Origin of the sequence: Paenibacillus phytohabitans, from assembly GCF_013141775.1 — a bacterium.
GTDB classification, from domain to species: Bacteria; Bacillota; Bacilli; order Paenibacillales; family Paenibacillaceae; genus Paenibacillus_AQ; species Paenibacillus_AQ phytohabitans.
The window spans coordinates 1-115,343 of record NZ_WHOB01000098.1 but is presented as its reverse complement, the minus strand read 5'-3'; the positions used below and the strand labels follow the sequence as shown (position 1 = coordinate 115,343).

The 115,343-nt window shown below is 48.4% G+C and carries 95 protein-coding genes, 10 tRNA genes, 1 pseudogene and 1 riboswitch (1 of these 107 running past the window's edge); of the genes and pseudogenes, 33 read left to right on the top strand and 73 right to left on the bottom strand.

Features of this window, described 5'->3' with window-relative positions:
• On the top strand, positions 1–509 hold the 3' portion of the coding sequence (locus GC101_RS35540; RefSeq protein WP_171721117.1) for a response regulator transcription factor. 172 nt of this gene lie to the left of the window's left edge; only the last 509 of its 681 coding nucleotides appear in the window; its start codon lies beyond the left edge, outside the window; its stop codon occupies positions 507–509.
• Positions 502–1,587, top strand: a complete 1,086-nt coding sequence (locus tag GC101_RS35535; protein WP_171721116.1) for a sensor histidine kinase — start codon at positions 502–504, stop codon at positions 1,585–1,587. The genes GC101_RS35540 and GC101_RS35535 overlap by 8 nt, the downstream gene beginning before the upstream one ends.
• Positions 1,588–1,678: 91 nt before the next feature.
• Here GC101_RS35535 and GC101_RS35530 read toward each other — a convergent pair whose 3' ends face one another.
• From GC101_RS35530 to GC101_RS35440, 20 genes and pseudogenes are all read right to left on the bottom strand, one after another.
• Positions 1,679–2,665 (bottom strand): VanZ family protein, encoded by a 987-nt coding sequence (locus tag GC101_RS35530; RefSeq protein ID WP_171721115.1) that lies wholly within the window; start codon positions 2,663–2,665, stop codon positions 1,679–1,681.
• On the bottom strand, positions 2,662–3,936 hold the full coding sequence (locus tag GC101_RS35525) for a M16 family metallopeptidase (protein WP_171721114.1): 1,275 nt from the start codon (positions 3,934–3,936) through the stop codon (positions 2,662–2,664). The genes GC101_RS35530 and GC101_RS35525 overlap by 4 nt, the downstream gene beginning before the upstream one ends.
• On the bottom strand, positions 3,920–5,755 hold the full coding sequence (locus tag GC101_RS35520) for an ABC transporter ATP-binding protein (protein ID WP_171721113.1): 1,836 nt from the start codon (positions 5,753–5,755) through the stop codon (positions 3,920–3,922). The genes GC101_RS35525 and GC101_RS35520 overlap by 17 nt, the downstream gene beginning before the upstream one ends.
• 90 nt (positions 5,756–5,845) lie before the next feature.
• Entirely contained in the window at positions 5,846–6,052 is a 207-nt protein-coding gene (locus GC101_RS35515; protein WP_171721112.1) for a hypothetical protein, read from the bottom strand.
• Positions 6,053–6,146: 94 nt separating this feature from the next.
• A complete protein-coding gene (locus tag GC101_RS35510; RefSeq protein WP_171721111.1) occupies positions 6,147–7,697 on the bottom strand; it encodes a radical SAM protein in 1,551 nt (516 codons plus the stop codon).
• A 122-nt stretch (positions 7,698–7,819) separates the two neighbouring features.
• Positions 7,820–8,599, bottom strand: a complete 780-nt coding sequence (locus tag GC101_RS35505) for a LytTR family transcriptional regulator DNA-binding domain-containing protein (RefSeq protein WP_171721110.1) — start codon at positions 8,597–8,599, stop codon at positions 7,820–7,822.
• A 355-nt stretch (positions 8,600–8,954) separates the two neighbouring features.
• The gene (locus GC101_RS35500) at positions 8,955–11,048 is read right to left on the bottom strand and encodes a UvrD-helicase domain-containing protein (protein WP_171721109.1); all 2,094 of its coding nucleotides are present in this window, start codon (positions 11,046–11,048) and stop codon (positions 8,955–8,957) included.
• A complete protein-coding gene (locus GC101_RS35905; RefSeq protein ID WP_216626877.1) occupies positions 11,030–11,773 on the bottom strand; it encodes a TOPRIM nucleotidyl transferase/hydrolase domain-containing protein in 744 nt (247 codons plus the stop codon). Before GC101_RS35905 ends, GC101_RS35500 begins: the two co-directional genes overlap by 19 nt.
• On the bottom strand, positions 11,749–13,131 hold the full coding sequence (locus tag GC101_RS35495) for an AAA family ATPase (RefSeq protein WP_216626876.1): 1,383 nt from the start codon (positions 13,129–13,131) through the stop codon (positions 11,749–11,751). Before GC101_RS35495 ends, GC101_RS35905 begins: the two co-directional genes overlap by 25 nt.
• A gap of 1,230 nt (positions 13,132–14,361) precedes the next feature.
• A pseudogene (locus GC101_RS37030) lies at positions 14,362–14,883 on the bottom strand (group II intron maturase-specific domain-containing protein); the annotation flags it as partial.
• Positions 14,884–15,531: 648 nt separating this feature from the next.
• The gene (locus GC101_RS35485) at positions 15,532–17,490 is read right to left on the bottom strand and encodes a TniQ family protein (RefSeq protein WP_171721108.1); all 1,959 of its coding nucleotides are present in this window, start codon (positions 17,488–17,490) and stop codon (positions 15,532–15,534) included.
• A 111-nt stretch (positions 17,491–17,601) separates the two neighbouring features.
• A complete protein-coding gene (locus GC101_RS35480) occupies positions 17,602–18,543 on the bottom strand; it encodes a TniB family NTP-binding protein (RefSeq protein WP_171721107.1) in 942 nt (313 codons plus the stop codon).
• Entirely contained in the window at positions 18,536–20,602 is a 2,067-nt protein-coding gene (locus GC101_RS35475; protein WP_171721106.1) for a DDE-type integrase/transposase/recombinase, read from the bottom strand. Before GC101_RS35475 ends, GC101_RS35480 begins: the two co-directional genes overlap by 8 nt.
• A complete protein-coding gene (locus GC101_RS35470) occupies positions 20,583–21,350 on the bottom strand; it encodes a hypothetical protein (protein WP_171721105.1) in 768 nt (255 codons plus the stop codon). The genes GC101_RS35475 and GC101_RS35470 overlap by 20 nt, the downstream gene beginning before the upstream one ends.
• 62 nt (positions 21,351–21,412) lie before the next feature.
• On the bottom strand, positions 21,413–21,601 hold the full coding sequence (locus GC101_RS35465) for a hypothetical protein (protein WP_171721104.1): 189 nt from the start codon (positions 21,599–21,601) through the stop codon (positions 21,413–21,415).
• A 338-nt stretch (positions 21,602–21,939) separates the two neighbouring features.
• Positions 21,940–23,721, bottom strand: a complete 1,782-nt coding sequence (locus GC101_RS35460; protein WP_171721103.1) for a TniQ family protein — start codon at positions 23,719–23,721, stop codon at positions 21,940–21,942.
• Positions 23,722–24,188: 467 nt separating this feature from the next.
• Complete coding sequence (locus GC101_RS35455) at positions 24,189–24,833, bottom strand: hypothetical protein (RefSeq protein ID WP_171721102.1); 645 nt, start codon at positions 24,831–24,833, stop codon at positions 24,189–24,191.
• A 1,386-nt stretch (positions 24,834–26,219) separates the two neighbouring features.
• A complete protein-coding gene (locus tag GC101_RS35450) occupies positions 26,220–28,208 on the bottom strand; it encodes a DUF3732 domain-containing protein (RefSeq protein WP_171721101.1) in 1,989 nt (662 codons plus the stop codon).
• Between the two features lie 2 nt (positions 28,209–28,210).
• Positions 28,211–28,687, bottom strand: a complete 477-nt coding sequence (locus GC101_RS35445) for a three component ABC system middle component (protein WP_171721100.1) — start codon at positions 28,685–28,687, stop codon at positions 28,211–28,213.
• Positions 28,677–29,894, bottom strand: a complete 1,218-nt coding sequence (locus GC101_RS35440) for an ABC-three component system protein (RefSeq protein WP_171721099.1) — start codon at positions 29,892–29,894, stop codon at positions 28,677–28,679. Before GC101_RS35440 ends, GC101_RS35445 begins: the two co-directional genes overlap by 11 nt.
• 323 nt (positions 29,895–30,217) lie before the next feature.
• Here GC101_RS35440 and GC101_RS35435 point away from each other — a divergent pair, with 323 nt between their 5' ends.
• Positions 30,218–31,345: a hypothetical protein gene (locus tag GC101_RS35435; RefSeq protein WP_171721098.1), complete on the top strand. Its 1,128-nt coding sequence runs from the start codon at positions 30,218–30,220 to the stop codon at positions 31,343–31,345.
• 339 nt (positions 31,346–31,684) lie between these two features.
• On the opposite strand, the gene GC101_RS35430 is transcribed toward GC101_RS35435, so the two are convergent.
• From GC101_RS35430 to GC101_RS35420, 3 genes are all read right to left on the bottom strand, one after another.
• The gene (locus tag GC101_RS35430; protein WP_171721097.1) at positions 31,685–32,056 is read right to left on the bottom strand and encodes a helix-turn-helix domain-containing protein; all 372 of its coding nucleotides are present in this window, start codon (positions 32,054–32,056) and stop codon (positions 31,685–31,687) included.
• A 186-nt stretch (positions 32,057–32,242) separates the two neighbouring features.
• Positions 32,243–33,040 (bottom strand): TrmH family RNA methyltransferase, encoded by a 798-nt coding sequence (locus tag GC101_RS35425; RefSeq protein ID WP_171721096.1) that lies wholly within the window; start codon positions 33,038–33,040, stop codon positions 32,243–32,245.
• Between the two features lie 332 nt (positions 33,041–33,372).
• The gene (locus tag GC101_RS35420) at positions 33,373–34,056 is read right to left on the bottom strand and encodes an NAD-binding protein (RefSeq protein WP_171721095.1); all 684 of its coding nucleotides are present in this window, start codon (positions 34,054–34,056) and stop codon (positions 33,373–33,375) included.
• Positions 34,057–34,227: 171 nt separating this feature from the next.
• On the opposite strand from GC101_RS35420, the gene GC101_RS35415 reads away from it, so the two are divergent.
• A complete protein-coding gene (locus GC101_RS35415; protein ID WP_042139923.1) occupies positions 34,228–34,464 on the top strand; it encodes a small acid-soluble spore protein SspI in 237 nt (78 codons plus the stop codon).
• A gap of 120 nt (positions 34,465–34,584) precedes the next feature.
• Here the strand turns inward: GC101_RS35415 and GC101_RS35410 are convergent, their stop codons facing one another.
• The 3 genes from GC101_RS35410 to GC101_RS36850 all read right to left on the bottom strand — a co-directional run bounded on the left by GC101_RS35410 (position 34,585) and on the right by GC101_RS36850 (position 39,195).
• A complete protein-coding gene (locus GC101_RS35410) occupies positions 34,585–36,171 on the bottom strand; it encodes a peptide chain release factor 3 (RefSeq protein WP_171721094.1) in 1,587 nt (528 codons plus the stop codon).
• A 381-nt stretch (positions 36,172–36,552) separates the two neighbouring features.
• The gene (zwf, locus tag GC101_RS35405) at positions 36,553–38,103 is read right to left on the bottom strand and encodes a glucose-6-phosphate dehydrogenase (protein ID WP_039307355.1); all 1,551 of its coding nucleotides are present in this window, start codon (positions 38,101–38,103) and stop codon (positions 36,553–36,555) included.
• A gap of 270 nt (positions 38,104–38,373) precedes the next feature.
• Entirely contained in the window at positions 38,374–39,195 is an 822-nt protein-coding gene (locus tag GC101_RS36850) for a YwmB family TATA-box binding protein (protein WP_171721093.1), read from the bottom strand.
• Positions 39,196–39,421: 226 nt separating this feature from the next.
• Between GC101_RS36850 and GC101_RS35395 the strand changes: the two genes are divergently transcribed.
• Complete coding sequence (locus GC101_RS35395; RefSeq protein WP_171721092.1) at positions 39,422–40,756, top strand: MATE family efflux transporter; 1,335 nt, start codon at positions 39,422–39,424, stop codon at positions 40,754–40,756.
• Between the two features lie 71 nt (positions 40,757–40,827).
• Here the strand turns inward: GC101_RS35395 and GC101_RS35390 are convergent, their stop codons facing one another.
• From GC101_RS35390 to GC101_RS35360, 7 genes are all read right to left on the bottom strand, one after another.
• Positions 40,828–41,481, bottom strand: a complete 654-nt coding sequence (locus GC101_RS35390; RefSeq protein ID WP_039307403.1) for a response regulator — start codon at positions 41,479–41,481, stop codon at positions 40,828–40,830.
• Positions 41,482–41,502: 21 nt separating this feature from the next.
• Entirely contained in the window at positions 41,503–42,537 is a 1,035-nt protein-coding gene (locus GC101_RS35385; protein ID WP_039307348.1) for a sensor histidine kinase, read from the bottom strand.
• Between the two features lie 46 nt (positions 42,538–42,583).
• The gene (liaF, locus tag GC101_RS35380; RefSeq protein ID WP_039307347.1) at positions 42,584–43,231 is read right to left on the bottom strand and encodes a cell wall-active antibiotics response protein LiaF; all 648 of its coding nucleotides are present in this window, start codon (positions 43,229–43,231) and stop codon (positions 42,584–42,586) included.
• A gap of 163 nt (positions 43,232–43,394) precedes the next feature.
• A complete protein-coding gene (locus tag GC101_RS35375; RefSeq protein WP_171721091.1) occupies positions 43,395–44,102 on the bottom strand; it encodes a PspA/IM30 family protein in 708 nt (235 codons plus the stop codon).
• Between the two features lie 3 nt (positions 44,103–44,105).
• Positions 44,106–44,582 carry a PspC domain-containing protein gene (locus GC101_RS35370; protein WP_042139929.1) on the bottom strand — a complete coding sequence of 159 codons (477 nt, stop codon included), beginning with the start codon at positions 44,580–44,582 and terminating at the stop codon, positions 44,106–44,108.
• Between the two features lie 4 nt (positions 44,583–44,586).
• Positions 44,587–45,264, bottom strand: a complete 678-nt coding sequence (locus GC101_RS35365; protein WP_042239590.1) for a PspA/IM30 family protein — start codon at positions 45,262–45,264, stop codon at positions 44,587–44,589.
• Positions 45,265–45,311: 47 nt separating this feature from the next.
• Positions 45,312–45,611: a LiaF transmembrane domain-containing protein gene (locus GC101_RS35360; protein WP_039307338.1), complete on the bottom strand. Its 300-nt coding sequence runs from the start codon at positions 45,609–45,611 to the stop codon at positions 45,312–45,314.
• 288 nt (positions 45,612–45,899) lie between these two features.
• Between GC101_RS35360 and GC101_RS35355 the strand changes: the two genes are divergently transcribed.
• The 6 genes from GC101_RS35355 to GC101_RS35330 all read left to right on the top strand — a co-directional run bounded on the left by GC101_RS35355 (position 45,900) and on the right by GC101_RS35330 (position 55,208).
• Positions 45,900–47,753: a glycosyltransferase gene (locus tag GC101_RS35355; protein ID WP_171721090.1), complete on the top strand. Its 1,854-nt coding sequence runs from the start codon at positions 45,900–45,902 to the stop codon at positions 47,751–47,753.
• Positions 47,750–50,029, top strand: a complete 2,280-nt coding sequence (locus GC101_RS36675) for an exosporium glycoprotein BclB-related protein (RefSeq protein WP_171721089.1) — start codon at positions 47,750–47,752, stop codon at positions 50,027–50,029. Before GC101_RS35355 ends, GC101_RS36675 begins: the two co-directional genes overlap by 4 nt.
• 165 nt (positions 50,030–50,194) lie before the next feature.
• Entirely contained in the window at positions 50,195–50,881 is a 687-nt protein-coding gene (locus tag GC101_RS35345; protein ID WP_171721088.1) for a response regulator transcription factor, read from the top strand.
• Positions 50,878–51,912, top strand: coding sequence for a sensor histidine kinase (locus GC101_RS35340; RefSeq protein ID WP_171721087.1), 1,035 nt, complete (start codon positions 50,878–50,880; stop codon positions 51,910–51,912). Before GC101_RS35345 ends, GC101_RS35340 begins: the two co-directional genes overlap by 4 nt.
• Before the next feature lie 96 nt (positions 51,913–52,008).
• Positions 52,009–52,707 carry an ABC transporter ATP-binding protein gene (locus GC101_RS35335; RefSeq protein WP_171721086.1) on the top strand — a complete coding sequence of 233 codons (699 nt, stop codon included), beginning with the start codon at positions 52,009–52,011 and terminating at the stop codon, positions 52,705–52,707.
• Complete coding sequence (locus GC101_RS35330; RefSeq protein ID WP_171721085.1) at positions 52,704–55,208, top strand: ABC transporter permease; 2,505 nt, start codon at positions 52,704–52,706, stop codon at positions 55,206–55,208. Before GC101_RS35335 ends, GC101_RS35330 begins: the two co-directional genes overlap by 4 nt.
• 51 nt (positions 55,209–55,259) lie before the next feature.
• Here GC101_RS35330 and GC101_RS35325 read toward each other — a convergent pair whose 3' ends face one another.
• From GC101_RS35325 to GC101_RS35310, 4 genes are all read right to left on the bottom strand, one after another.
• The gene (locus GC101_RS35325; RefSeq protein ID WP_171721084.1) at positions 55,260–56,129 is read right to left on the bottom strand and encodes a helix-turn-helix domain-containing protein; all 870 of its coding nucleotides are present in this window, start codon (positions 56,127–56,129) and stop codon (positions 55,260–55,262) included.
• Positions 56,130–56,156: 27 nt separating this feature from the next.
• Positions 56,157–57,128 carry an EamA family transporter gene (locus GC101_RS35320; protein ID WP_171721083.1) on the bottom strand — a complete coding sequence of 324 codons (972 nt, stop codon included), beginning with the start codon at positions 57,126–57,128 and terminating at the stop codon, positions 56,157–56,159.
• Positions 57,129–57,132: 4 nt separating this feature from the next.
• Positions 57,133–57,585 carry an Lrp/AsnC family transcriptional regulator gene (locus GC101_RS36845; protein WP_076247727.1) on the bottom strand — a complete coding sequence of 151 codons (453 nt, stop codon included), beginning with the start codon at positions 57,583–57,585 and terminating at the stop codon, positions 57,133–57,135.
• A 783-nt stretch (positions 57,586–58,368) separates the two neighbouring features.
• Entirely contained in the window at positions 58,369–58,932 is a 564-nt protein-coding gene (locus GC101_RS35310) for a GbsR/MarR family transcriptional regulator (RefSeq protein ID WP_042139941.1), read from the bottom strand.
• Positions 58,933–59,156: 224 nt separating this feature from the next.
• On the opposite strand from GC101_RS35310, the gene GC101_RS35305 reads away from it, so the two are divergent.
• The 6 genes from GC101_RS35305 to GC101_RS35280 all read left to right on the top strand — a co-directional run bounded on the left by GC101_RS35305 (position 59,157) and on the right by GC101_RS35280 (position 64,670).
• Positions 59,157–60,107 (top strand): carbohydrate ABC transporter permease, encoded by a 951-nt coding sequence (locus GC101_RS35305; RefSeq protein ID WP_246354654.1) that lies wholly within the window; start codon positions 59,157–59,159, stop codon positions 60,105–60,107.
• A gap of 48 nt (positions 60,108–60,155) precedes the next feature.
• Positions 60,156–60,992 carry a carbohydrate ABC transporter permease gene (locus GC101_RS35300; RefSeq protein WP_039307391.1) on the top strand — a complete coding sequence of 279 codons (837 nt, stop codon included), beginning with the start codon at positions 60,156–60,158 and terminating at the stop codon, positions 60,990–60,992.
• A gap of 34 nt (positions 60,993–61,026) precedes the next feature.
• Entirely contained in the window at positions 61,027–62,373 is a 1,347-nt protein-coding gene (locus GC101_RS35295) for an ABC transporter substrate-binding protein (protein WP_171721132.1), read from the top strand.
• A gap of 65 nt (positions 62,374–62,438) precedes the next feature.
• The gene (locus GC101_RS35290) at positions 62,439–63,338 is read left to right on the top strand and encodes an HAD family hydrolase (protein WP_171721081.1); all 900 of its coding nucleotides are present in this window, start codon (positions 62,439–62,441) and stop codon (positions 63,336–63,338) included.
• The gene (locus GC101_RS35285; protein ID WP_039307319.1) at positions 63,335–63,676 is read left to right on the top strand and encodes a DMT family transporter; all 342 of its coding nucleotides are present in this window, start codon (positions 63,335–63,337) and stop codon (positions 63,674–63,676) included. Before GC101_RS35290 ends, GC101_RS35285 begins: the two co-directional genes overlap by 4 nt.
• A 43-nt stretch (positions 63,677–63,719) precedes the next feature.
• A complete protein-coding gene (locus GC101_RS35280) occupies positions 63,720–64,670 on the top strand; it encodes a metallophosphoesterase family protein (protein ID WP_171721080.1) in 951 nt (316 codons plus the stop codon).
• A 117-nt stretch (positions 64,671–64,787) separates the two neighbouring features.
• Here GC101_RS35280 and GC101_RS35275 read toward each other — a convergent pair whose 3' ends face one another.
• From GC101_RS35275 to GC101_RS35230, 10 genes are all read right to left on the bottom strand, one after another.
• Positions 64,788–65,612: a MetQ/NlpA family ABC transporter substrate-binding protein gene (locus GC101_RS35275; RefSeq protein ID WP_171721131.1), complete on the bottom strand. Its 825-nt coding sequence runs from the start codon at positions 65,610–65,612 to the stop codon at positions 64,788–64,790.
• An 87-nt stretch (positions 65,613–65,699) separates the two neighbouring features.
• Positions 65,700–66,362, bottom strand: a complete 663-nt coding sequence (locus tag GC101_RS35270) for a methionine ABC transporter permease (RefSeq protein ID WP_039307317.1) — start codon at positions 66,360–66,362, stop codon at positions 65,700–65,702.
• Complete coding sequence (locus tag GC101_RS35265) at positions 66,355–67,116, bottom strand: ATP-binding cassette domain-containing protein (RefSeq protein WP_171721130.1); 762 nt, start codon at positions 67,114–67,116, stop codon at positions 66,355–66,357. Before GC101_RS35265 ends, GC101_RS35270 begins: the two co-directional genes overlap by 8 nt.
• A 288-nt stretch (positions 67,117–67,404) precedes the next feature.
• A complete protein-coding gene (locus GC101_RS35260; protein WP_171721079.1) occupies positions 67,405–68,418 on the bottom strand; it encodes an endo-1,4-beta-xylanase in 1,014 nt (337 codons plus the stop codon).
• A gap of 62 nt (positions 68,419–68,480) precedes the next feature.
• Positions 68,481–69,440, bottom strand: coding sequence for a carbohydrate ABC transporter permease (locus tag GC101_RS35255; RefSeq protein WP_081970570.1), 960 nt, complete (start codon positions 69,438–69,440; stop codon positions 68,481–68,483).
• Between the two features lie 2 nt (positions 69,441–69,442).
• Complete coding sequence (locus GC101_RS35250) at positions 69,443–70,420, bottom strand: ABC transporter permease (RefSeq protein ID WP_171721078.1); 978 nt, start codon at positions 70,418–70,420, stop codon at positions 69,443–69,445.
• 89 nt (positions 70,421–70,509) lie between these two features.
• Positions 70,510–72,201 carry a type 2 periplasmic-binding domain-containing protein gene (locus GC101_RS35245; RefSeq protein ID WP_076247735.1) on the bottom strand — a complete coding sequence of 564 codons (1,692 nt, stop codon included), beginning with the start codon at positions 72,199–72,201 and terminating at the stop codon, positions 70,510–70,512.
• 114 nt (positions 72,202–72,315) lie between these two features.
• Positions 72,316–73,860: a response regulator gene (locus tag GC101_RS35240; RefSeq protein ID WP_171721077.1), complete on the bottom strand. Its 1,545-nt coding sequence runs from the start codon at positions 73,858–73,860 to the stop codon at positions 72,316–72,318.
• 3 nt (positions 73,861–73,863) lie between these two features.
• Positions 73,864–75,687: a cache domain-containing sensor histidine kinase gene (locus tag GC101_RS35235; protein ID WP_171721076.1), complete on the bottom strand. Its 1,824-nt coding sequence runs from the start codon at positions 75,685–75,687 to the stop codon at positions 73,864–73,866.
• Between the two features lie 20 nt (positions 75,688–75,707).
• Complete coding sequence (locus GC101_RS35230) at positions 75,708–77,249, bottom strand: response regulator (RefSeq protein WP_171721075.1); 1,542 nt, start codon at positions 77,247–77,249, stop codon at positions 75,708–75,710.
• A gap of 211 nt (positions 77,250–77,460) precedes the next feature.
• Here GC101_RS35230 and GC101_RS35225 point away from each other — a divergent pair, with 211 nt between their 5' ends.
• Positions 77,461–77,811 carry a DUF2294 domain-containing protein gene (locus tag GC101_RS35225; RefSeq protein ID WP_171721073.1) on the top strand — a complete coding sequence of 117 codons (351 nt, stop codon included), beginning with the start codon at positions 77,461–77,463 and terminating at the stop codon, positions 77,809–77,811.
• 154 nt (positions 77,812–77,965) lie between these two features.
• On the top strand, positions 77,966–78,520 hold the full coding sequence (locus GC101_RS35220; protein WP_171721072.1) for a UbiX family flavin prenyltransferase: 555 nt from the start codon (positions 77,966–77,968) through the stop codon (positions 78,518–78,520).
• A 111-nt stretch (positions 78,521–78,631) separates the two neighbouring features.
• On the opposite strand, the gene GC101_RS35215 is transcribed toward GC101_RS35220, so the two are convergent.
• From GC101_RS35215 to GC101_RS35190, 6 genes are all read right to left on the bottom strand, one after another.
• Positions 78,632–80,023, bottom strand: a complete 1,392-nt coding sequence (locus GC101_RS35215; RefSeq protein ID WP_171721071.1) for an ADP-ribosylglycohydrolase family protein — start codon at positions 80,021–80,023, stop codon at positions 78,632–78,634.
• A gap of 3 nt (positions 80,024–80,026) precedes the next feature.
• Positions 80,027–80,983, bottom strand: coding sequence for a nucleoside hydrolase (locus GC101_RS35210; protein ID WP_171721070.1), 957 nt, complete (start codon positions 80,981–80,983; stop codon positions 80,027–80,029).
• A 246-nt stretch (positions 80,984–81,229) separates the two neighbouring features.
• On the bottom strand, positions 81,230–82,168 hold the full coding sequence (locus GC101_RS35205) for an ABC transporter permease (protein WP_042239634.1): 939 nt from the start codon (positions 82,166–82,168) through the stop codon (positions 81,230–81,232).
• Positions 82,165–83,211: an ABC transporter permease gene (locus GC101_RS35200; RefSeq protein ID WP_039307289.1), complete on the bottom strand. Its 1,047-nt coding sequence runs from the start codon at positions 83,209–83,211 to the stop codon at positions 82,165–82,167. Before GC101_RS35200 ends, GC101_RS35205 begins: the two co-directional genes overlap by 4 nt.
• A complete protein-coding gene (locus tag GC101_RS35195; RefSeq protein WP_171721069.1) occupies positions 83,204–84,766 on the bottom strand; it encodes an ABC transporter ATP-binding protein in 1,563 nt (520 codons plus the stop codon). The genes GC101_RS35200 and GC101_RS35195 overlap by 8 nt, the downstream gene beginning before the upstream one ends.
• Positions 84,767–84,896: 130 nt before the next feature.
• Positions 84,897–86,033 (bottom strand): BMP family ABC transporter substrate-binding protein, encoded by a 1,137-nt coding sequence (locus tag GC101_RS35190; RefSeq protein WP_042139960.1) that lies wholly within the window; start codon positions 86,031–86,033, stop codon positions 84,897–84,899.
• 327 nt (positions 86,034–86,360) lie between these two features.
• Between GC101_RS35190 and GC101_RS35185 the strand changes: the two genes are divergently transcribed.
• The 3 genes from GC101_RS35185 to GC101_RS35175 all read left to right on the top strand — a co-directional run bounded on the left by GC101_RS35185 (position 86,361) and on the right by GC101_RS35175 (position 89,071).
• Positions 86,361–87,116, top strand: coding sequence for a helix-turn-helix domain-containing protein (locus GC101_RS35185; RefSeq protein ID WP_171721068.1), 756 nt, complete (start codon positions 86,361–86,363; stop codon positions 87,114–87,116).
• Positions 87,117–87,409: 293 nt separating this feature from the next.
• A complete protein-coding gene (locus tag GC101_RS35180; protein WP_171721067.1) occupies positions 87,410–88,753 on the top strand; it encodes a UbiD family decarboxylase in 1,344 nt (447 codons plus the stop codon).
• 51 nt (positions 88,754–88,804) lie between these two features.
• The gene (locus tag GC101_RS35175; protein WP_076247750.1) at positions 88,805–89,071 is read left to right on the top strand and encodes a BMC domain-containing protein; all 267 of its coding nucleotides are present in this window, start codon (positions 88,805–88,807) and stop codon (positions 89,069–89,071) included.
• Positions 89,072–89,853: 782 nt separating this feature from the next.
• Here GC101_RS35175 and GC101_RS35170 read toward each other — a convergent pair.
• Positions 89,854–90,192, bottom strand: coding sequence for a hypothetical protein (locus tag GC101_RS35170; protein WP_171721066.1), 339 nt, complete (start codon positions 90,190–90,192; stop codon positions 89,854–89,856).
• Positions 90,193–90,613: 421 nt separating this feature from the next.
• Here GC101_RS35170 and GC101_RS35165 point away from each other — a divergent pair, with 421 nt between their 5' ends.
• The 9 genes from GC101_RS35165 (at position 90,614) to GC101_RS35125 (ending at position 98,861) form a co-directional block, all read left to right on the top strand.
• Complete coding sequence (locus GC101_RS35165; protein ID WP_171721065.1) at positions 90,614–91,327, top strand: hypothetical protein; 714 nt, start codon at positions 90,614–90,616, stop codon at positions 91,325–91,327.
• Positions 91,328–91,412: 85 nt separating this feature from the next.
• Positions 91,413–91,796: a BMC domain-containing protein gene (locus tag GC101_RS35160; RefSeq protein ID WP_216626875.1), complete on the top strand. Its 384-nt coding sequence runs from the start codon at positions 91,413–91,415 to the stop codon at positions 91,794–91,796.
• A 101-nt stretch (positions 91,797–91,897) separates the two neighbouring features.
• Positions 91,898–92,179 (top strand): BMC domain-containing protein, encoded by a 282-nt coding sequence (locus tag GC101_RS35155; RefSeq protein WP_019908484.1) that lies wholly within the window; start codon positions 91,898–91,900, stop codon positions 92,177–92,179.
• Positions 92,180–92,187: 8 nt separating this feature from the next.
• A complete protein-coding gene (locus tag GC101_RS35150) occupies positions 92,188–92,940 on the top strand; it encodes a hypothetical protein (protein WP_171721063.1) in 753 nt (250 codons plus the stop codon).
• Between the two features lie 16 nt (positions 92,941–92,956).
• Positions 92,957–93,238 (top strand): EutN/CcmL family microcompartment protein, encoded by a 282-nt coding sequence (locus GC101_RS35145; RefSeq protein ID WP_171721062.1) that lies wholly within the window; start codon positions 92,957–92,959, stop codon positions 93,236–93,238.
• A gap of 3 nt (positions 93,239–93,241) precedes the next feature.
• Positions 93,242–95,056, top strand: a complete 1,815-nt coding sequence (ade, locus tag GC101_RS35140; RefSeq protein ID WP_171721061.1) for an adenine deaminase — start codon at positions 93,242–93,244, stop codon at positions 95,054–95,056.
• 31 nt (positions 95,057–95,087) lie between these two features.
• Positions 95,088–95,771 (top strand): cyclase family protein, encoded by a 684-nt coding sequence (locus GC101_RS35135; RefSeq protein ID WP_171721060.1) that lies wholly within the window; start codon positions 95,088–95,090, stop codon positions 95,769–95,771.
• Positions 95,772–95,795: 24 nt separating this feature from the next.
• Positions 95,796–96,446, top strand: a complete 651-nt coding sequence (locus tag GC101_RS35130; RefSeq protein WP_171721059.1) for a DUF1989 domain-containing protein — start codon at positions 95,796–95,798, stop codon at positions 96,444–96,446.
• A gap of 183 nt (positions 96,447–96,629) precedes the next feature.
• Positions 96,630–98,861 carry an AraC family transcriptional regulator gene (locus tag GC101_RS35125; protein WP_171721058.1) on the top strand — a complete coding sequence of 744 codons (2,232 nt, stop codon included), beginning with the start codon at positions 96,630–96,632 and terminating at the stop codon, positions 98,859–98,861.
• A gap of 32 nt (positions 98,862–98,893) precedes the next feature.
• Here the strand turns inward: GC101_RS35125 and GC101_RS35120 are convergent, their stop codons facing one another.
• From GC101_RS35120 to GC101_RS35100, 5 genes are all read right to left on the bottom strand, one after another.
• The gene (locus tag GC101_RS35120; protein WP_171721057.1) at positions 98,894–99,061 is read right to left on the bottom strand and encodes a hypothetical protein; all 168 of its coding nucleotides are present in this window, start codon (positions 99,059–99,061) and stop codon (positions 98,894–98,896) included.
• Between the two features lie 1,098 nt (positions 99,062–100,159).
• The gene (locus tag GC101_RS35115; protein WP_425497177.1) at positions 100,160–101,716 is read right to left on the bottom strand and encodes an extracellular solute-binding protein; all 1,557 of its coding nucleotides are present in this window, start codon (positions 101,714–101,716) and stop codon (positions 100,160–100,162) included.
• Between the two features lie 160 nt (positions 101,717–101,876).
• Entirely contained in the window at positions 101,877–102,770 is an 894-nt protein-coding gene (locus GC101_RS35110; protein ID WP_171721056.1) for a carbohydrate ABC transporter permease, read from the bottom strand.
• A 15-nt stretch (positions 102,771–102,785) separates the two neighbouring features.
• Positions 102,786–103,652 carry an ABC transporter permease gene (locus GC101_RS35105; RefSeq protein WP_425497176.1) on the bottom strand — a complete coding sequence of 289 codons (867 nt, stop codon included), beginning with the start codon at positions 103,650–103,652 and terminating at the stop codon, positions 102,786–102,788.
• A gap of 453 nt (positions 103,653–104,105) precedes the next feature.
• A complete protein-coding gene (locus tag GC101_RS35100) occupies positions 104,106–105,503 on the bottom strand; it encodes an MATE family efflux transporter (RefSeq protein ID WP_171721055.1) in 1,398 nt (465 codons plus the stop codon).
• A 165-nt stretch (positions 105,504–105,668) separates the two neighbouring features.
• On the opposite strand from GC101_RS35100, the gene GC101_RS35095 reads away from it, so the two are divergent.
• Positions 105,669–106,550, top strand: coding sequence for a helix-turn-helix transcriptional regulator (locus GC101_RS35095; RefSeq protein WP_171721054.1), 882 nt, complete (start codon positions 105,669–105,671; stop codon positions 106,548–106,550).
• 129 nt (positions 106,551–106,679) lie between these two features.
• Here the strand turns inward: GC101_RS35095 and lacZ are convergent, their stop codons facing one another.
• From lacZ to GC101_RS35075, 4 genes are all read right to left on the bottom strand, one after another.
• Complete coding sequence (gene lacZ, locus GC101_RS35090; protein ID WP_171721053.1) at positions 106,680–109,748, bottom strand: beta-galactosidase, LacZ type; 3,069 nt, start codon at positions 109,746–109,748, stop codon at positions 106,680–106,682.
• A 364-nt stretch (positions 109,749–110,112) separates the two neighbouring features.
• A complete protein-coding gene (locus GC101_RS35085; RefSeq protein ID WP_076247773.1) occupies positions 110,113–110,673 on the bottom strand; it encodes a cysteine hydrolase family protein in 561 nt (186 codons plus the stop codon).
• A gap of 19 nt (positions 110,674–110,692) precedes the next feature.
• Positions 110,693–112,105 (bottom strand): allantoinase AllB, encoded by a 1,413-nt coding sequence (allB, locus tag GC101_RS35080; RefSeq protein WP_171721052.1) that lies wholly within the window; start codon positions 112,103–112,105, stop codon positions 110,693–110,695.
• Between the two features lie 160 nt (positions 112,106–112,265).
• Positions 112,266–112,369, bottom strand: a riboswitch (purine riboswitch).
• A 415-nt stretch (positions 112,370–112,784) separates the two neighbouring features.
• Positions 112,785–113,165 (bottom strand): MerR family transcriptional regulator, encoded by a 381-nt coding sequence (locus GC101_RS35075; protein WP_042139976.1) that lies wholly within the window; start codon positions 113,163–113,165, stop codon positions 112,785–112,787.
• Positions 113,166–113,320: 155 nt separating this feature from the next.
• Between GC101_RS35075 and GC101_RS35070 the strand changes: the two genes are divergently transcribed.
• Positions 113,321–114,241: an aldo/keto reductase gene (locus GC101_RS35070; RefSeq protein ID WP_171721051.1), complete on the top strand. Its 921-nt coding sequence runs from the start codon at positions 113,321–113,323 to the stop codon at positions 114,239–114,241.
• A 153-nt stretch (positions 114,242–114,394) separates the two neighbouring features.
• Here the strand turns inward: GC101_RS35070 and GC101_RS35065 are convergent.
• The 10 genes from GC101_RS35065 to GC101_RS35020 all read right to left on the bottom strand — a co-directional run bounded on the left by GC101_RS35065 (position 114,395) and on the right by GC101_RS35020 (position 115,326).
• Positions 114,395–114,473: transfer RNA gene (locus tag GC101_RS35065), tRNA-Leu, on the bottom strand.
• A gap of 29 nt (positions 114,474–114,502) precedes the next feature.
• Positions 114,503–114,576, bottom strand: a tRNA-Cys gene (locus GC101_RS35060).
• Between the two features lie 7 nt (positions 114,577–114,583).
• Positions 114,584–114,658, bottom strand: a tRNA-Gly gene (locus GC101_RS35055).
• Positions 114,659–114,664: 6 nt separating this feature from the next.
• Positions 114,665–114,739, bottom strand: a tRNA-Gln gene (locus GC101_RS35050).
• A gap of 18 nt (positions 114,740–114,757) precedes the next feature.
• Positions 114,758–114,833 (bottom strand) — tRNA-His (locus GC101_RS35045).
• Positions 114,834–114,882: 49 nt separating this feature from the next.
• Positions 114,883–114,958 (bottom strand) — tRNA-His (locus tag GC101_RS35040).
• A gap of 26 nt (positions 114,959–114,984) precedes the next feature.
• Positions 114,985–115,058 (bottom strand) — tRNA-Trp (locus GC101_RS35035).
• Between the two features lie 5 nt (positions 115,059–115,063).
• Positions 115,064–115,149: transfer RNA gene (locus tag GC101_RS35030), tRNA-Tyr, on the bottom strand.
• A gap of 5 nt (positions 115,150–115,154) precedes the next feature.
• A tRNA-Thr gene (locus GC101_RS35025) sits at positions 115,155–115,230 on the bottom strand.
• Positions 115,231–115,250: 20 nt separating this feature from the next.
• Positions 115,251–115,326, bottom strand: a tRNA-Phe gene (locus GC101_RS35020).
• Between the last annotated feature and the right edge of the window lie 17 nt (positions 115,327–115,343).

The window sequence follows — 115,343 nt, the reverse complement described above, 5'->3', positions numbered from 1 at the left end:
TGGATGGTATCACAGCCTGCCTCAAAATAAGGGAAATATCCAATACCCCAATCATTATGCTATCCGCCAAGCAGGAGGACATTGATAAAATTACCGGTCTGACTACCGGGGCAGATGATTACATGATCAAACCGTTCAATCCCCTGGAGCTATTAGCCCGTGTAAAAGCCCAATTACGCCGTCAGTCCTTAACCGGGAAGGAAGAATTCAATTCGTTACTTATCATTAAAAACCTGATCATCGATAAAAATAAACATTCCGTGAAATTAAACGGACTTGATATTTCTTTGACTCCAATTGAGTTTGCCATTGTAACTTTGCTTGCTACCCGGCCGGGACAGGTTTTTAGTTCGGAACAGATTTATGAGAGTGTATGGAAAGAGCCTTATGGATATTCTGACAATACCGTAATGGTTCATATTCGTAACTTGAGAGAAAAAATAGAGGAAAACCCGAGAGACCCTCTGTATATTAAGACCGTTTGGGGAGTTGGTTATAAAATTGATTAAGCCCATTGAAAAGTCAAAGAGGAAAAAAAAGATCCAGCTCAATATTTTAATCAGAATGATACTAAGCTTAATTATAGCCGTTGCTATGAATAACACCCTTATTCATTTCGTCTTTAAGGTTGGAAATGGTATGGAAGCGGAGTGGCTGGTAAATATATTTCCTTATTTTATTACTCCCTTCTTTACAGTCATATTCATTTCTACTTTTTTGCTGTTAACAAAGCGTATTGTAGAAGACTTAAAGATTTTGGAGAGAGGGCTTCAGCTGATTACTGAAGGTGACTTGAACTATCGGGTACCGGTTAACCGTCAGGATGAGCTTGGCCGGGTAGCTGTTAACATCAATCTAATGACCGAGCGTCTGCAACAGCAAATTGAGAAAGAACGGGAAGTTGAACAATCCAAGATGGAGATGATTACGGGGATTTCGCATGACTTACGTACACCTCTTACAAGTATTATTGGATATATTGAACTTCTTCGTACAGAATCTTATCAGGATAAAGAAGAATATAATCGTTTTGTTCAGAACACTTATAACAAAGCGTTTCATCTGAAGAAGCTGCTGGATGATTTATTTGAATACACCCGGCTTACTTCGGTTGACTCCCAGTTAAATCTAAAGAGAGTTGATTTGGCACAGCTATTGAATCAATTATTGTTTGAATTTGAACCGTTAGCTGAAGAAAACAAAGTATATCTTATCAAGGACATTCCTGTTAACCCGGTCGTTACCTTCATAGACAGTGAAAAGATCGCCAGGGCCATAGATAATTTGCTCATGAACGCCTTAAAATACTCCTACACCCAGGGCAGCATTCATGTACGGCTAATAGCTGATGCTGATTACAGCATGATCGAAATTGAGAATAAAGGGACCCCTCTATCAGAAGAACAAGTGGACCGGCTATTTGAGCGTTTTTATAAGGTTGATTATTCAAGAAAAAGCGAGGGAATCCAAACGGGAGCTGGTCTCGGCTTGTCCATTGCCAGAAATATTGCCGAGCTACACCGAGGCGCTGTAACACTTAGACATATCCGTGATGTATTCACATTTCAATTAAGGTTGCCAATGTGAGACGACTATTGTGCTATTTTTTATCGAAGGATAACTGGGCACTATGCCATCTGATTACTCCAGAGAGCGCTAATCCATAGCATCAGCCTGTTTACTCCTTAAGAGTGACCAGCAGCACCTTGGCGGTTGACTCCTGACTATCAGCATACCAGACTCTCGCGGCGTGCATGCTGCCCGCCTCCCCGTCCGATAATTCCATGATAGCGCTGAGTTCTCCGGGCTTTTTCTCCTCATACCTGCTGATAATCTTAAACTTCAACAGACCATCCTTCTCCACACGAACATACTCAAAGAATATCCGCGTCGCTGCATCGATTGAAATCCTGTGATTCTCGGTTATGTACTGGGGTAATCCACTGTTCTCCTGGTCACTGGACATAACTGTTTCAGATTCCGTCGATAGTTCAACATAATGCTCCTCCACCGCTGCCAGACTGCCGCGTAAATCCCCTTTGGTATATACATCTATCCCATCCAATTCAGGTTTATCCTCGGTTACATACTCTACTCCTGTATCCAGAAATGGCAGTAGTTCAGGTTGGACCAGCCCGACCGCCACGATCCCGCAGATACCTGAGACCAGATAGAAGACGACAATCGCCCCTAATATGCGTTGCCGCGAATGTAACACCAGGCTGATCCCCTTGTAGATGGCTAATCCCATCAGCCCGCCTGCAAAATTCAATATTATATCATCAATATCGCTGCTGCCTAGAGCCAGGACATATTGAATGATTTCTAAGGCCAGAGGAACGCTCAGCAGAATAATTGCTTTAGCACCAAACGATTTGCTGCTGCCCTGATAAGAAACCAATAATCCCAGCGGAATAAAAATAACGATGTTCCCCAGTATATTCGCAGCCGCCCTCATCCCGCCTGTTGTTCCATTATGGATAAACCCGGAAATCGTGTGGAAGGGAATGATATTGATGCTTCTCAGATTATTATCCATGTCAAACATAGCGGTTACCGGAATCGTCTTGAATAGAATAATTTGTATAACTGACAGCGCATAAGCCCCAAATAATAGAACCATTACAAGCTGCAGTACCCAGCCGCTTTTCCGTGTAGCTCTCATCGCATATCCTCTTCCCTTCCAACTAGAGCGGTTGCTTGGATATTTAACAATAATTCTGCGGCCTGCCTGACCTCTGCATACCCGATACTGTTAAGCGTATCCGTAATCTCCTGCATATCAAGCTCGTAGGAGAGCAAAGGAGAGCCAAGAATGAAGTGTTCCACACATTCCTCCAATAACCCGTGCACATCCAAACTGCTGTGAAATTCACATGAGCTGTAATAATCCGCATACTTTTTCTTGTTTTCTTCAACCAAACACCCAATATTGGGATCATTGACCAAACTGCAAATCGCCGTGTTAATAACTTCGATAATTTGGTGCGGAGACTGTACTCCCCGGTAAACAACCCTAAATTTGCAGAACTGCTGTAAATTAATGAAATTAATGAACATTGCTGCGAAAAAATCCACCGGACAACCGACAGACCTCAAAGCTTCGCTACAGACGGTATCCAGTTGTTCAACAAGAATATTCCGCAGCAGATCACTCTTCAGGGTAACCTCCACCTGGTCCGTGTGCTTCATGTAAATCTCAAGCAGGTTCATATCCCCCACAGTAAATAATTGTTTGGTTAACCGTTGACTCTGGGGGGAAGGATATTCTGCCGGCATGCCAGCATCTCTTGAATCCTTATGGGTTTTGTCCGCACAGAATAACTCAGAGAATATGGCTATGATCTCTCGCTGTATCTCCGTGTGATTCACCGCCCCAACGACGAAGACCGCCATTCTGTCCGGTTTGTACCATCGTTTGTGAAACGCGGTAACCTGTGTGTGGCTTGTATGCCGGACGCTTTCTGCATCGCCTGCAGGTATCCTTGACTGATAGAAGGCGTGTTCGAAAATAGCCTGATCGGTCTCACTTTTGCCGGCTTGGCTCCGGGAATGAATTTCAGCCGCTATATCTTGTTTGATCGCTTCCAGAAATTCGCTTCGGATATAGATCCCTTCAGCAATCTGCCGCAGAATGAATAAACATTGCCGGATACTGTCTTCATGATTGCGGCAGCTAAATACATACACTGTCCGGTCAAAATCAGTCAATCCATAACTCGTATACTCCAGATACTGCTTATAATAACTATATTTATCAAAGTTCATATTCATGTGTTCAACGATATGAGCTATTCCGTTCTCATCTTCCCGCTGCTGCAGTGATCCTGTCTTCAGCACCAGACTCAACTGAACCTCTTCAGCATCCAAATCCGTCTCCCGCACACCGTAAACCAGCCCATTGCTCAGCGTACCTGTGTTAATACGATCCTTCATGGACAAACAACCCTTCATTGTACATTTCAACCTGAAATTTATATAGACGCGCATATTCGCCGTCATACCTCAGCAGGCTCTCATGGTCCCCGCTCTCAATAATTCCTCCATCCTTAAGCACAAATATTTCATCCACCAGTCGGATGGTGGAGAACCTGTGTGTGATTAGAATTGTTGTTTTGCCCGCCATCAGGGCTTTGAATTTCGTGAATAGCTCATACTCAGCGCTTGCATCCAGTGAAGCTGTCGGCTCATCCAGGATAAGAATACTGGAATCTGCCATGAAGGCGCGGCTGATGGCAATTTTTTGCCATTCCCCGAGCGACAATTGGGTAGCATTGGACCATTCTTTATTGAGTCTTGTGTTATATTGCTCGGGAAGCTGTTCTATGAACCGGTCTGCTCCAGCCTGCCGCGCGGCTTCCTGTACCCGCGCGAAGTTATCTGCGTCGTCAATTTCACCAACAGCAATATTTTTCTCAATAGTGAAGGGATATTTGATGAAATCTTGAAAGATGGCACCTATATGCTTACGGTAATTCTCACTTGAAATCTGTTGTAACGGAATACCCCCCAATCTAATTTCTCCCTTGGTAGGCTGATATAATCCGAGAATCAACTTGATCAACGTCGTTTTCCCGGAACCATTTAAACCTACAATAGAATAGCTTTTACGCACAGCAAGGGTCAGGTTCACATCCTTCAGCACAAACTCATCGCTGCCCGGATACTTGAAGTAGACGTGATCGAATTGTATGGTCTCAAAATTAACCGGGAAGGGATATTGTTCTGTATCAGAGGATTCCGGGCGTTTCTTCTCTAATAAAGAGAACAAATTCTGGATATACAGCCCATCTTCATACAGGGAAGAGACAGAACGGAGAATGCTTTCCAGTGAATTCTGAAAATTGGAAAGTGTATTCACAAATAAAGATAAATCCCCGATCGTTAATTTCCTGGAGATCACCGTGATCAGAATATATATTTGGAAGCTGTAGGAGATTACATTCTCCAGCAGATTAGTAATACTGCTCTGAATGGAGAAATTTCTTCTTATTTTTTTATCTTCTTGCAGATAGTTGTCGAAATCAGATAGAATCACTTTTTTAAAGTACGGGTTCAGCCGGTTCACTTTAATTTCTTTAATATTCTCATAGGTGGTAAGTATGGATTTAAGATTGCCCAGCAATCTTAAGCGCTCGAACCGTTTCGTATAAATAGCGTAAAATTTGGCAGACATCTTGATGTTTAATAACAGAGAGGGAAGACAGGCAAAGAAACTTACCACAAGAACAATAGGCCCGAAATTCAAAAAAATCACTACAGCTCCTGCCATAGATGATACGTTCTGTAAAAAGGTAATCAAGGTTCTAAGAATATTCATCGAATGCTGCGATGATTCGTTATTCACTTTTTGGATATGGTCGAAGATCTCCGCATCATCAAAATCAGCCATTTCCATTTCCGCTACTTTATCTAAAGTTAATTCAGTAATGTGTTTATTCATATAATCCGCTTGGTTAGATTCGAAGTATTTGCATATATTGTAAATCACATGGTTGAATTGTGTATATAACATATGGATCACGATCCATAATACCGGAGTGGATATGTTACCGCTCTGCAACGCCACAACAACACTGTCCAGGAAATACTTCCAGATTACCGTAGTGACAGGAACAGCCAGTCCCGCAACCAGATTAAATATAAATAAGCAGATCAGGGTAGCAGAAGAGCTGCCCCATAGGAGCACAGTAACCTTCCCCAGCAGCCTGCAGTAATCCCGGCAAATCTTAAACTTGGCAGATACTACACTCATACTTAATCTCCTATGGTAAAAATTATTAAACAGAGCCCCTACCTCATCTTAGGAATAGTGGCTCTGTTTCATATGATGCTGTGGAATTAATTAGGCCCGACGCGCTACTGCACTGTTAGCTGAACTGTTTTCGCTTCCTCCAGAACATTGACAGTTACAATTTCCGCCATCAAATTTTGCTGCAAAGAACGAAACTACTGCAAACCCAGAACAAATACAGCCTGACATAGGGTCCATGCCATAGAATGCTTGTGAATCCATTTTGGTTGTTCTGCCTACCGGATTAATCAGTTTCATCTTGATCACAACTCCTCAGGTCATTGAAATTTATAGGAATAACACCCTGCCTGTCGTCACATGAAGAGCGTTATTGCTACCATGTTTACCACAATTACGATACGGTTATCTCATTGAAATACTCCAGTTTCTCAGGACTCTTCTCAATTAATTGATGATACCGTTTCAGCGACATTTTCATGGAGGCCCTTTCGCCGTAACATTGAGATTGTTTCTTCTCCTCATCCAAGCCGTTTTCCTGATAACAAGGCGCATAACAGATACTGCACAGGCGGGCTGCCCAGCAATTGGAGCAATGCTTAATAGATTTTTCCGTGTATTCTTCGAAGTAATATTTATTTAAGGCATCGATATCAATTCCTGCCTCCACATCCCCTATATAGGGTGAATTAGCCATTTTTTCGCACACCTTAAATTTACCGTCAGTGGTTACATAGAGCCTTCTCCGGCCGGGAATACAGCATCCATTCATGCGGATTCCCAATAAGGGTTCATCGGTGATCACTCTGTTGTGAATTCTCAGCAATTTATTCTGGCTTAGCTCTTTGGCCAGGCCTCTTTCATCCTGATCAGAATCCAGCGTATATTCAGCCCATTTGCCTAATGGATCGGTTCGTTCATCATCACTATAGAAATCCCCATCCCCTAGAGTTGTCTTCACATGTCCCAGCTTGGACCAGTCAAGCGTTCCCGTATCGACATATGAACAATCAATTTTAGTGTCCTTGGGCAGCCACTCCAGCGTCTTGAAGAAGTCATTCACCTCATCAAACCGTGGCTTACTGTAGGGCGGACAGAGAACCGCATTAATCCCCAGCGTATGCCGCGCCTTCCCCTCGAATGCCTTAACTAACCGTTTAAGCCCCCGTAGAGCCTGATGAAACGAACCCTTTCCCCCCACCGTTACGCGGAAGTAATCATGAACATGCTCCGGTCCATCCAGGCTGCACAAGACCGAACATTGATCCAGCGTTGCCAGATAAGCAGCAATTTCATCAGTGACCAGTGTTAAGTTGGTAGTGAAAGAGACAGGGATGTTCACACCAGGCATAATGGATTTGCTATATTCGATGCATTGCTTCATCAGCTTAAAGTTAACCAGCGGCTCCCCTCCGTAAAATGTAAGCGCCAGCTCTTTGCCCACGTTATGCGAGATATAATCGAGCGCTTTCCGGGCAACCTCCCAATCCATGTCCTGCTTGGAGAAATTGCGGGTGTCCACGTTATCTTCCTGATAAAGACAATATTTGCATCTCAGATTGCATTTCTCAGTCAGTTCTATAATGATTTGTTCAATGCCGCCCTGTATGATCCCCGGCAGCTCAGCTTTCTCCGGTATGACAAAACTTTTGAATTCAGGCGCCTGCAGGATTTTTTCTTGATCCACCAGCAACAATATAGTATCCAGTGCCCTCGTCAACGCTCTCTCCTCCAGCTCCAGTCCGGTTATTTCGGCAGGGTCTGAGGTATTGAGCAAACATGCAAGCACCGCATATTCCGCGGGATCACAGGCAAATACTTTACCTGTCCCCGTATCATAGAAATACTGATTGTCTTCTGTTTCAAAGACGGTTCCTAAACGGGACCAATAATCCGTATGTAAGTTTTCCAAGAAAGCAATTGCGTTCTTTGTTTCATAGCCCATAGTGAGATAAATGCCTCCTTCATAATCATGGGTTTGTGGTGAATTATTTCACAATATTAAGCCAAAACCATCTATTCATTTGCGTAACACTCTGTTTTTCTATTATTAGCGCATATTACTTCTTAAATAAAACATTTTTGTGCGAAATTGTATTTTTTGCAGCTATCTACATAATTCAGATACTCCTTCTTCACCTGCTGCTTCACACGGCCTTCCGACCCTATACATATCGTTTGCCCATCGGATAATTGAAAGAAATCCCCCCGCAGTTCCTCAATATGAACAAGATTAATCAAGTGTGACCGGGAAGCGATAATGAAATTCGGGTTGTTGATCAACTTCTTATAATAATTCAAGGTATACTGCAGCAGCTCATAATTCCCGTGCGGAGTGGTCATAATAACCCTCCTGTTTTTTTTGTACAGCTGAATGATATCCCGTTCACGCACGCTGATATAATCATAGTCTTCATTATTAAGGTACTTGAACCTGATCAGAGGCTCCCCCTCATTCCGGCTTCCTCCAATCAGGATATCTAAGCTGTGAATGGCCTCGGCCACCCCACTTCGCAGATTATTTTTAACAATCCACCTGTAAGCCCCGTATTTATATCCTTCAACGGCTTGCTCGCAGCTGGTTGAGACCAGAATCAGAATATAATCATGATCTCTGGCATTGAGTATTTCGGCTGTGCGAAAGACTTGCCCGGAATCACTGTCTATTCCCAGAAAGATAATATTACAACTCTTATTCCGTACCTCAATATTACCCAGTATAGTTTGTGGATCACTCCATTTCTCAATACTGTATTCGCACTTCATCTTGCCCAAAATTCCGATTAGAGTCTGTTGCAGTTTCTCCAGGAAACTATCATTTTCATCATAAAGCACTATGTTATACATACAATTTCACCTCTAGTATCCGTTTTAGAGATCCCTATATTTATTATTTATACCATTTTTACTCAAAAATGCAATTAGATATAACACCAAGTGGGAATATCTCCCTATATTTTGACTGCAAGAAACCAAAAAAAATCCTGATGCCTCAAGGGTTTCTTGAGCATCAGGACTACATGTATAGGCCCGTTCCAATGTCTAACTCATATTGTGAGTTGTAATTTATCTTGTCACTAAAAAGGCCTTATTTCGGCGATTCTGTAACGTAATTTTGGCATAACTTGTAACGATCTTTGGCATAACCGGTTGATTCCTGTAACGTCATTTGGCATTTATCGTTTAGATTTATGAGTAATACTTAATTTGATTGTAATTGCTGTTGACCTGCAAAACAATCAATGAAATTCCCCTCACCAAATAAGCTTTTGGCTTCAGCAATGCTTTTCGAAGACATTTCAGACATAACAACAATAGCTAGATTATGCTTTGCTCGAGAGCATATAACATAAAACAAGTTTCTTGTTCTTGTCTGTATATCAAAAGTGTTGGTACTAATAGCTCCTATATCCGGACGGCCCTCTAAGTACTTATTTAGACTATATGAATTCCAATCATTATCATCTATAAAACATACTACATTGTTAAACTCTGCCCCTTTAGTTCCATGGTTTGTGGAAAATGGAGAGGTATCTTTGACCGTATTATGCAAGAATCTAAATTGTATATATTCTAGCTCCATAAGATCTTCATAAAATGAATCTTTCATAGATTCATTATTAAATGCATCTTTTAACTTGTTGGAATACTCCAGTATTCGATTTTCATTAACAAAATCCAACACTTCAGAGATCTTGCCTTTATCAGATAAAGAAATCAGTTCCAATAGTAGTTCATTTAACCTCAATTTATCTTGAATATTATTAAGCTCAAATGCTGTCTTTTTTAGTAGCTGTTGAACCTTATCAGTCTGGTATAATTCAATAACTTCCTCAATGTCAAATAAAAAATTTGCAAAGATGCAATCTCTATTAGATGCATTTTTAAGTAACATATCCTTGCTTTTTGCTCTTCTTGCTCTTGATAAGCTGTATTTGGAAAATAATCCCGGAAAATAGGTTTCAAGTAATATTCTATTTATAATTTCGCTTTTCTGACTCTTCTCAAATGACTGAACGATTGAATCGTCAAATATTTCAAGCTCATTAAACTTTTTATTTTTTACGATATACTTATTAAAAGCATCAATAAATTCATCATCATTATTTTGTAAGCTCCCATTATCAATAGCTATTTGAATTTCTGTAGGAAGCATGTCAAATATTATTCTTGAGATCTGGCTAACATCTCGCTTATTTGAACGAAGCATACCTATAAAACCAGATTTGATTTGCCCCACTTTGTATGTTGCACTGTCGTCTTCATCATATAACTCATGTAATTCAATATAACCATTTTTTTTGGCGATCGCTTTAGTTACAAGAAATAGTTTCTTCATATTATCTGAAGCATCTAATGAAAAATCCAAACTAATACGTTCTTTTATAAATTTTTCAGTATCTAGCTCTCGATTATTAATATAGTAGAAATGACTCTTCCCTTCTTTTGCGGTGCCCGAGGGTATCTGTTCCAAATCATCTGTTCGAATTCTATTAAGAATTGATATAATCACATCTGAGGAACGGTAATTTTCGCTTTTCAAAATAGGTTTGAATTTATGAAGATTTGCATCAACTCTCCCAACTGTCCCATTGTAGATCTGCTGATAATAGTCCCCAAATAATCCGAATAAAATGCTTGTAGATGGTTTTATATGTTCTATTAAGAGTTTAGCCACTGCAGACTTTGTATCTTGATATTCATCAATGAAGATTACCGGATAAGTATCTTGAATTATTTTTAATAACTTTTTGTTATTATTTATTATATTAATACTCAACTCAAGCATTACATCATGCGAAATAATACCTTTTTTATAATTGGCGTTATCTTTATATTGAATCCTAGATTTTAGCTTCGTTAATGACTCAATTCGTTCTTGGTACTTTTCATTCTCGTCACGAGCATTCTTATATTTTTGGGTTGTTTCTTTGGATTTACTTAAAATTTCTAAATTCTTTTGAATTTTAGAATTTATATACAAAAGGAGTTCTTGTTTAAGTTCTTTTTGGAATGGCTCTATTATCTTCCAAAGAAAATCATGAATGGTCTTAACTTCAACAATTTCATTTCCATTAATACGACTAATTATTTCTTCTTTTGCAACATTAGTATAAGTTATACAAGCCACTTTTCTATGTTGCTTTTGAAATCGTTTTTCTTCCTTCTGGATAATATACTCTAACGCTTTTACTAAAGTCCAAGTTTTCCCACTTCCAGCTCCAGCCTCAATGATGAAACTTTCACTATTATCAATGCATTCGTACACCTGATCAACTACTCCGATGCTAGCCATGATAGCCCCTCCTCAATATATGAAGGAACGTTCCATTCCTTTAAATACATTAAATCAAATGCAAAATTAGATTTTTTATCACTTTTGTCTATATAATCATATATTTTATAAGAATTATTCCATATATCCTCTTCACTTAAAAAAGGACGAATAACATTAGAAATACTACTCATTAAGCCTTTATTATTAAAAATAAATTTAGCATTATCAATTATAAATGCCTCTTCAAAAGTTCTCCCGCATTTTACTTTATCGGAATCGAGCGACACATTTCTCTGATAAGCAACAGAGATTTTATCATGATCGTTTACAGTGTGCTTTAGCAGATCGTCTATTGCTACAGATCCAGGAATCCATCCCTTAAGCGTCGGGTTAGTTGTCACCAACTTAGAGAGCTGTTTCATAATCACCTCATTTTTTTTCAATCTTGTTTTCACACTACCATTCGAGTTCTTTTGAACAATCCCATCCTTTTTAACCTCTGAACTAATACAACAGTCTATATCAGTAATAATTAAAGTCTTTACCTCTAAGAATTCAAGAAATTCTTTAAACTTATGCATATATGCTCCATTCACTTCAATTACCGATATATATTGTTCGGACAATATTTTAACCGTAGGATTTTTTGTTAGAAGGTTTTTATCTACCTTTTCAAAAAACATTGGCATAAGCAATCTTTCGCAAAGTCCCTCAATCATCACAATTTTATCAGCAAAAAACATGTCAATTTCACCATAGTTATGTATCTCTTTAAAAATTGAAGTGTATCAACATCATATTCATTATCTTCTTCATCTTTAATACCTGTTTGATTACTAACAGAAAACTTCATCATATCTTTAACTGCTACGCACTTATTATTTCTTCTAAAAAAATATCTAATACTTTCAAAACTTGAGTTTGAAACAATATGGGATGAATGAGTAGTAATTATAACTTGAGCATTAATTTTATGTTCTTTCAAAAAATAATTAATTCTTTGTATAAGAATACTCTGTAATTGAGGATGCATGTGTGCTTCTGGCTCCTCAACAAAGATTAAATTCAGATCAGTCCCATTCTCTTGAATCATTGCTTTAAAACTAAGTATTTCAGATATGATATAAATTAAGTTACTATATCCAAGTCCGTTATATTTTTCAGGTAACATGTGCTCACTATCTTTATAGAAGAGCCTAATACTTTGAAATAAATTTGTTACAGTCATATTAGCTTTCAACGTTAGTTCTGAATCCTGTAAATTGGGATACCCAAAAGTAGCATAGGAACTAATATATTCCCTAAAAAAATCATCCAACTTTTTATCAATGCCACTATTAGCATTAATAATCTCCTCATTTAAAGCACTTAATTCTAATTCTTGATCTTCTTTATTTTCTGATTTTATTGACCTATTTCTATATTCCCTTTGAAACACAGAGGATAATTTAGAACTACTTTTAGAATTCCCATCATCCACTTCTCTTTGTGCAGCAATAAAGGTTGTTCCAATAATCTTCTTTATATCTGCAATACTGATCACTGAAGTGTCTACATCCCTATCGTATGGGCGAACAACAAACTTAAAGTAACTATCAAATATCTTTTCTACATGTTCAATAACATCTTTCTCTTTATTTTTTATTTTTAACTTATGAAGTTGTTGAAAGAATTTTTCTGGTTGCTCCAGCGCATACGAAAATAAAATCTTTAATTGGTTTGAATCATCTAAAGATGTTAGTAATGGTCTGATATTACTCCAATTATCCTGATCACTATATTCAATAGTTAACAACATTTCGATTGAAAGGTTACCTATAGAGCAATTTTTAAAAAAATCATCTTCTGTTTCTAGTTCTTTGGATTCACAATAATTCTGATACATTTTTCTAAATTCGGAATGGGAGTTTGAAGAAAAATCGGACCATTCAAACTTACCATTTTGCCTTAGGAATATATTAAAAATGTTTGTGAATGATGTTTTTCCAGAATTGTTTTTCCCTACAATTAGTGTAGTGCTTGGGTCTATTTGAACATTATTAGCTCCACTTAAGTTATGAAGCAGTCGATAGTTTTTAACCTCAACATTGACTAGTCTCATTTCCTAACCTCCGATTAGATTCTTAAAACTCGTTTCTGACTCTTTCATCTCATCGTATAACAATAGAGAATCATATTCAGTTACATTTTATATATTTTTTCCCATATTAAAGATCAACTTTTAAAATTCAGCGACCTTGGTCCTAAAATTTAGGACCAAGGTCGTTGAATCACCTTTTTTTGCTATTCAATACTCAAAAGGCTTATGCTCGTATATCCAATAACTTAATCTTAACGAAGCAAATGTTGCCTTACATAATGACCACAAAGATATTATTTAGCCAGGTTTATCCGTGATCGTTATATAAATGTTCAGGGGCTTTTAGTAACCATTGTTATGATTACATTTTTTAAAGAAACAACTAAATAAAATAGCGCACATCCCTAAGCTCTGGAATGCGCGCCAGTATAATTTTAATATTATTAAAGTTAATCTCATGGCTTTTAGACTGATTGTCTATTTAAAGGTACTTCTTAAAATATATAAATAGTGAATATCAACCTTAACTTAGTGCTGTTTTTCTAACGTTTTTTCATCAAAGAAGTTATTCTCTAAAACACAGATTACTTGATTTTATTTATTGTTAGCTTTGCCTGCCGCCATACACTTGAAAATGGAATTATTTTACCTTTTACATATGCGAAACTCAGAAACATCATTACAGTAAAAAATGTGTACCCGTACATTTCAAAATACTTGTGAACTGAAACTGTAAGACCTACGTAGACCATCAGTATGACAGTATGTCGAATAAACTCTTCCATTTTAACATCCATTAAAAATCGCTCCTTCAATCATCATATAGATTCCGAATAAAAAAGCACTTCAATGTGGCATATTCTATGCCTACACTGAAGTGCTTCTCCAATTAAAATATTCGGTTATAAATTATATTAGCCAAAAAAATCAAATTTGTCCACTCATATGGTTTTAACAAATAGTTGGGAGGGTTTTGAAGAAAGCTGTGCTGAAGAATTTGTTACTAATTCCTGATTCGGCGATTCTGTAACGTTGTTTTGGCACGACTTGTACAGTAAGCAAGCTTATTTAGGGATAGCACTTGTTGCATCAAAAAGTTGGCTATACCCTTGTCTTCCAGAATACTTGAAATATAATATTATACGATGGAATCGCTTCTTCTATCATCCATATTTATCCATTATGGTTATGCGAATCCAAAACATTACGCCGGATTTCGCGTAATAAAATCTCTTTCAGTCCTTTCACTCCCTAATAGGATGTCGGAAGGGCATCATTCGTGTTCAGAGACATATCCCATGTGCCTCGTCTCTAGTTAGCCATCATAAAACAGGCCCACTCTGGAACCCCACACTTCCGGAGTTCGCGGATTCGTATGCGTACTCGTTTCCATTGCTTCCATAGACACATTCGGAGCCTTCTCCGAACCCACTGGTCAAGCGTTTAGAAGTGTTTCTTAGCTAACGCCAGATGGAAATAGCCGATCTACCTTGTTAAATACCGGTTCAGTCAGCTGATCCGTTCTTCGATTGAAATGGGCCATGTTCGTTTCGGTAGCTCGCGAACTCTTTCTTTAACTTTTGAAAGAGTTTTTGGGGCTAGTCGAATCGTAGCCTGTTTCTGATTTAGGAAACGGTATCTTAAGAACTTCCGGTGCCACGGTCTGGCTACCACACTTTTCTCCCGCTTCACTTTCAGTTTCAACTTTCCTTCTACAAATCGGCTAACCTATTTCAGGCCCCGTTCGCATGCTCGCTTAATCGCACAAAGAAGGGTCCATTAGAGTCGGAATGCCTAACATCCGTACCCGTCTCCGGGTTCCCCGCTTGACTGGCGCAGGTCTGTAAGCCCCCGCAAGAAGTTCGGCTTTCACCGATTTCCAATGTTTTTTCGGCGCTCCGACATACCGACGGCTTCACCGCTTCTCTTTGACGCAAGGCCTCTTGCAAGATATTCCGCTGTCGCCCCTCTTCATACGAACGCATCGATTTCCTCTCTCCTTTCGTTTCATCCCCTTCCGTAAGCTGTTGCAACAACTTACGGACACTATGGGCTCTGCTGACTAGGCTACGGTACCAAGTTTTTTTCCTTACCTATCCGGCGGGTCTCCCCAGATAAGAACGTCATCTTTCCGCTCGCACCTGCCCAAATTTACGGCTGCAGCCCTTGCCAGTTTTGAATTTCGCCATATAATGGTGACTCATCCAGCTGCACCGTCTCCAATTGTATTTGTATACCTCAGGTCTTGCTTTTACCTCCGGCTTCCTTCAGGTTCCACCTGGCGGTGGGCGCCCATGCTGGGCGTATATACAAGAAACCCCAGGTCATTAATGACTTGGGGTTCAATTTAAGGCTAAGTAATTTTTATAAGTACTCTTTCAGAAGTATACTGTAGAACCTGTTTTTTTATTATAATAATATTCAAACATGATTGCCCAATAGTTTCATAATATAATGATTTTTTTTAATTGTTTTAATTGCCACATTCAATTTTTTTGCTAGTGCTGAATTCGTAATAGTTTTTCCCTGGTCTTTAAATTCCTTAATAATTACTTCAGTCTGATCTGCCAATTGTTTTTCAATGTACTTATTATAGTTCCTTATATGTTCTGCTTGTTGTTCCTTAAACCATCCACGAAATTCCGGATAATTTTTATCAATATATACCATATCGAATCCAATGCTATTTAAAAACTTATTTATGTATAACCCTCTACTATAGCGACTTTTTGCTATATGCTCCGTTATTTTTTGATATAACTCAATCTTGCTGCGCTCTCGTTGCTTATATTGAAACTCTCTAATCAACCCAATATAGTTATTCGATCTCAACCAACCTTCAGAAATATCAAGTGCTGAAGTAACCTTTAGTATAGTAATCGGTGTATTACTCTCTAAATACTGTTCTAGCTGTTCCTTAACTTGACGAGATTTCCGTTGTGGTCTATTTCCTTTTTTCGGCTTTATGTTTAAAGCGAAATACTCCATAACTTTCTTGTCAGCATAAAAATAATAATACTCTCGTTTGCTCCAGCCGTAATATTCTTTAGCAAGATGAGATTTATTTGTTTTCTTCATATTGTTAATATATTTAATATCATCCAAACATTTATTATCATTAAATTTAGGCGTGTATTGATCTATCATAGATTTATGCATGATTTTTCTATTCGCAAAATAACCAAGCCATTTATAAATGATATCAACATCTACACCTGTTTGCTTGTATACCGCATAAGGAGCGTGTCCATCCTCAATAAGAGGTAGTACCGTTTTATATCCCTTTAATATATAATCATTCATTTCTGTCCAAACAAACTCACTACTTCTCGCATATATCAAGCTACAACTAAGACATATAGCTGGATCATAAAAATGAGTTCCTTTTTTAATCATCATATTAATAGTTCTCACAATTGCAATCATTTTTTCATTACTTTGATATGAAGTGCACCATGGCGCTAAACATACACCAAAGTTTTTTTTAGAAGGGCTTAATCTATTGGATAAGCTTTGCACGTATGTCAAAGGCACGAGTATATTTGAAAATTTCTCCATTGAAAGATTTTGTTGCTTAAGAATACGCAAAATACGATGTAATGTACAAGCATCCTTCTCCCTCATAGTTCTTAGACATCGCAAAATCACACGTATATCGGGATTTAAGTATTCAATTTTACTTTGAGTATGAACGGTCTCTTGATTTTTTATTACATATAGAAGCCTCGAACAGTAGGCAGATACATCATCTAGGAACGCCGGAGTTTTCTTAATTTGTTCTCCCCTTAAATAAATCCAATTACTGTATGTTTCCAATTGTTCATCAACTATTGCTGCCGATACTTTTCCGCCTGGATCTTGGATTGATAAATCCGCCTCACAGACATTACAATACCTGCGGGTTTTCTTTCCTAAATTCATGTAGGGTTGAGTTTGAGAGCAACAATAACATTGATCTTGAAGTTTAATATGATGTTTATTACACATTTTTATCTCATCAACCTGCCATAATAAAAGATGAGTCACCCCCTCAGCTAAACATATAGGGCAAAAAAATCTTTTATTTGTATTCAACATCATTTGGAAAGAGCCTTCTGAACGTTCAGACCAATATGAACGAAAAAGATTATAGATAGGTTGCATCGTCATAGAGTTTAAAACTTCTTTTGGTAAATCCACAATTTTCGCTGTAAGATCTAAGTTAATATTTAGTCCTGAAAATAATTCGTATGAATTAATATCTCTATTTCTATATTTTTTTAGTTTGCATACAATTTCAGCTAATTTAAGGAACGGCATACCATTTTTTTCCGAAACTCTTTCTAAATATCCGGTCAATGATTCAAACTCCAATGGTTTTAGTCTAATACCAAATTTCACTATTCCACCTCTTAAATCTATTTATTAAAATTAAAACACAAAAAAATCAAAGTTGTAGAAAGCCCTAACCGCTTTATACAACTTCCATTTTTAAGCTCACCTTTTATATTATTAATCTATCAGAATCATCTTCTTCAATTCCTCTTCTGCAACCTCACCGATAATATTGGTATATGCCTCCTCCAAAACTAGGCCCAGATCTAACACAGAAGTATCCTCATCAAAATCGGGTTCAAATACTCCCAAAAGAAGAAAAGCTTCCTGGAGAATTGGTGTAAGATATCCGACTAACCCATAGCTAATTTTATGAAGGACTTGTGGGAGAGGCATATCAGCGGATAAATCTGATAAAAATAATGGTTTGGGAGGCAGCAGTTGTTCCTCTATCGAAGCCAGTAATTGAAGAAATTCTTCATCACACTCTTTAAATCGCTCCAGTTTTGTAGGAGGTTTTCTGCGGAAATACTGTGAGTCTAATTTTCTTAATTTTTCAATTTCCGGTGTACCCACACAAATGACAGATACCTTTCCGAAGTTAGTAAGATGTTTTATAGCACTCATTGCCTCTTCATTTTTAACGTAGCGTGATACCAGTATATGGTCCATTTCATCCAAAACAACCATTTCAACTTTCTGCATTTTCAGTAAAGTGAAAACTTGTCTTTTGACGTCCCCCATAGATGGCCGACCTGGAATTTGCGGTGCATTCAAACTATATATAATGCTTTGGTAAAATTCCATTATTGTAAATGGATCAGGTAAATTAACATACAAGACAGGGCGTATATCTATTTCATCCCCTATCTCATCAATCTGGGTATACCCTTCATATTTTTCTGCATATCGTTCCACCATTTGAGTTTTCCCCACCCCAGAAAGCCCCATTATAAAGCGATGCCTCGGGGAGCTTTTTCCTCCTTGAAACGAATTGTGATAACGCATGGAATCCAATAGCGACCAAATTTTTTGCACTTTTGGGTGCAAAATATGAAGATTTGCAACCCGCTCTGCAAAACTGGTTTTTGCTTTAAATGTTATTGATTGTTTATCCAATATTCTCATCCTTCTTTTTGAGCTTTCCTAACATCTCTCTAACTGAAATTTCCTTAGGTATCTTTGCCGGAGCTGGCGGCCTTGAGTTCGGCAGTTCCATATTCATTCGTGTTGCCTGCGCTCTTTCTCTTCTTCTAGTTTTGGCCCTCTGCTGTACTCTTTCTGCCAGCATTTCTTTAGCTACCTTAATACTTTTAACTCCAGGAATCTTTCGGGCTTCTAACAGTCCTTTTTCTTTCATTATTTCTAGGACTTTTGTGAATGTATATCGATTCAAGCCCTCCGTTTCTTCTAACATTTCCCGTTGAGGTCTTAACTCTATATATTCTCCGCTCTCTGAATCTAGTAAATGTAATATGGACACATCGCTATGATTATATTTAATCTTATATTTAAACTCCCTTGGTTTTACTAAACCTTTAGCGTTACTAGTACTTTTGTAAATAATATTTTCAAAGCGGACACCATCGCGCGTGTATGGTCTAAATGTTACTGGCAACAACTCCATTCGATAAAACTCCTCATCTTCCTTATCAATCCATTCAGGAAAACCAACTTTCTTTAACCCGTCATAATATCTCTTTACGGGTACAGGAGAAAAAATCGGTAGTCCTTTGTGAACTTGATGATGGTAAACATCAGTGATATAGACAGTTAAAAGCTCTCGAATATCCTCTAGAGTAAATATTGCCTCTGCTTCAGAGTCATAATCGCCTTTTTCCTGAACGCTGCCTTTACGAGTTCCAGCCAATCGGTGAATAAGTTGAGCATTTATGGTACCGAAAAGGCGTTCAATGGTTCCACCATACCTTGGTGTTTTGACCGGTCGATATTGCGGGTTTGATTTTAAAGTTTCTTTAATCATTCGTCTAACATCAGCATTCTTGAATTCCGGGCCATTATCGGTGTAAATGATATTGGGAATTCCATATACATCCCATTCATTTATTGTGTTATACTTCCTCTTTACATTTTTGAAGAAAATACCATGCATTAGAGCTTGTCTGACTTTATTTGCCGAAGGAGGTTCAAAGGAAACATCCAAGCACCATACCATTCGGCTGAATAAATCCATTCCAAGAGTTATCCACGGTCTTCCGATTACGTATCCGGATTTTTCATCTATCACATCAATATCCAGTTGTGTGTGATCAATTTCAACAATATGTAACGGAAACATAGCCTCTTCGTTAGAATATCCTCGGGTTACTTCATTGTAGGCCTGCTCTCCTTTTCGTCCTTCCCTCATTCTTGAACGGATCTCCGGACTTAGTCTCTTTAATATTTTATATACCGTGTCATAACCAGGAGCATCAACTCCCTTTTTACTGCATTTAACTTCAATCGATTCGAACACCGCTGTAGCTGTATCTTTCTTAAGGGTGAGATACTCCTTCTCGATTACCTCTTTGATAATAGGTACTACCTCATCAGGCAGCTTAACCCTTATAGTATCTAGAACTAGTTCTGTTTTTTTAGGGTGACATATCTCTAAGATTTTACAATCTTTCCGATTATAATTTTGTTTAAATACATTAGGTATTAATCCATTCTCACCCTGATTAGGGAGCGAAGACTCTTCTTTGCGATATCCTGCAAGTCTTCGTTTGATAGTGCGATTAGATAAGTTGTATACTCCAGCCACTAAATCAATTAAACATTCTTGTGACATTTTATTGTATGTCTTCTGTTCAAAGTATTGCCCATATCTACTTTTAAGTTTAGTTAATGCTCGAAAATCTCCACTTTTTGCTTTTCCCAGTAATAACATCGGTTCAATTAAGTCAAAGCGATCTTGAACTATTTTTTTTTGTTTTTCATCTAAAGTGTCGAGTAGTGAAACATACCTTTTCTCTTCCCTTTTTTGAAGTGCTTTATCAATCAAGGTATCAGCAGAATAAAATGTTGATTGATTGATGAGTTCAAAATAATTAAACTCTACTTCTTCAACATTTCCTGTAGCCACAGCAAACACTTTCGGTGGATCAATCTCAGACACCCTATATCTGATTCCATCTATTTGAAACTCCATATTTTCCTTAAAACTGTGTAACTTCATCTAGATAACCTCCCGGCCGAAAAGCTAGCTCAAATGGATTCATTACATTGACTGCTGAAAATTTACTTTGTTCTGAAACTTTTTCTAGGATATCAATCCCTAATTTCCCCTTCGCTATTAAATGGTAAATAATTGGAAGTATAATACGAAAGTCTGTTATTCCGGAAAAACTTAACGCTAGCTCAATAATACTAACACCTTCTAAATAACTAGCTTTAATCATTACTTGATCAATCCATTGTTCATAGTACTTCCGTGATTTTCGGAATTGGGATAAAAATTTAAGATTAATTAATACTTTTTCCGGGAGAGTCTTAGGATAAATCACCTGATACTTCCACTCTATTCTTTCAGCATGTAATGAACATGCTCGGTTGCACCTTAAGAAGGTTTTGGATTGTTCTTCAGGCGTTTCTTTAATTTGTACAAGTAAGGGAATTTGTTTTTGCCGAAAAACAAGAGTATCGGGTACATGCATCCAACTTTTCTCTTGCCCTTCAGAATCAAGATGCTTGATTGCTATTTCCACAGGCTGAACATAATATCGAATAACTTCAGGATCGAGCTCAAGCAAATAGTAAAACAATTGTTCATTTAAGGAATGATACTCCACATCACGATTATCCATTTTCGCACTGATTATTGAACCGATAATATGCGGTCTCTGCCAGCTAATCTTATTATCTATTCTTCTCTTTGGAGAGTAGAGTTGATCTTCTAAGGTCCAATCTTTATGTGTCCAATCCATACTGATTTCCTCTACTTTCGTTTAATGAGTCTTTCTAATGCTATTCCTATAGAGCCATTAATTTAATCAAAATCTAACATCTGTATTAACTTCTCTACAGTCCATAGCTTTACCTCAACATTCACCCCATCGTGAGTAATGATCAACCTAAGCTCTGTAGGCGTTGGATTTCCTAGTTTTTGCGAGAAATATATACCTACAATTCGAGACAACTCCGTATAACTTAAGGTAACGATTGTATCTTCACGCAAATCTCTCTTCTCCTCGCTAATTGATAATTATATCATCATTTAAGCCTTTATTTTGTATTTTTATACACGTAAACCAAGATATACAGTTAATGTATTTAATGAATTTATAAAGTTCACTACAACACTGATTATTTGATGCACTTGTAATTCATGATTTACAATTCTTTTTTTAAAAAAAGGACTTTCTTTCCTTCTGAGTAGCATTAATCGCAGTGACACTCTGAAAATTCAATAAAAACGAAAAGACTCACAGAGTAGGATTCTGTCGATAAATCCTACTTTGTGAGTCTTTTAACTTTGCTTTTTCAGAAAAAAACGTGTGATTTATTAGCAAATACTCAACTCAATAATACGTTTTTTTTACTCTTAATCTGTTTTATTAGTTGTGGAGCATACCTTCTAAGTGATGCATAGTTAGTATGGGTAACTGCATAGAGCTCTTTCATTGAGACCTTCTTGCCTTCATGTTCTTCTAGATATCTAGTGACTTTCTGCTCTATCTTCATGCTGACTTTTCCGCGCTTCATTTCAAACTGCTTCGTTCTATAAAGTTCTACTAAGTCTGAGCAGCCCTTGTTTCTGATGGTTGTGGCAGAAGTTCCCCACGCTTTAGCGACCGCCGGTAAGTTTATGGCGGTATCACATTCTAAAAGTTCCATGCAAGTATTATTAATATTCGCTCTAAAAATCGGATCACTGTCTTGTGTTTTTGGCTTTGTGTACGATTTAAACAATGCTTGAACAACCAGAGGGTGATAACGATGTACTAAAAACTGGTCATAGTTAACCCACTCTTTCCAAAAGCGAATTTCGGCTAAATCTATTCCTTTATCAAGTTCCTGAACAAACTTTTCTAACATTTTCTCATTGATAGCCGGCTTTTTAATACCATCCAGTTCAAGTACGTCACGAATCTGAAAGTAAGCAAGAACACGCTGAATACGCCCTCGCTTAAGACCCATAACCTTTATTCTTTCCGGCCATGTAAGTTTACTGATATTTCGATTTGATAAGATCTCATACGCCTTTATAAAATAGGAACGCTCTACAAGATGATTGTCCTCATCTAAGGCATACTCGCATCCACAAGAAGGACAGAACATACAATAGGATAAAGATTTCCCGCCTTTCTTAGTATGAAAGATTCCTGTCGAAACTAATTCTCCTCTTACCCCATACCGTTCACACCAGGGGGCTATGCAGGCAGTACCTGCAGCAATCTCTCCAATACTTTTCTCATGAAGTGAGTGTATAAATCCCTCTGGTACATTTAATTCAAGAAAACCCCGAACATGTAAATCCGCTGCATAAAGTACAGAAAACAGTGAAGTAATATGTACTGCGCATTTTTTAGATAATGTACCTCTAGCACACTGGATTAAATACTCCAAGCATCCAGAGTATCGACTTTTCCGTATCAGTTCTTTATTATATTTTTCTTGTTGGCCATTCAATATATACACCATTTTAATTGCAATTTCGGATGGAGTAAAACTTCGACCAGTATACTCAATAAGATGTTTCCAATTTTCAATTAACCATGCTTGTTGTTTTACATGACTTTGATCAATTATTTCTCTGCTATCTTTAACTTTGGATAGATATCCACTACAGTAGGGGCATCTGTTAACGACTCGGATATCCTGATACATAACAGAGCAATGACAGTGTCCACACTTATTCATCAACTGTTTATTATGTTCGGTACAGACGTCTACACCTTTCAATTTCCAATGTAAAGATATAGAATTTGTAATTTCGATACATTCAGGACAATAATGTAGATCCTCACGTAACATTCCCTTTAGTACTTTACTCTGCTCGCCGTTTTCTGAGTCTGTAAAAGTTCTAATCAAATTTGTAAAACTGCTTCTATTCACATCAACTCTCGTTAACCCTGTCATCTCACAAAGCTTATCAATATTCAACATACTCGCTGGAAAAAAATCCATACGTTTTAAATCTCCAGTATGAAGCAGATAGTCCTCGTTTCGTTTAACCATTTCGAGCAAACCTACAATATCTCTTCCATTTGTACCTGCTGCTCTTGTTAGGTAGCTAGACAGGGATTCGCATTTAGCTAATTTACTCCGAATTGTAAATCGTTTTATTATACTCACCTCTACCTAAAATGAGGATTACATCACTTACTCTGATGTACTAAAGTACTCTTTAGAACACCACTTTATTTGCTCTACTCTACTCTTCTCGTGAAAATTGATTAACTGGTTTAATACGAATATTCGCTGAACAATATCCTGGGTGAAATACAACTGCCTCTTGTAATAATTAATTTCCCACTGATATGGAAATGAAGACTTCATGTTTTTTTCATAGATCGAAAGTAGTTGTATGTGAAGGTCGAAAATCTCTTTATATGACACAATCAAACCCCCTCTCTTACTCTAGATTCAAAAGAACTTTTAACATTATCAACGTTCGAATCTAAAAGTATACAAAGAGTCCTACTTTATCAATTTGCAAGATAAAAAGACATCTATCAGAGTTAACTTCTGACAGATGCCTTAATTAGTATTGCGTGAATTTAATTATCTCTTTTATACTTATAGATATATCCTTCTCGCTTTTATTTCATTAATCTTTGCATTCTCAATTCATTTCTATTCTTACACTTGCGTTCATCCTCGTCTTTTTCTTTTTTCTTCTCTTTCAATGCTTCCTCTATGATATTTTTGACTAATACAATCCAACGAAATCGTCCAAAATAAGTGTAAATTATCAAAATCAAAAAGACAGCAATAAAGTAAATATTCATCTGTAGAGCGTTGAATGCTGCCTTTGTAACTTTAAAGTATTCCGAAGCCATTTCATTGGTTTGTTTTATTAAATTTTCAGTTCTTTCATCAGGTTTCATATTTTTATTTATTTCTTTATTTAATTCTTGATTAGCATTATAAATCCAATCCATCGGTTTCATTGTAAAATTGATTTGAGTATTTATAGATGTAAAAATCATTGTAAAAATTAATGCTAGAATAGCAATAATAGACGTGAGTTGCTTATAATGTTCGAATTGAGTATCAATGCTAGCCTTAATAGAGACCATTTCCGATTCTGTGTGATCCTTTACTAAATCACTTCTTAATTTATTTATATCTCCTAGTTTTAGAATACCTAACCCCCAAAAACCCATACGATACTTTTTTCTAATGTACTTACTTGCTGTTTCCATTTCATCAAGTTTAATGATTTTTGGATTTTTCTTATTCAACTGCGATTCCCCTTTTAATTCAAATTATCTACAAACAACTCAATAAAACTAACTGTATAAAAATATTAGGCCAAAATCCATCTCACATGTAAGCAGATATATAAGATCTAAAGATCCATTTATTATATACAACCGTAATCCAGTTGTTGGAAGAAGTCAATTTGAAATTGCGAACTAACGATCTTGTTTTTTACATATATAGTTTTATAATCATTAAAAAATCTATGTGTTGTGTGTATTTTCCTTTTAGCGATTCGGGACCGCTGGCTTATGTTCTCTTGATTTTTCTCCTTCGACTCCGTTTGGCAGCCATTTTTCAGGGTACTATGGCAAACGTATGTTCTGTGTACTCATTTGGATATATGATATAATAATATTGTGTAAAGGAGTAATAATGTAGAGGGGGCGGGCATCTCGCAAAACGTTGTCAACTGAAGAACCGCATTTAAGAACGACCTGCAAGAATTAGTACACTCACATTAAAAAAATGTGATATAAGGTGTTTATCACCGGAAAACTGTGACAAAAACGTAAAATTAATCACCTTTATGGTTTGATCATGCTGTGGATTACTTGTGGATAAAACGTCAATAAATGTGGGTAATCCTTGTCTGGCGCGGGGTTTGAAAATATGGTTTACAAACACAAAATTATAAGTTAATTTAATAATGAGGCGGACATGCAGTACCTTGCTCTGTGTTACGGAGGGAGGGATTGCCTTGATAAATCTTATCTATCTGCTTAGTGCAGTTGTTGGGATCACAAGTGGCATAATAGAGTTAATTAAATTCGTGCATAAGATTTGTTCTCGAATATTTAATTACTTGAGCAAACGAAAAAAGCACTAGCCCGCTAAGCTAAAGTGCTTTTTCGTAAGAGACATTGTTTTGCCATCTCAACAGAGTCAAGGCTGCATTTACACTCTAGTAGGCTGCGATCCTCGTAAGATCGCAGTCTTTTTAGTTTATAAATAAACGAGTCACTTGAGTGCAGTTGAAACGGCCTTTTTTTGCTATTAAATTTTGATTAATAGCATCACTGTTATATTTGAAATTATAATTGATATTTCAAAATTATTCTAGACCATTTTTCGTACCAATTTATGTAGCTTTTATCAAACAAATTATTCACCAGTTTTCGAGTCAATTTCCGTTGTATATTTTATTATTATTTTCATTCTATTTTTTTATTTTATGACTCTATTCCTCGAATACAACTTTACACTTTCAGCTCTTAAAACCTTGTTTATTCTATGTTTTATTTTACCCAATTATGATAATTCCACACAGAATACGTTAATATTCAAAACATAAACACTTAGAAAAGAATTATTCCTTTTATTATTCATTTTACAAGTATCGCATTTAGCCTCAATGCTTAAGGAATTTATGTCAGCCAATCTTTAGGGATCAATGCATTATCTTCTGAAGGATCATCGTCTCTCCATCTCTTAACAACATGCACAATATGTTTATGTGACTGCCATGTAATCTCGTCAGCATGTTCAATAAGGATTATTTGAGTTGGATTTTCTCTCCGTGGACTAAAATGATAGTCAAATGCGGTAAATATTTTTTGTACCTTTAAGATATCTTCTGGTAAATAATCTATATCTGATAATTTTTGAAGTTTATCAGGAAAGTATACTTGACTGGGTTGATCAATCACTAAAAACTGCGGGACTGCATTCCATTCAAGATTTGCGAAGTGATCATGCAATGCAAGCATCGTAGCGATATGATATCCCATCCAGTTTGCTCCGCTCCCAATTTCCCAGAGAAAATCTTCTCTCCCTCCTGATTTCTTACGCAAAGTTAAATTAACAGTATCTAGTAAGATAGTGTCATCAGGGTTTTCGACACCTAGATGCTTTGCATACCGCATTATATCTTGCGAAACCCTATCGATCTGACGTTCTAATTTATCCTTGAGTTTTTTAGGATCAATTTGTTGTTTGATACTATTAACTTTCTGCTCAAGTTCAAAAATTTCTATTTGAAGTGTGTCATCCTCATTTACTAAAACATAATCTTCTAATGCCTTTTCCAATCTGCCCAGAAATCTGTATACTTCATTCTCGGTTTGCCTAATTTTACGCAGCTCCTCTGATCTGACTTGAAGCAGTTCTTTCTGCTTTCGCACAGTATTTAGTGACCCTTCAAGTTCTGAAAGCATAGTTTTTCGTTTTATAATTTCCCTATCTAAGATGCCATAGGAGCTTTCTATGAAGTTGGATGAAGCATTAATTTTCTCGAGGTGATCTTTTAAGTGCTGAAGGTCTTCATGGGCTTTATTATTTACTGCCCCACAAAATATACAGACCTCCGCCTCTCCAACCAAATCTGCCAACCATCTGACGGGTTCAATTCTTTCTTCTTGTATTTTTAGTGAACCATGGAACTGCCCTTCTGATTTATACAGATTTGTCAACTTATATAACTGATTTCTTTGTGTTCCAATCTCCCTGGAGATTTCGATCTCATTTTCAGTGAGTGCATTCAATTCATCAACTGCCCTCTCGGTAGCATTCTTTTCAACTTGTAATATTCTTCTTGTTGGTGAAGTAGAAATCTCCTTAAGATACGTGATGTATCTATACGCAGCCCAATGTTCAGAAACATCAGGTGCATTATGAAGTAAACCGTATTCTCTAGCTTTTGAATAATAATCCCTCAATTGAAGAATCCAGTTATTTGAGATACGCCTCATTTCATTGCGGATCTTTTGTTTTTTCTGCAACTCTTGTTCCAGTAATTTAAGTTCTTGTTTAAGTAGTAAGGTTTTCTTATCGATTGCGCCAAGTACCAAAGGGAAGATATTTTTTAATCGCTCTTGATGTTCAGCTGTATCCGCTTTAAAGAAAAGGGTATATGGATTAGCTACAATATGCTGGGGTTGAAATTGAAAAGCAGAAAAATCTCTAAAACTAGCCCTCTTACCAGGAGAGTCGCTGTCTGAATTATCGGAGAGTGTAAGTTGAGGCATGCCAGATATCTCATTAAGTTTGTTCTTAAGAGACTTAGTATTTGTCTTTCCATATGGTCTTGGTAGCTCATTTAAAATTGTTATTTCATCGTCTATGTATACCTCTGCACTTTGGATGTGAATCCCTGGCTCCTTACGTGCGATGAGCATTCTCTTTGAACCGACTACAATAACAAGCCCAAACCACTCTGTTTTCTCACGAATAACACCAACCGGAATTGTACACTTGCTACTTCCCAGACAATAATCAATTATTGGAATAATTGAAGATTTCCCTTTTTGGCTATCCCCCGTGATTATATTTACCTTATCCAGTTTAAAAATAAGTTTTCTCGTTTGCTTAGTAATATCTTTCGGCCAAAGAACAATTTGCTCTATTTTAAAGTTCATAATTAAAACCTCACTTTTAATAACACGCTTAATTGATTTAATTCGATTGTAGCAAACCAGTAACCCAGCCGTTTTGCAGCAGCCAACATTTTATGTATACCTTCATTATGTTTATAGTCCGGTATTTTAGTCCGTACAGGGATAAACTGAAAGTTATTCTTGTCCAGTAGAACGATTTTTGCAGAACTACAAACATTTAAAGACTTAAAAGTTATGTCGCTCATTGTTTGCATTCTATTTTGAACCCCTATAAATAGCGCCATTTCATCATTCAGAGCGTTATAAAGACCGCCTTTCTTGTTCCTTTTATAAATGTTTTCGACAAAATCTTGATTAAACAAGATTGGCAAAACTAGCATTATATGCGGAAGTATAGGGCCTTCTTGTTCCGCTGAAGACTTATAGAACTCATTAACAAAAGTCCAAAGCAACAGGGCGCCTAGGGCAGGATTTTGAACAGCATCATATTCATTTAGCATTTTTAGCTGTTCCCCCTAAGAGTTGAGCATACTCTGGATGCCACCCAACCAACATCTGATTCGCTAAGTGATGATAACTACCACGTGTCAAATAGGACTGTTCAGTAGCCACCCCAGCCAAGCTCTCATTATGGTCAAGGGTCTCTGACAGCACCTCAAGTCCAATGAGTTCCCCCAATGTCTGAACATCATCACTAGTACGCTTTTTAATTTTAAATGTTTGTTTTTTTACAGAGTGGATTAATTGCCATCGCTCGCTCAATGCTTCATCAAAAAGCTCTAAGTCTTCCTTAGTCAAATTACCAGCTACGCTAAAACGCGTCCGTTCAGTTGCGTTACATAAATAATCATCAATTGCATCAATTAGTAGATCATCACTCTGTTCAAATGAAAGCAAGTAAAGTTGCCTTACAAATAGTTCATTCATATAATGATTTCTCTCACCATCTGAAACTGGCATAAGGCTTTTAGCTGTTTCAATAAATGGTCGGATTTTGTATTTTGTTAAGAGTCTATGATAATAAAGAGTGAATAATTCTCTCTGTAGCCAAGCCGGCTTTCGATTTCTCCACGCATTTAAGGCACATGAGTGTATCCAACCTAACAATCCGTTATATACTTCATCGTAAGGTACATCTGAAGGAATTAATAGAAGTGAGCGCACTTGATCTTTTAATTCACTACCATGTGCACCATCAGCACTATCAGAAACAACTATATTTTTTATTAATTTCAGTAAAACTGTGTCCTCACTCTGACAAACTTGTTTACCAATTTCAGAGATATAATCGGGTAATATGAGGGCTTTCCTCCTCAGTTCTTCCAAACATGCCTTAGCATCAATGTCTGTTGCTGCCCTCCCCAATCTTTTAGTTATACCCTCCGGTAATATTTTATTGGTTACAAGATGAAACTGACATTGTTCTACATTGACTTCATTTGATTGTATTGCCATGCACCATATTCTAAGGGTGTTCCAAAGGTCTTTACTGCTGTCCCCAAACGGAATGTTATCTGAGGTTGAATGCTTGTCTTGCTCCCGACCGGTAATCTCATTATTAATAGCTTTTATTACGATATCGTCTTCTGTCTCAATACCAATCTGAGATCCATCTGAGCTTTTGGCTAACCAGTACAAGGCCCTTTCTGGTTGAAATAAGTATCCAGCCATCTGGCCAGCTGCAGTGTGTTGTTTGGTACCACCCACGTCTTTCCCTCCCTTAAAACAACCTTTCTTCAACTTTCGACATTTCTCTCTCCTCTACCTTCCAAACAAATGTTCTTTTTATATAAATATACATATTATTAACATATTTTATTATTATGTTTATACATACAATCTAACTTTGCCTTGAATGCTTTTCCAGAATGATGTTCCGGCTCTACTTTATAGTTTTGTACACCACTTTCCCTTTATCATATTGTTTAGCACAACTTGTTATAGACGACTTTTATGTGAATGGCATAACATATAGTTGAATCGTATATGTACGAAGGCTTTCATAATACATGAGAAGAGAGGTGTTTTTGATGATTACGAGGTTATCTTTCAAAGAAGGTGTTTTCATATCTACAAAAGGGGAGTTTGGTTATCAAGATGTTCTTGATGATTTTCAATATGCAAAGCAGATCAGAATAGCGACGTTCAATATCTCTTTTTCAGAAAAAGATGACCCACTTTTTGAGGGACTTCAAAAACTCAACGAGGACGTTGATATCAAATTCGTTTCAAATATTCCTGCTCGAATGAGTTTTTATGCATCAAGCCCAAAAGGGAAGAGTTTTAAGGAAAGGGCCAGCGCGAATATTAATGCTTATCTTAAAAAGCTAAATCCCGCAGATTTTGATGCTGTAATTCTTCCATACTTCAACTTTAACAATCATTCGAAAATTATTGGTACCGAAAACATTATATATATTGGTTCAGAAAACTACTCTGTTGAAAGCAGCCAGAACTATGAATCTGGGGTATTAGTTAGCGATAAGGAGTTTATAGTAAAGCTGTATGAACTTTTTTTTGAAAAGCTGATTGATGAATCAGTTCCATACTTTAATGATGATTATGACCAGTTGCGACTTTTTACTATGAGTATTTTGACAAGAATGCTAAATCATTTTGAAAGTTATAAAGATAAGTTTTTTAGGGTAAATCGAGAAGGTATCTTCTACTTCATAGAAGACGAAACTAGTTTTACTGAAGATGATATTTACGTATTACTTCATGACCTTAATGAATTAAATAGTATACAAGGTTTAGTTGAAAATATTGAATCTGATGACGACAAAACAACCAATATTCTGTCTTGTATGGTAGACATATGCGGAAGTATGCATGCGGATTCCTTTATTGAGTTAATTGAATATGACACTAATTTCTATAATTATGTTATTTTCAATAGAGCTGATGAAACAATAGATATATTTGATAAAGAATACAGTGGTATTGCTGATGAGGAGTGGTTAGAGCATTACTTAGAAATCGCTGCAGACGAAGCTAACGATAAATTTGAAGAAATCTGTAATGAAGTCAGTGCGGATGTTTATGCAGTAAAGGATCACTTTGACGATATAATCGACAAACTTAAAGAATTAGTGATAAAAATTAGAGACCTATCTGAGGATTCAGTAAATCCTGCCATTGATAATACTTCAAGATGACAATGATAGTTAAACAATAGCTCTATCATTTGTTTAACTATAGTAAACTATTAGTTAAACAACGATAGAGGCAGTCTATAAACCTGTTTAACTGGTTTTGTCTGCCTCTCCTTTTTTTAAAAAAAGCTCATTATCAAAAACAGATGTTTCTTCAATTCAAAAATCAAGTCAATGCCTCCAGTCTAATCTTTTTTTTCAAATACAACAGGTTCATTTCCTCAGTCTAATACTTAATATTTTATTTTCTCCTGATAGCTATCCTACCCGTTAATGAAGCGATGAAAGTCTGATACTTTCTCTCCCTAAGATCACCTTCAAGAAAGTTCGTTGATAATTTTATTATGTAGGTGTTGCAACTGTTAATAATTCATGTTGCTCACTATGGGAAAGTTCTTTAATAACTTGCACTAATTCACTGATTGTATTATTTAAATCCCCAATATTTGAATGTTCCCTCCCAGTAAAAAACCACTCATAAGAACACCTAAAAACAGAACAAATTGAAATAACAGTTTCTATTGCCGGCTTACTTTTTCCAAATTCCAAATCACTAAGGCTGCCTTGAGAAACGCCGATTTTATTAGCAAAATCAGTTTGATTAAGATTATGTATTTTTCGTAGTTGTTTAATATTTGCCCCAATTGTGTTAATTATAATCGCCTCCACACTACGATTTGTGCCAACAATCGTTACACGAGCTTTTAAACCCAAAATCAGTTTTATCTATTTAGAGCACCTTTGATAATACATAAGGATAATTATAAAAAAGTCCTGATAAATCAAGGGTTTCTTGACCATCAGGACTGAAATACTTGTGCCAAAAATCGTTACAAACCTGTGCCAAACTACATTACAAACGGTGACAAGATGAATTACAACTCACACATATTTTCCAATCTACTTCCCGTGAATCCCCCGCTGCCGCATCCCCTCAAATAAAAGGATCGTTGCCGCCATCGCCGCGTTCAGCGATTCGGCGCGGCCGGCCATCGGGATGATGATGCTCTTGTCGACAAGGGCTGCCGTCTCCGGCGAGATGCCTTTGCCTTCGCTGCCGATCAGCAGCCACTGGCTGCCCTGGAAGTCATGGGTGTAGCAGGAATCTTCACCTGTCAGCGAAGTGCTTACCAGCAGCGCACCGCGTTCCCGCGCCTGCGGCAGAATCGTGCCGAGATCTCCTTCCACTACCGGGAGATGGAACATCGAGCCCATCGTGGAACGGATGGTCTTCGGATTGAAAAGATCGGCGCAGCCTTGGCCGAGGATCACCCCGTCCGCACCTGCCGCATCGGCACTGCGGATGATTGTGCCCACGTTGCCGGGGTCCTGGACCCCGTCCAGCACAACAACCAGACTATCCGGCTTCGCCAGGATGGCCTCCACGCCCTGCTGTTCCTTGCGCACAACCGCAAACACCGGCTGCGGTGTATTCGTGCTGCTGCACTTCGCAATCACCGCTGCTGACACGCCAATTACCTCCATGCCCTGCACGGCCTGAAGCAGAGGCTTCAGCTCGGACGGCATGCCTTTATCCAGATCAAAGGCCAGGCATTCCACATCTGCTTCCGCCTGCAACGCCTCCTGCACCAGATGGATGCCTTCTACGATATATTTACCGGACTTGTCGCGGTGCTTCTTCTCCTGCAGTCCAGCCCATTCCTTCACCCGCGTATTCTGCGGCGAAATAATTTCCATGAGGTCCTACCTTTCTGTTGCTTGCAGATTCCCGATTTTAAGTATGCTAAACCAACCGGGCGACTTAACTGTAGTTAGTACAACTAAAAACAGCCTTTCCGCAGCAAATCCCCTTTTAACTGCAGTCTGTACAACTAAAAGTAGCGGGTGGAGTGAAATTCCGCCATTTGTGTAATTTTAGTTGTACCAGATACATCTATTTGCAAATAACGGATTAATTCATTTAAAATAACTGCACAAAATACAACTAACCCTACCTATCTGTACTTGTATCTGTACTAATATCCGTACTTGAACCCGGCCTGTACCTGTAATCATTCATCCATACAGCCCTATTGATAAGCCATTTCCAGCTTCGTCAGGTTGTCCTTCCGTCCGACGATGACAAGTACATCGCCCTCGCTCAGGCGATCCTCCGCTCTGGGAGAAATATTCATTTCCTCTCCCCGGCGGATGGCCATCACGTTACAGCCATATTTGGCACGAATGTTAAGCTCCTGCAGATTCTTGCCGAGCATCGGACCTGAAACCTTCATATCCAGAATGCTGTAGTCCGGCGACAGCTCTATATAATCAAGGATGTTCGGCGAGGCCAGATGATGCGCCACCCGCATGCCCATATCCCGTTCAGGGTAGATTACCTTATCTGCACCGATTTTACTCAATACCTTGCCGTGCAGCTCGCTTTTGGCCTTAACCAGAATTGCAGGTACGCCAAGATCCTTCAGAATCAGCGTCGTTAGAATACTGGCCTGAATATCCTCGCCAATCGCGACAACCACCACATCGAAGTTACGGATTCCGAGCGCACGCAGTGCCTCTTCATCGGTCGAATCCGCGGATACGGCATGAGTAACAATATTCGAAATTTCCTGGGTGCGCTGCTCATCCGCATCAATGGCCAGTACATCAAAGCCCATACCGCTGAGCGCCTTGGCTACACTTGAGCCGAAACGTCCCATTCCGATGACGGCATATTGTTTTTTTGCCATAAATGTTGTACCTCCCGCCCGCATTTTGCATCTCAAACAGTATAGCATAAGCCGTTATAAACTTGAATTTTCAGCGCTGCCGCAGGGCACCTTATTAAGAGCCTATGCTAACAAAACCTAAGCCCATGCTCCCGAAGCCAGTTTTGCGAAGCTGAGCCAGGAAGCCTATGCCAACAAAACTTAAGGAGGTCGATTATGCCAGTCACCATTGATTTGCGCCAGGCTATTGTACACAAGATTCACGGACAGACCGAAGAAGGTCTGCGGGAAGTGATCGAGAACTCCGTGGACGGGCCGGAAGCCGCGCTCCCCGGACTCGGCGTTGTCTTCGAAATGATCTGGAAGGACCTTGATCCCGCCAAGCAGGACCGGGTGCTCTCCATGCTGCACAGACATTTGGAGAAGCTCACGCCAGGGTCCATCACCTCCTAAAGAGGTTCATTCCGTCAAAAACCTCCGCCTCCACATGTGCAGCTGCACAGTGGATCGCGGAGGTTTTTTATAACAAACAATGGAATAAGCGGTCAGCTTATCCTACTTCAACTGTACTTTTCAAGGCGCGGTTTCCAGGAATTTAGCCGTCGGATTCTTCTCCATCGCGGTCCGCATGGCGTATTCGTTCTCGAACAGCACTACATAATTACCCTTCTTATCGGTAACCAGTGTGGAGTTGATCCGGAATTTGCTTGCGTCCGGCTTGTTGTCATCCACAATCCAGCGCGCGAACTGGTAGCTCATCCGCTGCAGCTGGACATCTACGCCGTACTCGCCCTTCATGCGGTACTCGAACACCTCGAACTGCAGCTGTCCGACAACGCCCAGCAGGATATCATCGAAGTTAACGGTGCGGAACACCTGGATCATGCCCTCTTCAGTTAACTGGTCAATGCCCTTCTGGAACTGCTTCGATTTCAGGGCATTCTTAATGCTCACTTTGGAGAAAATCTCCGGTGAGAACGTCGGCAGCTCATCGAATTCGATATCCCCTGCCTGACTCAGCGTATCTCCAATGCGGAAGATACCCGGGTCGAACAGACCGATAATATCACCCGGATACGCCTCTTCTACAATATCGCGGTCCTGGGCCAGGAACTGCTGCGGCTGGGACAGCTTGATGTCTTTGCCGGCACGCACATGCTTCACACTCATGCCACGCTCGAACTTGCCGGACACAATGCGCAGGAAGGCAATGCGGTCACGGTGAGCCGGGTTCATGTTAGCCTGGATTTTGAACACATAGCCGGTGAATTTCTCATTTGTCGGTTCAACAGATCCAGCAGTACTGCGGCGCGGTTCAGGCTTCGGTGCAAGATCCAGGAAGTTATCCAGGAAGGTCTGCACGCCGAAGTTGTTGATCGCACTGCCGAAGAATACCGGAGTAATCTCTCCGCGGAGTACTTTCTCATAGTCAAACGGATCGCCTGCAACATCCAGCAGCTCCAGATCCGCACATAATTGGTCATGCAGGTATTCTCCGGCCATCTCGCGGATGATCGGGTCGCGGTAGCTTTCCACTTTTTGTACTCTGATCACGGAATGATCGTCGCCCTGGAACAGCTCAACCTGATTCTTCATCCGGTCGTATACGCCGCACAGCTCGCGGCCCATGCCGATCGGCCAGTTCATCGGCACAGAGCGGATACCCAGTACATTCTCCAGCTCTTCCATCAGCTCAAATGGATTGCGGCCTTCACGGTCCAGCTTGTTGATGAAGGTGAAGATCGGAATGCCCCGCTTGGCACAGACCTGGAACAGCTTGATCGTCTGTGTTTCCACACCCTTGGCGACGTCGATCAGCATGACCGCACTGTCAGCCGCAGTAAGCGTACGGTAAGTGTCTTCACTGAAATCCTGGTGACCCGGGGTATCCAGAATGTTCACCCGGTGGTCCAGATAATCAAACTGCATGACTGAAGAAGTAACGGAGATTCCGCGCTGCTTCTCAATTTCCATCCAGTCACTTGTGGCATGCTTGCTTGCCTTACGGGCTTTGACTGTTCCTGCTAAGCGGATAGCGCCCCCGAAGAGGAGCAGTTTCTCGGTCAGCGTTGTTTTACCCGCATCCGGGTGGGAAATTATCGCAAAGGTTCTGCGTTTGTCTACTTCACTCTGAAGCTTGTGGTCCGGTGCCTTATTCATTACACATATCCCTTCATATATAAATTCATCCATGCTTCTGCTTCAATTACCGGATTTCATCAAATCGGTGCACTACTCATTCGTCCAGATCCTTTCACGTAGAATTCATCGTTACATCGTTGAAGTACGGTTTATAGGATATTTTATGGCGCCTTGCCTAGAAATTCTTTATTTTGAAAGCATCCTTTTTAGTATAGCAAAATCCGGCAAACATTATCTACAAAAAAGCTCCGCAAGTCAAATATCTTGCAATATTATGTACAGAAATTCCAGCTTTAGCGCAAATTCGGCTGACTGGTCCGCAGGAAATCCGTTATTCCGCAAAAAGATCCCCCTGCAGCGATATGCAGAGGGATCTCTAACAGTACTCTTATTCAGGATTTAGCGGTTAACCTGCCAAACCACATTGTCTTCATCCTGGCCGTTAACCGGCCACCAGTGGAAGCCTTCGCCAGCCAGCAGCTGATCGGCTTCGACCGGCCCCCAGGAGCCGGCAGGATAGGAAGCGAGATCGTTACTCTCTTCCTTCCATGCCTTGGCAATACGGTCCACGAAGGACCATGCCGAGGACACTTCATCCCAGCGGGTGAAGTAAGTGGAATCTCCGCGCGCAGCATCATGCAGCAGACGCTCATAAGCTTCCGGCGAGTTGATGCCGATCATGCAGCTCTGGCAGAAATCCATCGCCAGCGGCTGAATTTCCGATTCCGAGCCCGGCTTCTTGGCATTGATCTTCACATAGATGCCTTCCATCGGATTCACCCGGATTACGAGCAGGTTCGGCTCCAGATTATGCTTCTGGCCCAGATAAACGTTGGTCGGCATTCCCTTAAACTCTACAACCACTTCCGTGGTCTTCACAGGCAGACGTTTACCTGTACGGATGTAGAATGGAACTCCTGCCCAGCGGAAGTTGTCAACAAATACACGGGCTGCGAAATACGTCTCCGTATTCGATTCCGGGTCTACCTTGTCTTCCTGTCGGTATGCCGGAAGGGTCTTGCCCTTGTAGAGCCCTTGCGTGTATTGACCGCGCACCACGTTCTCGCGAACCTCTTCCGCCGTAGCGTAAGGACGCAGCGAACGAAGCACCTTCACTTTCTCATCACGGATATCTTCAGCCAGCAGACGGCTTGGCGGTTCCATAGCGATCATTGTCAGCAGCTGCAGAATATGGTTCTGACCCATATCGCGCAGTGCTCCGGCATGATCGTAATACCCGCCGCGCTCTTCCACACCCACGGTTTCCCCGAGTGTGATCTGAATGTTGGCGATATGCTTGTTGTTCCACAGCGGCTCGAAGAAAGCATTGGCGAACCGGATCACTTCAATATTCTGCACCATTTCCTTACCGAGGTAATGGTCAATCCGGTAAATCTCTTCTTCCTTGAACACCTGGCGGATTTGCTCGTTCAGCTGTTCAGCGGACTCCAGATTGTAGCCGAATGGCTTCTCGATCACCAGACGGTTCCAGCCCCGGGTCTGCAGCATGCCGCCAGCCTTCAGGTTGAAGGAGACACTGCCGAACAGTTCAGGTGCAAGCGCCAGATAGAACAGGCGGTTGCCCGGAATATGGAACTTCTCTTCGAGTGCTTCCGTCTGGGCATTCAGCTCACGGAAACCGTCGATATTGTTGATGTCCAGAGACTTGTATTCAAAATGCTGTACGAACTCGTTCCATTCCGCAGCATCTCCTGCCTGGTAGCGGCAGAACTCACGGATGGATTCCTTCACATCTTCCCGGAATTCATCCTGGGTACGGGGACGCCGAGCCACGCCAATTACCGCAAAATCATGTGTCAGCTTGCCTTCACGGTACAAACTGTAAATCGCCGGGAAAAGCTTACGCCGGGCTAGATCTCCGGTTGCCCCGAAGATAAAGAATACAGCACCGGGTGTATGCAGTGCATCAAGGGTTTGATTTTCAGCCATGGCTCCTCATCTCTCTGTATGTAATATAGTTGACATTCATTCTCAGCGCTGGTCATGATATAAAATACGCATGACGGCGTGATGTCATTTTATCATAATTGCACTAAGGATGCTATCACATTCCTGACAGTTTTTCTCGGGATTTCGTAATTTTCCATTACTCTTTCTTATGCTTTCACATGTTCCCGCTTATACTACCGATATTATACCGTCCCGCCAAAAGCTCCGCAACGTGGAGCCGCTGCGGAGTAAGCCCGGAAATCTCCGGCTTCAATATTCGATCGTAATCAGCGGAAGTCCGAGGGTCACGCGGTTTCTGTCCTCATTCCCGTCCCTGTGCACCGCCAGCTGGAGCGAAAGCTCATGTCCGCCGCTGCTGACGGTGCGCTGCAGTCCCGGCACGTTATACGAACGGCTGGATGTAGTTTCATCTGCGTAGTTCTCTTCCGCATGAATGCCGGGAAGCTGCGCTGCAAGGTTCTGCTCAGTGGCCAGGAGCGCAGCCTGCGGTCCGCTCTGCTCCTTCGCCGGAGCCTGCAGAGAGACGTTCCACTCTGCCACAATACCCGCCTGTAGCATCGCCTGCCCGGCGTCACCTGCTGCTGACGTAAGCTCCGGCGAGTCCAGGAGATCCGCCGTCTCGAAGGTGACGATGCAATAGCTCCGTCCGCCGCCGAGCTCGCTCCAGAACAGGGAGACCTTCACTCCTCCACTGAGTTCTGCGGAGGAACGTAAGGTTAGATGTCCGTCCTCATCAGAGGAGCTGACTTCACCGAGTCCGAGCCGGGAAGACAGGTTCTGTACAGTAGCGTCTGCCGCAGCTTCTCCACTATATTCTCCCTGCCACTTCAATACGAGCCGGAGCGGAGCCCCGGGAGCAGATACCTCGCGGCCGAGTGTAGTCAGCAGCGCCAGAGAATCCTGAAGCTCTCCCGCACCGGCCGTAGAAGCAGTGACCGCAGACACAGCAGATACTTCCTGTAAGCCATTTCCTCCGGCTGTCCCCGCGCTGCGGAAGCCGCTAAGCAGCATAACCGCCACACACAAGCCCGCCAGCACCAGTATCACTCTGCTCTGTCCTCTGTTCCCCACTCTGCATCTCCCTCTCAATCCGTTCTAGTAATCTACTAGACAGGATATCCAGCTTCAGAGAAAGATATACCCGCTGAGAGAGACTGTCTGAGACTCCCGATCCGGCAGCTGCATAGTTCACTCGGAATGTAATGAGATTTTAATCACTTCTATAGAAGTATTTATTAGTTTATATTTCCATTAATAGGATTCATATTATATTACATAGAAGAGGTACTCATACAGCATGCTTAAAAAGTGGTTTCACCGAAACAGCGCTGACTTCCGGCTAATCAACGATCTGGTTGTCCCTATGCTTTTCCTTCAGATTCTCCAGCTACTCTTTCAGCTCGGCGACCAGGCGATTATCGGCAGGCTTGGCGTTGAAGAATTTGCCGCAGTGGGCATCGCCTCATCTTTTATTTTTCTGATCACCGGAACGATCGGCATTCTATGCGCAGCCTTCAACATCATCGGCGGAAGATTCTTCGGCAACAATGATATTCCTAAGTTTGGGCAAGCTTTTAATACAAGCATGACAATGTCCATCATTATCGGCATCCTGTTCGAACTGCTGCTGTTAGGGACTGGCAGATGGATATTGGGCACGGTCTATGATCTGAATTTCGCACCTGCCACTCATTATTTGTATATCAGCGGAGTGACTATGGGCATGAATGTGGTTCTGTTTAATTTCTCAGCCTATTTCAAGAACATCAACCAAGCCAAGCTGTTAACATTCAGTTTCGCGGCAGCAGGCATCGTGAATATATTCTTCGATTATGTGCTCGTCTTCGGCAAATGGGGATTTCCTGCGCTGGGTATGAGCGGCGCCGCTGTCGGCTCTGTCGCGGGCTATGGTGCGAGCATTATAGTCTGCATCTATTTTTTCCGTAAAAGCAGCTTATTCAGCTTCTCTCTTCAGATCAGCCGGCCCATTGCCAAGCAGCTGCTGAAACTTTATTTCCCCATGGCTCTTCAGGACCTTATTGAATATACTTTGTTTGCAATGGGCATCATGGCGATCATCTCCAGACTGGATTCTGAATTCATCGCGTCATACACCGTTGTAACCACTTTGCTTGAGATCATTATGATTCCCATGTACTGCTTCGCGGGCAGCTGTATGACAATTACCGCCCAGGCCTACGGCAAGCAGCAAGCAGGGTACACCAAATATTCGTATCTGTCGCTCCAGCTTATGTTAATGATCAGCATCCCGCTAACCTTAATCGTGATCTCCTTCTCCTATCCGCTTATTGCCATCATTACAGACAAAGCCGTTGTCATTTCACTAGTGGAACATGTTCTTCCCCTGGCGCTGGCGCTGAATCTGATGAACGGGCTGCAGATGATTATGCGCTCTACCCTGCAGGCGATTGACCTGGAGAAGTGGGTGCTTGTGTACTCGGGGGTGGTGTATGCAGTATCCCTGGTAATCATTTATGTATGTATCCGGAAGCTCGAACTAACCGGTGTCTATCTCGGGTTTGGGGTAAGTTATCTGCTCTTATCCTTAGGTTATGTATACAAACTGCAAAGACGCGAACCTTACGCGCACGTAAAAACACTTTCAAGATAATCCCCCCGTCCTTCCCAGGCCAGGGCTGATTTCTCTTGAAAGTGCATCTATGGCTTCTATGGTCTATGGCTTTATTCCGCCAGTCCATTCTTATATGCGTAAATAGCCGCCTGGGTCCGGTCTTCGACGCCCAGCTTGGCAAGAATATTCGTGACATGGAATTTCACTGTCTTGATTCCAATAATTAATTGATCGGCAATATCCTGATTGGACTTGCCCTGGGCCAGCAGCTTCAGCACTTCCATCTCGCGTTCGGTAAGCTCTTTGTAGGCCGGAGACTCACCTCTGGCATTGGAGCGGAACCGGTTCATCATTTTGGACGCCACTTGTGATTCCAGCACGGACTGACCTCTTGCGGCAGCCCGGATCGCATCCGCGACTTCACTGGCCCGCGAGGTTTTGAGCAGATAGCTGAACGCGCCGGCTTCAATGACCGGATACATTTTCTCATCATCCAAATAACTGGTCAGCACTATAACTTTGCAGTCCGGGTACAGCTTCAACAGCTGTCTTGTTGTTTCGATCCCGTCCATGCCGTCCATCACCAGATCCATCAGTACCACATCCGGATTATATTCCTGTGCCAGCCGTATTCCTTCTTCGCCGCTTCCGGCTTCACCTACAACTTCAATCCCATCCTCGGTGCCAAGCACCGCAGCAAGTCCGATCCGGACCATTTCGTGATCGTCCACCAGCAGGACCTTGATCGCTTCCGCTTCCTCCATCTCCATGGTTACCCTTGCCCCCTATTCATTGACTACCGGTACGGTAATATCAATCCGCATTCCTTTGCCCGGAGCGGTGATGAACTGGATCGAGCCCCCGATCTCTGTTATCCGCTCCTGCATATTCGAAAGTCCGTAGGATGTCTGCTTGCTCTCATCCATCTCAAAGCCGATCCCGTCATCGCGCAGCGTCAGACGGACCGTATCCCCGCGGCGGTGCAGGCGGATCTCCAGCTTCTCCGCTTTGGCATGGCGCAGCGTGTTCGAGATCGCCTCCTGCACAATTCGGAACAAATGATTCTCGACGCCTTTGAGCAGCTGCACGCCCTGATCCATCTCGAACACAATATCGATCGGAACCTTGATCTTCAGTTCCTTGATCAGCTCCTGCAGCCCCTGCTCCAGCCCCTTGCCTTCCAGATATACCGGCCTCAGGTGCAGCAGCAGTGCCCGCATCTCCGACTGGGCTACGGCGGACATCTCCTCAATCAGCGCAATTTGCCGCTGCGCCTTGTCGAAATCCTTCTCCAGCGTCCGGCCTACAGCCGTTGCCGTCATCGAGATCGCGAACAGCTGCTGGGATACGGCATCATGCAGCTCGCGTGCCAGCCGCTGACGTTCCTCGATAATCGCCGTCACCCGGGCTTGCTCGGCAAGCTTGGCATTATTGGTGGAGAGCCGCTGCAGCGTAGTCACCTGATTCTCCCACTTGCCGCCGATCCGTCCGAGCTGTTCCCCGAGCCGGCCCAGCTCATCATGGCCCAGATCCGGCATCACCGGGGTGAGGTTGCCCTTCTCCCAGGCTACCAGCGTCGCCCGCAGCAGCTCCAGCTTACGCTTGCTGCGGAAGCCCTGATAGAACCCGTACCCGATGCCGAAGGCCATCGGCAGCAGAATCAGTGTCATTGCCGTTCTCACGCCAACCTTCCAGTCCTCAAACGGCTGTAATAATCCATATGTATACATAATGTATGTAATAACAAGCAGCATGATCAAAGAGAACAGAGCCCCCTCGCCCATACTGCGCGTTACCATGTTACTGCTTTTTTTGCCCATGCCCGGGAGCCCTCCCTTCCATCTCTCTGCTCATATGCTTTATTCATCAGGGAAACCGTATGTCCAGATCGCCCATCAGATATGAGATATTGAATTTCACTTTATGCTCGCTGCTGTCGTAGTTGGGTGACTTCCAGTTCAGCCGGTTCAGCATCCCTGTGTCCCGGTGACTGCCGGATTCTATGGAGCCGAACAACACGAAGGCTTCGATCTCTACCCCGTAATCCTCGGACATCAGAATATCCACATCGCCAAAAATACCCTGGAACAGCATAATCGTCTCTTGTTCTTCCGCCATTGCCAGCGAAAGATCCACATCCGCCTCACCCAGCACATGCCAGGCGCTGAGGCTGCGCATGACCCACGGCGAGAGATCCCAGTCGAATCTGGAAGAGAAGCTTTGCTTCTGCATAAACCCGGCCTTGCGCTGCATTCTTTTGGATTTGACAAAGAACATACCCAGTGAAATCAGGCAGATTCCAAGCACCAGCAGCAGATGGTCCAGCAGCAGCAGCACTGCACCGATCCCCAGAAGCTTATACCCCTGCTTCACCTTGCCTGACGTTGTCCGGTAAATCCCCAGCAGCAGGAACAGGAGTGCGACAATGGAGAAGAAGCCGATCCATTTGCCAAAAATCATCAAGCAGCCGACACCAATCAGTCCGATGGCAATCAAACGGTTCCGTTTATCCATTCCGCACCTCCTTAAAGTTTTGCCAAGCTGACTTCGCAAGCCTCAGCTTATCTGCAGCTATAACCGCTTCCCGCTACAAAAGCCATACCGGTATGGAGAATCCATACCGTATGGCTTTACCTTGTTCAGCATATCATATCTGCCTATTCTTTAGAAACAGGCATTATTCTTCTTTTTTATCTAGTGAAGGAGCTGCCGGAGTAGAATTCAGCTTGCTCTTGAGTGCTGCGAGCTGTTCTTCCACTTTGAGCTGCTTCTCAGGATCTACCGGCTTAGCATATGCGGTTGCCGAAGGGCTATACGGAGCACGCATAACATCTGCTTCCGCTTCCAGCTGCATAATCTTTTCTTCCATGCGGTGGAATCCAAGGGATGCACTTCCGCTTTCAATGGAATGTACACTGCTGATCTGGGACATTTGCTTCTTGGCTTTGGCCATTTGAGCGCGGGAGACCAGTTCATTACGTTTGTTGCGCAGCTTGTAGAACTCATCCTTCATATCATGAAGCTGCTGCACCAGTTCCTTGGCTTGAACCTCAGCCTGGGCGTGAAGCTCGCTGTATTCAACATGCTTCTGGTCGAAATAAATCTTCTCTTCCAGCAGCTTGCGGGTAACTTCCTCCTGGCCGTTCTTCAGCGCAAGTTCCGCTTGTGCTGCACGCTGTCCGGATACCTTAGCGGCTTCATCCACACGCTGCTTCATACGGCGTTCGTTGGCCATCTGCTTCGCTACCGTTACTTCAGCCTCATGAATCTCAGCCTCCATATCGCGCAGATATTGATTCAGCATTACGATTGGGTCCTCTACCTTATCCAACATGTCGTTTACCGACGCTTTAGTCATATCTTTAATCCGTTTGAATACTCCCATAATTTACACTTCTCCCTTCTCGTATTTAGACAGTTTTTGTTTGAGCTCTTCTACTTCTTTTTGCAGTGCCTTCTTCTCAATATCCTTCATCATGGCATCCAGACCGGAATCGGGAGCCGTGTAAGCGCCTGCTTTGTCATAGCCGGGATTATAGCCCGGCTGTCCGCCGTAAGGGCCATATCCTTGTTGTCCCTGAGGTCCCTGCGGTCCGCGGCCATGCTCAGGTCTGCCTGAGTAAGGACCGCCATATGGGCCGCCCGGCGCGCCGGGTCCAGGTCCGAAGGGATTGTACTGGGTAGGCTCCTTGGGAATTACCATTGCTGCGATAAGGTACACCAGGATAGTGGCTCCTCCGCTAAAAGGAATGCTGACCACCAGCAGAATTCTGAACAGTGTGGAGTCGATGCCGAGTGTCTCGGACAATCCGCCTGCCAGCCCTGTCATTACCCTGTCTCTGGTTGAACGGTACAATCGGGTCATAGTACTACTCCTTTCTGCCATCATTGTTCAGCTTCTCCTTCAGGCGGGCCATTTCTCTTTCGAGCACGGTCGCCACCGTCTCACCGGCCTGCACTGCGTATTCCTGTCCCATCCGGCGCAAATCGCTCAGGCTTTTGGCTTCCAGCTCCCAATCGGTCATCTTGTCCTCCAGACGGCCGAACATCTTGGGAACATCACCGCCGCCGTAAGCACTCGCTCTTTGATTCATGCGCTGCTGCAGCCGAAGTGATTCCATCCGGGCTGCATAGAACTGGCGTTTGCTGTACACCGTCTGATACTCAATTTTGAGTTCATTCAACTGGCTTTCAAGCTCGAAGAGTGATTGCTGGCTGGTTTCCAGCAGCCCGCTGTATTGCTCCAGCTTTTCCTCGTGGATAATTTTCTCCTGCAATGCCAGTTTGGCGAGATGATCTTCGCCGGCCTTAAGCGCGAGGAGTGCCTGCTCTTCACGTTTGTTTCTCATGGCGGTTGCCTGATTCACCTGCTGCTGCAATTGCTTCGTATGGGAAGCGTACTGCTGGTACAGCCGCTCTGCCTCCCCAATTTCTTCACGGGTTGAATGTAGAAATTGATCAATCAGCTTCACGGGATCCTGACTCTGCTCCAGGCGTTCATTCAAGTTGGCTACGGTGATATCCCTCATTCTGCGAAAAACACTCATGATTTCCTGTTCCCTCCCTGCTTCTAATTAAGTAATTGTTCTACCTCTTAGTATGTTCTGCTCCGCTTACCCCGGAGTACCGAGATGCCCCACACTACCAGCGCCACACCGAGCAGCGGTCCGATAATCCAGGAAAGCTTGGAGAGCAGGGACATGATACCGATGAACATTACCACCCAGCCGATAATTTTGCGTCCGCTCTTAATTCCGTAGTATCCGAGAACCACCAGCAATACCGGGAACAGGATGCCGAAGATGCCGTGAATCAAATGAGGCAAAATCCCTAACAGCATTACCGCTCCAATTGCAATCAGCACAATCGCAAGTCCGTTACCTTTTCTTTGCATTTTTTCTCACCGCCTTTCGCTGATCTCTTTCTTATAACCTTATTCTAGGGCAAACCGCAGATTTTCAAAACAGACTGTGGACGGTTTTATGTACTGGACCTTAGTCGGGGACTTATGCACGACCGCAGACTGCGGGGCTCGGGAAATCATTCTTTTTGCATAAAGCTACACAACTATTGTTGGACTCTACATTATAATGAAGACTTTTGTCGGATAATGTCCAGAATATGTCCACTTTACTGTGATAGAGTGTGATATATATCATTTCAAATCAAATGGAGGGATTGAATGCAAGTATCCATTATCATATTGGCCCAACATCTTCGATTACTTAAATCATGCCTGGCCAGTATTGAGTTATTTACGGAAGCCCCCTATGAGCTGATTGTGATTAACGATGGCGGCGGTGAAGAGATCAGCAGCTATTTAACTCTCCATAAAAAAGCGCGCTCCTTCTCGTCCAAGGAACGTATCGGCGTGTCCGGAGGATACAATCTGGGCGCATCCTTTGCGGCTGGTGAATACCTTGTATTCATGCGTGACCATATGATTGTGTCTGAAGAATGGCTGTCCAGCCTGACCGGCTGTGCCCGGCAGCACCCGCAGGCAGCGATGATCGGCCCTGTCAGCAATGATGTTAGCGGCCCGCAAAGACTTCCGGTGATCTGTACAGAGATGGAGCAGCTGGATCATATCGCCAGATCGTTCGCACTCTCCAAAGCCGGACAAGCCAAGACCACAACCCGGCTGCTAAGCCATCTGCTGCTTATGCGCCGTGATGCCTTCGGTCAGCTTGGAGGCTTCGATGAACAATTCGGACTGGAATGCTACGAGGATGACGATCTATGCTACCGTGCGCTCCAGGCAGGATACAGTCTGCAGATCGCCCTGGACTGCTTCGTGCGCTATATCCAGCCTCCACCGCTGTTCCCGGAATCCCCCGGCTGGTACAACGCCCAGCTGATTGCCAATAAAGAAAAAGCCCGCAGGAAATGGGGCCTCGATATTACAAGTGCTCTATATGAAATGAAACGCAGCGTCACCGTGAGTCTCTGCATGATTGTCAAGAACGAGGAAGCCACTCTTGAACGCTGTCTGGACAGTGTCTCAGGACTGGTGGATGAGATCATCATTGTGGATACCGGTTCAACAGACCGTACTAGGGAAATTGCCCTGCGCTACACGGACAAGGTAGCTGACTTCACATGGGTCAACGATTTTGCCAAAGCGCGGAATTATGCCTTCAGCCTGGCAACACAGGATTACCTGCTCTGGATGGATGCTGATGATATTCTGCTTCCTGCAGATGCCGAGAAGTTCAGCACCTTGAAGAGCGCCTTGGAATGGGATACCGATGCGGTATCCATGAATTACAATCTGGCCTTTGACGAGCACGGTAATGTCACCTCCAGCCTTACACGCAACCGCCTGGTCAAGCGGGAGAACGGCTTCCGCTGGATCGGTATCGTACATGAATACCTGGAGGTTAGCGGCAAGGTGCGAAGTTCGGATATTTCCATCACCCATGGCAGAGTCCACGGGAATTCTGACCGCAACCTGAATATCTACGAGAGCCGTCATGCGGCCGGAGAGATTTTCTCCACCCGGGATCTGTTCTACTTCGCCAATGAGCTGAGGGAACATAAGCAATGGGACAAAGCCATCTCTTTCTATGAAATGTTCCTGCAGCAGGTAGACAGCTGGATCGAGGACCGGATCAATGCCTGCGGAAGCCTCTCCGATTGCTACCGGGAGCTTGGCAATGAACAACAGGCCAAAGCTAAAGCGCTCCAGTCTTTCTCTTATGATCTGCCCCGCGCAGAGAATTGCTGCCGGCTTGGCAGCCTGTACATGCTGGAGAACGACTTCAGCAAAGCCATCTTCTGGTACAAAATGGCGAGCGAATTAACCAAGCCGCTGGACAATTACGCCATTCTCCAGCATGCCTGCTGGAGCTGGCTGCCGCATCTGCAGCTCTGTGTCTGTTATGACCGCATCGGCCAGTATGAACGGGCTAGTGCCCATAACGAAATGGCTGCAGAACACATTCCTTTTGACAGCAAAGTGCTGGCGAACAGAGCCTACTTCACCGGCCTGGGCGTTGCAAAACAAACATATACTTTAGGGGGAACTACTCGATGAAAAAAGCAACAACCCGCTATACAGAAATCGCCCATGGCAGCGAAAACTCCAAAAAGGATATCAAACCCGCTTTAGTAAAAACCTCTATGGCAGTTATGGTGCTTAGCCAGGTAGCTGCCGTGCTGCCAAGTGCCGGATTCGGCGGTACAGGCATTGCCTCCGCAGCTGAAAAGAAAGGCTTCAATGATGTAAGCAGCAGCTCGTGGATGTACAAATATGTAATGAAAATCGCCGCACTGGGATTCGCCGAGGGAGATACTACAGGTAACTTCAATCCTAAAGCACCTCTGACTCATCAGGAAGCTGCAATTATGGCAGTCCGTTTCCTGGGCACAGAGGAGCCTTCCGCTACTTCGGCCAATTCTTCGCTTGAAGTCAGTAATTGGGCAAGTGCCTGGGTGCAGACCGCTATTAATGAAGGTTTAATTAAACCTGAAGAGGAAACCGCTTCGGGCTGGGGAACACAGAATGCCAGCCGCGAGTGGCTGACTAAACTTGTGATCCGTCTGCTCGACAAGGAGAATGAAGCACTTGCCCTGGCCAGCGAACCACTCCCCTTCAATGATGAGAATCAAATTTCCGCCTGGGCTACCGGCTATATCAATGCAGCTTCCCAGTTAAAAGTAGTCCAAGGCTTCGAGGATAAAACGTTCAGACCTACCGCTGATGTGACCCGTGCCCAGGCGGCAGCTATTTTCAGCTTGGCGGAAAGATATGCTCCGGCCCAATCCGGTACCGTTGCCCGCGGCACTATCGTCAGCCTGACCGGCAGCCAGATTGGTGTACTGACAGAAGCTGGTCAAGTCGTGAACCTGAAGATTGACAGTACAACACTGATCTTCGGCACTGGCGGAGCTTCCACTTCTGATATAGCCGTCGGGCAACCCATCACGGCAATCTATAGTAACGGTGCAGCATCATATATTGAAATCGCCGATATTACCAAGGCAGAAATTACACTGCCGGCGCCAAAAGGCGACACCGGAGCGACGGGTGCAGCAGGCCTGGTAGGTGCTACGGGGGCAACGGGCGCTACCGGCGCTACGGGTACAACCGGGGCAACGGGCAGTGCCGGCTCCTCAGGAAACCAAGGAGCAATCGGGGCGACTGGCGCGACTGGGTCTGCCGGTCCTGTCGGTGAAATAGGCGCAACAGGTGCAACGGGGCCTGCAGGTGAGACCGGCGTAACCGGAACCACGGGGCCTACCGGGGCGACGGGGCCTGCCGGCCCTGCGGGTGAAGAAGGAGTCACTGGTGCTACCGGCGCTACTGGACCTGCGGGCGAAGAGGGAGCTACTGGAGCCACTGGTGCAACGGGGGCGACTGGCGCTACTGGAGCCACTGGCGTTACCGGACCTGAGGGCGAAGAAGGAGCTACTGGGGCAACGGGCGCTACTGGAGCCACTGGCGTTACAGGGCCTGAGGGCGAAGAAGGCGCCACTGGGGCAACGGGCGCTACTGGAGCCACTGGCGTTACAGGGCCTGCGGGCGAAGATGGAGTTTCCGGCGCTACTGGGGCCACTGGGGCTACGGGGCCTGCGGGCGAAGATGGAACCACTGGCGCTACTGGCGCTACTGGCGTTACGGGAGCAACGGGTGCTACCGGCCCTGCGGGCGAAGATGGAGTCACCGGCGCTACAGGTGCCACTGGCGTAACTGGCGCTACCGGGGCGACTGGTGTTACAGGAGCTACCGGAGCGACTGGCGCCACTGGTGCTCCAGGGGCTAGCACAAACGCATATATCCCGTTTTCTTCAGGAAACCCTGCTACTGTAACTACGATAGCAGGCGGTTTGCCAGGCACTGGCGCACTGATTGGCTTCGGAAGCTCAGTAAGCGGCGTATCCGTTACCTCAGGAACCATTGATTTAACCGGAGCAAGCGGCACAAATCTCAATTATGCCTTTTCTGTACCAAGTGCCGGAACCATTACATCCCTAAGCGGATATTTCAGTACAACACAAGCACTTTCTCTGGTGGGAACTACGGTAACTATTACAGCCCAACTGTACGCGAGTACAACGCCCAACAATACATTCGTACCTGTACCTGGAACTGCAATGACATTGTCTCCCTCGCTTACAGGAATAATATCCGTAGGATCCGTCTCTTCCGGTATAATTACAGGCCTATCTATTCCGGTTACTGCACAAACGCGCCTGCTTATGGTATATTCAGCATCCGCGGCAGGTCTCACCCTTATGAATACTGTTCAAGGATACATGAGCGGCGGCCTCAATATCTCGATGCCGGCAACAGTACCAACACCTCCTTGATAATTCATTTTATTAATTAAAAGCTGTTTCCCGGCAGATTTCTGCCAGGGAACAGCTTTTTTACTGTCTCTTCCAAATTATACGGCATCATACTCCCTTGCAGGATCTCCCAGTCATGGCCATAATATTGAGATAACGCTTCATCCACACAAAGGAGTTACGCCCATGAAGACACTGCTGATCGTTGAAGATGACCGAAGCCTGAACAAGGGGATCGCCTTGTCCTTGGCTCAAAATGACTTAATTATAGAGCAAGCCTATTCTGTGGCGATGGCTGATCAGATTATATCCTCAACCCAGATAGATCTCATTCTGCTGGATGTGAATCTTCCGGACGGAAGCGGACTCGATTACTGCGAGAGAATCCGCCGAACCTCACAAGTGCCGATTATATTTCTGACAGCCAACGACATGGAGCCGGATATTGTTACCGGCTTTGCGCTGGGAGCTGATGACTATATTACGAAGCCATTCAGTCTGATGGTTCTGCGGGCCCGGGTAATGGCCGTCCTGAGAAGGAGCGATGCGCCTGCCAGTGACAGGATCATTATCGGACCGCTGGAATTTGATTTTGGCAAAATGGAATATTTCAAGAACAGCCGCCCCCTGCTGCTGAGCAAGTCCGAACAGAAACTGCTGCGCATACTGGTAGTGAACAGAGGCAACATTCTGACCCGAGAGCAGCTGATCGACAAAACGTGGAGCCAGGAGGCTGTCTTCGTGGATGAGAACGCATTGACGGTAGCGATCAAAAGATTGCGGGCCAAAATCGAAGATGAACCCTCCGCTCCCCAATATATTAAGACCGTTTATGGTTTAGGGTATACATGGACAGAAGGGCCGACTCTATGAAGGGACAAGAACGACTGCCGCATACCCGGCTGGTAAATCTGGGGGTTGCTGCGGCTTTTATCATTCTGGTACTGGCTTATGTGACTTCTATTATATTACTGGATACCACTGGCTCATCCCTCCTCGGACTCTCCCTTCTGTTTATACTCTGCATACTGATCCTTGGAGGGGCCTGGTCCTGGTCGCTCAGGCATCAGCTCACTTCTTTTATGGAAAAGGTAGAGACACTGGTAGACAACGCTACTCTCGGGCGTGAGCCAAACTATAATTATGAAGAAACCCTTCTCTCCTCCATAGAACATAAATTAATGCGGTACATAGAGATTGCCAGAGTGAACGGACAGAATCTGGAGACGGAAAAGAACAAAATTAAAGAACTGATCTCCGATATCTCCCATCAGACCAAAACACCGTTATCCAATATTATGATTTACAGCCAGCTGCTTGAGGAAAATCTGGTGCATGATGAGCATGCGCTTCCGCTTGTTCTCCAAGTTAAAAAGCAGTCGGAAAAGCTCGACTGGCTGATCCAATCCCTGGTCAAGCTGTCCAGACTTGAGACGGGCATGATTTCTTTGCACATGGTGTCTTCTCCTGTGATCCTCGCCGTTTCTGAAGCAGTCTCGCAGATTTTCATCCAGGCAGAGAGCAGCTGTATCACTATCAGTATAAGCTGTGAAGCCCACATCACCGCGCACCATGACTCCAAGTGGACAACCGAGGTGTTATTCAATCTGCTGGAGAACGCCGTGAAATATACAGAAGCGGGAGGCAGCATCCATATCACCGCTGAAGCGAATGAGATGTTTGTACGCCTGGATATCGCAGATACCGGCCGGGGAATCTCCCAGGAAGAGCTGCCCCAAATCTTCAAGCGGTTCTACCGGGGAAATAATGTGCGCGATATAGATGGCGTGGGAATAGGACTATTCCTGGCGCGGGAGATTATCACTGCACAAGGCGGACATATGAAGGCTGCATCTGTGCCCGGGCAAGGCACTGTGTTCTCGATCTTCCTGCCGCTATGCTGAATATGTCCATTCCGTCAGATTTCAGACACTCTCCTGTTAGATTTGTCTGATACCTTGAAGATGTGAATAAGAACATACGCACAGGAGGAATATAACATGCCTATTCTGCGAATAGAGAATCTCAAGAAATATTATGGAAAAGGAGCGCAGACGGTCAAGGCTCTGGATAACGTATCTATGAATGTCGAGAAAGGGGAGTTCGTGGCAATCGTCGGCACGAGCGGCAGCGGAAAAAGTACACTGCTGCATATGCTCGGGGGTCTGGACCGGGCCACAGAAGGCAAGGTGTATGTCAACGGGCATGATATTTTTCAGATGAGTGATGAGAAGTTAACCATTTTCAGACGCCGCTCTGTCGGATTCGTTTTCCAGAGCTATAATCTGGTGCCGATCCTGAATGTGCTGGCAAATATCGTCCTGCCCATTGAGCTTGACGGAGGCCAGATCGACCAGGAGTATCTGAACCTGATTATCACGAGTCTGGGACTGCAGGAGAAGACCCGCAATCTGCCTGCTGAACTCTCCGGCGGCCAGCAGCAGCGCGTGGCCATCGCAAGAGCGCTTGCGACCAAGCCTTCCATTATCCTTGCTGATGAACCCACCGGCAATCTGGACAGCAAGACCAGCCAGGAGGTGCTTATCCTGCTGAAACAGCTCAGTGTCAAATTCGACCAGACTATTGTTATGATTACGCATAACGAAGCCATCGCCCAGATGGCGGACCGGATCATCCGCATTGAGGACGGCAGGATCGCCTCAGGATTAACGCAGGCACCCGGGGAGAGCCGGTTATGATCGCTACGAACAACCGGAAGACCGTGTTCAACCTGGCGATGGCCAGCCTGCGGGCCAACCGGTTGCGAAATTTGGCGGCCATCTGCGCTATTGTGCTGACTACACTGCTTATTACTTCCATTTTCACTATGGCTCTGAGTATCAACCAGTCTATGCAATATGCACAAATGAAAACAGCCGGAAGTGACTTCCACGGAGGCTTTAAATACCTTACTCCGGAAGAAGCCGCTACGCTGCGGAAGCATCCTTCAATTAAACTATATGACTACTCGCTTAGTTCCGGCAGATTGGGGAATACAGAATTTAAGCATGATCCCGTTGAGGTGCTTCAGATTGATCAGGTCTACGCGGATCACAGCTTTATCGTGTTCACAGAGGGAGGATTGCCTACTGGAGAGAATGAGGTTGCCCTGAACACCTGGATTCTGGACAAGCTGGGGGTGCAGCCGGAGCTCGGCAAGGAGATCACGCTGCAGATAGATATTGGTGAGCGGATGATCAGCCAGAAGTTCACTTTGTCAGGCTATTATGAAGCGGACAAGGAGCTTGCGATGGCGGGACTGGCCTTTGTCTCGAAAGCTTTTACCGATAAAAACCTCTCAGACATCGATCCCGTACAATCAAGAGACAGCGGCTCCTACGTTAATACCTCAAATCTGAGTGTCATGTTCAGCAATTCATTTCATATTGAGAGCAAGCTCAACAAGGTCCTGGCAGACACGGGAATTACGGCTCCTATCGGAATCAATTGGGCTTATTCCAGTGTATCTTTGGCGGAAAATGCAGTGAATATCATTCCATACGCCGCAGTTATCTTCATCATTATGCTTAGCGGCTACCTGCTTATTTATAATATTTTTTATATTTCGGTGGTCCGTGATGTGAAGTTCTACGGCCTGCTGAAAATGATTGGCACCACCCCGAGACAACTGCGGAGAATCATCGCTATTCATGCCAGGCTGCTATACCTCATTGCCCTGCCGTTCGGCCTTGGCTTCGGCTATCTAATCGGCAGATGGGTTACACCTCTGACCACTTCGCTATCGGGGGAGTTTAAAGGAAGTTCGCTTTCGTCCAGTCCATGGATTTTTGCAGGCGCAGCCCTCTTCTCCTTCCTGACCGTGTGGATCGCAGCGCATAAGCCGGGACGGCTGGCAGCGGACATCGCTCCCGTGGAAGCTGTTAAATTCTCAGGCGTTCAGAATGGCGGAGTGAAAACTCTCAGGTCCTCAAACCACGGGGCCAAGCTGCACCGGATGGCGTTCTCCAATCTGTTCCGGAGTCAAAAGAAGCTGAGCCTGATGTTATCTTCGCTCTTCTTAAGCATTCTGCTGTTTAATACGATATTCACCGTGATCTCCTCTATGGACGTCAATAAGTACCTCAGCGCCTACATTCATGGGGATTATATGATACACAACAAGGGCATTATCCAGCAGGAGGGGGAACGCTCAGTCAATGATACAGAGCTGTCCGAGGAACTGTACGGACAGCTGAGTCATATAGACGGAGTGAAAAGTATCGATAAAGTCTATTATAGCGTGCTCACCGTTCCTCCGGATGATATCATCCGCGCTTCACTGAAGTCGTCAGCCAATCCCCAGGGCATCCCTGCCCGTGTCCACGCTCAGCTCTTCGGACTGGATTCAGGCTGGTACGATCTCGCAGAACAGGATGTGCTCGAAGGGGAATTCAACCGGGAGCAATTTGATTCCGGGGACTTCATACTGGTGACCCAGACTCTTACAGAGCCAGGCGCCTATGCAAGCTACTATCATCCCGGAGATAGGATTAGCTACCCCGGATTGAAGCAGAGCTACGAAGTGATGGCCGTGCTGAAATATGACGCTTTCTTTGCGGCAACCACCCAAATGTATTTCGGCAACGGCTACAATGCCTTCCTGCCTGCAGCCAAGCTCCGCCAAGCCACTTTGGAGAGCGGGACTCCAGCAGACATCCTATCGCTTACCCTGCATGCAGATCCCGACAAGCTTGATGAAACGGGCCAATTGCTCAGAGAGGGCATCCGCCCGCTGGATGCTCTGCAGCTGAAATCCAGAGAAGATTACAGGGAGGAGTTAAGCGATAACATCCGTATTTTTGAGATTATCGGCTATGGCCTGAATCTCGTAATCGCCCTTATAGGTCTGCTTAATTACATTAATTCTGTCCTTACCGGAGTGATCGCCCGCAGGCATGAATTTGCCGTGCTGGAGAGCATCGGGATGACTAAGAAGCAGCTCAAACGGATGCTTGTTTACGAAGGATTGTATACCGTACTGCTCACCGCTCTGCTTACCTCTACTATAGGCGTGCTGCTGACTTACTGGATCGCCAGGAATATTGCCGCGGGCATGGCCTATATGGAATTCCGCATGATGTGGCTGCCGTTCATTCTGGTCATCCCGGTACTGGCTGTTTTGTCTTATCTCATCACAATAAGTGCCTACAGACCGCTCGCTCGCAGCCCAATCGTCGAGAGGCTGCGTGAAATGGAATAAAGGCATGCTAAACAGCCGGATACTCTAACGAGTACCGGCTGTTTTCAGCAGTTATTTGGCGAAGGCCCGCGACACCCAATCGCCCAGAATATCCTCACAGAGGAATGGAGCCAGCGGCAGGAGTGCTGCCGCACCTTCCTTATTAAATATACGCTCAGCTAGTCCATTCAGTGCCTCTTCACTGAGGAACGGAGCCAAGGGAAGCAGCGCTCCCGAGCCTTCCTGCTCAAAGACTGCCTCTGCCAGCTCATCCAATAGCTCTTCTTCGAGGAACAGAGCCAGCGGGGGGAGCGCTCCCGGACCTTCTTTGGCAAAAGCGAGCTTGGCGCATTCCTCCAGCCCCTCCTCACTTACAAACGGGGCAAGCGCCACAAGTGCATGTTTTCCTCCTGCGGCATAAGCTTGTTTGGCAAGCTCGTCCAGCCCCTCCTCACTCATAAACGGGGCCAGCTTCAGCAGCGGCTGAATCCCCTCCCGCTCAAACACCTCCACGGCGCATTTATCCAGCGTCTCTTCGCTTAAGAATGGCGCCAGTGCCAACAGATCGTCTACTGCCGCACCCACCTTCACATGCTCAAACGCTTCGCCGATCTGTTCATTTTGCAGCAGCGGCGCAAGGTCCGAAAGCTCTTGTGCCGTGCCTTCCCCCCGCCGGAAATAATCCCCCGTGGTCTGATCCAGTACACTTTCGATAATGCGGGAGTTTTGCCCCTGCTCTTCTCCGAGGATCTCGCCGATCCCTACGCCAAAGATTTCCGCCAGCTCCGGAAGCTTGGAGATATCCGGCATACTTGCGCCTCTCTCCCAGTTGCTGACCGCCTGATAGCTGATTCCCAGCTTATCTGCGAGCCCCATTTGCGTAAGCCCGGCGGCTCCTCTCAATCTAACGATATTCCTGCCCACCTTCAACATGTCAAACATGCTTCCACCCCTTCGGCTAAGATGCTCTCAGTGTACCGACCGCTGCTGTTTTTGTATATCAAGCGCTGCTTGAGTTGCCGCCTTCTGGGGCTTGCCACGGAAAACAGTCACCAGAACGACCGCTGCAATAATGATCACGGCTGCAATCAGCGTATTCAAGGTAAGCTGTTCACCGACCAGCAGCCAGCCAAGCAGTACCGCCACCACCGGATTAACGAAGGCATAGGTTGAGACGAGAGACGCGTCAGCATTCTTGAGCAGCCAGATGTAGGCCGTGTAGCCGACGATGGAGCCGAAGACGACCAGATAACCGAGTGCCAAATATGAGCGCATAGAAATGCCGGAGACATCAAGCCGGGACCAGTCGCCGGTGAAATAGGAGAAAATTATCAACAGCGCCCCTCCCGTCAGCATCTGTGCTGCCGTTGACATCAGCGGGGAATCCGGCATTGCAGCATTGCGTGAATACATCGATCCGACTGCCCAGCTTATGGAAGCTATTAATAAGGTAATAATACCGATCAGATCGGTGGCGGTCCCCGTCTCTCCCTTCCCCGGCTGGAAGACCAGCACGGCAATGCCCAGCAGCCCCAGTACAATGCCGGCGATGACACCGGTATTCGGACGTTTGCCGCCGCGGCCAAACCAGCCCATCAGCATCATCCAGACGGGAACGGCCGCAACGATCAGTGAAGCGATGGATGAAGATACTCTTTGCTCTGACCAGGCCACCACACCGTTGCCTCCAAGCAGCAGCAAGGCGCCGACAATCGCCGAAGACCGCCACTCGCGCCCGGCCGGACGCTTCGCTCCGCTTAATCTGGCAATCATATAGAGCACAGCACCGGCTGCAAAAAACCGCACTCCAGCCATCAGAAAAGGCGGCATCGTCTCAATCGCAATCTTCATGCCGACATAGGTGCCTCCCCAAAACAAATAAACGCACAATAGCGCAATACCAACCACGTACACCGGATTCACTTTCTTCTTCTGCGGCATACCGCTACACCCCCTTCAATCCGTCCTCATATATAGTAGATAAAATAAAAGTGGTCGAGGTTTCCTTAATGTCAGGAATACGGAGAATCTCGTCAAGCAGCAGTGTAAGCTCCTCCGGCGAGGTCACCCTTACCTTGAGCAGCATGCACCACTCTCCCGCCAGCCGCTGGCATTCGATGATGCTCACTCCCGGGATTTGGATGCGGATAATCTGTTCGGCCGCCTCCTTAAAGCCCTGGCTGACCACCTTCACGGAGATCATGACTTTGATCTTCTGGTCCAGCTTGCTCCAGTCCACAATTCCCCTATAGCCCTTGATCACTCCGCTTTTCTCCAGCTTGCCGACCCTTTGATGCACAGACGGCCGGGAGATATGCAGCAGCTTGCCGATCTCTTCATGAGACAGTCTCCCGTTCTCTTCCAGCAGCTTTAGAATTCTAATATCGAGTTCATCCACAAGACCGCCTCCTGGGCAAAATTATAGCATGATTTATATGAATAATGACTAATCGTTAGTGTTCATCAGTAAAATCAAACGTTTCGTAAGATAAACGGGAAATAATATCGTTAATCGTTAGAATACCGGCTCAAATCTATCATGAGAATAACGAATCGTAGGTGCGTTTGATACGAAAAAACCCAAGTTTTGAGCCGCCAGCTGGAGAAGCTGGCTTAGGCCGCTGCTTGAGCAGGATGATGCCGGGGGATATTTGATATCTGCTGCGAAACTCCAGACTGGGGCGGAACGGAGAGAGAGTAAAATAACCAGCTGGCTGCATGAGTAAAGCAAACGAGTTTGAAAAGGCTGGGTTGTACTGAATTGGGCTGAATCGAACCCAGTTTCCAACCCCAAACTATACTCAACCGGACTGAGAGGACCCTATTTTACGAAAAGGGCTGCTTTGTCCCAGCAAACGGACTCAGAAACCTCTATTTACTTCCGGGCACGCCAAAACAAGGGTCTTTGAGACATTTAGCGGAATCTGAGTCCGCGCAGGTTAAATAACAGGGTATTTTCGCCAAATAGGGGATTGTCAGTCCGGTTCCCGCAGGATATCGGTCTCCCCCACAGTTGTTCCCGTGTCACAGATGAACTGGAGACGCAGACTTTCATTGCTCCGTCCGCAGCGACAGCGATCAGCAGCTACTTCTGTCCAGCGTCGGCGGCTACGCATTCCCTGAGCTCAGCAGCTACTCCTGTCCGGGCGCCGGGCGGCAACTTCTTCCCCGAGCTCAGCAGCTATTCCCTGCCCGGTAAGCCGCCGCCGAACACCGTTCCTTCCGCAAGCCCCGACACGAACTGCTGGAGCCAGACATAATATTCAGCGGCATGCTTCAGCTTGTCCAGATCCTTGAGGCAGGCCTGCCGTTCCTCCTCCGGAGTGTCCTCCGCATCGATTAGCGCCTGCAGTTCAGGCACCGCCGTCCCCATCGCCTCCTGCATCACATCAATCTCCCGCTGAAGCTTCAGCGTGAAAAAGTTCCGGAAGGCCTGGAAGAAATCCGTCTCCGCCGCATACAGCTCCTTCCGCTCACGCTTCTCCTCCAGCTTCGTAACCATCCGGGAGGCGATCAGGGAGCGGACACCGTAGCTCATATTGCTTTTGCTCATATTCATGACCTGCTTCATTTCCTCCAGCGTCATCGGCTTGTCCTCAAAGAACATAATTCCGTACAGCTGCCCGAAGGAATAATTCGCTCCATACAAATCCATCGTCTGCGCTATCGCATCAATCATCGGGCCGAGCAGCTGCTCCCGTGGTGAACGATGCGGGTTGTCCTCGCCAAATGCGGCCTGCTTCATCAGGGTAGCACCTCATTTTCGCATAGAATTGTTCTCTCTACATTACACAAAACTGAAGCTTTGCGGCAGACTTACTACAAATTTTACACAAATTCCGAAGTATGTTTACTCCCGCTTGACCACAAGCCTCGTCCATGAGTGTACAATTTTTTTTGAACAGAGGAGCTGTCCTCTGCATTATACCGCACAAAACAATGTAGATGGAATGGGGTATTGGGACGAAAATGACACGTTCAAAGCTTATTAGCGGCCTTAAGCCCGTGCTGTTCACGCTGCCGGCAATGGTCCCGTTCGTCCTGTTCTGGCTGGCACCGCTGCTGTATGTACTGTATCTCAGCTTCACGGAATGGGATTTCATGAGCCCGGAGAAGACCTTTGTCGGCCTGCAGAATTATATCGACCTGCTCAGCAATCCGGCTTTTTACCAAGCCTTAAGAGTAACTGTGCTCTTCTGTGCGGGCAGTGTGCTGCCGATCATCCTGCTGGGACTGGGCCTTGCCCTCCTGATGAACCATAAAACAACCCCACGAAGTGGAGCTTTAGCTTCGAGGTTTACTCAGGTACTTCGCGGGGGCCCCACGTTCAACTTAAAGGGCTCTGCCCTGTATCAGGTGCTGCTGTTCTCGCCTTGGGTCACACCAACCGTTGCCGTATCCATCGTCTGGTCCTGGATATATGAGCCTGACGTCGGTCTCGCCAATACAGTGCTCGGCTTCTTCGGCCTTGAGCCGATCGGGTGGCTGCAAGACCCCAAGTGGGCGCTGATTGGCGTGCTGCTCGTAACGATCTGGAAATCAGTAGGCTGGGCGATGATCTTCTATCTGGTGGCGCTGCGGAATGTGCCTTCAGACCTGCTGGAAGCCGGGGAGCTTGACGGGGCAAGTCCGGTGCAGAAGTTCCTCCGCATCACGCTGCCGCTGATCTCGCCGACCACACTGTTTCTGTTCGTGGTACAGCTCATCTCGGCGCTTCAGGCCTACGATCAGATTAATGTGCTGACGCAGGGCGGCCCGTCCGGCTCTACCCGCACCTTACTGTATCTGTATTATCAGTCCGCCTTCGAATCGTTCCAGATCGGAGAGGCTTCCACTGTAGCTGTCGTTCTGGTCTTCCTCTGCATGCTGCTGTCGGTGTTCTCTTTCAGCATCAGCAAGCGGACCACCCATTATCAATAGCAGTTATCTGTTCTTATCTTTCGTACAAGGAGGTCTCACCGCTTGCGTATGCTCACACGGCTCAGCGGACCGGCCCGCCAGATTTTTTTCGCCGCGCTTGCTCTGCTGATGGCCTTTCCGTTCTACTGGATGGTTACCAGCGCACTCAAAACCAATGATGAAATCTGGCGCTCCCCGCCTACGCTCTGGCCTGAGGTACCGCTCTGGGGGAATTTCGCCGCAGCCTGGAACGAGGCCCCCTTCGCCCGATATATGGGCAACAGCATCTTCGTGGCTGTCTCCATCGTCATCCTGCAGACGATCAATTCCGGGATGATGGCGTATGCGCTGACGCATATGAAGTTCCGTCTGAAGGGTGTTTTTGCCGGAGTCATTCTGTTCGGTTATATGGTTCCTGCTACAGCTGTCTATCTGCCCGGATATCTGGTACTGTCTGAGCTTCATCTGCTGAATTCTTATGCGGGACTGATTCTCTCTAATTGTGTAAGTATCTTCTCCATCTTCCTGATCAGACAAGCCTTCCTGCAGGTATCGCATGAGCTGGTGGAGGCAGGTGAAGTGGACGGTGCTTCGCATATGCGGATTCTCTGGACGGTGCTGGTTCCGGTTACTCGTTCATCCTTCGCTGTACTGGCGCTGATTACCTTCATTGATCAGTACAACAATTATTTCTGGCCGATGCTGATTACCAAGGACCCCAGCCTGCAGCTGGTATCAGCCGGTCTGCGCAGCTTCTTCGTGGAAGGAGGTGCGTATGGACTGAAATGGCCGCTCATCATGGCCGCCAGCGCCTTCACGATTGCCCCGCTGCTGCTTGTCTTCCTGCTGGCGCAGAAAACGATTATGCAAAGTGTCAACATGACCGCAGGCTCCAGTAAAGGCTGAAATCTAATATTTCCAAACAAAGAGGAGAATGATGATGAACGTATTCAAAAGGTTGTCTGCAGTATCCATGATCGCCGGACTTTCCGTACTCACTGCCTGTGGCGGTAATTCTGCTTCGGGCAATGTTACGGCAGCGGACGGTGCCGCCACAGTGCCTGCCGCTAATGCTGCTCCGGCTGGAGGCGCACCGGTAACTATTGAATTCTGGTATGGACTCGGCGGCAAGCTCGGTGAAAATATGGAATCGCTCATTCAGAAATTCAATGCCTCCCAGCAGGAGGTCATCGTCAAGGGCATTGTGCAGGCAGATTATACAGAAACCGAACAGAAGCTTCAGGCAGCGATCGCTACCGGGCAGGTTCCGGCAGCCGTGCTCTCCTCCAATATAGACTGGGCCCGCAAAGGCTACTTCGCAGCGATGGATGAACTGATTGCCGGGCAGCCGGATTTCAATCAGGCGGATTTCGTCCAGACCTTCCTGAGCCAGGGCCAGGTTGACGGCAAGCAGTACTTCCTCCCGATGTATGGAACGACACAGGTGATGTATTACCGTAAGGATGCTTTTGAGAAAGCCGGCATTGATGCCAGCCAGATTAAGACCTGGGAAGACCTCGCTGCAGCTGCCAAGAAAATGACAGTCACAGAAGGCGGCAAAACCAGCTTCTACGGCTGGGAGCCGATGTGGGGCTCCGGCAATATGATTGACGCTGTACTCAGTAAAGGCGGCAACATTCTCAGTGAGGATGGCAAAACAGTTACGATCGACTCTCCTGAATGGATCGAGACCTGGGACTTCTTCCGCCAGTCGATTCATGAAGACAAGACCATGCGTATTCACTCCGGCGGACAAGGCTGGGAGTACTGGTACAAGACGATTGACGATGTAATGAAAGGCCAGGCGGCCGGATACACCGGCTCCAGCGGCGACCAGGGCGATCTCGACTTCAGCATCGTCTCCGCAATGGAGCAGCCGGGCTGGGCCGGAGTCGGCGAAGGCAAACCTGTGGCTCAGGCAATTATGGCCGGTATTCCTGCCAAGGCCGGAGATGCCGAGCAGCAGGCTGCCATGAAATGGCTGGCCTACTTCACGAACTCCGAGAATACCGCCTTCTGGTCCATTAACACCGGATATATTTCCGTCCGCCAGTCTGCACTCGAAGATCCGGCATTCGTCACATTCAGTGAGACTAATCCGCAGATCAAAATCCCGTTACAGCAGGCCTCTCACGCCTCCGCTCCCTTCCAGGACCCTACCGGCGGCAAAATCAACGATGCCCTGACAATCGCTGCGGACAAGGTGCAGATTGAGAATATTCCGGCGGCTGAAGCCCTTAAGGAAGCGCAGCAAACCGCCCAGGCGGCCTTGGATAAACTGAAATAACCGGCAATTAATTTATGATCTAAATAATTCATCAAATGAACTATCAGATACAGGAGGACGGCAGCATGCCTACGCTCATTACCCCGCACGGGGAGCATTCCATATCCGCCATTCTGTTCGACAAGGATGGCACCCTCCTGGAGTTCGTCTCCCTCTGGGGCAGCTGGGGAGAGTGTTTCCTCGTCCGGTTCTCCCGGCAGCTGAAGGAGCATGGCCTTGAATTTCCGGTGCAGCACCTGGCCTCGCTGCTCGGGACCGTTCACGATGCAGAGGGCAGAATTATTGATTATGACCGTAACGGCCCCCTGGCCATGGGAACCATGAACGATCTCTATGCCATTCTGTCCTGGCAAGGCTATCTGCTTGGCTTATCCTGGGCAGAGTCGATGGAACTGACTGACCGCTGCCGGCAAGAAGCAGATGCTTTAATGGAACAGAGCAAGCCTGTCCGACCACTCCCCGGCCTGCTGCATTTCCTTGACGGGTGCGCAGCCGAAGGAATTCCGCTGGCCGTAGTCACTGCGGATGAAACCGCAGCGGCGGAGAATCACCTCCGCTGGCTCGGCATCCGCGGGTATTTCAGCGCCGTGATCGGCACGGATCAGGTGGAGCGCGGCAAGCCCTTCCCTGACATGGCGCTGCTGGCCTGCGAACGGTTGGGGATACAGCCGGCCGAAGCTGCCGTGATCGGCGACACGAACGGCGATATGCGGATGGCCAAGGCTGCCGGGATGGCGGTGGCCATCGGGATTGCAAGCAATGCGGCAGCCGAGGCGGCACCTGCTGCAGCTACGGCCAGATTAGGTGCAACTAGCAGCCCGGCCGGCGTGAATGCAGCAGCAACAGTCCTGGCTACTGGCAGTAGCCGTGCGGCAGATACACGGCCTGCACGCAGTCTTTTGCCGGATGCAGATTGTCTGGTGCAGTCTTATGCGGAGCTTGGTATAGGAAGGATAGCACGATGAGGGCCGAGGGGGCCTTAGCCTGGGTATTTCTCGCAATGGCGATTGTGTTCGAGCTCTCCGGCACCCTCTCCATGAAACTATCCCACGGCTTCACCCGGCCCTGGCCCTCCGTGCTGATGTTCCTGTTCTACGGGATCAGCTTCACCTCGCTCAATGTTGCCCTTACCTCCATCAAAGTTGGAGTTGCTTATGCGGTATGGTCGGGGGCAGGCATCATCCTGATCTCCGTGGCGGGCGCGCTTTTTTTTGAAGAACGGCTGACCTTCTCCTCACTCTTGTGGGTGACCGTAATCGTAGCCGGTATTGTGGGCCTAAACATCAGCGCCAAAGGGCATTAGGAAGATATTATTCATACATCATCAAAGGAGGCTCACCCTGCGAATGAACACAAGCGGACATGGCGGACAACCGCCGCTGTTAACCTTCCAGATTATTACCGACACCCACGTCACGGCCGATCCGGCACATGAATACAATCTGAATTTCGAACGGGCACTGCAGGATTTGGCCGGACATGCGCAGGGCAGCAGCGGAATTATGCATATCGGGGATATCACGGATCATGGCTATCCAGAGGAATATGCTGAGGTCCACCGTATTCTTCAACTGCATCAGGCATCGCTGCCGGAGATCCGCTTCACCTTGGGCAATCATGATGTGGGCCTCGGTCACTGGGAATCCCGCCTGGCGATGTACACCTCCCGTATGGGTATGCCTGGTCCCTATCATGACCATTGGACCGGCGGGTATCATTTCATCTTCCTTGGAACTGAGGAGGGTCTGCCCACGTTCTGCAATCTGTCGGACGAACAGCTCCGCTGGCTGGACCGGAAGCTTGGCGAAGGCGCACCGGACAGCCGGCAGCCTGACGGACAGATGGAGCTGGAGCTCGGTGCAGCCGCGCCGCCGGATCAGCCGGTCTTCCTCTTCCTGCACCAGCCGCTGAAGGACACGGTGGCCGGTTCTCTGGAGTCGCAGGAGTGGTATGGCGTTACTCAAGACAAAGAGCTGCGCTCCATCCTGGCGAAGTATCCGCAGACTCTGCTCTTCACCGGGCATACCCACTGGGAGCTTGAGGTCGATAATACGATGTACCCCGGCAACGGGGAGACAGCTACCATGTTCAACGCAGCTTCTGTCGCCTACCTCTGGACAAATGCGGATGAGCACAAGACGGGCAGCCAGGGCTTCTATGTGGAGGTCTACGCTGATAAGGTGCTTGTGCGGGGACGCGATTTCACTACGGGAACCTGGATTGAAGCGGCTGAATACGAGGTTGTTAACACCGTTAATGTACCTGGGCAATCTTCTGAAAAAGTCCATATTAAATAAACAAGCTTCATTATAATAGCTGCAATAAAAACAGCCTTCTCCGTCAATAAGGAGAAGGCTGCTGTGCGTAAAGGCTGCAAAACTATACATCCGTTTGCGGATGCAGTCTATTTTCAATCAAAAAGCAGGCAACGCAATATCCGCGTAATTATCCTCAAGGAACTTCTTCACTTCCGGGCCGCTGATCGCCTTAGCCAGCTTCTGGATCGCCTCGGAATCCTTGTTGTCCTCACGGGCAACGAGCGTGATCGTAAATGCGGAATCCTCACCTTCGGTGATCAGCGCATCCTTCTTGGGGGTCAGGCCGAGCGGGCTGGCATACGCCGGAGTCATTGCCACCAGGTCCGCATCATCCAGCATCCGGGCCAGCATCAGCAGATCGACCTCTTCGAACTTAAAGTTCCTCGTATTGGCGGTAATGTCCGCCTGGGTCGCCTGGATGCCTACCCTTTCCTTCAGGGTAATCAATCCGGCATCGGCGAACATTTGCAGGGAGCGTCCGATATTCGAAGGATCATTCGCCATTACGAGGGTTGCTCCATCAGGCAGTTCATCAATGCTCTTATAGCGTTTGGAGTAACCGCCATAGATGGCATCATATACTGGCTGAACAGCTACCAGGCTTGAACCTTTGCTGGCATTGAACTGTTCCATGTAAGGCACATGCTGGAAGAAGTTCGCGTCCACCTCTTTGTTCGCCAGCGCTTCGTTCGGCTGCACATTATCGGACAGCACCACAACCTCCATATCCACGCCTTCTTCCTTCAGGATCGGCTTCACAATATCAAGGATATCCGTCATCGGCGGAATCAGCGAGGCTACCTTGATCTTCACAGGTTCAGTGCTGGTGGCAGCCGGTGTCTCTTCTGCTTCCTTGTTGTTTCCGCAGCCCGCAAGTGCGAGTACCAATACGAGCAGTGTTAATCCGAAGGCAGCTTTCATTCTTGTTCCGGTTCTCTTAACCGTTCCGTATCCTGCAGTCATCGTCTTCTTCATTGTTATCTCCAGCCCCCATTGTTATATAGTTTCTCAGCGTTTATCCAGCAGTCTTGCCAGTGTACTTCCCGTGAACTGAATCAATTGCACCAGCACAATCATGACGAGAATGGCGTAGATCATCACTTCTGTCTCGAAGCGCTGATATCCGTAGCGGATCGCGAAATCGCCAACCCCGCCGCCGCCGACCACACCCATTACTGTTGAAAAAGAAATGAAGCTGATCGTAGAAGCTGTCAATCCCAGCACCAGTCCGGATCGGGCCTCCACATACAGAAACTTAAAGATCACTCCCAGCCTCGATGCCCCCATGGATAATGCCGCTTCTATGGTTCCTCTGGGAACCTCCAGCAGAGATTGCTCCACCAGCCGTGAATAATAGGCAATAGCGACAATAGACAGCGGCACCGTTGCCGCCAGCGTGCCAATCGCCGTTCCCACCACCAGGCGGGTGAACGGAATCAGAGCTACTACCAGCAGCAGGAACGGAAACGAACGCACCACATTTACAATGCTGTTCAGTATGAGAGACAAGCTTCTGTTCTCATACAATTGGCCTTTGCGGCAAAAATACAGCAGTGTCCCCAGCGGAAGCCCCAGTAGCAGCGCAGCCCCCACGGAGATTCCGACCATCACAAAGGTCTCTCCGATCGACTGCCACATCTGATCCTGATACTTCAGCATGCTCTCAAACATAGGGTTCCCCCGTTCTTCCCGTAATTCTCTCCCGGTAGGAGCCCGAATGGCTCCCCGGCGGAAGAAAGCCGGCCTCATCCCGGGAAAAGAAATCAACCATCCGCCCGCTCTCCATTACAGATACCTCTGAGCAGATGCTCCGGACGACATCCAGCTCATGGGTAACTATAACGACAGTAACACCGAGCGAATCATTGATGTGGCGGAGCACACCCAGGATATCCGCCGTGGTGCCCGGATCAAGCGCGGAGGTCGGCTCATCGCACAGCAGCAGCTTCGGGTTGTTCGCCAGCGCCCGGGCAATCGCTACCCGCTGGCGCTGGCCGCCGCTGAGCTGCGCCGGATAGTGATTAGCTTTGTCCGCAAGCCCGACAAACTGCAGACATTCCTGCACCCGCTTTATCCGCCCGGCACGCGGCACTCCGGCAAGCTCCAGCGGAATCGCCACATTGCGGCTGACGGTGGCATTGCCGACAAGATTGAACTGCTGAAAGATCATGCCGATTCTTTGCCGCTGCTGCCGCAGCTCCTTGTCCGGCAGCTCAGTAAGCAGCTTGCCGTCTACAGTAACCGTTCCCATATCAGGCCGCTCCAGCAGATTGATCAGCCGCAGGAGTGTAGATTTGCCGGCACCGCTTGCCCCGATAATACCGTGAATAGCACCCGTCTTCACTTCAAGCGATACATTGTCCACAGCAGTATAAGGGCCGTCCTTCAGAGCGAAGCTTTTGCTAACCTGACTCAGTGATAGAATATGAAGCCCTCCTTAATAGACTGCCTGGACTACAGCGCTCCACCTTCGGCTGTATTGTACTATAATTATTTAAAATCTGTTTCATTAAAAATCTCTTTAAATAATAAGGCATTTCTTCCGCTGTGTCATCATTTTTCTCAAAATGATTTATAAGCGCTCCGGAAGGGATACCCATTATAAGGATGCCCCCGGGCCGTTTGGGATTATTCTTGTATATACGCCAAAAAGGATGCGGCCCTAATAGGACCCCATCCTTTTTGGCTATTTCACAAGAAAAATCTCCTCCGCTCAGCGGTTCCCCGGCACAATCCGGTTATACGCAGGCTTCGGCTGATGCTTCTCATCGAACAGAAACGGCCAGTTCTTCCGTCCCCGGACCGGGAAATCATCCAGCCAGGTATAGTCATCCGCTGCTCCCCAGAAGGTGACAGAGGAGATGACCTCGCGGTATTCCTTCAGCAGCCGGAACACGGCTTCATACCGCTCCGCCTGCAGCTCAAGCAGTTCCGCAGGAGGAGCCTTAAGATCCGTTCGCCTGTCATCGAAGCGGAACAGCGACAGATCAAGCTCCGTAAGCTGCAGCTGAAGACCGAGCGAAGCATATTTCTCAATCGCTTCCCTGATTTCATCCAGGCCCGGATCATACAGATTCCAGTGGGCCTGCAAGCCGACGCCGTGCACCGGCACCTCCCGGTCAATCAGGGATTTCATGAGCGTGTAAATTTTATCCCGCTTCTGCGGGTCGGATTCATTATAGTCATTGTAGAAGAGCAGCGCCTGCGGGTCCGCTGCATGCGCGTACCGGAACGCTTCGGCAATGAAGTCCGGTCCGGCGATCTCCAGCCATTTGGAGGGGCGCAGCAGTTCACTGCCTTCATCGGCAATAGCTTCATTGACCACATCCCAAGCGTAGATATCTCCCCGGTAACGCCCGACCACGGTCTCAATATGACTTTTGAGCCGGGCCAGCAGTGTATTCTTGTCTACAATGCCGTGCGTTTTGTCCTCAAACAGCCAATCGGTTGTCTGATTATGCCATACGAGGGTATGCCCGCGCATCGCCATGCCATGCTTCCGGGCAAAGGCAACCAGCGTATCCGCCTCTCCGAAACGATAGATCTCCTCTGCCGGATGCAGACTCTCAAACTTCATCTCATTCTCGGCAGTAATGCTGTTGAAATGATAAGCCAGCAGCTTTTCCTGTGAACTGGCCGTCCGCGGATTGACCGCTGCGCCGATCTTGAAATCATCAGCGAACACCAGCTTCAGTGCAGGTTCCTTGAAGTCCAGGCTTTCTCTCACGGCTAACAACACTCCTTATTCACATTAGTCGGATCAGGCAAAGCAAGCGCCGTTCCGGCCGCCTATTCCTTCACACTTCCGACATTCAAGCCCACTACAAAGTACTTCTGCATAAACGGATACACCAGCAGGATAGGCACAGAGGCCACGACTGTGATAGCTGCCCGTATAGAGAGCGGTGTCACCATCGCTCTTGCCGAATTCTGATCCATCCCCACCCCATTCTGTACGGTTGGGTTGCCGTTGGAATTCATCGTTGAGGATAGCAGCTTCATCAGCTCATATTGCAGCGTACTGAGATTCTGTCTGGATGAGGTATAGATAAAGGCATCGAACCAGGAGTTCCACGCGCCGACAGCCACAAACAGTGCGATGGTAGCCAGTACCGGCTTGCAGAGCGGAAACACCACCCGCATGAATATTCTGAAATCCCCGGCGCCGTCGATCTTCGCCGATTCCAGGAGGCTCTCCGGAATGGTTCCGATATAGGTACGGATGACGATCATATTGAATGCGCTGATCATGGACGGGAAAATATACACCCAGAAGCTGTTTAACAGATGCAGATCCTTGATCAGGAAATAGTTCGGGATCAGACCCGCGCTGAAATACATCGTAAGCACAAAGATAACAGTAATCGGCTGGCGGAATACATATTCCCTGCGGCTTAAGGTGTATGCAAGCATGGTGGTCAGAAAAATATTAAGTATCGTAGAAATCACTGTACGGGCTACTGAAACCAGGAAAGCGTCAAAAATAGTTCCCGTGGCAAAAATCGCCCTGTAATTCTGAAAAGTCCATTCTCTCGGCCATAAGTAAATACCGCCGCGGATCGTATCGTTCCCTTCATTAAACGAAACAGCTATCGTGTTGATGAATGGATATAATGTCACAACCACCAGACAGACCATAAAGAGCGTATTGAAGGAAGTGAACAGAATCGGCTCAAGCCTTCCGGTGCCTAGACTCCTTTTCACCGTATAGCCTGCTTTTGGCCCAGGGCTAATTTGTCGGTTATCCATCATTATAACAACCTCTCTTCCCCAAGCCGCTTGGAAATTCCATTAGCCATAAGCAGCAAGGTTACACTGACAACTGTTTTGAAAATCCCGCCCGCAGTGGCGAGTGAATAATTCCCTTGGGCAAGCCCGTATTTAAGCACGAAGATATCTATCGTCTCCGCCCAGTCCACTACCAGCCCGTTGCCGAGCAGATACTGCACTTCAAAGCCTGCTTCCAGGACATGTCCTATGGACATAATCATCAGAATTACGATCGTTGCTTTGATACCAGGCAGGGTTACAAACATCATCTTCTTGTAACGGTTAGCACCGTCAATTTCGGCAGCTTCATAAAGGGCCGGGTCAATGGAGGCAATGGCCGCCAGATAAATAATGGTATTCCAGCCCACTTCCTTCCACACATGCGAAGCCCCTACGATTCCCCAGAAGTACTTTCCCTCACTGAGCCATAGAATCGGCTCTTTAATCAGATGCAGCTTCATCAGAACGATATTTACAATCCCGTCGTTAATGGAGAGCGAGGTGGCCACAATGCCGGTAACGATAATCCAGGACAGGAAGTGGGGCAGGTAAGAGATTGTCTGCACGGTCCTTTTCCAGAAGACCTTCTTGATTTCATTCAGCAGCAGCGCAAGCACGATGGCTGTAACAAAACCGAGAATCAGATTGATAAGCCCCATCGCCAGCGTGTTGCGCAGTACACGAATGAAGTTATCATCTGTAAACAGAAACCTGAATTGCTTGAGTCCCACCCATTCCTGTTCACCGAAGGACTTCGCCGGCTTGTAATTCTGAAAGGCCATGGTCCAGCCCCAAACGGGAACATAGGCAAAAAGAATAATGTAGAGCATCAAAGGCACAGACATCCAAATAAGCTGATTCTGGTTTTTGATCAAACGCCAGGTAATCGGCTTTTTTTTCTTCTTTCGGTTCTTCTTCGGATGCCGGACGACAGTATCTATTTCTAGGGTCTCATCCATATTCGTTGTCTCCTACTCCATGAAATTAATTTAGCAAGTGGAAGGCCCTGATCGGCCCTCCACCTTCTGATCCCGGAAACAGCGTTCCGTTATTTACTCCAGTTCTCAATTCTCCACTTAATCTGCTCATTGATCTTGTCTTCATATGCCTTCACATTAGCCTTTTCGATCTGTCCGGTGTAATCGGTCCATACGGAATCGAAATCTGCCGGGTCGGCAAGGATGGCTTTAGGCAGGAACTTGGTCTGCAGTTCATTCAGCTTGGTACTGGCTATTTTGGCATCCGATCCTTCAATTAAGTCGATGGACCAGGCAGGATAATAGACCGGGTTGGCAGGTGGTTCACTGAAGAAGTCCACGTAAGAGTCAAAGCCATAGGCATCAAGCACTTCCTTGTCAAAAGGCTTCAGACCCGCTTTGTATTCTTCCGGCTGTGCAGCAGCATCCGTTGAGTTGCCGTCACTGAAGCTTCCTTCGGTTTTGGGCAGGTAATCAAACATCGCTTTGGCTTTATTGGCCAGCTGCCAGGTGGCATCGGCTGCATTGTCACGCTGCTCCTGGGTTCTCATAAATCTGCCGTTCTCCACGATATAATCTTCGCCTTCCACACCCCAGGAGAACGTTTTCTGCCAGTCTTCCTGGATCAGAGTGTCGAGCAGCTTGATGATCTGTACGGCATTTTTGGCATTGATGCTGATACCGAAGCCGTTGTTAAGGTTAAGGACGGCAAGATCGCGGTAGTAGTCTTTGGTCGACTCGTCGTATACGAGCGGAAGACCGACATAGGTGCGTTCAATTTTACCTTGGGTAGTCAGAGAATCCTCAGCAGCGTTGAAGTTCCAGTGCTGGTCGAACATCCCCAGAACGGTTCCGCTGGACAGCTTTGCCATATACTGGTCATAATTCTGTACAAAGGTCTCTTTATCAATCAGACCCTTCTGGTTGATTTCATTCAGCTTCTGGTAGTATTGCTTCGCATAATCTTTGTTTGCAAACACTTCAGCTACGCCGTCATTGACAACGACACCGCCATCATTTGGATGGCCGATCAGATGCTGCGGCGCATTGAACAGACCCCAGTTTTTCCAGTCATAGTTCAGGATTTCGAACCCGATCGTCGGGCTTCCGTCGATTTTAGGATATTTCGCCTTATACTGCTCAATCAGGTCAAAGTATTGGTCCAGTGTCTTCACCTGCGGATAATTGAATTCCTTGAGGACAGCTTTTTGAATCCAGAAGGCAGGTCCCGAATACCAGGAGCTGTTGACCTTACCATTGTACACACCGTAGTTAGGCAGGATATAAATATGGCCGTCGTTCGGGTCCTTCATCATGTTCCAATATTCGGCATAATGCGCTTTCAAATTTGGCGCATGCTCTTCAATCAGGTCTTCCAGCGGAATATAAGCCCCTGCTGCTGTAAGCTTGGTATTCCCGGTCATGAGGTCCGGGTAATCCTGGCCGGCAATCATAACGCCCAGCTTCTGGTTAATGTCACCAGCCAGGAATTCCATATCGAAGCTGGCTCCGGTTTCTTCCTTGATCTTCTTGTAAATTTTGTTGTCCGGTGTCGGCTGTTGTCCAGCTGCACCAATGAATACGCTTACCTTAAAGGGTTCTATCTTTCCTTCTGTGTTAGCTGAAGCAGTTCCTGCCGCAGTTGTCTCTTCAGCTTTGCCCGCAGTATTGTTGTTGTTGCCCCCGCAGCCGGATAGCGTAAAGCTTAGGGATAACAGAACAATCAGGGAAAACTTGTACATCGCTTTCGACTTGCCCCCCATAAAGCACCTCCATAATGTGTTGGTCTTTAATTTGTAAGCACTTACATATATGAATTATAGAGGTGATCCGACTGCTAAAATACGACCGAATTAAAGATATACCCCCATAAAAGTTTAGAACTTTGCATGGCGGTACTCATTCGGACCCATGTGCATCTCCTTTTCGAACCGTTTCAAAAACTGGCCGTAATTGACATAACCTACACGTTCAGCTATCTCCGAGAGCTTCAGCTTGCTGCCGCGCAGCAGAACCGCCGCCTCCTGAATCCGCAGCTGATGCAGCTGCTCATTGAAGGTCATGCCGTTCTTCTTAATCAGCAATTGCCCCAGATAGACGGGATGCAGGAAGAAGACCTCTGCCAGCTTCTGAATGCTCAGACTCTCCTGAAAATGCGCACTGATATACTCGTTAATCTCCTGCACAATGCCATGCGACTTTTGATTCTGCTCACGCATCAGGAGATCAATTGCCATTTCACCGCATAATAATAAGCGGCTAAGCAGTTCATCCAGCGGGATCATGGCCTGCTGGATCTCCGCGATTCCAGACCCTGCCGCCCCCTGCTCCCCGCCTCCGTCCTCCGCCCCGGGCGCGAGCTCGGTGATCCGGTACATGAGATGAATCACAATTTTCCGAACCACCTCCGGCGCCACCTGCTGTGCACGGAAGCTGCGGTCCGCTTCCTCCAGCGCTCTGCGGTAACTGTCCGCATCGAGCAGATTAACAGAATCAAGCAGGGCATCCATCAGCCGGATATGGTCATAATGATAGCTGAAGGAATGGCCCTGTATCCCGCGGTAAGCCAGAATCCCGGCATACTCAGGATTATAGAAAAAATGCTGCAAAGCCTCTTTGGCACTGCGGTAACTCTCCGCAATCCCCGGCAGGGAGTCCTCAGGGGCTCCAATGGCCATATATATCTGTCCGCTGCCGTATTCCTGCCGGAGGATATTCAGCCCCTCTTCTATGGTGCCGCCTTCAGGTCTGTCTGCCGGCATACCGTATACAATCCCGAGTATGCCCGCCTCCAGATCCATCATCACCATGGCCGGATAGGCGGCCAGCAGGGCAGCCGCCCTTCCCCGCAGCTCTGCATACAGCTCCGGGACAGTCTGAATCAGACAAAGATTCCAGATGCCGACCCCCTGAAAGCCAGGCAGGCGATCCAGCAGCTCCTGAAGCTCCGGGTCTGCTTTTTTCCCGTACAGCAGTCCTCTGATCAAGGCCACCGCCTCTTCTTCAGAGGCAATCTCATGAATCATTCTGCGGTTCGCTTCCTGTTCCAGCTCCTGATGAATTTCCCGCAATTCCTCAGCAGCCTCCTCCGGAAAGACCGGCTTCAGCAGATAATGGCTGATTCCGTAGCTGATGGCCGTCCGGGCATATTCAAATTCACTGTAGCCGCTCAGAATCACGAACTTGGGTCTGCCGGCCTCCTGCTCTTGCCAGGCCTCTATCATCTCCAAACCATTCATGAGCGGCATGTTCACATCTGTAATCACCAGGTCCGGCTCCAGCAGCTTCATCAGCCGCAGCCCCTCCCGGCCGTTGCCGCAGGTTCCGCACAGCTCGAAGCCGAGTTCCTCCCAATCAATCCACAGCTGCATACCTTCAATGGCGCTCGGCTCATCATCAATTAATAATACTTTGTATTTCATTGGTTACACCTCGCCTTCCAAGGGATGATTCATCTCCAGCAGCCTGAGCGGAATGCCGAAGGTGACTAAGGTCCCCAGACCCGGTGTGCTGGATATCTCGAAGCGCACCTGATCGGCATAATATAGCTCCAGCCTGCGGTAGACGTTGCGGATTCCGATATTGGCCCCGGAGGAGTCCTCCTTGCGGATGGCAAACAGCAGCTCTTTAAGCTTATCCGGCTCTATGCCTTTGCCGTTATCCGATACGCTAATCTGCAGCCTGTTATCCAGCACTGCCGTGCTCACCCGGATAATGCCAAGCCCTTCAATCGTCTGCAATCCATGCTTGCAGGAGTTCTCGACCAGCGGCTGCATGCTCAGCTTCGGAATTTTATATTTCAGTGACTGCTCATCAATCTCAAAAACATAGTCGAATTTATCCCTGAACCTGAATTTCTCGATTTTGAGATACATCTCGATGAATGTGATCTCCTCCTGCACCGACACCAGGTCTTCCTTCCAGCTGAGCAGCCTGCGCAGCAGCTTCGACAGGCTTTTCACAATATCCGTTACATCGGAATACTTGTTCTTGGTGCAGACCACCAGAATCGCATTCAGCGTATTGAACAGAAAATGGGGGTTCATCTGGCTCTGCAGGAAGTTCAGCTCCGCCCTGACGCGCTCCATCTCCAGATTCTTGCTCTGGATCTCCAGCTTATACACATCGTTGATCAGCGAGTGGATTCTGGAGGTCATCCGGTTGAAATTGCGGATTAAGCCGCCGATCTCATCCCGTCCCTCATCGATGGTGATCAGCTCAAACTTCTCGTTTGACACCTTTTGCATATGACGGGACAGGCGTTTCACCCGGTAATTGTAAGAGCGCAGCATAATATAGATGAATCCGCTGGTCAGCAGCGTAAGCGTTGTTGCCAGCGCAGCCGCGTATAGACGTATATCCAGAATCGCCTGGGAAATCCGCTCACCCTGGGTGATTCCGGCAATTCTCCAGCCTTTGAGATAGTTGGCCGTACCCACAGGTACTATCCGAACATCCTCCTCCTGACCTTGACCGTTACCCAGCTGATCGAATAAGGGATAGGGCTCTTTGGTGAGCCGCTGATAGCCGCTGTCCGCTGACATGACAATCTTGTTCTGCTCATTGATGAGGTAGAGGCTTAAGTAATCCTTCTCCCGGACAATAATGTCGTAGATCTCATTAAGATCCAGATCAATGCGCAGCACCTTCTCATACTTATTCAAATTTCTGTAATTATCCATCGTTTCTACCACACTTAGCGTAGGGATTGACGATGCCAGATTCTTGTTCTCACTCGTCCGGTAGGCGGTCACAAACACCTGGGTACTCGCATTCTTCGCCTGTCTATACCAGTCGCTGGCCCATACCTTGTCATTCATGACCTGGTAATTCCCGCCGGATACAATGGTGCGGTTGTCTGTGTAGATGCTGATCCGCTCCAGCTGGTTGTTAACAGGCATGTAGCTGTTCATCCGGTCCCTCAGCTGTTCGTCGAACATATTATAGAATTCTATAGAGTCCGTGTAGGTGCGGTCCAGCATCTCGTACAGATTCTTATCCGTAGACAATGCATATCCGACGGAGACCCCCCCTTCGATGAAATCAAGAATATCCTTGCGCGCCCGCTCCAGGGAAATCTCCAGGTTCTGCTGTTCTCTGGATTTGATAAGATCCGTAATCCGGTCCAGAAATACAAGATTAAGCACCATTATAGGCAGAAGTACACCGACAATATAAATCAGGTAGAACTTATAATTGAGCGGGATATCGTTAACAATCGTCGTGAATTTGAATCTTTTTCTCCACATGCCTTATGCACCCGGCTTTCTCAGAGCTGCTTGTTCTTATTGGCATTCTTGTAGACTGAAGGTGAAGAACCAACCCTCCCCTTGAACTTGTCGATAAAATAATCCGTATTCGAAAAGCCCACCTGCAGTGCAATATCCGATATCTTGAGCTGGGTGCGCTTAAGCAGGCCCTTGGCCGCTTCAATCCGCTTCTCATTCAGATAATCGCTGAAGCTCCGGCCCGTTTCCTTACGGAACAGCTGGCCCAAATAGGCCGAGTTCATATGAAACTGCTTGGCAATATCCTGAAGCTGCAGCTTGCTCCGGAATTCAAGATCCACGTACTGAATGACATTATAGATCGTGTTCCCTTCATTATCCGCCCGTAATTCAGCCAGATAAGCCGCTGCCTGCAGGCAGAGCTTGTCCACATACAGACTCAGCCTGTAATAATCCGCGAGCCCGCCCAGATTGCCATACTCCGTCCGCATCGCGTTCATGATTCGGTCGGGATCTCCCTGCATTTCAGCGATGCTACGGCATAAGGTCATCTCCAGATGAGCCACCTCGGCCTGGGCAGCATCGATCTTCAGCGGCTTGGCCGTAATGGCAGCGAACGCTTCCCTGACACAACTCAGAATCTGCCCGGTCTCGCCTGCCTTGACCTTCTCCAGCACACAGGTGAAGTGCCCTTCAGCTAATTCCAGGGACTGGCCCTTTGCTCCCAGGTCGTTATAGTAGAAGATTCCGCCCTTCTCCCTGCGGTACTTCAATCCCCAGACCTCAAGGCTCTGTGTGTACAATTCCTGGATGGAGCGCGCCCCTTTCCGCTTGCCGCTGATCAGTACGGCCACAGGAACGCCAAGCTTCTCCGACTGTGCCTTCTGCACCTGGGCGGCGGCTGCCTCAATGGCTTCGGAGGACATCCCCGCACACCGCACAATAAGACCCGGCCTGCCCGCAGGGTCCTGAAAGACATAGCCAAGCTCACCCGGGAATCCTTCCCCATTCCCTTCATTCAGGCTCATTGCGCTTGATACAGCAGCAGCAAGGATGCACTGCAGCTCCGTCTCAGGCTGAAGGTCCATCAGCCTATCCGCTGCGCGCTCCAGCTCTTCGCTCCATTCCCCCTGAATGAACCGGTTGATCAGATTATGGACCAGGAAGTTTTGCTTCTTGCGGCCCTCCTCTCTGGAAGCGATTTCATTTTGGATGATAGCTTTGATCTTCAAGAGCAGCGCCCCGATCTCCTCATCATCGACCGGCTTCAGCAGATAGCCATCCACCTTCTGGCGCAGCGCAGTGCGGGCATAATTGAAATCGTCATATCCGCTCAGAATAACGAATCTGGGCGGGTGGTCCATCACTTCCTTCACGGCAGCAATCAGCTCGAGTCCGTTCATTACGGGAAGGTTGATATCCGTAAGCAGCAGGTCCGGCTTATGCTCCTGAATTAACCGGAGGGCCTCCACAGCGCTAAGCGCTTCGGCGCATACTTCGTAACCGGATTTCTCCCAGTCGACCATCGTCCTAAGTCCTTCAAGAACCCACGGTTCATCGTCAACAATCATGACTTTCAGCATGAGCCTCGCTCCAATCCCCGAATCTAAATTTTGTCAGCCAATGAATTACAAATAATGCTAACATACAAGTTCAATGATGTGAATTACAACTTAATCAGATACCCGAGTCACATAAAGTAACATTGGTCATTTACTTTTTGCGGATATTCTCTATAATTAGGGTTAATTTCATTGATTATCCGGCATTATCTCACACAGGGAAGTGATATTCTTGATGGTAAACAGTCTTCTATCCTCCAACGAATTCAAGAAGCGCCTCTCCCGCTGCTACAATGAAGTGCATAGGGAACTGTATGGGGTGGGTGTCACACAGCTGAGAATTGATGCCGCCGGCGAATCGATGATCCTCTTTCTGGTGAAGCATCAGCGGGTAACTGCACTGCGGGCGCTGGAAGAGAACTATCCCGAGCTGAAGCAATCGGTGGATGCTGCGCTACATCAAGAGTTCAAGCGGATCTTCCGGAAGAAGCTGGCCGATGAACTGGATCTGCCCGTCACCGGTGTACTCCGGGATTATGATCCGGGTACAGGCTGGGCCAGCACTATTATTATCAGTGAATAACAAGTAGAAGCGGCGGCGTCCGGATTGTATTCTGGGTGCGCTGATTAGGCCTAAGGTTTGCCCGAATTCTGTTTACAGACTGAAGGAAGCCGTTGATTAGAGGGATACCCCTCTAGTTCAGCGGCTTCTTTTCATTTCAAAAGGAGCTTACGCCATGAAAATTATCGTCGGCATTACCGGAGCCAGCGGCTCCATTTACGCTTATTCCCTGATCCGCAGCCTGCATCAGCTTGGGGCTGAAACCTATGTCATCGCCACAGGTGCCGGAGAGAATGTGATGAAATATGAGTGCGGTGCGGATATGCAGGAATTGGCCGGGTATGCCACTGTGCTGTCCAATACGGATCTGTTCGCACCCGTGGCCAGCGGATCCTTCAAGACTGACGGGATGGTCATCATCCCCTGTTCAATGAATACGCTGGGAGCTATCGCTAACGGCATGGGAGATACCCTGCTTAGCCGGGCAGCCAGCGTAGTACTTAAGGAGAAGCGGCGGCTGATTATCGTTCCGCGCGAAACCCCGCTCCATGTAATTCATCTGGAGAATATGCTGCGGATTGCCCGGGCGGGGGCGCATATCATGCCGGCTTCGCCGGGCTTTTACAATCATCCGACCGAGATCTGGGAGCTGGTGAACTTCATGAATGCCCGCGTCCTCGACGCACTCGGGATTGACCATCAGCTGATGAAGCGCTGGGGGGAATCTTAGGAGGGCTGTGCCGGCCTTCTGCCGAGAACAGGGAAGCCCGCAGCCAGTGTGGCATGGCTGCGGGCTTCCCTGTTCTTTTAAGAAAAATAATGTATGAAAGCCAAGCTAATCCTATTCTCCCAGCTCTGCACGGATCTTCAGGAACACCTGATAGCTCCGCTCGGCAACCTCCGAAATCGCAATCGGGTGGAAGCCCGGCAGATCCGCGTACAGCAGATCATTCAGCGGTGCGGTCCAACTGGCGGGAAGCCGGGCTGCGCCCAGCTTCGCTCCCATAATGGAGCCGACTGTGGCACCGTTGCAGTCGGTATCCATCCCGGCAGAGACAGAGGTAACCACGGCTTTCTCGAAGTCATTGCCGCCGTATATAAGCGAAGCTGCAACGATGGCGGCGTTGTTATTGGTATGCACCGGGTCATAATGGCTGAACCGGTCCCATAGCCTGCTGACAAGCTCCCGCTCGCTGCCCGCTTCCTGTGCAATGGCTATTCCGGTCCGCACATCCCCGGCCAGTCTGCTCGTCTGCGGAATTTCGCTCAGCCCAATCTCTATAATCTCTTCATTGTCGAGGCCCGCGAACGCAGCAGAGATCATTGCAGCATTGAACATTTCACCGTAGATCCCGTTCTTCACATGGGAGAAGGAGGCATCCCGCCAGCCCAGCTCCGCCGCAAGCTCGGGATTCCCGGCTGCTCCATAGGCCAAGGCGTCCGCACGGATGGCCGCCCCGATCCATTCGCGGTACGGATTCAGATGCATGCGCACCCGCTCCTGCCGCAGCGGCCAATCCTCCGGCTTCTCTCCGTGCAGATGGGAGGTTTCGCCGGCAAAGTTCATATAGGCCTGTGTTTCTGCTGTACATACCTGGCTGTAGGTCAGATGCCCGTGCCACAGCTTGCCGATATCCCAGGAATCCCAGTCCAGCCCTTTCTGCTCCAGCAGCATCAGACCGAGGACCGTATAACGGATATCGTCGTCACTCTCCATGTAGCTGATCTTCTCCCGGGTACTGGTGAATGACCAGTCGCTTAAGCCCAGACCGTATTCCGCCCGGGCCGTAGAATACTCAGGTGTATACCCTGTAATCGGCCAGGCATCCGCGCCGCGGAACCACAGCTCGATGTTCTCCCAGCCAGTACGGCCGTCCTTCCCGTACAGATAATCCCAGTATTCCAGCGGCTTGCCCAGCGCACAGCCTACACTCCGGCCAAGCCATGCTCCATAGAACCTGTCCCTCCACTCTTCCGGTGTCCAATTCACCGTAAGCTTACGCGGACCTCCGGGGCGCAGCCGTCTGATCGACGCCAGATCCGAAGGCTCCTCGTAAGGAAAGTCGGCAGCCACGGGAAGGGCCATCAGCTCCCGGTATACCTCCATGAGCTTGCCCTCATCACTTCCGGCAGCAGCCAGCTTCTCTGCCAGACTGCCTGGCCGGCAGCCTTCCTCAATCCGCTGCTGCAGCTCCAGCCGCACCGTCTCCTGCAGACGTTCCCAGCCTGCCATCCGCTACAATGCTCCCGCCGCAGGCAGGAGCCCGCGGTCTAACCGCTCCAGTGAATCAAACAGCAGCTTGATAAAGGCTTCACGCTCTACGCCGAGCAGCACCTCTGTATTGGCAGGCTGCTCCGGCTTCTTGCGCCGGTCGGCAACAGTCATCCCCCGGGTCAGCTTGCCTTCGGTCTCCACCGTAACATGCAGATGCTCCGATTCGAATAGCTCCGGATGCAGCAGCCAGGCAATCGCGCACGGGTCATGCAGCGCATTGCCGATATAACCCATCTTTTTGCCGTAGATCGAATAGAAATCCAGCAGCTCTCCGACCATTACCGATACGGGTCCACGGGTCTTCAACTCCTGAATCTCCTCTTCAAAAATCGCCGCCTTATCCGTTACATCCAGTCCGCTCATTACAATGGGAATCCCGGATTCAAAGACAATCCGCGCTGCCTCCGGGTCGACATATATATTAAACTCCGCCGTCCGGGTCACATTTCCATAGGCGAGCCCGCCGCCCATCAGAGAGATCTTCTCGATTCTGTCCTTCACTTCCGGATAAGCGGTAATCAGGAGGGCGATATTCGTTAGCGGAGCTGTAGGCACCAGGGTAATCTTCTCTTCAGATGCGCGGATAATCTCCAGCATGAATTCTACCGCTCCCTGTTCCACCGGCTTGAACTTGCTCGCCGGAAGCGCGGGGCCGTCCATGCCGGACTCCCCATGCGCTGCTTCTCCGGTTACCAGCTTGCCAAGCAGCGGAGCCGCCGCTCCCTTGGCTACGGGAATATCGGCATTTACAAAGCTAAGCACCTTGAGTGCATTATCAGTGATTTTATCCAGAACCTGGTTGCCGCCAACCGTGGTAATGCCCCGGATCTCCAGCTGCCCGGGATGAGCCAGCGCAAGCAGAATGGCAATCGCGTCATCATGCCCCGGATCGCAGTCAATTATGATAGGTGTTGGCATCGTTGTCGCTCCCTTGTAGGTTTAATAATAGATTTGAACTTGAAGCTTGGCCGTCACTGCGGTGAACATTTGGACTTCCGGCCGCTGTTGTCTGCAGATTTCTTGTATTTTTACCGTCGTTTTTGGGTTGAAATCCGCAGACAAAGGCGGTCGCTTACGCTCCTCCAGTTCAAACTTCCCCTCCGTTACTACCACTTGCTTGTCTTTCTATCTATTTCGTTGTATTAAGGCTACCTATAGCCTCAACTATTTGGTGGTAGTAGTCTTAAGCTTCTTGTTCTTCTTCCTTGTCTCCGAGACCGCGTATATAATCAGCCCCACTACCGTCGCCACGTAAGGAAGCGTGGCGATCAGCTCCGCCGGAATCTTCAGCACCTGCAGGGCATTGGAGAGCGCATCGGCTGCGCCGAAGAGCAGCGAGGTTAGCGCTGTTCCTACGGTTGTGCTCCGGCCCATGGATTCAGCAGCAATCGCAATCCAGCCCCGGCCGGCCACCATATCACGGGTGAACAGCGACAAATAGCCCATCGACATATAAGCTCCGCCCAGACTGGCGAAGAAGCCGCTGAGCAGCAGCGCCGTGTACTGGATCCGGACCACGCTGACTCCAACCGACTGGGCCGCATGCGGATTCTCGCCAACCGAGCGGATACGCAGCCCCAGCGGGGTGCGGTTCAGCAGATAATAGACCACAAGCACAGACAGAATCGAGAAATAAGTCAGAATGTGATGTCCCGACAGAATCGGACCCAGCACCGGAATATCCTTCAGCAGCGGAATCTGCACACTCGGCAATACTTTGCTCGCCAAGGAGGTCGATGAACCCTTGTCCCCGCTGAGCAGATACAGAATAAACACCGTTCCGCCTGAGGCGAACATATTAATCGCCACACCGCCTAGAATGATATGTGTCTTGAATTTCAAGGTGAAAAAGGCCAAAATCCCGGCAATCAGCGTTCCCGATAATACCGCACCCAGCAGCCCGACCCAGGCGCTATGCGTATAGGCGCTGACAATAACACCGGCCAGAGCCGAGACCAGCATAATCCCTTCCATCCCGATGTTGATGATTCCGGCACGGTTCGAGATGAGCGCTCCCAGTGCAGCGAACAGGATAGGTGTTGTCACACGCAGTACAGAGAAGGCAAAATCCGTCGTCAGAATGACATCCAGCAGACTGTTCATGCTTCCTTCGCCTCCTTCAGCAGCATGCGGTTCTTCCAGAACTTGAGGAACTGCTCAGCCGAAATCAGCAGGATAATCACAGCCTGAATGATCGAGATCATCTCGGACGGCACATCGGACAGCCGCGCCATCAGATCGGCTCCAATACGGATATAGGCCAGGAAGAGCGCAGAGACAATGACAGACAGCGGATTGTTCTTGGCCAACATCGCCACCAGGGCACCATCCAGGCCATAGCCCGGCAAAGACGTCCACTGAAAGCGGCTGTACATCCCGAGTACTTCCACCGAGCCGCCCATCCCGGCAATAAACCCGGCGATCAGATGCACGAGAATGATAACCTTGGCAGTCTTCATGCCCGAGTAACGGGCAAACTCCCGGTTGACACCTGTCATCCGCAGCTCATAGCCCCATTTGGTCCGGTAGAGGAACAGATGGGCCAGTACAATCAGCACCAATACAATAATAAGTCCGGTATGAATCCGTGTGCCTGCAAAAAGCTTACTCAGTTGCGCAGTTTTCTCGAATTTAAACGAAACGTTGGCGAAGGCCTTGGCATCCCGCAGATGATAGTTCAGCAGGTATAGCCCCACCCCGAACAGGATATTATTGAACATCAGCGAGGTCACCAGTTCATTGGCGTTCCACTTCGCTTTGAGAATTCCGGGAATGGCTGACAGAAGCGCCCCTGTGATAGAGCCTGCCAATATTGCTACCAGCGGATGCAGCCAGCTGTTCAGACTGAGATGAATCGCCAGTACAGAGGCCACGACACCGGAGAAATAAAAGATTCCCTCTGCCCCCAGGTTGAACATATTGGCCCGGAACAACAACGAGACGGCAAGGCCGGTGAACATTAGCGGAATGGCCATCTCAATGACATTGCCGATATGCCCCTTGGTGGAGAACGGCTCCAGCAGGAAAATACCAATCGTCTTCAGCGGCTGGTCACTGACCAGCGAGATAATCAGGAATGCGATAATCAGCGCAATGACAATAACCGCTGCCGTCCGGATTGCCTCAAAATATTTAGCTCTAAACATGATTTAAGGCCCTCCCGGTCTGCTCTTTGTCCTGCCGGTTAATTCCCAGCATATAGAGTCCCAGCTCTTCCTCACTCACGGCAGAAGGATTATCGAAATACGCAACGATCTGCCCCTCGTACATCACAAGAAGACTGTCGCTCAGCTCCAGAATTTCATTCAGATCCGCCGATACCAGAACTATGGCGCATTTGTCCGAGCGCAACTCCAGCAGCTTCTGATGAATGAATTGCGCAGCCCCGATATCCACACCCCGGGTCGGCTGCTCAGCGATCAACAGCTGCGGATTCGTGGAGCACTCCCTTGCAACGACCACCTTCTGCATATTGCCGCCGGACAGCATGCCGACCGGCTGCCGGGTGCCGGAGCAGCGCACTTTGAATTCTTCTACCAGCGATGACGCCAGAGCAGCAATTTTGGAGCTGTGGAGAAAAGGCCCCTTATTCATGTCCTTCGAACGGTACCGCGTAGAGATCAGGTTGTCGGCAATGCTGGCGTCTCCGGCGGAGCCCTGCCGCATCCGGTCCTCCGGGATATAAGATACGCCCAGGCTGCGGATGCCCAGAATATCCAGCCCGCGGATATCCGTGCCTTTTACACTAACCGCCCCACTGCCGGAGACGCCGCGCAGACCACCGGTCAGCGCTTCAATCAGCTGCGTCTGTCCGTTCCCTTCGACGCCGGCGATGCCGACAATCTGGCCTTCGCGGACCGAGAAGCTAATCTCCGCGAGGAGTGCTTTGCCCTGACTGTCCGAAACAGCCAGCTGCTCTACCCTAAGCACCGGCTTGCCGTGCGGAATGCTGTCCTTGTCGTACTTCAGCACGACATCGCGGCCGACCATCAGCCTGGAAATTCCCTGCTCCGTCACCTCGCGGGTCTGGAAGACTCCTTCGCTCCTGCCGCCGCGCATAATGGTAATCCGGTCACAGATTGCTTTAACTTCCTTCAGCTTGTGGGAGATAAACACGATGGTGTGGCCCTGCTCCTTAAGCTGCTGCAGCTCATGGAACAGCTCCTCTGTTTCCTGCGGAGTCAGCACGGCGGTCGGCTCGTCGAGGATGAGGATTTTGGCCCCGCGAACCAGCGCCTTCAGAATTTCCACCTTCTGCTTCATGCCGACCGACAGATCCTCCACCTTAGCCCTGGCGTTTACCGAGAGGTTATATTTGCGTGCCGTTTCCTCCGTCAGACGCACCGCTTCACCAGCATTGAAGCCCACACCTTTTCTAGGCTCCATGCCCAGCACCATATTTTCGGCCACAGTAAAAGAAGGCACCAGCATGAAATGCTGATGAACCATGCCGATGCCGCGGTCAATTGCGTCCTGCGGGGACTGCAGCTTCACTTGTTCTCCCCGGATATAGATCGCGCCTTCACTCGGCTCCTCCATCCCAAACATGATTTTCATCAGAGTCGATTTACCGGCTCCATTCTCTCCCGCGATCGCATGGATTTCGCCCTCCCGCAGGGAGAATCCGACATCCTTATTGGCAACAACGCCGTTCGGGTATACTTTGGTGATTCCCCGCATTTCCAGCAGAGCATTTGCCATGGGTCATCAACGCCTTTCAACTTGGGTGGTCTGCAAAAATAGGCAGCTGGAGCTCTCCCAAAGAGAAGAGCCTCCAACTGCAGAGCTGCATACGCATTTTCATTTTATAAAGTATGTTTGATCAATAGTCTTAAGGCTTCACGGCATTGCGGATTGCTTCGACTTCAGCCGTTTCCATGCCCATCGCATTGTCGACGGTAACTTCCTTATTAATCAGCTTCTGCTTCACTTCTTCCACCTTAGCCTGAAGATCTGCCGGGAATACGTCTTTGTAAATGTCATTCTCCGCAATGCCTACGCCGTCTTCAACGAAGCCGAGCACATCGCGTTTGCCCATCTCAAGCGTCCCGTCCTGCAGTTTTTTCACAGCGCCGAGAATGGCCGTATCGATCTTTTTAATCGCGGAAGTGACAATCAGGTTTGCCTTTTCACTATCCGTATCTTTTAGCAGCAGCGCCTGGTCCGAATCAACACCGATAGCATATTTAGTCTTTTCCTTGGCTGCATCAAAGATTCCCAGTCCCGTACCGCCGGCTACGTTGAAAATAATATCCACACCCGAGTTGTACTGGATCAGCGACAATTCCTTGCCTTTGGCAGGGTTCACGAAATCTCCTGCATAGGATACAGCTACCTTTACATCCGGATCAACATACTGTGCGCCCTGGATGTAGCCCACCAGAAAAGCATTAATGCCGGGGATATCCATCCCGCCCAGGAATCCGATCACATTCTCCGGGTTGGCATTCGGCATATCAGACTGTGTTGCAAGTGCGGCTGCCGCCCCTGCCAGGAAAGAGACCTCATTGGTCGAATACGACATATTGTACATATTTTCAGGCGCTTCATCGATATCGGTATCGTAGTTGATGAATTTTTTATCCGGATTCGCCTCAGCCGTTGCATTGAACATTTCCGTAATTTCCGAGCCGCCCGAGATGACAACATCCCAATCCTCAGCAGCAATATCATTAAAGGTAGGTTCCCACTTCGTCTTGTCCGCGCCCATTTCGACCACTTTTGTTTCGGCGCCGAGCTCGTCCTTCACTTTTTGCAGGCCGCTGTTCGCCGCATCAAAAAACGACTTGTCGCCCAGCGTTCCCGGAATAAGCAGTACAACCTTGAGCTTGTCCCCTGCAGCAGCCTCTCCGCCTTCAGCATTTGTTCCGGAGTTGACCGCATTTCCATTGCCGGACGTGTTGTTTCCGCATGCAGTGACCAGTACCATAACCGCCATCAGCAATAAAGCGAGCATCTTCTTTTTCATTTTCTAAGTTCACACCCCTGTTTTGTAATAGATCAACGCTGATAAAATAGCATAAAGTTCCAATTACACGTTTTGTCTAACGGATAGCATCGGGCAGCATGAATAAAAGACTGTTGAAATTCTGAAAACAAGCAATTTACCTTGAAAACCAAACATTTCATGTTACATTTCTCGAAAAAATCGCATAAACCCGAACAAGATGGCCAGTCCAGTTGAGAATCTTCGGTTTAATTGATAAGATCATAACAAAAGAAAAGATAAATATTTATATATTTTCGGTCATCTTTTTGTACGATTCGGCTAAATGACGATAAAGGGAGGCTCATCATGGACCGTGTTCTATATATTGTAAATGCAGAGCATGAAGCAAATACGTATATCCCTCCGCATCAGCATGAATGTTTCGAGCTTGTGTATTATATCCATGGCCAGGGAACCTGCAGCATTGGACCACGCAGCTATCATTTCCGGCCCTTCACCTTTGGCCTGATTCCGGCAGGTTTCAAGCATGACGAGAATCATCAGCCCAGCCCGGAAGTGCTGTTCGTCGGCTTCCACTGCGGCAATCCGATTATCAATACACTATCCGGCGTTTTTGACGATGATAAGGAACATACCGTACTGCAGACCCTGCAGCGGATGAATGCGGAATTCAAGCGCAAGCGCGACGGGTTCGCCGAGCTGCTGAATCTGCAAATGAGCGAAATTACCGTGTATCTGCAGCGGCTGCTCGCCGCCTCGGATTTCCATTCCCCGGCAGAGGATCAGATGCAGTATGTGCTGAATTATATGAATGAGCATTACCGCCATAAGCTCTCCGTGTCCTCTCTGGCAGAAATGTCCGGTTATAGCTACGACCGCTTCCGGCATCTGTTCAAGGAAAGATTTGGACATTCCCCGCACCGTTATCTTGTACTGAAGCGCCTGGATTATGCCAAATCTCTGCTGCTGCATACCCAAATGCATATTTCGGAGGTCTCTTCCGCTGCCGGATTCGTCAATGATGCCCAATTCTGCAATATGTTCAAAAGAGAGAGCGGACTCTCCCCACGTACTTTCCGCATCAGAAGTAAGGTTATATAATATAACATTAGTCATTTACTTTTCGCTTTTTTTCACTATAATGGAACTTAAGCTTACGTGATGATGACTTATACCGGCTGATCCCGATTATATCCAGATCCGCTGCCCCAATATAAGGTTTGCCCCATTTCTGTTCACAGAATGAAGGAAGCCGCGATTTAGAGAATCTTTTTTCTCTATGTCTGCGGCTTCTTTTTTTATTCCCTTTTTGGAAGGTGTGCGAGTCAAGGCACGCTGAAGCTTACAACGATGTGCAGTACAACAATTAATGAGGTGAAGGAGGTGCAGCCCGGATGGCATTCATGAATATGCGGCAATTGCTGGAGCACTGGGAACGCAGCGGCAGACTGCTGAAGATCCGCAAGGAGGTGGACCCCAAGTTTGAGCTTGGGGCCGTGATTAAGGCCGTGAAGGGCATGCAGCCCATGGTCTTCCAGAAGGTAAAAGGCTATTCCGTCCCGATGGCAGCCGGTCTTGGCGGCTCCAAAGAGCTGCTCGCCGAGAGTATGGGCATGCAGCCGGAAGACTTGCTGCCACGGCTGATCGAGGCCGTTGTTCATCCGCTGCCTACGAGAAGCTGTGAGCAGGCTCCGGTACACGACAACGTGATTACGAGCCGGATTAACCTGCGGGAGCTGTTCCCGGTCTGCACCTATAACGCCTTGGATAGCGGAGCTTATTATGTCTCCGGGGTGATGGTCGTCAAAGGCGCGGACGGGCAGAAGCGCTACACCTCCATCCGGCGGATGCAGCTGCTGGACGGCAACCGGACCAGCATCCTGATCTCCTCCCCTGAATTATTCCAGCAGTACAGGGAATTCGAGGAGCGCGGTGAGCCGATGGAGGCGGCATTCATGTTCGGCATCGTCCCGGCAGTCGTGCTGGCTTCCCAGGTCAGCACCCACCTGTTCCATGCCGATAAGCTGGAGGTCGCCTCTGCCCTGCTTGGCCAGCCGCTTGCAGTAATCCGCTGCAAGACGATCGATCTTGAAGTGTTGGCCGAGGCCGAGGTTGTATTCGAGGGCCGGATTCTCCCCCGGGTCCGCGAACCGGAAGGTCCGTTCGGCGAGCTCGGCGGTTACTACGGCCCGCGCACCGAGCAGCCGGTCGTCGAATTCTCTGCTGTCACCTACCGGAACAATCCGGTCTGGCAGACCATTCTCCCGGCCAGCTATGAGGAGAAGCTGCCGATGGCGATTGCACGTGAGATTGCCCTGCTGAGCTCCGTCCGCCAGGTCGTTCCCGGTGTCAAAGATGTTCACATCACCATGGGTGGCGTTGGGCGTTATCATGCGGTTATCCGCATCCGGAAGGTGCAGGAGGGCGACGGCAAAACCGCCCTGCTCGCCGCCTTCGCCGGCGACAAGGATCTCAAGCATGTGGTCGTTGTCGACGAGGACGTCAACCTGCTGGACCCGCTTGATGTGGAGTGGGCCATCGCCACCCGTGTCCAGGCTGATCTGGACACCTTCATTGTCACTGGAGCGAAGGGTTCGCCGCTCGAGCCCTCGCACAACCTGCGCGGCGTCACCGCCAAAATGGGCATCGACGCCACCTTCCCGCTGGCTGAAGCGGAGCATTACCGGCGGACCTCCATCCCCGGCCAGGAGAGTATTGAGCTCGCAGATTATTTATAGACGATGAAGCCGGATCATCGAGACACAATTTAGCTTAATAGGAGGTGGATCATGCAAGCGATCGGATTGATCGAGACCCGGGGACTAACCCCGGCCCTCGAAGCACTGGATGCGATGTGCAAAGCAGCAAATGTGAAGCTGGTCGACTTCAAGCGCGTCGGCTCCGGACTTATAACGGTTATCGTCGAAGGCGATGTCGCCGCAGTTCAGGCGGCTGTGGAAGCCGGTATCACCGCCTGCCCCCGGGCCGGAGGACAGCTGATTTCCTCCAACGTGATTCCGCGTCCGCACCCGGATCTGGCGCGGATGCTGCTGTAGATGGATTGAACTATAGAACTACATGCATGCACCCAAGACTATAGCTAAACAGGCTGCAAATCGGCGGTGACCGAAGCAAGGCGGTTCTAAAGGCGGGTAGCAGGAACTGCAAGAAAAGGTTCTGCGGCTGTATGTAAATATACATGAAGCTGCGCTGGCTATACACAACACGTGGCACTCTACCCGAGGACTAACGCGTTACTCTCCGGCCCGCTGCCCGGCAGCGAAACGAGCTAACTTAAATACACCTGTAAGTGCTGCCTCCTAGCCGCTACTGTAAGTACGTCTGTAAGTACTGTGAGTACTACTGTAAGCACATCTGTAAGTACTGGCCTAAAAGTTGTACGTTTTACAACTTAGACACCCCGATACTCGGGAAATTGTAAGGATTGTTGTATGAAATACAACAATTGTCCGCTTGGCAGCTTGAATGTGGGAAGATTGTTGCCTTTTATACAACAATTCCGGATTACGCTCGATTTCACGAGGAGAATGTTGTATTTCGTGCAGGATTTTCGTTAGTGTCTTAAATTCAGCCTTATACTGCCCGCTATAAATAGAACTCTCCCCATAATTAGTGGAGGTTTCTCCTTTTGGCAGCACTTCTCTGCGTGTGAACAACGCGAACCAAGTTGTCAGAAAAGTCGTCTGATGAGTTGACTTAAGTAGACTTAAGTAGACTTAAGTAGACTTATACTGCATTGCATTAATAGTTAGTTTAGGAGGTGATTACCCGTGTCCGATTTCATGAAGAGTATTGTTGCCGAGATTCTGGAGCGAAATCACCCTGCTGCTCCTGCTCTCATATCCGTTGTTTCACCTGTTACCGTTGCTCCACTTGTTACCGTTACTTCACCCGTTACCTTACCTATTCCAGCTCCGGCGCTTGCTTCTGTCTTTGCTCCCGCTCCCGCTCCGGCTTCTGTTTCTTCTGCTACGGCTACTCCTGCTGCTTCTGCTGCTCCGGCTACTACGGCTGCTCCTGCTACTCCTGTTGCTTCTTCTGCTCCGGCTCCGGGTGCGACTGCTGCTTCTACTGCTGCTTCTGCTTCTTCTGCTCCGGCTTCTGCTTCCGCCAGCCCTTCCTGTTCAGCAGGCAAGCAGGCGGACTGCCCGGACACTTGCAGCAGTCCCCGGGATTGTCCGCAACCTCCGGGCGGGATCAAGCGGGTCAATTACCAGAAGCAGCAGGCCGGGAAGCGGCTCGCATTGCTTGGTCTGCCCGGTGACCCCGGCTCGACAGAGTCACCGGTATCACACGGATCACCAGAATCACTAGGATCACACCAATCACACGGACTGCCCGGCGCATCCCCTACTCCAATCCGGTTGCCGGATGCGGCTGCACAGCTCCGCACCTCACACATTCTTCAAGAGCAGCCGGCAGCATCCACAGCTACCGGACGATCCCCGGCAGTCAATGTTCCTGGGGATCACCAGAGCTTTGCCGAGCGCTGTCTGTCCCCTCTGCTCTTGCGCACCCTTCCTACCGGGAGCGTGCATTCTTCCGGGAGCAGGCAATCTTCCGGGAGTGGGCAGTCTTTGATTCCAGCCGGTGCTCAGCATTCGGGCAAGAATTCAGCCGGAGATATTCCCTGCCGGTCCGGCGGTATCCCCGGGGCTGGCGCTACCCAGATCAAGGATTCAGCTGGAATACCATACTCCCGGAACACCGCTTCACCGGACACTCCATTCCCCCTCATCCGGGATGGAACTATGGATACCTGGCTGTTCCCTGTAATCAGCAGCAGGCTTCGCGGCGTGCTCGGCACTGCTGGCCGCAGCTGCAGCTCAGCAGGCATACTAAGCGTCCCTGTCTGCCATCCGGGCCAGCTGTTCGCCGCAGAAGAAGTGCTGGGCAGTGATCCTGCTCTGGAAGCAGATATCCAGTGGGGCGCCAGCGGCGGGAGCTTTGAGCTGCGGCTGTTCAGTAACGATTCCGACAAGCTGAATCGCTTGCTGACGGAGCTCACCGGCATCCTGCAGCGGGATTCCACACGCCGGGTCCGGGTATACAGCAGCCTGCAGCCCGGTCCGCTGCTGCGGCGGCATCTGGCTGCAGGCCAGCAGGAGGCCATTGCCGTAATCGATGCCGCCTCGCGCTGGAGCAGCATCGGCCTCGCGGAACAGCTGCTCGGCGGCTGCCCGGATGCAGGCCTTAGCCTCCGCGCCGAACGCAACTACTGCATAATCAGCGGAACCTCCGCTCAGCTGGCAAACGTGCTGCCTGGGTTAACACGCTTTGTAGACCAGTAGCAACTCTGATAAAGCAAGGAATCCTGCCCTATCGCCCAAGCAGCCCTAAAGACTAAGCCCATCAATAACAAAGGAGGTGCCGGTGATGCAGGCACTTGGATTAATTGAGACTCTCGGATATACCACCGCCGTCTCCGCCGCAGATGCGGCCCTGAAAGCGGCGGATGTGCAGCTGATTGCCGTTGAGAAGGTTATCGGCGTCGGCGGTTCACTCGGTGTGACCATTCATTTAAGCGGTGATGTTGCTGCAGTCGGCGCAGCGGTAGATGCAGGCAAAGCCGAAGCCCAGCGGATAGGTACAGTCATTTCCGCCCATGTCATCGCCAAGGCCCACGAAGATGTGAACCGCAAAATACTGTCCAGATTCCTGCCGGGCCTGCCGGCAGACTCCGGAGCAGCCGCTGCCGGAACCGCAGCAGCAGCGGTTTCCGGGGCCGCCAGCGATACCCCGGATATTTCAGAACCTTAATTTCAGTTCTGAATATCCACTACACCCCACTGTTTGCCTTTATTCAACAAGGCATTTCTGAATACAGCTTAACTAATTTAATCTTATGGAGGTTTTTTATAATGGGAGAATCACTCGGATTGATCGAAACTAAAGGTCTGGTAGGCGCAATTGAAGCAGCGGATGCCATGGTGAAGGCAGCAAACGTGGAAATCTGCGGATATGAAAAAATCGGCTTTGGTCTGGTCACGGTTATGGTACGCGGGGACGTAGGCGCCGTAAAAGCCGCTACGGATGCGGGAGCTGCCGCTGCCAAACGGGTCGGTGAACTGGTGTCCGTTCATGTCATTCCCCGTCCGCACAGTGAAGTGGAACGCGCACTGCTGTCCAAAGGCATTGAATAAGCACTCCTATGGACAGCCGGCATAGCACAGTTGCGGAGAATGCCCTGCTGGGATTGTCTTACCGGTCCAGATCAGCAGCGCTGAATGAAGCGTATCCCCGGGTGCTGGTGCTGCTGGCCGGCCATTTTATCGGCATGGAGGAAGGTTACGCTGCGGTGCGGGGCTTAGGCACAGGTAACTTCAGGCTGCGCTTATGGGCGGAAGATCAGCTGCTCGGGACAAATAGCGCCGGAGCACTTGCACGACAAACCGGAGTAGATGACCTTATCCCCCCCGGGCAGGCCCATAAACTCTCCCCTGCCGATGCTGACGCCTTGTTGATCCCTGTACTATCGCTGTCGCTCCTGTCCCGGCTCGTTCACCTGGATACCGGGCATCCCTTCGTGAGGCTGATTGTCGAGAACCTATGTGCCGGCAAGCCGGTGGGCGCGCTTACTCTCGGAGCGGAGCCGGAGCATTACCGCTGGAGCGAGCAGGGTTTATCTCAGGCCAGTCCGCTGCTGAAAGAGAAAATGTGCAGCATGGTGACCGCAATATCCGGCTACGGGATCAGGCTGCTGGCGCCCAGCGATCTAGGAAGCTGGCTGTCTTCCAGCAATGAACCGCCGAGGAAGCAGGTGTTGACAGAGGAGGATATCACCGCAGCAGCCAAGCTGGGCAGAACCACCATCCGTCTGAAAGGTCCGGCAGTGATTACCCCCCTGGCCCGGGATACAGCCCGGCAATACGGAATAGAGATTATTCATGCAGGACTTGAATAGAAGAGGTGACCATCACATGAAGCTGGGAATCATTACTGGACACGTTGTGGCTACGCGAAAAGACGAGCACCTCATCGGTGCCAAGCTGCTGATCGTACAGCCCATTCTTCCCGATAACACCCCGGCGGGACAGCCGCTTATTGCGGTTGATACTGTAGGTGCAGGCATCGGAGAGACCATTATCTATGCAGTGGGCAGCGTAGCTTCAAGGGCGACGATGCATCCGAATGCTCCTATAGATGCCGCAATTGTCGGAATCGTGGATAGTGTAGATTGTCCCAGAGCGGGAGGCTTGTAGATTATGCTGACTACAGATATCAAAGATGCGATTCAGCGCCGGCGGATGATTGATGTGCTGCTCTCCGGCCAGCTACATGCCGACCTGGTACTGAAGGGCGGCTACATTATCAACGTAATCACCCGTGAGATCTACCCCGGGGATGTAGCTATTAAAGGTGACCGGATTCTGCTTGTGGGCGAGGCTGATAAACTGATCGGCCCGTCCACAGTAGTCGAGGATATGCACGGCAAATTCATCAGTCCGGGCTTTATTGATTCACATATGCATTTTGAAAGTGCGATGCTGACGGTTACGGAGTTCTCCAAGCTGTCGATTCCAACCGGAACAACCACGCTGGTGGCTGATCCGCATGAGATTGGCAATGTGCTGGGCGTTCCCGGAATGAAGGCGATGATTGAAGAAGCGAAGACCCTGCCTAACCGCGTGCTGTTCACCGTCCCTTGCCTGACGCCTGATGTGCCCGGTCTTGAGACCGCAGGCGCAGATATCAGCTCCAAAGACATGCAGGAACTGCTGAATGACGACTATGTTCAGGGAATCGGCGAGCTGCAGGGCTTCAGCAACGTCCATCCCGTATACCGAAACGCCCCTTACCTGATCGATGATCTGCTCGCTTCAGTGTCCTATGCCAAGGCTATCGGCAAAAGCATTGAGGGCAACGCCCCCGGCCTGTCCGGCCAGGAGCTGGCTGCCCACATCATCTGCGGCGGAGGCCATGTCTCCTGCCATGAGACAACAACCAAAGAAGAAATGATGGAGAAGCTGCGCTATGGGGTCAGTGTATTCATGCGCGAAGGCTCCTCGCAGCGCAATATGGCGGAGTGCATCCGGGCAATCACCGAGGAAGGTATGGATTCCCGGCGGGCCATCCTGGTCTCCGACGATATGGTGCCGGAGGATCTGCTGAAGCACGGCCATATGAATGATATCATCCGCCGGACGATCGCCGTCGGCATTGATCCGGTTGAGGCAATTCAGATGGCCACCATTAATCCGGCTACCCATTTCGGCTTCCAGGATATCGGCGTGCTGGCTCCAGGCAAGAAGGCCGATATCGCCGTCATCAGCGACCTGACGAACATGACCATTGCCGAAGTCTATATCAGCGGAGCCAAGGTTGCCAGTGATGGCGAGCTGACCCGCGAGATCCCCTCCTATATCTATCCGGACTCCGTTAAAAAGTCTGTGAAGCGCAAGCCGGTTAAGCCGGAAGATCTATACCTTTCCGCTGAAGGCGCCCAAGGAACAGTCCGGGTCCGCGCCATCGAGGTCATCCCCGACCAGAATCTGACCGGCTCCGGCATCTTCACCGCTGCCGTGAAGGATGGCGTTGTGCAGCCCTCTGTAGAAGAGGATCTGCTGCCCTTGCTCGTCGTAGAACGGCATGGCCGCAGCGGCAAGATCGGCAAAACCTTTGTCCGCGGCATGAAGCTGAAGGCCGGTGCCATCGCCGAAAGCGTGGCGCATGACACCCATAATATTATCGTCACCGGCACCAATTACGCCGATATGGTGACTGCGGTCAACCGGGTCATCGCGATGGACGGCGGTATCGCCATGATCGAAGGGGGCAAGGTGGTCGGCGATCTGCCGCTGCGCATCGGCGGATTGATGACCGATGAGCTGACCGGCAAAGAGATGAGCGCAAGAATTACCGAGCTGCACCGGCTGGCCCGCGAGGAGCTGGGCTGTACGCTGCATGTCCCGTTCATGCATCTCTCCTTCCTGTCGCTGGTCACCAGCCCGGCCTGGAAAATCACCGACATCGGCCTGATTGACGCCGATGCCTTCACCGTGCTGCCGCCGCTCGCCTGAGCCCGCATTTTAAATGAAAGGAGTACGCTACATGGGGATTCAAGTGATTGATCTCTCGCAGGAAATCTATCAGGGAATGCCGGTTTTTCCGCCGCATCAGAAGACGATGATCTTCCCCAATATGAGCCATGAAGAGAGTAAGAACAAGCTCGGCTTCGAGTTTGCCACGAACAACCTCCTGATTAACGAGCACGGCCCGACCCACAGCGATGCGATTTACGAATATGATCCGCACGGGCCGACGATTGATGAGATGCCGCTGGAGTATTTTTACGGACCGGCTGTCTGCCTGGACCTCTCCCATATTTCACCGGACGCCTACATTACCCGGCCTGATCTGGAACAGGCGCTGCGCAAAGACCATCTCCATCTGGATAAAGGCGATATCGTCCTGCTGTACACTGGACATTATAACCGTGCCTACGGCACTGAAGAATGGCTGAGCCGCTATACTGGCCTGGATTATGAAGCGGCCGGGTGGCTGGCGAAGCAGGGGATCATTAACATCGGCATTGATGCGCCTTCTATTGATAACCCGCTGGACCCGCTATTTTCCGGCCACCTGATCTGCCGGGAGTACCGGATGACCAATACCGAGAATCTGTGCAATCTGCATCTGATCGCCCAGAAGCGCTTCCTGTATTTCGGACTTCCGCTCCGGATCCGCCGAGGCACCGGCTCCCCCATCCGTGCCGTCGCAGTATTCATAGAATAAACAGATGAGGCAGGTGATTGTACCGTGACCACAGACAAGGTAATTGAAGAAATCCTGGTACCGGCCTATGAGGGAAGAAGCGCGCGGGTCCGCCGAGGACAGACGCTCTACATCATCGATACCGAGGGCAAGCAGGTGGGTGATTTCGTCTGCTTCAATGCCGAAGACCCTGACGAGCATGTCTCCCCCGTACATATGAGGTCCTCGCTCAGCAGTATCCGGCTCAAGCCCGGCGACGGCCTCTACAGCAACCGCCGCAGACCGCTTATGCAGCTGACGAAGGATACGGTGGGGAAACATGATTTCTTTTTTCCGGCATGCGACTATTACCGCTATAAGATCGACTTCGGGCTGGAGGAGCATCCGAACTGCCATGACAATCTGCAGAAGGCGCTGCACAAATATCAGCTGGGTCACAAAGAGCTGCCTGATCCCATCAACTGGTTCATGAACAATGCGCTGGACGGGAATCTCGACTACGTCATTGAAGAGCCGCTCTCCCGGCCCGGCGATTATGTCGCGCTCCTGGCACTGACCGATGTGATCGTCGCCCTCTCCTCCTGCTCGCAGGATCTGGCCCCGGTCAACGGCTTCAAGGTAACCCCGCTGATGATGCAGATTACTGAACCAGCTCCGGCTGTACCCCCGCTTTACCGGGATATACCGTATCGTTAAAACTGCACTATGGTAGCTTTTGTACACAAATCTTGCATTTGTTCACTGCCCGATTCTCCATCCTGTTCACTGTTGTAACCTTGCTTTACTGTCCCGTTCATGGTATGCAGCTTATAATTGTACTATGAACAATATAGATCAGGCCGGTATCGCCAGAGTACACAGTGAATCAGGGGGCTGTTTATGGGACTGCACAAACTCGGCAATCGAAGAGCATTGTACAGCAGGTTATTAGTCAGTATTACGCTTTGCGTCTCCTTAACTTTTCTTGTCTCCACCATCATCTATTACAATTACTATATCGGTGTGGAAAAAAAGCAGGCCTTCCAGTCCGACCTCGGCAACCTCACGCAGACCAGCAGGGAAGTCGTTAATATGACCGATGCTGCGCAATCGCTTTCTTTTCAAATTTACCGCAACAGTACGATCTCCAAAATTGTTTTCTACGACAAGCCCGATATCTATGATGTCACGGCAGCCATGTCCGAGCTGGGCAATTACTTGAGCTCCATGCCTTATATTGAGTCTATCTATGTCTATAATCCCAAAAGCGGACAGCTGTATATCGCCTCTTCCCACGGGCAGAACGGTGTATTTACTGAGCAAGAGCTGGTAGACACCCCTATTCTGGATATCCTGGGCCATTATCAGGACTACAAGGCCTTCACACCGATTCCCAGAGTGTATTCCAATGGTGCGCGGGAGAATGACCAGGTTCGTGCTTATACTTTTTTGTGTCTGGATGCCATCGGCTGGGACCGGGCCATCAACTCTGCGGTAATCGTCAACATCTCTGCACCTTGGATCAATAAGGAAATCACCAGTCCTATTAATTCTGCCAGCGCCACTTATATTCTGGACGATCAGGGGGCTTTTCTGTCCGGCAACAGCCTGAAGCAGCAGGAGCTCTCCCCGGAGGAAGCCGGATGGATTGAACAGCGTATCAAAGGCCAGGAGGCAGGTTATTTCATCGGGCCCTTCGGAGGCGTGAACTCGCTGATTTCTTATACTGCACCGGATGACTTAAGCTGGCAGTATGTGCGGATTACCCCCTACGACAACATTACTGAGCATACGAATACTATCCGCAACACCACCCTGCTCATTGCAGCCCTTGTTCTGGTGGCCGGCATCGGCCTCTCCTGGATCATGTCCAGAAGCCTGTATCTGCCGATTGACCGGATTGTCAGCGAGATGAATATTCTCGAGACGGAGAAACGCGACAGCATGTTCATGATCCGGCAAAATACACTGCGCGATCTCATTCTCGGCCTCAAGCCGTTGCAGTCTATTCAGCAGGTAGAGAAGCTGCGTCAGCTCGGGATTCACTTCACCTTCAATGATGACTTCCGCCTGATCCTGCTGCGGATTGATCACTACAAAGAGTTCAGGGAAGCCCGCTCTTCCTACCTGCTGGCCTCCAAGTTTGCCATTATGAATATCGCTTCGGAAATTTGCGGCCAGACCTACCGGGTCGAGACTGTGGATATGAACGATGACGGCATCCTTGTGCTGCTGAACATTATCGATCCCGTGGAGTATACGGATACCGGACTGATTGAGGCGCTGCTCCGGCAGATCCAGCAGGCCTGCTCCGATTATCTGAAGCTAAGCCTTACCCTCACCTACAGTCATATTGACCATAACGCGGGCCAGCTGCACCAGCTCTACAAGCAGGTCCGGGAAGCGTCGAATCACCGACTGTTCTACGGACATGGCTGTATCATTAACGCCCAGGACATATGTGCTCTTGAGTCCAGTACGTATCATTATCCTACCGACAAGGAGAAGAAGCTCACCGATGCGCTACTGAGCGGTAAACTGGAGGACGCTGCCGGGCAGTTCAGCAGCATTATCCGGGAGACCGAAGCCTTTCCCTTTCAGACGGTGCAGTTAACGGTATCCAGACTCAGCGTGACGGTCAGGGAGATCGTGAGTACTGTCCAGAAACGTAACCGTTTACAAAATGACGCAATCAGCGGGCTGCCTTGCCTGGATTCCATTGAGACCATTGACGAGCTGGAGGAAGCCTTCTCCGCTCTCTTCACTGCATTGCGCGAACAGCTGGACGAGAAGAAAAACTCCAAGCAGCATGATCTGATCTGCCTCATCAATAGCAAGATCAACGAGAATTACATGAAGCCGAACCTAAGCCTCAACCAGATTGCTGATGAGCTGGATATGTCGCCGATCTATATCAGCCGCCTTTACAAGCAGCAGACCATGAACAGCATCGTCGATGTCATTCTGGAGGTGCGGATGCGCGAGGTATGCGCCCTGCTGGAGAACACCGACCTGCCGGTAACGAGCATTGCCGAGCGCTGCGGCTTCACCAGCAGCTCTTATCTGCACCGGATGTTCAAGCGCAGCTTCGGAACGACGCCTACGGATTACCGGCGTTCGAAGAATGCTTAATAGTTGACACATTAATGTTCTGGGAGTGCCGGCTATGCTGGCATTTCCGGCTGTTCTGCTGTAGCAAGTTCCTGTTCCTGTTTCAGTTCCAGCTCGCTCCAGCTCAAGTCCCAGTTCCAATCCAACTCCAGTCTCAGTTCCAGCTCAGTGCCAGTTCCATTTCCGGTCCCAGCTCGCTCCAGCTCCAGCTCAAGTCCCAATCCAACTCCAGCTCCAGCTCCTATTCCTGTTCCCGTTAGGTTCCCATTGAAATTGGTTGTGACAAGCTAAATGTTGTACGTATTACAACTCTAAGCCAACAATACAGGGCATTTATAAGGATTGTTGTAGGAAATACAACAATCCTCGCGATTAGCCGCTAGAATGAGGCAAAATGTTGCATTTCATACAACAATCCCCGCTTAGCTAGCGCATATTGAGCAGAAATGTTGTATTTTGTGCAAGATTAGTCTCCAGTACACATAGAAGCCCCTCGCTTTGGTGGATATTCTCCTGCTTTGGTGGTTGCTCCCTCGCTTTGGTGGAACACCAAGCCCGCCTCTAACTACTCGGAGGTGCTCCCTCCATTTTGCTAGATATTCGCACGCTTTGGTGGTTACTCCCTCGCTTTGGTGGAACACCAAGCCGTCACTACTCTACGGAGGTGCTCCCTCCATTTTGCTTGATATTCTCCTGCTTTGGTGAATGCTCCATCGCTTTGGTGGAACACCAAGCCAGTCTCTAACTCTACGGAGGTGCTCCCTCCATTTTGCTAGATATCCCCACGCTTTGGTGGTTGCTCCCTCGCTTTGGTGGAACACCAAGCCGTCCCTAACTCTACGGAGATATTCCCTCCGCTTTAGCCCGTCTCCAAGTACACGGAGACGGGCTTTTCTGCTCTCCTCCCCTGCCACGGAAGCGGATGTCTGACGTGGCTTTTGCTCTTCGAGTGCTGTATGCAGGTCTAGCTACTGCTTAAACAGCGGAGAAGACGGAATGAATGTGGAGAAGCGGCAGCGGTCGCCTTTGTATACGGATTTTCACCGCTAAGGTAAAAATAAATAAAATCCGGATACAACAGCGATCGGAACATCATTCCGTTTTCGGAGCGTCCACCCAATGCGCCTCCATTGCACCTACACCAGCACCCGCACTTGCACCTCGCACTCGCACCCGTCCCTGCAACTCGCACCTGCACCCGCCCTGCACCTCGCACTCGCACCCGCTCTGCACCTCGCACTTGTACCCGCCCCTGCACCCGCACCAACCACCTGCCCATAAAAAAGCCCCAAAAGCCATGCGGCTTCCGGGGCCCCTCTCTACTTAATACCTTTCTCCGCAGTATAAGCATTCCACTGCTTCGTCCACTCCGCCTGGATCTTCTCGAGTCCAGCCTGCTTGGCCTTCTGCATGAAGGTCTCCAGCCCCTTGTCGATATCCTCCACCAATCCCGCTTCGAGCGGGAACAGATATTGCTTCTCGACCTGCTCCAGCGCCGCTTTTTCCGCCTGATAGGAAGAATAGTCCTCTGCAAAGCCGAGGAACAGATCCGGCTTCTGAATCTTGTCGAGTTCATCGAAGATTGCCTTCACCCCGTCAAAACCCTTGTCGAACAGCATATACTCCGGATTTCTCCACGCCCAGCCGTTCATGCCCTCCCGGGTGAAGCCGTTGGTCTGGCTTGTTCCCAGCAGCTTGTAATAGCCGTCTTCCACAGTATAGTTCTTGCCTTCAATCCCATATTCGGTCAGCTGGTTATAGCGTTTGTCCAGCACCAGCTTTTCATAGAAAGCGAGCGCCCGTTCCGGATTCTTGCTGCTCTTCGGAATCGCAAAACCATTGTGAACCGGATGCACCGGAGTCGCATACCCCGTTGTCTTGCCGAACGGATAATATCCCAGCTCCCATTCGGGATGTGTGGTGCTGATCTTCATAACCATATCATTAAAGCGCGTCGGATTATCCCCGAACATGCTCGCCGCCTTGCCGGAAGTAATCGGGTCCTGCATCGTATCCTTGATATTCAGCACATTCTTGGGAATGAAGCCTTTTTCCTGCCAGCGCTTCATGACCTTCAGCTCTTCTTTTTGCTCATCGGAGCCCCAGTACGAGTACACCTCAGTAGGCGATTCGTATTTCACGCCCATCCCATATGGCAGCGCACCGACCATCTTATTCAGCTCGGTATAAATGTAATGGAGATTATTGCCGATATCGCTGTTCAGGGAAGCCGGCATCATATCCGGTTCATTCTGGCGGATTCCGTCCATGTAAGCCTCATAGCTGGCCAGATCCGTAGGCTGGGGAAGATTGTATTTCTTGCGCAGGTCCTCCCGCCAGACGAAGCCGTTGGTCACGTATTCTTTGTACGTCGCAGGCACTGTATAGATTTTGCCGTCTACCTTAACATCCTCCCACATCGACTCAGGAACGAATTTCTGCAGCTCCGGCGCGGCCTTAGGCAGCTGATCATCGAGGGCCAGGAATGCGCCGCGTTTCGCATAGGAAGCATACTGTGTCCAGTCCGCCGTGAAGATCAGGTCAATCGCTTGACCCGAAGAGAGCAGCAGCTTGTATTTCTGATCCCAGTCCGTCCAGCTCGTATAGTTGAATTTAACCGTTGTGTTAAGCTCCGCCGCCGCCATCTTGTTGACTTCGGCTTCAATCGCCGGTAGATCCTTCGGCGCATCGCCAAGCATGTAGAACTGCAGCTCCACTTTCTTGGAGGTGTCAATTCCGGGTTCTGCCGTAGCAGTGGTACTGCCCTCCGTTGCCGCAGCCGTGTTGTTTTTACCGCTATCCGTGCTGCCCGCTGCCTCTTTATTGTTGCCGTTACTGCCGCCGCATCCCGCAGCGAGCAGCGAGACCGCCAGCATGGCTGTCAGGACAGCCAGCGGTTTTTTCCGTGCATTCTTGCTCATCATGAACCCTCCCAAAAATGTTGTTTGATAGTACAGCTTCCTGGTTCAGCTCCTCACAATATCTATGTTAGCCGAATAGCAGCCGCGAAGAACAGCGCGGAGCCGCTACAAGGTTCTAACCTTTTACCGCGCCGATCGTCAGGCCATTAACGAAATAACGCTGTATGAACGGGTACAGAAACAGAATAGGTCCGGTGACAACGATGGCCATGGCCATTTTCGTTGACTCTGTAGGCAGATCTGCCCCGAGGCTTACCCCGGTTCCCGCTCCCATATTCGCAATGAAGGAAGCCGAGTTGATCACATTGTACAGATGGAACTGCAGCTGATACTTATGTGTGTCATTGATGAACAGGGAAGACGAGAACCAGTCGTTCCAGTACGTCAGCGCGAGAAACAGTCCAACCGTGGCAATGCCGGGCATCGACAGCTGCAGCACAATCCGCCAGTATATTTTGAAATCACCCGCCCCGTCAATCTTGGCAGATTCGAACAGCTCCTCAGGAACAGCAGAACGGATGAAGTTCTTCATCAGAATAATCAGGAACGGCGTCATCAGCCCGGGCAGAATCAAGGCTCCATACGAGTCGGTCAGATGCAGATATTTGGTCATCATAATGTACCAGGGCACGAGGCCCCCGCCGAACAGCGTGGTGAAATAGATATAGAACGAGAACGTATTGCGGTATTTGAAATCCCTGCGGGCCAGCACATAACCAGCCATAGTCATGAAGAACAGCCCCAGCGTCGTCCCCGTAAGTGTAGTGAACAGAGTAACGCCATAGGCGCGCAGTACCTCATCCGGAAAAGTGAACACCGTCTTATACCCTTCCAGCGAGAACTCCGCAGGAATCAGATGGTAACCGTCCCTGATAATCGATTCATTGGAGGACAGCGAGGCGGATATAATCAGCAGAAACGGGATCAGACACGCCAGCGAGCCGATGATAATGACCGTGTACGCCAGCCCCTGCAGCAGTCTGGTATAGTGATCGTCTTTAATATGCATGCTCTTTCTCTCCTCCTAAAACAACGCGTAATCATCATTGATTTTGCGGATAATGTAGTTCACCGTCATGATCAGGATGAAGCCGAACAGGGATTGATACAGACCCGCCGCCGTCGCCATGCCGATATCAAAGGTCACCTTCAGGGAGCGGAAGACGTACGTATCCAGAATATCTGTTGTGTTATACAGCACCCCGTTGTTGCCGATCAGCTGGTAAAAGAGGTCAAACTGCCCCTTCATAATGCTTCCGAGTGAGAATAGCAGCAGCACAACGAAGGTAGACTTCAGCATCGGCACCGTAATATACCAGATCCGCTGAAAAATATGAGCTCCGTCAATTTTGGCCGCTTCATAGTACTCATCGCTGATCCCTGTGATGGCCGCCAGGTAGATGACCATGCTGTAGCCGAGATTTTTCCACAGATAGAACAGGATGATCAGGAAGATCCAGACCAGCGGCTTATTATAGACATCCACAGGTCCCGCTCCGAACCGGGCCAGCAAGGTGTTCAAGAAACCGCTGTCATAATTGAACACGTTGTAGACGATGACGCTCAGAATAACGAAAGAAACAAAATACGGCAGGAACATAATCGACTGGGTCAGCTTCTTGAACCATTTGTGGCGCAGCTCGCTAAGCAGAATCGCACAGACAATCGCCAGTACGTTGCCGAGCAGGATGAAGGCCAGATTGTAGCCGATGGTATTGAGCGTCAGCTTGATCAGCGTACCCGATTTCCAGAGAAACTCGAAGTTCTTCAGACCCACGAAGGGAGCATCGAACAACCCGGAATTGAAATCAAATTGGGTGAACGCATAATACACGCCGACCATCGGGAAATACGAATTGACCAGGAAGAACAGCAGCGCCGGCAGCAGCATCAGAAAAAGAATCCGGTTATGAATCAGCTCATGCAGAAATCCCTTCTTCCTTCTCTTCCGCGTGCCGGACTCTATCTGCGGGGACAGCCCGCCTGTTCCCTTCAGTGGAAGCTGGATAGCGAGTGGCATACCCGACTTGCGCTTACGGTGTCTCAAAGCCTTCACTCTCCTATACCTATTTAAGTTGGCGGCACTGGCTCCGAAGCCTCTGCCCCTCGCGGCCCTTATGGCTTCGTCCAATGGATGCCCTGAGTATAGAAGATACCTCCTGCAGCTGAACAGTGAACCTTACAGCTTTTCCTGTATTTTATTGCCAACCCCAGGGTGTACATTTCATACTTTTGTGCAGTAACCACGCTTGAACGCAAATAAGCCCCCGGATTACTCTCCTTCAGGAGAAGAATCCGGGGGAATGGTATGCATACTCCCGCGCTTATATCATCATATATACTTTTAAAGCTCTACCGAACATGCCACGCCCGGCTTCTCCCTAACTCCCTGCTGGCGCCCGGCAAACTGCGATTCAGCCTGACTCAGCACCTTCCGTTTCCGCCAGCGCAGCAGCACCAGTCCTCCTCTTGCCGCTTCATCGGCAATCATGCAGCAGTAGATACCCAGCAGTCCCCAGCCGGACGAAATTCCGAGCCAGTAGGAGCCGCCTACGCCAATCAGCGTCATGGAGATCATCGAGACCACCATGGTATAGCGGGTGTCACCAATCGCATTAAGCGAGTTGCCCATAGCCATATTTAGCATTTTGCACGGCTGCAGCAGCAGATTAAGCGCCAGCAGGGATACGCCGATAGCGACAATCTCCGGATCGGCAGTGAAGAATCCGAGCAGCGACCGGCCGAACAAATACAATAGCAGCACATTGGCGCTGACGATAGCCAGCCCTATGTACAGCGTCCGGTATGCTGCGCGATAGGCCTCCTGCGTCTGCTTGGCACCGAAGAGATAGGCAATCTGAATCTGCCCGGCCATGGCGATGGCGTAACCCAGCGTGAAGCAGAAGGACTCCAGCGTGTTCAGATAGGTACGTGCAGCCAGCTCTTTGGCACCCAGCATGGCAAGGAAAGAATAGATTACCAGCTGTGACAGCACCCAGGAGGAGGAGTTCAGTCCCAGCGGCCAGCTGATCCTGACGATCTCCGCGAATAATTTGCGGTGGAAGGTCCGGAAATCCGGCAGCCTGATTCTGCGCTCAAAAGCGCTGCTGAACATATACAGCAGTACAGCCACACCGATCAGCCTGCTGATCATCGTGGAGACTGCAATGCCGCTTAGTCCCATCTCCGGCAGGCCGAACATGCCGAAGATCAGAATATAATTGAGCAGGATATGAATAACATTCACAGCCACTCCCGTATACATCGGCCCGCGCGTATTGCCTGTATTGCGGATTGCAGAGCCTAGAGAGGCAGTCATTCCAACCATGAACAATCCGCCGCCTACATAAGTGAGATAGACATGAGATAGCGGAATCAGCTCTCTTGAAATATGAAGCATCCGGGCAACCGGATCGGCATATAGAAACAAGCTGACACTGAAGGCAACCCCCAGGATAGTGCTTACGGTAACTCCCATAATCGCAATCGTACGCGCCTCTTCATTGCGGCCAGAGCCGAGCCGCTGCGCAATCAGTATACCTGCACCTCCGGCGAACGTGGTAAACAGTGTAATCAAAGCGCCAAATAACTGATTCGAAATGCCTACAACGGCAACGGCATCATCAGAGATCCGGCTGACCATGATCGTGTCCACTGTCCCGAGCAGCGTTTGCAGAAATATTTCAATAAATATTGGCCAGGCCAGCATCCACAGTCCGCTCTTCCCACCCATGGGTTTCATGGAATAAACCCTCCTCTGCCGATATGCGGCTGCTATAACCTGTGTAATCAAGCCTTGCAATTCAAGCTTGCTCGGAATAAATTATAGATGATATACTCTGGAAAATGTACCATATCTCAAACCTAAACTTTCAATATTCAAACCATCCTGCAGGAGGCTACTCTAATGAATCCGCTCCTATTCCGTATTCCTCCCCTGCCGCATTATATTGCAAGCGGCTTCAATCACTACCCGCCCGGCTATCAGCATCCGAACCGCCAGCATATCAAAGTATTCGATCTGCTCGTCGTCCGGCAAGGCTGCCTGTACATCGGTGAAGAGGAGCGGCGGTTTACGGTAAAGGCAGGAGATGCCTTAATCCTTCGTCCGGATTGCCACCACTTCGGAACGGAGGGCTGCCGGGAGGAGACAGCCTATTATTGGCTTCATTTTCAAACCTTCCATGACTGGCCTGCGCTGCCCGGTTCCGCACTTGATTCCGGCAGCCCGAATGAGCCGGTGGGCGGCCTGCCCGCTTCGTTCTTCAATATCAGCTCGTTTAACCTCGCGTTGTCGCAATTCGTCACTCTGCTGCAGCCGGTCAAGATCGAAGAGCTGCTAGCCCAGCTGGGGCAGCTGCAAGCCACTGCCCACCTGGAATCGGTCCGCTTCCGGCAGCAGACTCTCTTCCAGGATATTCTGCAGCTGCTTGCCGCTTCCGTGAAGCCGGAGCAGCACAGCTCCCAGTCCACTGTATGCGCTGAGCAGGCCGCCTCCTTCCTCCGCGCCCATTACCGCGAAGAGATCACTACGGCGATGCTCGGAGACAGCCTTAACTTTCATCCGGTCTATATTGCCCGCTGCATGAACAAGGCGTATGGCTGTGCACCGATGGAATATCTGCTCCGTTACCGGATCGAGCAGAGCAAGCTGCTGCTGATGCAGACCAGCTTCCCTATCGCCCGGATTGCCGAAGAGGTCGGCTTCAACCAGGCGCCTTACTTCAGCTCCACCTTCATGAAGCTGGAGGGGCTGTCACCGCGGGAGTACCGCCAGCGCTTCTCATGAGAACAGGCCATCAGCGGTTTCCTCCGCTGATGGCCTGTTTCACTATTGTATATATTTCGGGGTCTCCGCAAATTACCAGAGTAATTATCGAAGCCAAAATCCCGCTTTGCAGGGTTATTGTACTAATGCTTACTCCGTCTCCGGCAACGCCGCAGTCATCCAGAACTCCCACTCCAGCTGCTGGTCAGCAGGTATCCGGTATTCCGGATGTACCGGCGCGCCCCAGCTGTCATCACCGCCGACACCCATTTGCTGCGCGGCAATGGTGACAACCGTGTAGTGCACCTTGGGCAGCTCATAAGGATGCGCTGCCTGCTCCAGCTCGAACGCTGTGTATGGCGACAGCGTACATTCCAGCGGCTCTCCTGCAGCCGCCTGAATCTGCAGCCCGCGGCCGCGCTCGTCCGTAATGCGTACCTGGCGTACGCCGGTACGGTTGCCGGACTCCTGCGGCACCAGATAAGGTGACGGCAGCTCCGTCACCTTACGCCGGAAGCGTCCCAGACGCGCTCCAGACGCGCGGTCACTGTAATTCTCTTCCGGCCCGCGGGCATACCAGTCCGACTCTCCATAATCGGCGGACATCCGGAAGGACACGGCCACAACCGGCACATCCGGCAAGCCGGCCGCTCCGGTATAGACCATACGGACCCGCAGTTTGCCGTCTGCGTAGACCGTATACTCAATTCGGGTCTTCAGCTCCCGGCTGATGCTGAATGCATAGTCAAAGGTCACCGTGGCCCGGTCCTTCCCGGTCTCAAGCCTTACCGCCACGCAGCTGCGGGCAAGACTGGCCGCGAACCAGCCGCCTGCGTGGTAAGCAAGCGAAGTGCCCTTATCATTATCTGTGGTTGCCCGCCAGAACAGCGGAGCAGGCGGAGTAGCAATCATCTCACGCCCCCCGTAGCAGAGCGACACCAGCGAACCTGCCTGCTTGGAGAACAGGGCAGCGAATCCGCGGCCGGTTACGCCAATGTTCACGTCTCCCTCGATCACCCTGAACGCTCCAGCCTCAGGCAGTATAGCGTCCTCTAGTTCCGCCGCAGCCTCAGCGGCTTCAAGCCGGAAGACGTACTCTCCGTAAGCCGTCTCGAATCCCGCCTCTGCCCACAGCTCCGCTTCCTTCAGCAACAGGCTTACCGCCAGCGTGTACTCTCCCGCAGCTCCTGACACATCCGGCAGCGCAAGCGGAATCCGCGCCTCTGCCTGCGGCGCAACCGCCACCTCCTGTTCCCCCTTGAAGATCTGCCGCCCTTCCCGGTACAGCCGGAACTCCAGCCGCAGCCCTTCCGTCCCCGCGAACAGATTACCGTTGATGATCTTCACTGCATCCCGTTCCGGTACAAGCCGGATGTTCTGGTAGAGGAACTTCACCTCCTGCATCTTCGGGGTCACGGTCCGGTCGGCAAAGACAATCCCGTTGCCGCAGAAGCTGTAATCCGTCGGCCGGTCGTCAAAATCACCGCCATAGGCCAGATACTCCTCTCCGTATCTGTCTTTGGCCACCAGCGCCTGGTCGATATAATCCCAGATGAAACCGCCCTGATACTGCGGATACCGGCTCTCCAGCTCGATGTACTTATGAAGTCCCCCTACTGAATTGCCCATGGCATGCATATATTCACAGCTGATGTACGGCTTATCCGGCTGGCTCTCCAGGTATTCGGCAATATCCGCAGGCTTGGCGTACATCCGGCTCTCCATGTCACTGGTGTCATTGTATTTACGGTTATGGAATACCCCTTCATAGTGCACCAGCCGCCCTGGATCGGTTTTGCGGAAATAATGGGACACATTCAGAATCACCTCACCCGCATACGATTCATTACCGCAGGACCAGATGAGGATGGACGGATGGTTCTTATCGCGCTCCAGCATCGACACTGCACGGTCCATAACAATATCCTGCCACTCCGGTTTATCACCGGGAATGTTCCAGGACGGCTCAACCGCGCCCATCTTCTGCCACGAGCCATGGGATTCCAGATTCATCTCGTCAATCACATAGACACCGTACTCATCGCACAGCTCATACCAGAGCGTCTGATTCGGATAATGTGAGGTCCGCACAGCATTGATATTATTCTGCTTCAGGATGATGATGTCCTTAATCATGTCCTCTCTGGTGATGTTCCGCCCTCTGCGGCTGTTGAATTCGTGACGATTGACTCCTTTGAAAATAATCCGTTTGCCGTTCAGCAGCATCAGCTTGTCCTTCAGTTCAAACACGCGGAACCCCGCCCGTTGCACAATCGCCTCCACCAGTTCTCCGCGGCCATCGAATACAGAGATACAGACGCTATAGAGATACGGATTTTCTGCGCTCCACAGCGACACCGTACCTGCCTCCAGGGTAAAGGCTGCCTTTCCCTTCACAACCTGCCCCTCGGTTTCCGCCACAACGGCACCGGCCGCATCCTTCAACCCGATTTTCACAAAAGCGTCTGCCGCCGTTGCCATGCTAACTTCAGCAGTTAACGTTCCCTCCTGATAGGCAGCATCCAGCCCCGCGTTAATCCGCAGATCCTGTACATGGAGCTTCGGTACCGTATACAGATACACCTCGCGGAAGATACCCGAGAACCGCCAGAAATCCTGATCCTCCAGCCAGCTGCCCGTGCAGCGCTGATAGACTTCAACGGCCAGCTTGTTCACCCCCTCCTGCAAATAAGGGGCCAACTCAAACTCCGCAGGTGTGAAGCTGTCTTCACTGTAGCCGACGAATTGTCCATTAAGCCAGACATAACAAGCCGCCTCTACGCCCTGAAAAGAAATAAAGACCGGCCCGTTCTCCATATTCACCGGAACCTCAAAATATTTCACATAACTCCCCACCGTATTGCTCTCCTCCGGAATCGCCGGCGGCCGCACAGCATCAAGCCCGTCCCAGGGATACATCGTGTTGGCATATTGCGGCTTACCGTACCCCTGAAGCTGGATATGACCGGGCACCTGAATGTCCCCCCAGCCTCTGGTATTATAATCCGCCTTATAGAAATCCTGAATCCGGCTGGCCGCATTCACCGCGTAGCTGAATTTCCAGTCTCCGTTCAGGGAATGACGCAGCTCCATCGGGGCTTGCCGCTCCGCTTCCTCCATGGTCTTGTAATAACGATGGTCCGAATGCGCTTCCAATCGGTTCACCTTAAAAACCGAAACATCGCTCAACCACTCCAGACCCGGCTTGTTGCTAGGCATTATATTTTCCTCCTTCATGTTCTCTCACAATAATTTTGTTCTCTTCCATGATTCCCTTACCGTCTGCGTCAGCAGTTCCAGCTTCATTTTACCCAAGACCTTCGCAGGTTCATAGTGCAGGATCACAACTAAGGTGCACATAGCTGACTTTGGGGCATTTGACCCTGGCCTCTTACTGCATCTTAAGCTTTTAGCAGCCGCAAATGGAATAGCATATTTACCGTTTTTACTGGATTATTTATCTGTATATTAAGAGGAACACCCTCCACTCCGCTTTCACGCAAAAAGCCCCAGCTGAGCGGCAACCGCCGTACAGCATGGAGCTTTTATAGTAACAGGTTTAGCCTTTCAGTCTTTCAGCCTATTAGCCTTTAACAACAGCATTAACCTCTTTATACTCGGCCAGCGTCAGCACTTCTCCAAAAATCCCGATATCCCGCAGACCGGAGACATGCATCTCCTCATCCTTGGAGGCGCAGCAGTCGCTGATACACTTGACCTTGTAAGTGTGGTACATCGCATCGGATGCCGTAGAGCGGACACAGACGTTGGTCCATACCCCGGTAACTACAACCGTATCAATCCCCTCCTCACGGAGAAAAAGATCCATATCCGTATAGCTGAACGCACTATGCCGTCTTTTCTGCACGATATAATCGCCTTTATCCGGCTGCGGAGTCAGCTCGGTTATGAAGTCCGATCCCCAGGTGCCCTTAATCGCATGAACCGGCCTAACCCTGAAGTCAGCATCATTCTGCCGGTGCGCCTCCTGTACGAAGATCACCTGAATATCATTCTCGTGGCTGAATTCGATCAGCTCCTGAATTGCAGGCACGATTCCCGTCCCGTTCGGACAAGTCAGCGCTCCATCCGGATGGATGAAATCATTCAGCATATCAATAATTACTACCGCGTGTTTAGCCATTATGTTCTCTCCCCTTCTCCTAGTATTTCAGCAAACGCGGAAGCTCGCTGATCGTCTGCCGTTTCACGAACTCGCCATAGCCCGGTTTACCGACCACACCAAGCTCATCATCGTAGACCAGTGTGCCTCTGACAATGGTTTTATCCACCTTGCCCTTCAGCTTCATTCCGTGGAACGGGGTGTATTTCGGTTTGCAGTGCATTTTATCTTTATCGAGCGTCCATTCCTTCTCCAGATCGACAATCGTGAAGTCGGCATCGGTGCCGATTTCCAGCGCGCCTTTCTTCGGATACAGGCCATAATGGATGGCCGGATTCGTACACAGTAGCTCCACCAGGCGGGACAAGCTGAGTCTGCCTTTGTTGTAGCCTTCACTAATCATGATCGGCACCAGCGTTTCTACACCCGGAATCCCCGGGAAGGAAGTCCAGACATCCATGCCCGGTGCATCCTTTTCCGTAGCAATCTCATAAGGGGCATGGTCGGTAGCCATGAAGTCAATCGTTCCGTCCGCCAGCCCCTGCCAGAGCGCTTCATTATCTTCCGGACGGCGCAGCGGAGGTGCAATTTTGGCAAAAGTCCCGAACTCCGTCATCGCATCCACCGCATTCAGCGTCAGGTAGTGCGGACAGGACTCCGCTGTCACCTTCACCCCTTTAAGCTTCGCTTCCTTGATCAGCTGATTGCCTGCCGCCGTACTCATATGCACGATATGCAGACGGGCTCCCGATTCCTCCGAGAAGCTGATGCCCAGCTGGATCGCCGCTTTTTCCGCCAGAATCTTGCGCGCTTCAGCCCATGCCGGATAATCCATCCGTCCTTCCTTTTTCAGCTTCTGGGTATAGTAATCGCAGATGGCATAGTTCTCAGCGTGAATTCCGATGGGCATTCCAGTTTCAGCTACAGCATAGAAGGCTTCGAGCATCTCAGGGTCCGTCACACGCGGATAGGATGGCACAGACGGTGTCATATATACTTTAAAAGCAACCACGCCCTCAGCAGCCTGCTCCTTCACAATATCCAGCACATCATTGCGTACATCCTCGCCGGTAATCCCGCCCCACATGGCGTAGTCGACGATTCCTTTACCTTCCAGTGCATTCAGCTTGTTATGCAGGTTCTCCACCGAACGTACGGACGGCACACTACAGCAAGGCATATCTACAATCATCGTTACCCCGCCCGCCGCCGCACTGCTGGTTCCAGTAACGAAGTCTTCACGGTGTGTGAACCCCGGATCATTAAAGTGGGTATGCGAATCAATAACTCCAGGCAGCACCAATTTGCCCTGTGCATCAATAATCGTATCGGCTTCCGCGTCAATATCCTTGGCGAACCCTACGATAACGCCTTTGTTCACCAGAATGTCCGTCAGCACTTGTCTGTCGCCTTGCGGAATGCTCGCATTTTTAATGATCAGTTCATAACCCATGAATACACACCTCTTCTTTATAATTTGGTTGAATCCCCACTCTGGCCGGACGAGGCAAGATCAGCTCCACGCTTCTGTACACAACAAAAAACCCAGGGTACAAAAGGCACATAATAGTAAACACTGCCTCACCCGGATACCTCCGCACAGTGAAAAGCAATTCCTATCACATACCTCCTGTAGCCTGGGGCAATTTACGGTCGCCTGGTCGAAACGCTCAAACCAAATTATTGAGCTTATACAAGAGCAAGAGCTTATTTGATTAGTCCATCTGATAAGCAAGCAGCCCGGCAGCATTATGTAATCTTTTATAACGCAATATCCGGAATCGGCTTCCTTAAGTACCTTTATCATATCATCAAGAGGCTTCCCGTCAAGATTATAAACCGCTTTGTCAAAAAACGGTCAATTTATATGTTATATAACATAACATTAACGGACTTTGCATTCCATTTTCCCGGATATTCCGCTCTTTCTGCTCCCCTTCTTATCTACTGTATAATCAACTTAAGGAAACCCGGGAACCCGGTCTCCGCAAGGATTTCAACCCAGTATGGCCTTACTCTATTTATAATTCATCTCATTCTTATACCGTTTTCGCTACAAGCTTAAGTACTGGCTGCAGCATTTCTAATCCTTAATTGCAGCGACAATAATCATACGACCCTGCGGCTCAAGATTAGGGTCTGGCTGCTTTCGCTTCATTCTCCAGGGAGGCAAAATAAGCGATTTTGTGGTCCACCTTTTGCGCAAAGCTCTGAAAGAATTTAATCTTCTCATCAATATGCACTTTATGCTCCTGCAGCAGTCTGCGCTGATCGGGCAAAGCACTTACCCCTTCTTTCGAAAGCGCAATGAATTGCTTGATATCGGCAATCGCCATCCCTGTATCCTTAAGACAGCAGATTAACGAAATTAACTCCAGATCCTCATCGTCAAAACACCGGTTGCCGTTAACATCTCTTGCCACAACCGGCAATACGCCCTCCCGTTCGTAGTAACGCAGCGTATATTGGCTCAGTCCGCTTTTTTGTGCTATGGTTTTGATGCTGTATCCCATTATTGCAGCTCCCTTCTGTCAGCTGGTATCGGTTTCATCTCTTAAGGTAACACCATTTGGTTTCTATGAAAAGCCGCTCTATAAATCTATTGACTTACACCTAACTCTAAGGTCTAAGCTTAACACTGTACCTTCATTTAAGGAGTGAATAATTAATGGTAAAAAGAATTAACGTTGCTAATGGTGCGCTGGAGGTCGCTGAAATCTCCCTGGGCTGTATGCGGATTGCAGATCTGTCGCCACAAGAGGCCGATGTACATATTCACAGCGCCCTTGAGGCTGGCATAGACTTTTTTGATCACGCTGACATTTATGCTGCCGGTAAAGCTGAGGAGGTATTCGGCGATGTGCTGGCTGCAAGTCCGGGCATGCGAGATCAACTGCTGATTCAGACCAAATGCGGGATCCGTAATGGCTTCTTCGACTTCTCCAAAGAGCATATTGTAAGCTCGGTAGAGAACAGCCTGAAGCGCCTGAAGACCGATTATGTCGATGTTCTGCTGCTGCACCGCCCGGACACCCTTATGGAGCCTGAAGAAGTAGCAGAAGCCTTTGATCAGCTGGAGAGCAGAGGTCTGGTGAAACACTTCGGCGTCAGCAACCAGAATCCCCTGCAGATTGAATTGCTGAAAAAGAACGTCAAACAGCCCCTGCTGTTCAACCAGCTTCAGCTCAGCGTAATGGTCACCGGCATGATCGATTCCGGTATCAACGTCAATATGACAAATTCCGGATCTGTTGTCCATGATGGAGGCATCCTGGAGTATAGCCGCCTGCATGATATGACGATCCAGCCTTGGTCACCGTTCCAATACGGTTTCTTTGAAGGCGTATTCCTCGGCAATGAGAAGTTCCCGGAGGTGAATGAAGTCATTGACCGTCTGGCTGCGGAAAAAGGGGTTGCCGATACTGCTATCGCCATTGCCTGGCTGCTGAGACATCCGGCCAAAATGCAGCCGGTGGTCGGCACTACCAACACAGCGCGCTTGCTCGATATCGCCAAAGCTTCCGATATAACCCTCAGCCGCCAGGAATGGTATGAGATCTACCGCGCAGCGGGTAATGTGCTTCCTTAAGTGGGTCTTAGCATCAACATATAAAACATATTAAAACCCGCAACGAATTTGAGGATCTAAGTTCGTTGCGGGTTTTATCCTTAATTTGAGATGGAGTATAAATATAAAAAACCCTCAGGAGTCAGACTCCTAAGGGACTAGTTTCATAAATTATACCGGCGAGAGGACTCGAACCTCCACGGTTTCCCACTCGATTTTGAGTCGAGCGCGTCTGCCATTCCGCCACGCCGGCGTATACATAGAATTAGTACTAAAAGATAATGGAGGTGCCACCCAGATTTGAACTGGGGATAAAGCTTTTGCAGAGCTTTGCCTTACCACTTGGCTATGGCACCAAAAAAATGGAGCGGACGACGGGAATCGAACCCGCGACCCTCGCCTTGGCAAGGCGATGCTCTACCGCTGAGCCACGTCCGCATATAATGGCTGGGGATATAGGAATCGAACCTATGAATGACGGAGTCAAAGTCCGTTGCCTTACCGCTTGGCTAATCCCCAACATTTGATTTAATAAAATGGGGCGACTGATGGGTCTCGAACCCACGAATGCCGGAACCACAATCCGGTGCGTTAACCCCTTCGCCACAGTCGCCATATGAAGCTTATTTAATTGCAATGCCTTATAACTCTTATAAAATAAATGGGGCGACCGATGGGTCTCGAACCCACGAATGCCGGAACCACAATCCGGTGCGTTAACCACTTCGCCACGATCGCCATATTAAATTTTATAGGATATTACTTGGCAGGGGCAGCAGGAATTGAACCCACACCAACGGTTTTGGAGACCGTTGTTCTACCTTTAAACTATGCCCCTAAAAATGGTGGAGGCTGATGGATTCGAACCACCGAACACGTACGTGAGCAGATTTACAGTCTGATGCGTTTGGCCACTTCGCTAAGCCTCCGAGGATGGTGCCGGCGAGAGGACTTGAACCCCCAACCTACTGATTACAAGTCAGTTGCTCTACCAATTGAGCTACACCGGCATATTAAGTTGTAAAAAATATGGTGGCGCGGGAGGGAATCGAACCCCCGACACAAGGATTTTCAGTCCTTTGCTCTACCGACTGAGCTACCGAGCCGAACATTTCTTCATAAA

Coding starts and splice junctions, on each gene's coding strand:
- GC101_RS35160 (WP_216626875.1), top strand. CDS start 91,413: ATGCAGGCACTTGGATTAATTGAGACTCTCGGATATACCACCGCCGTC.
- GC101_RS35185 (WP_171721068.1), top strand. CDS start 86,361: ATGGACCGTGTTCTATATATTGTAAATGCAGAGCATGAAGCAAATACG.
- GC101_RS35500 (WP_171721109.1), bottom strand. CDS start 11,048: ATGGCTAGCATCGGAGTAGTTGATCAGGTGTACGAATGCATTGATAAT.
- GC101_RS35445 (WP_171721100.1), bottom strand. CDS start 28,687: ATGCTAAATGAATATGATGCTGTTCAAAATCCTGCCCTAGGCGCCCTG.
- GC101_RS35070 (WP_171721051.1), top strand. CDS start 113,321: ATGGTAAAAAGAATTAACGTTGCTAATGGTGCGCTGGAGGTCGCTGAA.
- GC101_RS35200 (WP_039307289.1), bottom strand. CDS start 83,211: ATGTTTAGAGCTAAATATTTTGAGGCAATCCGGACGGCAGCGGTTATT.
- GC101_RS35345 (WP_171721088.1), top strand. CDS start 50,195: ATGAAGACACTGCTGATCGTTGAAGATGACCGAAGCCTGAACAAGGGG.
- GC101_RS35325 (WP_171721084.1), bottom strand. CDS start 56,129: ATGTTTGACATGTTGAAGGTGGGCAGGAATATCGTTAGATTGAGAGGA.
- GC101_RS35220 (WP_171721072.1), top strand. CDS start 77,966: ATGAAAATTATCGTCGGCATTACCGGAGCCAGCGGCTCCATTTACGCT.
- GC101_RS35385 (WP_039307348.1), bottom strand. CDS start 42,537: ATGGGCAAAAAAAGCAGTAACATGGTAACGCGCAGTATGGGCGAGGGG.
- GC101_RS35390 (WP_039307403.1), bottom strand. CDS start 41,481: ATGGAGGAAGCGGAAGCGATCAAGGTCCTGCTGGTGGACGATCACGAA.
- GC101_RS35195 (WP_171721069.1), bottom strand. CDS start 84,766: ATGGCAAATGCTCTGCTGGAAATGCGGGGAATCACCAAAGTATACCCG.
- GC101_RS35275 (WP_171721131.1), bottom strand. CDS start 65,612: ATGAAAGCTGCCTTCGGATTAACACTGCTCGTATTGGTACTCGCACTT.
- GC101_RS35245 (WP_076247735.1), bottom strand. CDS start 72,201: ATGGGGGGCAAGTCGAAAGCGATGTACAAGTTTTCCCTGATTGTTCTG.
- lacZ (WP_171721053.1), bottom strand. CDS start 109,748: ATGCCTAGCAACAAGCCGGGTCTGGAGTGGTTGAGCGATGTTTCGGTT.
- GC101_RS35355 (WP_171721090.1), top strand. CDS start 45,900: ATGCAAGTATCCATTATCATATTGGCCCAACATCTTCGATTACTTAAA.
- GC101_RS36675 (WP_171721089.1), top strand. CDS start 47,750: ATGAAAAAAGCAACAACCCGCTATACAGAAATCGCCCATGGCAGCGAA.
- GC101_RS35510 (WP_171721111.1), bottom strand. CDS start 7,697: ATGGGCTATGAAACAAAGAACGCAATTGCTTTCTTGGAAAACTTACAT.
- GC101_RS35505 (WP_171721110.1), bottom strand. CDS start 8,599: ATGTATAACATAGTGCTTTATGATGAAAATGATAGTTTCCTGGAGAAA.
- allB (WP_171721052.1), bottom strand. CDS start 112,105: ATGGGTTATGAACTGATCATTAAAAATGCGAGCATTCCGCAAGGCGAC.
- GC101_RS35190 (WP_042139960.1), bottom strand. CDS start 86,033: ATGAAAAAGAAGATGCTCGCTTTATTGCTGATGGCGGTTATGGTACTG.
- GC101_RS35370 (WP_042139929.1), bottom strand. CDS start 44,582: ATGACCCGATTGTACCGTTCAACCAGAGACAGGGTAATGACAGGGCTG.
- zwf (WP_039307355.1), bottom strand. CDS start 38,103: ATGGCTGAAAATCAAACCCTTGATGCACTGCATACACCCGGTGCTGTA.
- GC101_RS35145 (WP_171721062.1), top strand. CDS start 92,957: ATGAAGCTGGGAATCATTACTGGACACGTTGTGGCTACGCGAAAAGAC.
- GC101_RS35280 (WP_171721080.1), top strand. CDS start 63,720: ATGAACACAAGCGGACATGGCGGACAACCGCCGCTGTTAACCTTCCAG.
- GC101_RS35425 (WP_171721096.1), bottom strand. CDS start 33,040: ATGGAAATTATTTCGCCGCAGAATACGCGGGTGAAGGAATGGGCTGGA.
- GC101_RS35295 (WP_171721132.1), top strand. CDS start 61,027: ATGAACGTATTCAAAAGGTTGTCTGCAGTATCCATGATCGCCGGACTT.
- GC101_RS35150 (WP_171721063.1), top strand. CDS start 92,188: ATGGACAGCCGGCATAGCACAGTTGCGGAGAATGCCCTGCTGGGATTG.
- GC101_RS35250 (WP_171721078.1), bottom strand. CDS start 70,420: ATGGATGAGACCCTAGAAATAGATACTGTCGTCCGGCATCCGAAGAAG.
- GC101_RS35255 (WP_081970570.1), bottom strand. CDS start 69,440: ATGGATAACCGACAAATTAGCCCTGGGCCAAAAGCAGGCTATACGGTG.
- GC101_RS35105 (WP_425497176.1), bottom strand. CDS start 103,652: ATGCTGCTGCCGGCGCTGCTGTTCTTCCTGGTCAATTCGTATTTCCCG.
- GC101_RS35075 (WP_042139976.1), bottom strand. CDS start 113,165: ATGGGATACAGCATCAAAACCATAGCACAAAAAAGCGGACTGAGCCAA.
- GC101_RS35475 (WP_171721106.1), bottom strand. CDS start 20,602: ATGAAGTTACACAGTTTTAAGGAAAATATGGAGTTTCAAATAGATGGA.
- GC101_RS35530 (WP_171721115.1), bottom strand. CDS start 2,665: ATGAGAGCTACACGGAAAAGCGGCTGGGTACTGCAGCTTGTAATGGTT.
- GC101_RS35320 (WP_171721083.1), bottom strand. CDS start 57,128: ATGCCGCAGAAGAAGAAAGTGAATCCGGTGTACGTGGTTGGTATTGCG.
- ade (WP_171721061.1), top strand. CDS start 93,242: ATGCTGACTACAGATATCAAAGATGCGATTCAGCGCCGGCGGATGATT.
- GC101_RS35180 (WP_171721067.1), top strand. CDS start 87,410: ATGGCATTCATGAATATGCGGCAATTGCTGGAGCACTGGGAACGCAGC.
- GC101_RS35525 (WP_171721114.1), bottom strand. CDS start 3,936: ATGAAGGATCGTATTAACACAGGTACGCTGAGCAATGGGCTGGTTTAC.
- GC101_RS35495 (WP_216626876.1), bottom strand. CDS start 13,131: ATGAGACTAGTCAATGTTGAGGTTAAAAACTATCGACTGCTTCATAAC.
- GC101_RS35300 (WP_039307391.1), top strand. CDS start 60,156: ATGCTCACACGGCTCAGCGGACCGGCCCGCCAGATTTTTTTCGCCGCG.
- GC101_RS35125 (WP_171721058.1), top strand. CDS start 96,630: ATGGGACTGCACAAACTCGGCAATCGAAGAGCATTGTACAGCAGGTTA.
- GC101_RS35110 (WP_171721056.1), bottom strand. CDS start 102,770: ATGCATATTAAAGACGATCACTATACCAGACTGCTGCAGGGGCTGGCG.
- GC101_RS35135 (WP_171721060.1), top strand. CDS start 95,088: ATGGGGATTCAAGTGATTGATCTCTCGCAGGAAATCTATCAGGGAATG.
- GC101_RS35335 (WP_171721086.1), top strand. CDS start 52,009: ATGCCTATTCTGCGAATAGAGAATCTCAAGAAATATTATGGAAAAGGA.
- GC101_RS35905 (WP_216626877.1), bottom strand. CDS start 11,773: ATGTTTTTTGCTGATAAAATTGTGATGATTGAGGGACTTTGCGAAAGA.
- GC101_RS35240 (WP_171721077.1), bottom strand. CDS start 73,860: ATGAAATACAAAGTATTATTAATTGATGATGAGCCGAGCGCCATTGAA.
- GC101_RS35285 (WP_039307319.1), top strand. CDS start 63,335: ATGAGGGCCGAGGGGGCCTTAGCCTGGGTATTTCTCGCAATGGCGATT.
- GC101_RS35415 (WP_042139923.1), top strand. CDS start 34,228: ATGCCAGTCACCATTGATTTGCGCCAGGCTATTGTACACAAGATTCAC.
- GC101_RS35520 (WP_171721113.1), bottom strand. CDS start 5,755: ATGAGTGTAGTATCTGCCAAGTTTAAGATTTGCCGGGATTACTGCAGG.
- GC101_RS35420 (WP_171721095.1), bottom strand. CDS start 34,056: ATGCGGGCGGGAGGTACAACATTTATGGCAAAAAAACAATATGCCGTC.
- GC101_RS35085 (WP_076247773.1), bottom strand. CDS start 110,673: ATGGCTAAACACGCGGTAGTAATTATTGATATGCTGAATGATTTCATC.
- GC101_RS35175 (WP_076247750.1), top strand. CDS start 88,805: ATGCAAGCGATCGGATTGATCGAGACCCGGGGACTAACCCCGGCCCTC.
- GC101_RS35330 (WP_171721085.1), top strand. CDS start 52,704: ATGATCGCTACGAACAACCGGAAGACCGTGTTCAACCTGGCGATGGCC.
- GC101_RS35205 (WP_042239634.1), bottom strand. CDS start 82,168: ATGAACAGTCTGCTGGATGTCATTCTGACGACGGATTTTGCCTTCTCT.
- GC101_RS35340 (WP_171721087.1), top strand. CDS start 50,878: ATGAAGGGACAAGAACGACTGCCGCATACCCGGCTGGTAAATCTGGGG.
- GC101_RS35395 (WP_171721092.1), top strand. CDS start 39,422: ATGCTTAAAAAGTGGTTTCACCGAAACAGCGCTGACTTCCGGCTAATC.
- GC101_RS35155 (WP_019908484.1), top strand. CDS start 91,898: ATGGGAGAATCACTCGGATTGATCGAAACTAAAGGTCTGGTAGGCGCA.
- GC101_RS35215 (WP_171721071.1), bottom strand. CDS start 80,023: ATGGCAGGCTGGGAACGTCTGCAGGAGACGGTGCGGCTGGAGCTGCAG.
- liaF (WP_039307347.1), bottom strand. CDS start 43,231: ATGGATAAACGGAACCGTTTGATTGCCATCGGACTGATTGGTGTCGGC.
- GC101_RS35435 (WP_171721098.1), top strand. CDS start 30,218: ATGATTACGAGGTTATCTTTCAAAGAAGGTGTTTTCATATCTACAAAA.
- GC101_RS35270 (WP_039307317.1), bottom strand. CDS start 66,362: ATGTTTGAGAGCATGCTGAAGTATCAGGATCAGATGTGGCAGTCGATC.
- GC101_RS35230 (WP_171721075.1), bottom strand. CDS start 77,249: ATGCTGAAAGTCATGATTGTTGACGATGAACCGTGGGTTCTTGAAGGA.
- GC101_RS35310 (WP_042139941.1), bottom strand. CDS start 58,932: ATGAAGCAGGCCGCATTTGGCGAGGACAACCCGCATCGTTCACCACGG.
- GC101_RS35515 (WP_171721112.1), bottom strand. CDS start 6,052: ATGAAACTGATTAATCCGGTAGGCAGAACAACCAAAATGGATTCACAA.
- GC101_RS35115 (WP_425497177.1), bottom strand. CDS start 101,716: ATGCTGGCGGTCTCGCTGCTCGCTGCGGGATGCGGCGGCAGTAACGGC.
- GC101_RS35375 (WP_171721091.1), bottom strand. CDS start 44,102: ATGGGAGTATTCAAACGGATTAAAGATATGACTAAAGCGTCGGTAAAC.
- GC101_RS35305 (WP_246354654.1), top strand. CDS start 59,157: ATGACACGTTCAAAGCTTATTAGCGGCCTTAAGCCCGTGCTGTTCACG.
- GC101_RS35360 (WP_039307338.1), bottom strand. CDS start 45,611: ATGCAAAGAAAAGGTAACGGACTTGCGATTGTGCTGATTGCAATTGGA.
- GC101_RS35095 (WP_171721054.1), top strand. CDS start 105,669: ATGAATCCGCTCCTATTCCGTATTCCTCCCCTGCCGCATTATATTGCA.
- GC101_RS35290 (WP_171721081.1), top strand. CDS start 62,439: ATGCCTACGCTCATTACCCCGCACGGGGAGCATTCCATATCCGCCATT.
- GC101_RS35410 (WP_171721094.1), bottom strand. CDS start 36,171: ATGAATAAGGCACCGGACCACAAGCTTCAGAGTGAAGTAGACAAACGC.
- GC101_RS35450 (WP_171721101.1), bottom strand. CDS start 28,208: ATGAACTTTAAAATAGAGCAAATTGTTCTTTGGCCGAAAGATATTACT.
- GC101_RS35470 (WP_171721105.1), bottom strand. CDS start 21,350: ATGGATTGGACACATAAAGATTGGACCTTAGAAGATCAACTCTACTCT.
- GC101_RS35100 (WP_171721055.1), bottom strand. CDS start 105,503: ATGAAACCCATGGGTGGGAAGAGCGGACTGTGGATGCTGGCCTGGCCA.
- GC101_RS35210 (WP_171721070.1), bottom strand. CDS start 80,983: ATGCCAACACCTATCATAATTGACTGCGATCCGGGGCATGATGACGCG.
- GC101_RS35365 (WP_042239590.1), bottom strand. CDS start 45,264: ATGAGTGTTTTTCGCAGAATGAGGGATATCACCGTAGCCAACTTGAAT.
- GC101_RS35235 (WP_171721076.1), bottom strand. CDS start 75,687: ATGTGGAGAAAAAGATTCAAATTCACGACGATTGTTAACGATATCCCG.